We start from the raw sequence: 109,200 nt of genomic DNA, 5'->3' as shown, positions 1-109,200 counted from the left end.
GATCGGACTGATCGCGCTGTGCGGCTGGCTGGGCGCGCGCCGGCGGGGCTGATCAGCCCGCCATCGCCTTCAGCCGCAGCTGCCCGGGCAGCGGCACCGAGCGCTTGAGCACGTCCTCGGCCAGCCACAGCGCCGAGCGGCGCGCGCGCTCGGCCACGGTGGGCAGCGGCAGGTTCAGGTAGTCGTCGTTGAAGACCTCGAAGCTGTAGTCGCCGCGGTAGCCCAGCCGGTCCAGGCGCAGCACCAGGTCGACCATCTGCTCACTGTGCACGCCTTCGCCGGGGAACACGCGCATGGTGCGCGCGGTGCTCATGCGCTCCTCGAAGGTCGGCGTGTCCTGCCACAGGAAGTCGGCCAGTTGCACGAGGAAGATCTTGTCCGGATCGAGGTAGTCGATCTCCTCCAGCGCGGTCTTGGCCGCCAGCACGTGGAAGGAGTCGATGCACACGCCCAGGTTCGCGCAGTCGGCGCGGCAGACCACGTCCCAGGCGGTCGTGAACTCGTTGACCGTGTGGCCCCAGGACAGGCCCTCGTAGGCGATCCGGATGCCCAGCGGCACGGCCAGCATGGCCAGCTTGCGCAGGTCGCGCGCGATGTGGTCCAGGTCGTGCGCGGCGTGGCGCGAGGTCGACGAGCAGGCCAGCAGCACCTTGCAGCCCAGCGCGGCGGCCATCTCCAGCATGCTCTTGGCGATGTCCACCTTGTACTGGTGCAGGTGGCCCGACAGGCCCTCGAAGTCGCGCAGCACCTGGAAGCCCGTGCCGCGCAGCCCGCTGTCGCGCACGGCCTGCACCGCCGCGGCCAGCCCGCCCGGGTGACCGACCAGGTCGTTGGCCTTGAGCATGACCTGCGTGAAGCCAGCCTCGCGCATGGCGGCCAGCTTGGCCTCCAGCGGCCCGGCCAGCGTGATCGTGTCCATGCCGAAGCCTTCGAAGTTGCCGTGCGTGTGCAGCCGCATGCCTCTCACTCCTGCACGCTGTGGACCAGCTCGAACACCACCGCGCCCAGGTAGGTCTTGGTGATGGCGCCGCGCCGCTCGGTGTGCGCGGCGGCGGTCTCGACGAACTCCACGCCCAGCGCGCGCAGCGCCTGCACCGCGGCCAGCACGTCGGGCACGCCCAGGCCGATGCGCTGCAGCCGCTCGCTGCTGTCGAGCACGTGCGGCTCGGGCTCGACCAGCTGCAGCATGAAGCGCTGGCGCGGGTCCAGCGCCGGCATGCGCAGCAGCGTGCCCTTGGGCATGATGCCGAAGCGCTGGTCGTCCGGGATCAGCTCGGCGCCGAACAGCGCGTCGTAGAACTCGATCCAGTCGTTGCTGCGGCCCGGGCCGATGTACTGCACCACGCCGAAGAAATGGATGCCGGCCGTGGCCGGCGGCCGCGGGTCGACCGAGGGGATGGGCACGAAGTCCACGTCGTAGATCGAGAACTCCTTGTAGCGGTCGACGAAGTAGATGCGGCTGCCGCCGGCGCCGTGGATGGCCGGGATGTTCAGCTCCATGACCTCGGCATGGGTCGGCACGGCCCAGCCGCCGCGTTCGAGCACGTAGCGGTAGGCGGCGCGGGCGTCGCGCGCGCGCAGCGCCACCGCCGAGATCGCCGGCACCTCCGGCTCGGCGCCGGCGGCGTCCGCCGCATGGGCGTTGACCACGATGTTGAGCCCGCCCTGGCGGTACAGCAGCACCTCGCGCGAGCGGTGCCGCGCGATCGGCCGAAAGCCCATCATCTCCAGCACCTGACCCAGCGCCTGCGGCTTGGCGGTGGCGAACTCGATGAACTCGACGCCGTCCAGCCCGAGCGGGTTGGTGGCATCGCTGAACGAGGCCTGCAGGGGCTCGCGCGGGTCGTCGGGGGTGTTCAGCAGCAAATCACTCATGCACGCATTCTGCGCCAGGCGCACGCGTTTGCGCAGCCTACACTGCCGGCCTCCGACCGCCGCGCATGCGCCTCGCTGCCATGAAACAGATCCATCGCCAGCAACTGGCCGACCGCCTGCTCGCCCTCGCCGCCACGGACGCGCTGCAGCGGCCTGACGCGCGCGATCGCATCAACGCCGTGGTGGACAGCGTGGTGCATCCCGGCGAGATGGCCGACCTGCGGCGCGTGACCATCCTGCTGTCGGACCTGCGCGGCTTCACCGCGCTGGCCGAGCAGCATTCGGCGCTGGCCATGGTGCAGGCGCTGAACCGCTACCTGGCGCGCATGACGGAGATCATCGTGCGCTGGGGCGGCGCGATCGACAAGTTCATGGGCGACGCGATCATGGTGCTGTTCGGCGCGCCGGAGGCGCTGCAGGACGACGTGGAGCGCGCCATCGCCTGCGCGATCGAGATGCAGATCGCGATGGACGAGGTCAACGCCGAGAACCGGCGCCAGGGCATGGCGGCCTGGTACATGGGCATCGGCATCAACACCGGCGAGGTGGTCGCCGGCCACCTGGGCTGCACGCTGCACAGCGAATACACCGTGGTCGGCGAGCAGGTGAACCTGGCCTCGCGCATCGAGGCGCACAGCCTGCGCGGGCAGATCCTGCTGTCCGAGGCGACCTGGCTGCTGGCGCGCGAGTACATCGAGGTCGGCGAGCCGAACGAGGTCTGCGTCAAGGGCAAGCGCAGCGCCGTGCGCATGCTCGAGCTGCGGGCGACCCGGCGGCCGCGGCCGCTGGCGGTGCCCCGCCGCGAGGTGCGCAGCAGCGCGCGCGTGGAGGTGGACCTGCCGCTGGAATTCCGGCGGCTCGACGGCAAGTCGCTCGCGCCCGAGCGGCTGGCCGGCCACATCCACGACATCGGCTACGGCGGCATGTTCGTGCGCAGCCGGGCCGTGCTGCAGCCGTTCGACGACATCTGCTTCGCGCTGTCGCTGTCGCTGATGGGCCGCGAGCTGACCGAGATCTACGCCAAGGTGCTGCGCGTGGTGCCGCAGGCCGACGGCGGCTTCGGCTATCCGGTGGAGTTCACCTCGATCGAGGCCAAGGCGGCCCAGTCGATCAAGGCGTTCGTCGACGGGATCGTGGAGCTGGGCCGGCCCTGAGCCTCAGCCGGCGCGCACGGCCGCGGCCGCACGCCGCGCGAGGACCGGCGAGGCCGCGCTGGCCATCGCCAGTTCGGCGGCGGCCGCCTGCAGCGCCGGGCCCAGCTCCAGCATGCGCGGGACGGTCAGCCGGATCGCCGGCCCGGCGATCGTGATCACGCCGATGGTCGGCTCGCCGCGGCGCTGCACCGGCGCGCCCATGGAACTCATGCCGGGCGCGTAGACCTCCTCGATGACCGAGAAGCCGCGCGCGCGGTCCTCGTGCAGCGCCTGCTCGACGGCCTTCCAGGTCGTCGGCGCGCGCGGGCCGTAGTCCTTCGGGTCGCCGAAGCCCTGCCGGACGACCAGCTCCAGCGCGCGCTCGTCGGGCAGCGTCATCAGCCAGGCATGGCCGCCGGCGCTGCACGACAGGCGCAGGTCGATGCCCATGTCCGGGTCGTAGCGCAGGCCGAAGCGCGCGCCCTGGGCCTTGGCCACGAAGGTCAGCCGGTCGCCGTCGACGATGGCCAGCCGCACCAGCTCGCCGGACAGGTCGGCCAGCCGGTCGATGATGGGCTGGGCGATGTCCACGATGCCCGAGCCGCCCAGGTAGGAAAGCCCCAGCGCCGCGAGCTTGGTGGTCAGCGCATAGTCGCCGTGCTCGCGCATCTGGCGCACGTAGCCGCAGCGCACCAGCTCGGCCAGCACCCGGTGGCAGGCCGACAGCGGCAGCTCCAGCTCCTGCGCGATGGCCGACAGCGCCCTGCCCTCGGGCCGCGCGGCCAGGTATTCGAGGACGGACAGGGAACGTTCCAGCGGGCTGCTCATGGCCGGCGATTGTGCGTGAAGGCCCCCGAACCGGCCGCGATGCCGCGGATTCGCCGGCATCGATCTGGAATCATTTTCTTATTTGGAAATATTTTCCATTTACGCTACGATCGCCGCCTTTCCAACCCGAGAGGACCATCGACGTGAAACCCCTGCTCCGCAGCGCCCTGGCGGTCGCCGTGCTCGCCCTGTCCACCACCGCGGCCCTGGCCCAGGACATCCGCGAGCGCACCATCAAGTTCGGCCACCTGAACAACACCGACCATCCGGTGAGCTTCGGCGTCAAGCGCTTCGCCGAACTGCTGGCGGCCAAGACCGGCGGCAAGTTCAAGGTGCAGGAGTTCCCGTCGAACCAGCTGGGCAACGAGCTGCAGCAGCAGTCGGCGCTGCAGGGCGGCGTGCAGGAGATGTCGGCGCCGGCGACGACCTCGCTGGCCGGCATCGTCAAGGAGTTCGGGCTGCTCGACTTCCCGTTCGCGGTGTCCACCTACGAACAGGCCGACGCGCTGCTGGACGGCCCGCTGGGCCAGGCGCTGATCGCGCGGCTGCCCGAGAAGGGCCTGGTGGCGCTGGGCTACTGGGACCTGGGGTTCCGCAACGTGACCAACAGCCGGCACCCGATCACCCGGGCCGAGGACCTGGAGGGCCTGAAGCTGCGCGTGATCCCGAACCCGGTGTTCCTGGAGTCGTTCAAGGCGTTCAAGGCCAATCCGGTGCCGCTGCCGTTCGCCGAGCTGTACGGCGCGCTGGAATCCAGGGCCGTGGACGGCCAGGAGAACCCGTTCGCGGTGATCCTGTCGAACAAGTTCTACGAGGTGAACAAGTTCGTCAGCGCGACCAACCACGTCTACGCGGCCAACATCGTGCTGGTCAGCAAGCGCTTCTGGGACAAGCTCTCGCCCGCCGAGCAGAAGATCATGCAGGAGGCCGCCAGCGAGGCGCACGGCTACCAGCGCCAGGTCAGCCGCGCGGCGGCGCAGAAGGCCATCGGCGAGCTGCAGGCCAAGGGCATGCAGTACAACACCATCGCCCCGGCCGAGCAGGCGCGCATGCAGGCCATCGTCAAGCCGGTGCTGGAGAAGTTCGCGGCCAGCTACGACCCGGCCATGGTCAAGCTCTACAACGACGAACTGGCCAAACTGCGCAAGTAGGCTTCCACCACGAACGACCCGGAAACACGCCCATGAAGATCCTCGTCCTGCACGGCCCCAACCTGAACCTGTTCGGCCGCCGCGAACCGCACATCTATGGCCACACCACGCTGGCGCAGATCGACCAGCAGCTGGCCGCGCTCGCGGCCGAGCTGCAGGTGGAGCTGGCCACCGTGCAGTCCAACCACGAAGGCGTGCTGGTCGACTTCCTGCACGAGCACATCGACAGCGCCGCCGGCGCCGTCGTCAACCCGGCCGGGCTGACGCAGCACGGCGTGCCGCTGCACGATGCGATCAAGGCCATGCCGTTCCCGGTGCTGGAGGTGCACATGTCCAACATCGCGGCCCGCGAGGCCTGGCGCGCGCATTCCATCATCTCGCCGGCCGTCAAGGGCACGATCCAGGGCCTGGGCCCGCTGTCCTACGTGCTGGGGCTGCGCGGCGTCGTGGAGCTGGCGCGCGCCGCACGCGCGGGCTGACGCCGCACGCGCGGCTTTTTCCACCATCTTGCCGATGCGCGGCCGGCGCGGCCATGGTCACATCGGCCATGGTCCTGCCCCGCCTGCTGATCGCCCTCCTCCTGACCACCCTGACCGCGGCATGGACGCCGCGTGTGGCATTTGCTGCCGAAGCGTTGCGCATCCAGCCAGCATCCACGAAAGCTGTGGCAGCGCATGTGGAACGGCGTCCGGCCGAGCCGATGCCGGCGCGCCACGCCACCGGCCGCTTCCCGCCGCCGCTCGGCGCACTGGGCTTCACGGCTATCGCGGCGCTGGTGCTGCTGCGCGGCCGCGTCTCGCCGGACCGCAGCCGCCACACATCACCCGATCGGCACGCTGTTCTCATCCATTCAGAGGATGCGCGAGCCGGCCTGAACCGGTCGAATGCGGCTTCCGACATCCTGGAGGAGGACAAACATGCGGCTTCATCTTCGTAACCCGCTGCTCGCGCTGTGCCTGGCAGCCAGCGCCAGCGCTCATGCGGACATCGTCATCGGCAACGCGTTCATCAACTTCGAGACCCGCGGGCTGAACTCTCTGGGCTTCACGGACGGCACCTTCCTGCGTTTCGGCGCCAACTCGGTGATCGACAGCGCGACCGGCACCGCCGCCGGCATCTCGGGCATCGCGACCACGACCGACCTGGCCACCGGCGAGCTGGTCCAGCGCACCATCAGCTACAACCCGGGCCCGGTGGTCCCGAACTTCTTCTCGCGCTACCTCCCGCTGACGACCAACGCACCGCCGCCGCCCAACGCGTACCAGCCCTGGACGCTGAATTTCAGCAACGGGAGCCAGAGCGCCAGCACCGTGGTCCGGATGCAGGCCGGCTCCGCGCCGATCGGCTTCGTCTCCAGCATCGCGCTGTCCGGCACGGCCGCCGCCCCGAACTTCCGCTGGACGCCGCCGGCGAGCGACGCGGTCCAAGGCTATCGCGTGAACATCTACGACCGCTCGCTGATCAACAACAACCCGGCCAACGGGCCCCTCAGCACCGGCCAGGTGGTGAGCCTGGACCTGCAGCGCACCGACTACACGGTCGATCCGTCCCACTTCTCGGTGCCCGGCTATGCGTTCGTGCTCGGCAAGCCCTACACCATCGAAATTTCGGCGCTGCAGACGCGCGACGGCAGCACGGACACGCGCAACAGCAATCTGCAGGCCATGGCCCGCGTCTATGCCGACTTCACGCCGACCGACAACGGCGACCAGCAGGTGCAGTTGCCAGTGCGACGCGACGACGGCAGCTTCGCCTTCAATTTCACGGTAGTGCCGGACCAGCTCTACTACATCGACCCGTCGGTCGCTGTCGGTTATGACTACCAGACCGGCGCTGGCGATCCGAACTTCCGCACGCTGGTGCTACCCAGCGACATCGGCGACGGGCGGTACGACCTGTGGCTATGGGATGGCAGCGACTGGCTGCTGGCCGCGCACGACTGGCTCGGCGGCCAGGTGTTCGACTTCGGTCTGGATGGCGTCGACCGCTTCCGCGTGACCGGCATCGAGGTGGCCGCCGGCCTGGACCCGGAGGACACCACGGCCTTCGTGACCGGCGTGAGCTTCACCGGCGCCGGCCGCTTCACCGGCACGCAAACGCCGATCACGCAAGAGGTGCAGGACGTGCCCGAACCGCCGGTCGGCGCGCTGCTGCTGATGGGTGGCGCGGCGCTGATGCTGCATGGGCGGCGTACAGCGCGGGTACCGGATGCACCAAGGAGGTTGACATGAAAGCCATTCCCGACAGCAGGAGACCTTTGGCGCTGGTGCTCGGCGCCGTGCTGGCGGTAAGCGGCTGCAGCCACCTGGGCCTGCCCTCAGGCCATGAACGCACTCTGGCCAATCCGGCCTGACTGCAACGACGAGCAGTCCGATCAGGACGCTGCCAAGAAGGCCGCCAACGACCAGGTTGCGGCCTACTACACCGCCATGGACAGGGCGGCCAACCCCGCGGCTACCAGCACAGACGTCGCGGCCTGCCTGAATGAGGGCATCGGCTTGGTCGACAGCCATTGCCGTCGGTGGTTCCAGCGGTTGGAAGACTTCGAACGGCAAGCGCGGTGGCGCGCCAAGGATGTCAATGTGATCAGCCAACTCGGAACGGCGTTGATCGGACTGGCTCGCCTGAATTCCGACGTCACCACGGCCTATGGCGCCGGCATGGCGACCTGGTCCGGACTGCAGGACAACCGGCTCGACGGCTTGGTCATCGCGCCGTCTACCAGAGGTGTCAAAGCCAAGCTGTTCAAAGTTCTCGAGGAACGCGCAGCGGTACTGCGGGAGGCCACACCAGAAGACTTCGTGGCCGCGCGTAGTCACCTTGAGGCCTATTCCGATCTGTGCACCTTCAGCACAGCACGCGATCTGGTGGACAAGTCGGTGTCCTCAGCGGAGCCAAAGGCCGAAAGCACGGGCGAGATCCGTATCACGCAGGTAGCAGGCGTCTCCACGGTGACAGGCGTCGCCGGCTCGGATCAGGAGCAATCGATCCTGCTGAAACTGTGGCGACCGGATGGAAAGGCAATGGACAAGACAGTCGATGCGCGATTGGACGCTTGGCTCAAGAAGGCGGCGCCGCAACTCGACGTCGCCGACCTGCTGACCATGAAGGGCGCCGCTGCGCTGCGGCGGCGCGCGCTCGCCGAAGTGCGGTTCTCGAACTGAATAAAGAGCTGGATAGCTTCCGCCAAATCTATGCGCTTCGCGGAGCAACGGTCAGTGTGCAGCCGGATGGTGCAGGAACCTTCACGCTGACCGCGACTTGGCAAGAGTCGCCGGCGCAGAAAGATCTGCAAGCATTGGTGGAGCCGGCCAAGCTCGACGGCGTCACCGCCATGGCCACGGGCGACACGCTAACCACCACGCAGCGCCGCACGGCCGAAGCCATCGTCAACATCTTCGAAACCGGCACGGTGCTGAGCGACTACGGCCAGGTCACACTGATCCCGGGTGACAGCGGTCATCTGACCTTCGGTCGTTCGCAGACCACGCTATCCACCGGCAACCTCGGCCGGCTGTTACAACAATACGTGACCAATCCTGGCGCACGCTTCGGCGCGCGCCTGCGCGACGCAGCGATGCGCGCCCAGGCCATCGACTTGACGCTGGACACGGACCCGCAGGCTCACAACCTGCTGCGCGCCAGCGCCGACGACCCCGTCATGCGCGACACGCAGGACCGCTTCTTCACGCAGCGCTACTGGCAGCCTGCGCTGGATGCCGCCCTGCAACGCGGCATCCGCACCGCGCTCGGCGTGGCCGTGGTTTACGACAGCTACGTGCACGGTAGTTGGGCCGCGTTGCGCGACCAGGTCGACTCAGCTTCGGGTCGCGCAACCGACCTCGGCGAGCGAGCCTGGATCCGCGCCTATGTCACCGCACGTCGCGACTGGCTGGCGCACCATGCACGCGAGGATCTAAGACCAACGGTCTACCGCATGCAAGCTTTCGAGCGACTAATCGCACTGGATCAGTGGGGGCTGGAACGACCGCTGCGCGTGCGCAGCCAGGAGATATCCGAACTGACGCTGAACGCCATACCGCCGAACTGCTACGACGGCCCGCAGCCGGGCAGCCGGGTGCTGGCGCTGCAGGCGCCGATGACGCGCGGGCTGGACGTGCGAACGCTGCAGCTGGCGCTGTCGGACCGCGGCGCCGACCTGCGCGCCGACGGCGCCTTCGGCCAGGCCACGGCCCAGCAGCTGCGCGCTTTCCAGCAGCGGGCCGGCCTGCCGCCAACGGGCAGTGCCGACAGTCAGGTCTGGGGCCGCCTGCTGGCCTGAATGAAGCCCGAGGCGCGCCGAAATCAGCGGTTGACGTCCACCACCAGCCGCCCGCGCACGCGGCCGGCGAGGATGTCGGCGCCGGCCTGCACGGCGTCCGCCAGGCCGATCTCGGACGTCATGGCGTCCAGCTTCGCCAGGTCCAGGTCGCGCGCCAGCCGCTCCCAGGCGGCCATGCGCACCGACGGCCTGGCCATCACGCTGTCGATGCCGTACAGCGTGATGCCGCGCAGGATGAACGGCGCCACCGTGGCCGGGAAATCCATGCCCTGGGCCAGCCCGCAAGCCGCGACGGCGCCGCCATAGCGCGTGGTGGCGCAGGCGTTGGCCAGCGTGTGGCTGCCGACCGCGTCGACCACGCCGGCCCAGCGCTCCCTGCCCAGCGGCTTGCCGGGCGCGGACAGCTCGGCCCGGTCGATGACCTCGGCCGCGCCGAGCGCCTGCAGGTAGCCGGCCTCGCCGAGCCGGCCGGTGGAGGCCACGACGCGGTGGCCCAGCCGCGCCAGCAGGGCGATGGCCACGCTGCCCACGCCGCCGTTGGCGCCGGTCACCAGGATGTCGCCGGCGCCCGGCGCGATGCCATGGCGCTCCAGCGCCAGCACGCACAGCATGGCGGTATAGCCGGCCGTGCCGATGGCCATGGCCTGGCGCGCGCTCAGGCCCGCGGGCAGCGGCACCAGCCAGTCGGCCTTCACGCGCGCCTTCTGTGCCAGGCCACCGCTGTGCGTCTCGCCCACGCCCCAGCCGTTCAGCACCACGGCATCGCCGGGCCGGTAGCGTGCGTCCCCGCTGGCTTCCACGGTGCCGGCGAAGTCGATGCCGGCGGTCAGCGGGAACTTGCGCACCACCGGCGACTTGCCGGTGATCGCCAGCCCGTCCTTGTAGTTGATCGTGGAATAGGCCACGCGCACCAGCACCTCGCCGTCGGGCAGCGCGTCGTCGCCGACCTCGCGCACACCGGCGCGGTAGCCGGCCTCGTCCTTCTCGATCACCAGAGCCTTGAACATGGCGTCACCTCCTGCACGCCATTCTCGGCGCAAAGACCGTGCGCCACGGTGGGCCGGCCCCGGCCTACACTGCGGCGCACCGCCACCCTCACGCGAGACCGCCAGCATGAACAGCGAACTGCCCCCCACCGATGCCGATGCGCCGCGCCCCGCCGAGGGCTATGCCGGCGACGTTCCCCCGGCCCTGGCCGCACGCTGGTGGCAGGAGGGCCGGGCGGTGCTGGTGGACGTGCGCACCGACGCCGAGCGCGAGTGGGTCGGCTACGTGCCCGGCGCGGTGCCGGTGGCCTGGAAGCAATGGCCCGGCATGGTGCTAAACCCGCAGTTCGACGCGGCCCTGCGCGCGGCCGTGCCGCCGGGCGGCAAGGTGCTGCTGCTGTGCCGCAGCGGCGTGCGTTCGATCGCCGCGGCGCGGCGCGCGACCGAACTGGGCATCGAGGCCTACAACATCCTCGAAGGCTTCGAGGGCGCTGCCGACGCGAACGGCCAGCGCGGCCGCACGGGCGGCTGGCGCCAGCGCGGCCTGCCCTGGCGGCAGAACTGACCGACTACTGGCGCACCGCGCGCACGGGCTGGCGCGCCAGCCAGGCTCCGTAGCTGCTGTCGGCCGGCGGCGCGTGCGCGGCATCGACGCTGAACAGCGCGCCGAGCAGCACGCCCTCCTGCCCCAGCGAGAACGCCGGCCGCAGCCGCGGCGGCGTGCCGCGGCCCATCGCCTGGCCCAGTTCCAGGTCGATCAGCTGGCGGCCGGCGCGGATCTCCTGCAGCACGTCCGGCCCGGTGCCGACGGACTCGGCCAGCTGCTCCAGCTCGGCCAGGCCGCCGACCGGTTCGAGCTGCAGCCAGCCGACCTGGCCGCCGGCCGTGCGGCCCAGGATGCCGTACGGATCGCCCAGCACCACGTACTCGACGAAGCCCTGCTGTGCCAGGAGCTGCTGCACCGCGCGCGCCGTCGAAGGCACGCGCAGCTGCGCGTGCTGCGCCGGCGTGAGCGTGCTGCGCCAGATCTGCGAGCAGCGCGCGTTGGCGCTCGACGGCATGTGCTGCAGCACCGCGACCAGGCGCTCGGCCACGTCCACCGCCTGCTTGGGCAGGAACTGGTCGATCAGCGCGCGGTTGAACGCATCGACCGCGATCTGTTCGTCGGCCTGGCCCGTCAGCAGCACGCGCAGGCCGGGCCATTCGCTGAGCATGGACAGCACCTGCAGCCCGTCCATCTCCGGCATCGAGTAGTCGGCCACGCAAGCGTGCGTGAGCGCATAGCGCGCCTGCACCTGGCGCGCCCAGTAGTCCAGCACCTGCGGCACCAGCGGCGTGGCCTCTTGGCGCCAGCGGTCGATGATGTGCTGCTGCGCCCAGGCGTCGTCTTCCCAGGCCGCCGCCTCCGGCCGCAGCTGCGCCAGGCAGTCGTCGATGCGCGCGTACAGCCGCACGTTCCACCGCTCCGGCAGCATCAATGCCAGCATCTGCAGGTAGTCGGGATCGTCGTCCAGAAACGCGATGCTGCGGGGGCTATGGAACAGCGGAAGACTCATCGGATACGAGGCGTGAGCAAGGGCCGGTAGTATTGTCATGCAAGGGTTTCCAATGGTGACACGCATACCTGTCAGATCTGCCAGCACCGCACTCCAGGAGTTGCTGAGCGAATGGCTACGCACGCTGGCCAGCGAAGGAGTGGACGCGATCGTGGTGCTCGGACCGGACCTGCACGGCGGCCCGGACGAGCGCCGCGTGCTGGCCGTGCATCCGCTGGACGCGCAGCACGCCGCCCACGCGCTCGTCCGGGACGCGGACTTCGGCGACGGCCCCAGCGGGCCGGTCCCGTCGGTCGTGGCCTGGCACGCGCTGGATCCGGCCGCCTCGTCGAACGGCGAGCGCGACTGGCGCCGGCCCTGGCATGCGCGCGGCGCACGCAGCACCGTGCGCGTGAACTTCGAGCTACCGGCCGGCCGCGCCTTCGAGTGCTTCCTGTTCGTCGCGCATGTCCTGCAGCAGCGCACGCAGGTGGCCGTGCTGGCCTGGCTCGCGCAGAACTTCTGGCCCACGCTGCGCGCGGCCCTGGTGGCGGCCTGGTGCCCGCTGACGCCGCGCGAGCAGGAATGCCTGCGCCTGGCCTTCGACGGGCTGACCGCGCGCGCCAGCGCGGAACGCATGGCCTGCACCGAACGCACGGTGAACTTCCACCTCGCCAACGCGATGGCCAAGCTCGACGTGGACAACAAGATGGCCGCGATCCAGCGCGCCTGCTGGCTGGGCGCGATCTAGCGCCGCCCGCCGCGGCCAGCCTGGTGCGGCCGTGATAATGCGGCCGGCGGCGCGCCCCGGCACGCCCCCGCGGAGGGAGACGCACGCATGACATTTCTCGCGATCGACATCGGCAACACGCGCCTGAAATGGGCCCAGTACGACGCGCCGCATCCGCGCGCCCGGCTGCTGGCCCACGGCGCGGAGTTCCTGGAGAACATCGACAAGCTCGGCGACGGCCCCTGGGCCGCGCTGCCGGAGCCGACCCACATGCTGGGTTGCCAGGTCGCCGGCGACGCGCTCAAGCGCCGCACCGAGGAGCAGATGGAGCTGTGGAGCGTCGACCCGCTGTGGGTCGTGGCCCGCAGCGAGGAGGCCGGGCTGCGCAACGGCTACGAGCACCCCACGCGGCTGGGGACCGACCGCTGGGTCGCCATGATCGGCGCGCGCCACCGCGTGCTGCGCCGCGACGGGCCGCGGCCCATGGTCGTGGTGATGGTCGGCACGGCCGTGACGGTGGAGGCGGTGGACACGGAAGGCACGTTCCTGGGCGGCCTGATCCTGCCGGGCCACGGCATCATGCTGCGCGCGCTGGAGTCCGGCACCGCCGGCCTGCACGTGCCCACCGGCGAGGTGCGCACTTTCCCGACCAACACCAGCGATGCGCTGACCAGCGGCGGCACCTACGCCATCGCCGGCGCGGTCGAGCGCATGGTGCAGCACCTGCAGCAGCACTGCGGCGAGGAGCCGGCCTGCATCATGACCGGCGGCGCCGGCTGGAAGATGGCGCCGCACATGACGCGGCCGTTCGAGCTGGTGGACAACCTGATCTTCGACGGGCTGCTGGAGATGGCGCACGCGCGGTTCGGCTGCTGAGCCGCGGCGCCTGCGCCGGGAACGGGCTCAGGCGGCCGGCCGCGCCAGCCACTGCTCGGCCAGCCGCACCCAGTACGTCGCGCCCAGCGGGATCAGCGCGTCGTTGAAGTCGTAGCTGGGGTTGTGCAGCGTGCAGGGGCCGCCGCCGTGCTGCGGCGCGCGGTGCGCGCCGTCGCCATTGCCGATGAAGCAGTAGGCGCCGGGCCGCGCCTGCAGCATGTAGGCAAAGTCCTCGGCGCCCATCGTGGGCTCCTGCACCAGCACGTTGCCGGCGCCGACGATGCCGGCCATGACCTCGCGCGCGAACGCCGCCTCGGCCGGATGGTTGACCGTGGGCGGGTAGTTGCGGTGGAACGCGAACTCGCACTCGGCGCCAAAGGCCGCCGCGATGTTCTGCGCGATGTCGCGCATGCGCTGCTCGATCAGGTCCAGCACCTCCAGCGTGAAGGTGCGCACCGTGCCCTGCAGCTCGCAGCTGTCGGGCACCACGTTGGTGGCCTCGCCGGCATGGATCATGGTGACCGAGATCACGCCGGCATCCACCGGCTTCTTGTTGCGCGTGAGGATGGTCTGGAAGGCCTGCACCATCTGGCAGGCGATCGGCACCGGGTCCGTGCCCAGGTGCGGCAGCGCGGCGTGGCAGCCCTTGCCGCGGATGGTGATCCTGAACTCGTTGCTCGACGCCATCACCGGCCCGGCGCTGACGGCGAAGCTGCCGACCGCCATGCCGGGCCAGTTGTGCATGCCGAACACCGCCTCCATCGGGAACTGCCGGAACAGGCCGTCGCCGATCATCTCGCGCGCGCCGCCGCCGCCCTCCTCGGCCGGCTGGAAGATCAGGTAGACCGTGCCGTCGAAATTGCGGTGCCGCGCCAGGTGCTGGGCCGCGGCCAGCAGCATCGCCGTGTGGCCGTCGTGGCCGCAGGCGTGCATCCGGCCGGCGTGCCGGCTGGCGTGGGCGAACTGGTTGGACTCCTGCATCGGCAGCGCGTCCATGTCCGCGCGCAAGCCCACGGCGCGCGGCGAGGTCCCGTTCTTCACGATGCCGACCACGCCGGTCGTGCCCAGGCCGCGGTGGACCGGGATGCCCCACTCGGTCAGCCGGGCGGCCACGAGGTCGGCCGTGCGCCGCTCCTCGAAGCACAGCTCGGGATGGGCATGCAGGTCGCGGCGGATGGCGGCGATGCCGGCGGCCTGGCCGGCGAGGGAATCGATGATCTTCATGGAGGGGCGGCCCGCAGGGAAAGGGCCGCAGTCTAGCGAGGCCCCGGGCCGTGCGCCGCGCCGGCTACGGCTGCCCGGTCGGGGCCAGGGCCGAGGCCAGGTAGCCGTCCAGCGCCGCGGCCGGCATGGGCCGCCCGAACAGGTAGCCCTGGAACGCGCGGCAGCCTTCGTGCAGCAGGAAGTCGCGCTGCGCCGGCGTTTCCACGCCCTCGGCGATGACCTGCAGGCCGAGGCTGGAAGCCAGGCCGATGATGGTGCGCACGATAGCGCTGTCGTTGGCGTCGCGGCCGGCCTCGCGCACGAACGACTGGTCGATCTTCAGCTGGTCCAGCGGCAGCCGGCGCAGGTAGCTCAACGAGGAATAGCCGGTGCCGAAGTCATCCAGCGAGAAGCCGATGCCGTGCGCCTTCAGCGCCTCCATCTTGGACGCCGTGGTCTCCATGTCCTCGACCATCAGGCTCTCGGTCAGCTCCAGCTTGAGCCGGCGGCCGTCGGCGCGCGTGCGCGCCAGCACGCTGGCGCACTGCGCCACGAAATCCGGATGGCGGAACTGCCAGGAGCTGACGTTCACCGCCATGGTCAGGCCGGCCGTCTCGGGCCGGGCGGACCACCGCGCCAACTGGAAGCAGGCCTCGCGCAGTACCCAGCGGCCCAGCTGCAGGATCAGGCCGGTGTCTTCGGCCAGCGGGATGAACTCGCCCGGCAGGATCTGGCCACGCTGGCGGTGCGCCCAGCGCACCAGCGCCTCGAAGCCGGTGACCCGGCCCTGGTCGTCGACCTGGGGCTGGTAGTGCAGCGCCAGTTCGTTGCGCGCCAGCGCCTGGCGCAGGTCGGACTCCAGCGCGGCGCGCGCGGTGACGGCGGCCTGCAGCCCGGGATCGAAGAAGCGCAGCGTATTGCGGCCGGCCGCCTTGGCCTGGTACATCGCGATGTCGGCCTGCTTGAGCAGCTCGCCGACGCCGCCCAGGTGGCCGTGGAACGGCGCGATGCCGACGCTGCAGGTGGACAGGTGCAGGTTGCCGGCCAGCTGGTAGGGCGTGTTCAGCGCGGCCAGGATCTTCTCGCCGATCTGGCGCGCATGCAGCGCGACCTCCTCGTCGGCTCCGCCCAGGTCTTCCAGCAGCACCACGAACTCGTCGCCGCCGAGCCGGGCCACGGTGTCGATCCCGCGCACCGATTCGCGCAGCCGCGACGCCACCTGCTGCAGCAGCAGGTCGCCCATGCCATGGCCCAGCGTGTCGTTCAGCGTCTTGAAGTTGTCCAGGTCGATGAACAGCAGCGCGCCGCCGCGGCCGCTGCGGTGCTCGGCGGCCAGCGCCTGCTGCAGCCGGTCCATCAGCAGCAGCCGGTTGGGCAGCTGCGTCAGCGGGTCGTAGAAGGCCAGTTGCTGGATCTCGCGCTCGGCCTGCTTGCGTTCGGTGATGTCGGTGTGGATGGCCAGCACCGACTCGGGCGCGCCCTGCTCGTCGCGCACCAGCGTCCACCGGGCGCCGACGGTCACGGGCCGGCCGTCGCGGCGCGTCTGTATCAGTTCGCCGCTCCATTCGCCGCGCGCGCGCACGTCGTGCAGTGCCTGCTCGAAGGCGGCCTGGTCGCGGTGCAGCCGCGTCACGCGAAAACCCTGCGCCGCCTCGACCGCGCGCCAGCCGTACAGGCGCTCGGCGCCCTGGCTCCAGAACAGCACCTGCTGGTCCATGCCGTAGACCACGATGGCGTCCTGCGCCAGGTCCAGCAGCGAAGCCTGGCGGTGCAGCCGGCGATCCTGCTCGCGGCGCTCGATCTCCGCGGCCGCCCGGGTCGCGAAGATCTGCAGCGTGGACATGACCACGTCCACGTCGGCCGGCCGGCGCTCGAACAGCGTGAACAGCACGCCCAGCGTGCGCCCGGCCGAATCGTCCAGCCGCACGCCGACGCAGGCCACCGGCCTGAACGCGCCCAGCAGCCGCGCCACCAGCGGCGAAGGCGGCGGCAGCGCGTCGGAGAACCAGTTCGCCTGGGCCAGCACATGCTCGGCCGGGGTGCCGGCGATCGGAAGGGGGATGTCCTCGGCGAACACGCCGTCGACGACCGCCGCCAGCACCTGCAGCGCCGGCGCGTCGCGGTCGCTCACGCGGCCGATCACCGCGGCGCGCGCGCCGACGGCCTGGGCCATGTGGTGCGCGAGCTTGCGGAAGAACGATTCGCCGGCGGCGGCGGACACGGCCACCGCCGCCTGCATCACGGCGGCATGCAGGCGGCGCTGCTGCTGCTGCGCGCGCAGGTTGCCGATGCCGAAGGCCAGGTTGTTCGCCAGCTCCTGCAGCAGCGCCACTTCGTCGCGGCCGATGCGGATGACCTCGGGCGCATACAGGTAGAAGAAGCCGAAGGTCCGGTGCCGGTCACGCAGCGGCAGGCAGGCCACGCCGCGAAAGCCGCTGGCCAGCGCGTCCTGCAGCCAGGGCACGAAGGTCTCGTCGCGGGCGATGTCCTCCACGATCACGACCTGCCCGCTGCGCACGGTGCGCGCGGCCGGACCCCGGCCGTTGGGGCCGTTCTCGTCCCAGGACATGGGGATGCCCGCCATGAAGCGGGCGTCGTCGCCGGCATGGGCGGCCACCTCGATGGTGCGGTCCGCATCCTCGTTCGCGTAGCCGACCCAGGCCATCGCGTAGCCGCCGATGTCCACGGCCACCTGGCAGACCCCGCGCAGCAGCGAGCTCTCGGATTCGGCCCGGATCAGGCTCTCGTTGCAGGCGCTGAGCATGCGCTGCGCGCGGCTCAGGCGCGCCAGCTCGCGGTCCGCCTGCAGACGCAGGCTGACGTCGGTCAGGCCGCCGACCATGCGGCGCACCTTCCCGTCGTCGCCGCGGATCAGATAGGCCCGGCTGCTGACGTACACGGCCTGGCCGTCGGGCCGTTCCAGGCAGAACTGCTCGGACCAGGTGTCCACCATGCCGCCCAACGCGCCGGCCAGGCCCTGGCGGACGCGCGCGCGCTCGGCCGGATGCACCTGGGCCATCCAGTCCATCTCGCTGGCATCCCGGTGGCCGGGAGCGATGCCCAGCAGCGCCTGCGCGCCCTCGCTCCACCACACCGTGCTGGCCCGCAGGTCCCAGTCCCAGACCGCATCGGCCATGGCGCGCAGCAGGGGACGGATGCGGTCCTCGGAATGGCGCAGGGTTTCGGACAGCTGCCGGCGTGGCGAGACGTCGCGGAACACGACCTCCAGGCCGCCAGCCTCCAGCGGGTGCGCCTGCAGTTCGAACCAGCGCCCCAGGGTCGCCGCCTGCGCCTCGAACGCGACCGCGCAGCGCTCGCGCAGTGCCCAGGCGCATTCGGTCGCGAACACGGATTCGGCCGTCCCGCCGAAGGCGGATTGCAGGTCGCAGCCGATCAACTCGGCGATGGAGCGCCGCAGCAGCCTTGCCGCGTCGGCATTGGCCTCGCCCACCCGACCTGCGGCATCCAGCACCAGTCGTGCATCGCCGACGGTCATTCGGGTGGAAACGGCGGCCATGGAAGGGTTGGTTGCTCCTGCAGTGACGCCGGGCCCTGCGGGGCCGGCCTTGTACGCTGCGGCACAGTGTAGTGGCGCACGACGCGATGCCGCACGCTCTCTGAAACGACGAAGCCCGCTATCAGCGGGCTTCGTGAATTTGGTTGCGCGAGGAGGATTTGAACCTCCGACCTTTGGGTTATGAGCCCAACGAGCTACCAGACTGCTCCATCGCGCGGCAAGACAGAAATTATAGCGTGTTTTTTACGCCTTGGCTTCTTCGCCGGTAGAAACTTCTTCGGAAATCTCCGGACGGTCCACCAGTTCGACCAGGGCCATGGGCGCGTTGTCGCCGACGCGGAAGCCCATCTTCAGGATGCGCGTGTAGCCGCCCGGCCGTGCCTTGTAGCGCGGGCCCAGTTCGTTGAACAGCTTGACCACGCTGTCGCGGTTGCGCAGGCGGTCGAAGGCCAGGCGGCGGTTCGCGACCGTGGCTTCCTTGGACAGCGTGATCATCGGCTCGACGACGCGGCGCAGTTCCTTGGCCTTGGGCAAGGTGGTCTTGATGACTTCGTGCTCGATCAGCGAATTCATCATGTTGCGCAGCATCGCCAGGCGGTGCTCGCTGGTGCGGTTGAGTTTGCGGAGTCCGTGTCCGTGGCGCATGGTGATTTCCTTTCCTTATCGATCGAGGGTGGCCGTACCAGGTACCACCCGTTCACCAGTTGATGGGAGAGAGGGGGCTTATCGCTTGTCCAGGCCCGCGGGCGGCCAGCTTTCCAGCTTCATGCCCAGGGTCAGGCCGCGCGAGGCCAGCACTTCCTTGATTTCGTTCAGGGACTTGCGGCCCAGGTTGGGCGTCTTCAGCAGCTCGTTCTCGGTGCGCTGGATCAGGTCGCCGATGTAGTAGATGTTCTCGGCCTTCAGGCAGTTGGCCGAGCGCACCGTCAGCTCCAGCTCGTCGACCGGACGCAGCAGGATCGGGTCGAACTGCGCGTTGCCGCGCGGCACCGGCGCATCGAAGATCTCCGCGCCCGGGCCTTCCAGCTGCGCGAACACCACCAGCTGCTCGACCAGGATCTTGGCCGAGGCGCGCACGGCGTCCTCGGCCGTGATCGCGCCGTTGGTCTCGATCTCGACGACCAGCTTGTCCAGGTCGGTGCGCTGCTCGACACGGGCGCTCTCGACCGTGTAGCTGACGCGCTTGACCGGCGAGAACGAAGCGTCCAGCACGATGCGGCCGATCGACTTGGTCTGCTCGTCGCCGTAGCGGCGCACGTTGCCCGGCACGTAGCCGCGGCCCTTCTCGACCTTGATCTGCATGTCCAGCTTGCCGCCCTGCGACAGCGTGGCGATGACATGCCCGGGGTTGATGATCTCGACGTCGTGCGGCGTCTGGATGTCGGCGGCCGTGACCACGCCCTCGCCGTCCTTGCGCAGGCTCAGCGTGACTTCGTCGCGGTTGTGCAGCTTGAACACCACACCCTTCAGGTTCAGCAGGATGTTGACCACGTCCTCCTGCACGCCGTCGATGGACGAGTACTCGTGCAGCACGCCGGCGATCGTGACTTCGGTTGCCGAATAGCCCACCATCGACGACAGCAGGACCCGGCGCAGCGCGTTGCCCAGCGTGTGGCCATAGCCGCGCTCGAACGGCTCCAAAGCAACTTTGGCCCGGTTCGGGCCAAGTTGCTCCACATTGATGGCTTTGGGTTTCAGCAGATTGGTTTGCATGCAGCTTCCTCTCAATACCCCCGGCTCGTTACACCGGTAAGGCTGGTGAAGTGTGCCCAGGGCCGCCATGCCGGGCGGCCCTGGGTGGAATTCGCTGGATCAGGCTCGATTAGCGCGAGTACAACTCGACGATCAGCGATTCGTTGATGTCGGCGCCGAATTCGTCGCGGTCCGGCACCTTCTTGAACGTGCCTTCGGCCTTGTCCAGGCTGACCTCGACCCAGGCCGGGATGCCGACCTGCTGCGCCAGCTGCAGCGCTTCGACCACGCGGTTCTGCTTCTTGGACTTCTCGCGCACCGCGACCACGTCGCCGACCTTGACCATGTAGGACGGGATGTTGACGCTCTGGCCATTGACCGTGATGGCCTTGTGCGACACCAGCTGGCGCGCCTCGGCGCGGGTGGAGCCGAAGCCCATGCGGTAGACCACGTTGTCCAGGCGCGACTCCAGCAGCGACAGCAGGTTGGCGCCGGTGTTGCCGCGGAGGCGGTCGGCTTGCTCGAAGTAACGGCGGAACTGCTTCTCCAGCACGCCGTACATGCGCTTGACCTTCTGCTTCTCGCGCAGCTGCAGGCCGAAGTCGCTGGTGCGCGAGCCGGAAGTGCGGCCGTGCTGGCCGGGCTTGGAATCGAACTTGGCCTTGTCGCTGATCGAGCGGCGGGCGCTCTTCAGGAACAGGTCGGTGCCTTCACGGCGGGAAAGTTTGGCCTTGGGGCCGAGATAGCGTGCCACTTGGTAGGTCCTTCGAATGCAGCTGCCACGGCGCGAAGCCGTGGGAGCCGCCGGTCAAGCGCCGGCGGCGGTGGGCTTAGGAATAACGAAAACGGAAAACGGCGCTCAGATGCGGCGGCGCTTCTGCGGGCGGCAGCCGTTGTGGGGCACTGGCGTCACGTCGGAGATCGAGGTGATGCGGATGCCCAGGGCACCCAGTGCGCGCACGGACGACTCGCGGCCCGGGCCGGGGCCCTTGATCTCGACGTCCAGGTTCTTGATGCCCTGTTCCATCGCGGCGCGGCCGGCCACTTCGGAGGCCACCTGGGCGGCGAACGGCGTCGACTTGCGCGAACCCTTGAAGCCCTGGCCACCGGAGGAGGCCCAGGACAGCGCATTGCCCTGGCGGTCGGTGATCGTGATGATCGTGTTGTTGAACGAGGCGTGCACGTGCGCAACTCCGTCGGAGACGTTCTTGCGGACCTTCTTGCGCACGCGCTGGGCGGCGTTGTTCGACGGAGCTTTAGCCATGGTGATCTCTCAATCTCTTTACTTCTTCAGGGCCTGGGCGGCCTTGCGCGGACCCTTGCGGGTGCGGGCATTGGTGCGCGTGCGCTGACCGCGCATGGGCAGGCCGCGGCGATGGCGGAAGCCGCGGTAGCAGCCGATGTCCATCAGGCGCTTGATGTTCATCGTGGTCTCGCGGCGCAGATCGCCCTCGATCGTGAACTGGGCGATCTGGTCGCGGATCTTCTCCAGGTCCGCGTCCGTCAGGTCCTTGACCTTCTTGGAATACTCGATGCCGCAGGCTTCGCAGATCTGCCGCGCGCGGGTGCGGCCGATGCCGAAGATGGCGGTCAGGCCGATCTCGGCGTGCTTGTGCGGCGGAATGTTGATACCAGCAATACGTGCCATAACGTCCTCTTGAACCTAGCTCAGCCCTGGCGCTGCTTGTGACGCGGATCGGTACAGATCACGCGGACCACGCCGTTGCGGCGGATGATCTTGCAGTTGCGGCAGATCTTCTTGACGGAAGCCGAAACTCTCATAACTCTCTCCTAAAACTGTTTGCCTGTCGCCAACCCACCTATTTGGCGCGGAACACGATCCGCGCCCGGGACAGGTCGTAAGGCGTCAATTCGACCGTCACCTTGTCGCCGGGCAGGATGCGGATGTAGTGCATGCGCATCTTTCCGGAGATATGTCCCAGTACCACGTGGCCGTTCTCCAGCTTCACGCGAAACGTCGCGTTCGGCAGGTTCTCGACCACTTCGCCCTGCATCTGAATGACGTCGTCTTTCGACATGCCGGTCAACCACCTGCTTTGAAGTTCGCTTTCTTCAGCAGCGACTCGTACTGCTGCGACATCATGTAGTTCTGCACCTGCGCCATGAAGTCCATGGTCACGACCACGATGATCAGCAGCGACGTGCCCCCGAAATAGAACGGAACGTTGTATTTCAGGATCAGGAATTCCGGCAGCAGGCAGACGAAGGTGATGTAGATGGCACCGGCCAGCGTCAGCCGCAGCAGGATCTTGTCGATGTAGCGCGCGGTCTGCTCGCCCGGACGGATGCCCGGAATGAACGCACCGCTCTTCTTCAGGTTGTCCGCGGTCTCGCGGCTGTTGAACACCAGGGCCGTGTAGAAGAAGCAGAAGAACACGATCGCGGCGGCGTACAGGATCACGTAGATCGGCTGGCCGGGGCTCAGCGTGCCGGCGATGTCGCGCAGCCAGCGCATCGACTCGCCCGAGCTCATCCAGCTCACCAGCGTGGCCGGCAGCAGGATGATGGACGAGGCGAAGATCGGCGGGATCACGCCGGCCATGTTCAGCTTCAGCGGCAGGTGCGACGACTGGCCACCGTACATCTTGTTGCCGACCTGGCGGCGCGCATAGTTCACGAGGATCTTGCGCTGGCCGCGTTCGACGAACACCACGAAGTAGGTCACCAGGGCCACCACGATCACGATGACCAGCGCGGCGATGATGCTCATCGCACCGGTGCGCACCAGCTCCAGCAGGCCGCCGATGGAACTCGGCAAGCCGGCCGCGATGCCGGCGAAGATCAGGATCGAGATGCCGTTGCCCAGGCCGCGCTCCGTGATCTGCTCGCCCAGCCACATCAGGAACATCGTGCCCGCCGTCAGGCTGACCACGGCCGTGAGCCGGAACATGAGGCCGGGCGAAATCACCAGGCCGGCGGAGCTTTCCAGCGCGATCGCGATCGACAGCGACTGGAACAATGCCAGCGCCAACGTGCCGTAGCGCGTGTACTGCGTGATCTTGCGGCGGCCGGCCTCGCCTTCCTTCTTCAGCTGCTCGAAGGTCGGCACGACGTAGGTCATCAACTGCATGATGATCGACGCCGAGATGTACGGCATGATGCCCAGCGCGAACACGGTGAAGCGCGACAGCGCCCCGCCCGAGAACATGTTGAACAGGTTCAGGATGCCGCCCTGGTGGCCGCCGAACAGCTGCTGCAGCTGCTCCGGATTGATGCCCGGCACCGGGATGTGCGCACCGATGCGGTAGACCACCAGCGCCAGCAGCAGAAAGACCAGCCGGCGACGCAGGTCGCCGAACTTGCCGGTCTTCGCGATGTTGGGCGATTTAGTGGCCACCGGGCGAATCCTCGTTCACGTCCCGCGCGATCAGGCCAAGCTGCCGCCGGCCGCCTCGATGGCGGCCTTGGCACCCGCGGTCGCGCCGATGCCGGTCAGCTTCACGGCGCGCGTCAGCGTGCCGGTCTTGACGACCTTGACCGTCTTGGCGATCTCGCCGACCAGGCCGGCTTGCTTGAGCGCCAGCAGGTCGACCTCGGCCGCGCCCAGCTTGTCCAGCGCCGCGAGCGTGATCTCGGCGTTGAACTTCAGCTGCTGCGACTTGAAGCCGCGCTTGGGCAGGCGCCGCTGCATCGGCATCTGGCCGCCTTCGAAGCCGACCTTGTGGTAGCCGCCGGCGCGGGACTTCTGGCCCTTGTGGCCGCGGCCCGCGGTCTTGCCCAGGCCGGAGCCGATGCCGCGGCCGACACGGCGCTTGGCATGCTTGGCCCCTGCTGCGGGCTGGATGCTGTTGAGTTCCATGGTCGACCTCTTACAGAACCTTCACCAGGTAGGCGATCTTGTTGATCATGCCGCGCACGGCCGGCGTGTCCTGCAGCTCGCTCACACTGTTGAGCTTGCGCAGGCCCAGGCCGCGGACGGTGTCGCGGTGCGACTGCTTGGTGCCGATGGGGCTGCGCACCAGCTGCACCTTCACGGTTTGTTGCGTAGACATTTCCGGTCCCTCGCTCAGCCGAAGATCTCTTCGACCGTCTTGCCGCGCTTGGCCGCGATCTCGGCCGGCGTGGTGGAGTTGCGCAGCGCGTCGAGCGTCGCGCGCACCATGTTGTACGGGTTGGACGAGCCATGGCTCTTGGCCACGACGTCGGTGATGCCGATGACTTCGAAGACGGCACGCATCGGGCCGCCGGCGATGATGCCGGTCCCCTTGGGGGCCGGGCTCATCATCACGCGCGAGGCGCCGTGGTGGCCGTGCGCCGTGTGGAACACGGTGCCGTTCTTCAGCGTGACCTTCAGCATGTTGCGACGAGCTTCTTCCATCGCCTTCTGCACGGCGGCGGGCACTTCCTTGGACTTGCCCTTGCCCATGCCGACGCGGCCGTCGCCGTCGCCGACCACGGTCAGCGCCGCGAAACCGAGGATGCGGCCGCCCTTGACCACCTTGGTCACGCGGTTGACCGCGATCATCTTCTCGCGCAGACCGTCCTCAGGCCCCTCGGCCTTGCCCTGCATCTTCCCTTGGATTCTTGCCATGATGGATTCCGATCTGCTTAGAACTGCAGGCCCGCTTCACGGGCGGCGTCGGCCAGAGCCTTGACGCGGCCGTGGTAGGCGAAGCCCGAACGGTCGAACGCGACCTTCTCGACGCCGGCAGCCTTGGCCTTCTCGGCGATGCGCTTGCCGATCACGGCGGCGGCGGCGGCATTGCCACCCTTGCCGCAGGCACCCAGCTCCTTGCGCACGTCGGCTTCCAGCGTCGACGCGGAGGCCAGCACGCGGGAGCCGTCGCCGGAGATGACGCTGGCGTAGATGTGCAGGTTGGTGCGGTTCACGCTCAGGCGCGCGACGCCTTGCGAGGCGATCCGGATGCGGGTCTGCCGGGCGCGGCGCAGACGCTGTTCTTTCTTGGTCAACATGCTGCTGCCCCTTACTTCTTCTTCGTTTCCTTGATCGTGACCTTCTCGTCCGCGTAGCGGATGCCCTTGCCCTTGTAGGGCTCGGGCGGACGGATGGCACGAATCTCGGCGGCGATCTGGCCGACGCGCTGGCGGTCGGCCCCCTTGATCACGATTTCCGTGGCCGCGGGCGTGGCCACCGTGATGCCGGCGGGCATGTCCACGTTGACGGGGTGCGAGAAGCCGACCGACAGGTTCAGCTTGGCGCCCTGCGCCTGGGCCTTGAAGCCCACGCCGACCAGGGTCAGCTTCTTCTCGAAACCCTTGCTGACGCCGACGACCATGTTGTTCACCAGCTGGCGCATGGTGCCGCTCATGGCGTTGGCCTCGCGCGACTCGTCGACCGGCGCGAAGCTCAGCTTGCCGTCTTCGCTCTTGATCGCGACCAGGCGGTTCTGCGCCAGCGACAGCTGGCCGCCCGCACCCTTGACGCTGATCTGGTCGTCCTTGATCGCCACGTCCACACCCGCGGGAATGGACACCGGCGCTTTACCTACTCGAGACATTGGCTCTTTCTCCTCGCTGCCGGATTAGGCGACGTAGCACAGGACTTCGCCACCCACGCCAGCGGCGCGGGCCTTGCGGTCCGTCATGACGCCCTTGGGGGTGGTCACGATCGCCACGCCCAGGCCGTTCATGACCTGGGGAATGGCGTCGCGGCCCTTGTAGACGCGCAGGCCGGGACGGCTGACGCGCTCGATGCGCTCGATCACGGGGCGGCCGGCGTAGTACTTCAGCGCGATCTCGAGTTCGCTCTTGCCACCGTCCTGGGTGACGCGGAAGCCGTCGATGTAGCCCTCGTCCTTCAGCACCTGGGCGATCGCCACCTTCAGGTTGGAGGACGGCAGCGACACCGTGGCCTTGGACACCATCTGCGCGTTGCGGATACGCGTCAGCAGGTCGGCAATGGGATCACTCATGCTCATAAAGAATCTCCTGCCTGCTGCTTACCAGCTGGCCTTGGTCACGCCGGGAATGTCGCCGGTGAAGGCCATTTCGCGGATCTTGGCGCGGGCCAGGCCGAACTGGCGGAAGGTGCCGCGCGGACGGCCGGTGATTTCGCAGCGGTTGCGCTGGCGCGTGGGGTTGGCGTTGCGCGGCAGCTTCTGCAGCGCCAGGCGCGCGGCGGCGCGCTCTTCCTCGCTGTGCTTGGCGCTGCCGGCCACGGCCTTCAGCTCGGCGTATTTCGTCGCGTACTTGGCAACCAGACGGTCCCGCTTCAGTTCGCGCTGGATCAAAGCTACTTTAGCCATGGATCAGTCCTCAGTTCTTGAACGGGAATTTGAAGCCAGCGAGCAGTGCCTTGCACTCTTCGTCGCTCTTGGCCGTCGTGGTGATGCTGATGTTCAGGCCGCGCAGCGCATCGACCTTGTCGTACTCGATCTCGGGGAAGATGATCTGTTCCTTGACCCCGATGTTGTAGTTGCCGCGGCCGTCGAAGGCCCGGCCGCTGATGCCGCGGAAGTCGCGCACGCGCGGCAGCGCCACGGTGACGAAGCGGTCCAGGAACTCGTACATCTTCACGCCACGCAGCGTGACCATGCAGCCGATGGCCTGGCCTTCGCGGATCTTGAAGCCGGCGATGGCCTTCTTGGCCTTGGTGACGACGGGCTTCTGGCCGGCGATCTTGGTCAGGTCGCCGACGGCGTTGTCCATGATCTTCTTGTCGGCCACGGCCTCGCTCACGCCCATGTTCAGCGTGATCTTGGTCAGGCGCGGCACCTGCATCGGGGACTTGTAGCCGAACTTGGTGGACAGTTCGGGCGCGATCTTGTCGCGGTAGAGGTCTTGCAGTCGTGCCATGGTCATGCCACCTTGATTTCCTGGCCGTTGGACTTGTAGACGCGGGTGCGCGTCTTGCCGTCTTCCGACACCTTGATGCCCACGCGGTCGGCCTTGCCGGTCGCGGCATTGAAGATCGCCACGTTGGACTGGTGGATGGGCATGCCCTTTTCCACGATGCCGCCGGTGGTGCCCTTCATCGGGTTCGGCTTGGCGTGCTTCTTGACGAGGTTGATGCCCTCGACCAGCACGTGCTCGTCACCCTTGCGCGCCAGCACCTTGCCGCGCTTGCCCTTGTCGCGCCCGGCGATCACGATGACCTCGTCGCCCTTGCGGATCTTGTTCATGTGGCGTCCTCTTACAGAACTTCAGGGGCCAGGGACACGATCTTCATGAACTTCTCGGTACGCAGCTCGCGCGTGACCGGTCCGAAGATGCGGGTGCCGATGGGCTCCAGCTTGTTGTTGAGCAGCACGGCGGCATTGCCGTCGAACTTCACGAGCGAGCCATCGCCGCGGCGGATGCCCTTGGCGGTGCGCACCACGACGGCGCTGTAGATCTCGCCCTTCTTGACGCGGCCGCGGGGCGCCGCTTCCTTGACGCTCACCTTGATGATGTCGCCCACGCTGGCATAGCGCCGCTTGGAGCCACCGAGCACCTTGATGCACAGGACGGACTTCGCACCCGTGTTGTCGGCCACATCCAGCCGGGATTCAGTTTGGATCATTTGATATTCCCAACTTGTACCGGCCTGCCGCCGTGCCGGGACGATCCCGACACCTGCCTGCAACCCGGTCAGTCTTGGGCCCGTCGCCTGCGCCGCGTACGCATTCAGTCGTCCACGGCACTCGCGTTTGGGCAGAAATTCATCGCCTTTTACGGCGAAGCCCGCGATTATGTGCGCTGCCTGGCGGCGTGTCAAGCGACCAGATAGGAAAGCGCCAGATCGCGGAACGCCTCGGGCGCCGGCGCCGGGCAGCCCTCCTCGCGCAGCAGGCCGGCCACGGCCGGCGCCAGCCCGGCCGCCCGGCGCGCGTCCAGGAACAGCAGCCGCACGCGCCGGGCCAGCACGTCCTCGACGGTGCGGGCGTATTCGTGGCGCACGGCGAAGCGCACCATGGCCTCGCTCAAGCCGGCGTCGAGCATGCGCCCGCTGCCGGGCAGCGCGGCCACGGCCGGCCAGTCGCTGCCGTAGCCCTGGCGGCCCTGGGGCGCGCTCAGCGGCGGGCGGTCCCGCGGCAGCAGGTCGTCGGCGCCGACCAGGCGCAGCCGCTGGGTGCGGCACGGCGCGCCGGCCGGCAGCAGGCCGGCGTCCTGGCAATGCCGCAGCACGTCCTCGGCCATCGCGCGGTAGGTGGTCCATTTGCCGCCGGTGACGGTGACCAGCCCGCTGCGGCTGACCTGCACGGTGTGCTCGCGGCTGATATTCTTGGTGGCGCCGGCCTCGTCGCCGGAGGGCCGGACCAGCGGGCGCAGGCCGACCCAGCAGCTCAGGATGTCCTCGCGCCGCGGCGGCCGGGCCAGGTAGCGGGCCGCCTCGCGCAGGATGAAGTCCAGCTCCTCGGCGAACGGGCGCGGCTCGTACGGCAGGTCCTGGCGCGGCGTGTCGGTCGTGCCCAGGATCACCTTGCCCAGCCACGGCACCGCGAACAGTACGCGCCCGTCGGCCGTCCGGGGCACCAGCAGCGCACGGTCGGTCGGCAGGAAAGCGCGGTCGACCACGGCGTGCACGCCCTGGCTCGGTGCGACCAGCGGCGCGACGCCGCGGCCGGCGGCCCGCGCATCCTGCGCGCGCAGCGCATCGACCCAGACGCCGGCGGCGTTCACGACGCAGCCGGCGCGCACCGTGTGGCGGGCACCGGTCTCGCGGTCCTCGAGCACCAGGCCGGCGACGCGGCCGTTCTCGTGCAGCAGGCCGGCCGCGGCGCAATAGTTCAGCACCAGCGCGCCGTGCCGGGCCGCCGTGCGCGCCAGCGCCAGCGCCAGGCGCGCATCGTCGAACTGCCCGTCCCAGTACTGCACCCCGCCCCGCAGGCCCTGCCCACGCAGGTTCGGCAGCGCCGACAGCACCTGCGCGCGCGACAGGAAGCGCGTGGCGCCCAGGCCCGCGTCGCCGGCCAGCAGGTCGTAGGCCTTCAGGCCGGCACCGTAGAACGGCCCTTCCCACAGCGCGTAGCAAGGCATCACGAAGGCCAGCGGCCGCGCCAGGTGCGGCGCGTTGTGCAGCAGCGTGGTGCGCTCGTGCAGCGCCTCGCGCACCAGGCCCACGTTGCCCTGGGCCAGGTAGCGCACGCCGCCGTGCACCAGCTTGGTCGCGCGCGAGGAGGTGCCCTTGGCGAAGTCGTGCGACTCCACCAGCACGACCTGCAGCCCGCGCGAGGCCGCGTCCACGGCCACGCCCAGGCCGCTCGCGCCGCCGCCGACGACCGCCAGGTCGAACGCCGGCGCGGCCGCCAGCCGCTCCAGCAGGTCGGCGCGGCGGGTCGGCAGCGGGGCGGGCATGGCCATCGGACGATTGTGGCCCGCACAATGCCGCCCGGGAAAGGAGACGGCGCCATGACCTACCTGCTGGCCCTGGACCAGGGCACCTCCAGCTCGCGCAGCATCGTGTTCGACGCGCAGGGCCGCGTGGTCGCCAGCGCGCAGCAGGAACTGCCACAGATCTACCCGCAGCCCGGATGGGTCGAGCACGATCCGCAGCAGATCTGGCGGACGCAGCTGGCCACGGCGCGCGAGGCGCTGGCCAGGGCGGCGCTGTCGGCGCGCGACGTGCGCGCGCTGGGCATCACCAACCAGCGCGAGACCACGCTGCTGTGGCACCGCCGCACCGGCCAGCCGGTGCACCACGCCATCGTCTGGCAGGACCGGCGCGGCGAGCCGCTGTGCGCGCAGCTGCGCGCGCAGGGCGCGGCCGCGCTGGTGCAGCGGCGCACCGGCCTGCTGATCGACGCCTATTTCTCCGCCACCAAGCTGCGCTGGCTGCTGGACCACGTGCCCGGCGCACGCGCGCAGGCCGAGCGCGGCGAGCTGGCCTTCGGCACCGTGGACAGCTGGCTGGTCTGGCAGCTGACCGGCGGGCGGGTGCACGCCACCGACGTCAGCAACGCCGCGCGCACCATGCTGTTCGACGTGCACCGCAACCGCTGGGACGACGAACTGCTGGCGCTGCTGGACATCCCGGCCGCGCTGCTGCCCGAGGTACGCCCGTCCAGCGCCCTCTACGGCGAGACCGAAGCCGACCTGCTGGGCCACGCGGTCCCGATCGCCGGCATCGCCGGCGACCAGCAGGCCGCGCTGTTCGGCCAGGCCTGCCTGGCGCCCGGCATGGCCAAGAACACCTACGGCACCGGCTGCTTCATGCTGATGCACACCGGCGAGACGGCGCTGCCCTCGAACAACGGCCTGATCACCACCAGCGCGGCCCAGACCTCGGCCACGCCCGAGTACGCGCTGGAGGGCAGCGTGTTCGTGGCCGGCGCCGTGGTGCAGTGGCTGCGCGACGGCCTGCACGCCATCCGCTGCAGCAGCGAGGTGCAGGCCCTGGCGCAGAGCGTGCCGGACGCCGGCGGCGTGATGGTGGTGCCGGCCTTCACCGGCCTGGGCGCACCCTACTGGAAGCCCGACGCGCGCGGCACCGTCACCGGCCTGTCGCGCGGCAGCACGCTGGCGCACATCGCGCGCGCGGCGCTGGAAAGCATCGCCTACCAGAGCGCCGCGCTGCTGCAGGCCATGAGCCGCGACGCCGTGGCCGCCGGCGCGCCGCCGCTGGCGGAACTGCGCGTGGACGGCGGCGCTGCCGTCAACGACCTGCTGATGCAGTTCCAGGCCGACCTGCTGAGCATCCCGGTGCTGCGCCCGGCCGTGACCGAGACCACCGCGCTCGGCGCCGCCTGCCTGGCCGGGCTGGCCACCGGCGTGTTCGCCGGCCGCGAGGCGCTGGCCCGCCTGTGGCGCGTGGAACGGCGCTTCCTGCCGACCATGCCGCGCGCGCAGGCCGCCGAACGCATGCAGGCCTGGGAGCACGCGGTGCGGCAGGCGACGGCCGAATGAGCCCCGCCCGGCCGCCCGCAGGGGCCCATTGCCTCCCGGAAGGACCGGGCCGCAGGCCCGAGGGTGCGCCGATGCGCCCCGCCCAGCTGCCGAAGAGGCGCGCACCGCAGCCCGTATCGGCGAAGGCACTCCCGTGAACCCCCCGGCCGCCGCCCTGTCGCGCCGCCGCCTGCTGGGCGGCGCCGGCGCCGCGCTGGCGCTGCAGGCCTGCAGCCACGGCGCCGCGCCGGCCAGCGGCCGCCCTCCGGGGCTGCGGCTGGTCGGGGAGGCCCTGCTGCCGTACCGGCTGGACTTCCGCGGCACCACGGTCGGCGGCCTGTCGGGCCTGGACTACGACCCGGCGCGCGACCTGTGGATCGCCATCAGCGACGACCGCCACGACCCGCGCTGCTACCTGCTGCGCCTGCCGCTGGCGGCCGGGCGCGTCGGCCCGCCCGCGCTGCTGGACGTGGTGCGGCTGCGCGCGCCGGCGCGGCCCGATGCCGAGGCGGTGCGCTGGCGCCCCGGCGACGGCACGCTGCTCTGGTCGACCGAGGGCGACGTGCACCGCGGCATCGCGCCCTCGCTGCACGAATCGGCCGCCGACGGCAGCCTGCTGCGGACCTTCGCGCTGCCGCAGCACTTCGCCGTGGACCCGCAAGGCCGCCGCGGCCCGCGCCACAACCGGGGCTTCGAAGGCCTGGCGCTGACGCCCGACGGCCGCCAGGCCTGGGTCGCGATGGAAGGCGCGCTGCGGCAGGACGGCCCACAGCCCGCCGTCGGCCAGCCCGGCGGCCCCTGCCGCTTCACGCTGTTCGACCTGGCCAGCGGCCGCGCGCTGGCCCAGCGCGCCTACGTGCCCGAGCCCATCCCGCGCCCGCCCGGCGGGCTGCACCTCTATGCCGACAACGGCGTCTCCGAGATCCTGATGCTGGACGCCGCCCGCCTGCTGGTGCTCGAACGCGCGTACGTGGCCGGCGTGGGCAACACGCTGCGCCTGTTCCGCGTGGCGCTGGACAGCGGCAGCGACACGCTGACGCTGGACCGGCTCGCGCCCGGCGGCTTCACGCCGCTGGCCAAGACGCTGCTGGCCGACCTGTCGGCCTACCTCGGCGCCGGCCTGTCGCGGCTGGACAATACCGAGTCGCTGGCCTGGGGCCCGCCGCTGCCCGGTGCAAACGGCCAGCCGGCCCGGCGCATGCTGGTGCTGCTCAGCGACGACAATTTCAACCCCCTGCAGGTCACGCAATTCGTGGCCTTCGCGCTCACGGAGCCACTCTGATGCCTTCTTCCCCGCTGGATACCACGATCGCCTTCATCGGCGGCGGCAACATGGCCGGCGCCATCCTCGGCGGCCTGCTGCGCCAGGGCCTGCCGGCCGACCGCGTACTCGTCGTCGAACCCTTCGCCGAAACGCGCGAAAAACTCGCCGCCACGCACGGCGTGACGGTGCTGGAACAGGCCGGCCCCGCGCTGGGCCAGGCCGGCCTCGTGGTCTGGGCCGTCAAGCCCCAGGCGTTCCAGGAAGCCGCCGCACCGGTGCGCCCGCACGCCGCGCAGGCGCTGCACCTGAGCGTGGCCGCCGGCATCCCCAGCGACAGCATCGCGCGCTGGCTGGGCACCGAACGCATCGTGCGCGCCATGCCCAACACCCCGGCCCTGGTCGGCCAGGGCATGACCGGCCTGTTCGCGCGCGCCGCCGTGGGCACCGAGGACCGCCAGCGCGTCGAGCAGGCCCTGGCCTCCACCGGCGAGCTGGCCTGGGTGGCCCAGGAATCGCAGCTGGACGCCGTCACCGCGCTGTCGGGCTCGGGCCCGGCCTACGTGTTCTATTTCCTCGAAGCCATGGTGCAGGCCGGCACCGCCATGGGCCTGCCGCCCGAGCAGGCGCGCCGCCTGGCGGTCGGCACGTTCACCGGCGCGGCCGAACTGGCACGCCGCTCCGACGAGCCGCTGGCGACGCTGCGCCAGCGCGTGACCTCCAAGGGCGGGACGACCTATGCGGCGATCACGGCCATGGAGAAGGATCAGGTGGGGGAGGCTTTCGTCCGCGCGATGCAGGCGGCGGAGCAGAGGGCGCGGGAGTTGGGGGAGGAGTTTGGGAGGGGTTGAGTTGTTGAGCGTCTTGGTACGTCCGAGATAGACGACCTCTTTGGACACTGGAGACGGCTGTTCGGAGCGAGCGATCCGGCTTACCGCTACGCGCCCGTTGCTGCCTCTGATCTCGCAAACCTGGGCAGTTGCTAGGCAACGTGTGCTGCCGGTCACCGCCGGGCGCCGAACTGCGGCTGACTGCAAACAAGTGGTCGTTGGAGCCTCCGACCGGCAGGGACTCGAATGACTGGTGTCCGAGGTAGTGCGGCCATAGGCATTCGGCCCACAGCCTGCGCCCATCTGACCGACCGCTTCACCAAGTTCTAGATTTGCGGTACCGACCCATCCTCGCCACTCGCGTCGCAGGGCCGAGTACCCGCTTCGCAGAGTTCTCGGCCGGTCAGCTCCGTTCATCGTGCTAACGGTGACAGGGGCTCATTCCGATTGTCGAGGCGACAATCAGCCGCAGTATCAGCGAGGTCTGCGAGTTGGAACCGACGTTTGCAGGGACTCGTCAAGTCGGGTGGAAGAACCCACATCGAATGTCCGCCCCTCACGACCGCGAACTCACGCAATCGACCAAAGGCAGAAGTGGCCTGTATTCCAAAGCAACCTGTCAAGCATAGGCAGGATCCCTGCCTCAACCGAAAGTGGCCTGATCGATGAAGCAGATGCCAAACCGGCTAGGCTCTCACCTTGGAGAAGTCGTTCCTTGAACTTTGGGCTTCGGCCTGATGTGATTTTAATTCTTTCATCGAAGATGCCACAGGCTGGCTCCGTGCGCCGCCTCTCATGGCATCCGTTATTTTTCACAGACAGGGATCGCTCATGTCTGAATTAGGTGGACTGATTAAGCGTGGCCTCAATCGCATGAACGAGTTGCATGTGCATGAGCTCGGCCGCGTTCTGGAAGCAGCTTTATCAGTCATTCATCCGAATAAGCGTGGCAGCGGACGCGAGAGTCTGAGAATTTTCACATCAAAGTCAGTCGAGACGATGAACGAATTTCTGCAGTCCACGCGGGATTTCGTTCTCAGTACCGTCAAGAGCACGAACACGGTGCTCACACGCGCGAAGGTCGATGAGTTGATCAGCTTAGTGTGCGCGGCGGCCTTCGCGAAAATCTGTACCTCAGAAGATTTGAGGGTTACGAGTCAGCCTTCGCCCGCCGCGTCGCAAGTTACGGAAGCCCTATGAAGTTGTCCGACTTTCGCGCTGACCTTTCGAAGGCTGCGCTGCACGCGGGCACATCGAACCGAATCCGCGCCTTTGGGCGTGAGTTAGAAGACGCGCTTCTCATGGAGCTTGAACGGCAGCGCAACACTAGCGCTTCCGCGAAGAAAATACCGCAACACCCAGAAAATCGCCAGATGAGCTATTTGGCCTCTACCTTTAATGTAATGATCGCATCGCCCGGTGACGTGGCCTCCGAACGCGCGATAGTTCGAGATGTAGTGTATGAGTGGAATGCAGTTAACGCCAGTTCGCGGAAGATCGTTCTCTTGCCCGTGGGATGGGAAACCCATTCATCTCCGGAAATGGGTGCGACGGCGCAAACTATCATTAATCGACAGGTGCTGTCGAAGTGCGATCTACTCGTCGGAGTTTTCTGGACGAGGATTGGCACGGCCACCGAGCGCCATCTAAGCGGAACTGTCGAGGAGATCGAAGAGCATATTTTGGCAGGGAAGCCAGCGATGCTCTATTTCTCTAGCCAACCTGTTGCCCTAGATACTGTCGATATGGATCAAGTGCAAAAGCTAAAGGCGTTCAAGGCATCTTGCCAAAGCCGTGGTCTCTTTGAAACGTACGATAGCCATGGCGAATTTAAGAACAAATTCTATCGTCAACTGCAACTGAAGGTCAACGAACACCCACTTTTTCAAGCTACCAATGTAGGCGGTGATGAGCAGGCGATAGTGGAGTCACGCACACAATTGCCTGCCCTGTCGCCGGAAGCAAGAATCTTATTGAAGGAGGCCAGTCAGGACAGTGGAGGAACGATCATCCATGCTAGATACCTCGACGACACGGTGATTCAGACGAATGGGAAAAACCTCATACCTTCCAACGAGCACCGCGAGGTTGCGAAGTGGGAGCAAGCTCTCGAGGAGTTGACGTCTAAAGATCTCGTTGTCGATAGAGGCCACAAAGGCGAGGTTTTCGAAATCACGAATCTAGGTTATCAGGTCGCGGACATGATAGTGCTATGAGCGACATGACGGATCCGTTCAACGGATCGCCTGCAGCGACTGCTAAATTTCGCCGTTGATTGTCTGCTACCGGCACACAGCAACTTCTGGTTTGGGTCGGCAGTGCTCATTGGGGTTGATCCCTAGCTGTCATTCATGACCAGACTACGACCGCACCACCTTGAATACTCGGTCTAGGAGCGCAGCGGTTATACGAGCCGTTGCTCACCGAAAGTCCGGTGATGATCGCCGCCGCCGCTTGGGTCGCCTAGCACGAATGACACAAATCAGTCTTGACCCGACGTTCGTAGCCGCGGGCGCAACGACCGCAACTGGCCGAGTTTGGACATTTAGCGGGTGCCATCATTTGACTGCTTCCCGGTCAATGCCATGCTGACAACTTCGATGATGAGCCCCAGCGCAGAAAATATCCCTGCAATGCCAGCGTTCCCTGTAAGAACAATGAGCAGCGACACAAAGAAGATGACTGCGCAGAGCATGTGTACGTACTTCATCAATCTGCTCCTTTAAGGAAAAGGAAACTGCGGCTAACCTCTGGCGTTGAACGACTGGTTTTGGCCGACTTCCGCCAGTCAACGCGCCGGATGCGACAGGCAGCCGCCGCCGCATCGTCACCATCCGACGCCTCCTGCAAAACACGAGTGCCGGACCGCTGACCGTTGCCAATTCTCTGGCATTGACTACACCAAAAAAACGCAGCCGGCCAACGCCCCCTGCGCGCCCCACCTCAGCCCAGCGCGTAGCCGCCAGCAATCCCCGCGAACACCGCGAACCCCAGCCAGTGGTTCAGCCGGAAGGCCTTGAAGCAGCCCTCGCGCGTGCGGTCGCGGATCAGCGTGGCGTGCCAGACCACCTGGGCCGCGGCCGCCGCGATACCGGCCAGGAACGGCCAGCCCGGCACCAGCGGGCGCAGCAGCAGCGTCCAGATCGCCAGGAACAGCGCATAGCACAGCAGCACGGCCGGCACGTCGAAGCGGCCGAGCGTGATGGCCGAGGTCTTCATGCCGATCTTCAGGTCGTCGTCGCGGTCGACCATCGCGTACTCGGTGTCGTAGGCGATGACCCAGAACAGGTTGCCCAGCAGCAGCAGCCAGGCCAGGCCAGGCACGCTGTCCCAGGCGGCCTGCAGGCTGAACGCGCCGGCGCCGGAAAAGAGTTCCCAGGCCGGCCCGCCGCGCACGGCGGAGAACGCCATCGGGATGCCGAAGCTGAAGGCCACGCCCAGCACGGCCTGCGGCATGGAGACGTAGCGCTTGGCGAACGGGTAGACCAGCGTGACGGCCAGCGCCGCGAACGACCACAGCACGGTGGCGCGGTTGGTCGTCAGCACCAGCGCGAAGGCGGCCAGCGCCAGCACGGCGCCGACGGCCAGCGCCTCGCGCGGCGCGATGCGCCCGCTGGTCACCGGGCGCTGCGCCGTGCGCTTGACGTGGCGGTCGAAGTCGCGGTCGGCCACGTCGTTGATGCAGCAGCCGGCGCTGCGCATCAGGATCGTGCCGAGCACGAACACCGCCAGCAGATGCCAGCCCGGAAAGCCGCCGGCCGCGATCCACAGCGCGCCGAGCGAGGGCCACAGCAGCAGCAGCCAGCCGGCTGGGCGGTTCCAGCGGATCAGGTCCAGGTACAGCTGCAGCCGCCCGGGCGGCGCGATCGGCAGCGTCGCGGCCACGGTCGCCACCCTCCGGCTCACTCTTCGAGCAGCGAGCGCAGCATCCAGGCGGTCTGCTCGTGCACCGTCATGCGCTGGGTCAGCAGGTCGGCCGTGGGCTCGTCGCCGGCCTTGTCGGCGGCGGGGAACAGCTCGCGCGCGGTACGGGCCACGGCCTCGTGGCCCTTGACCAGGATGCGCACCATCTCCAGCGCCGCCGGCGGCTGGGTGGGGGCGTCGGGCACGCTGGCCAGTTCGGTGAACTGGGCGTAGGAGCCGGGCGCCTGGTGGCCCAGCGAGCGGATGCGCTCGGCGATCGGATCGACGGCGTTCCACAGCTCGGTGTACTGCGCCATGAACATCGCGTGCAGCGAGTTGAACATGGGACCGGTGACGTTCCAGTGGAAGTTATGGGTGGTCAGGTACAGGGTGTAGGTGTCGGCCAGCAGGCGCGACAGGCCCTTGGCGACGGCGGCGCGGTCCTTCTCGCCGATGCCGATGTTGATGGCGGGGGCGCCGTTCGCGGAGACGACGGGATTCTTCTTGGCCATGGAGTTCTCCAGAAAAGGTTGGAAATGGAATTGTGCGCAGGCCATGCCCGTGCGGCAACGCTGCCCGCGGCCATGGCCGGCGTAGTCTGGCACGCCGTCAGGACAGGCGTTTGACCCCGGGCAACTCGCAGGCGTAGATCGCGTTGCGCAGCGCGGCGATGGCCTCGTAGCGGGTGAAGCTGCGGCGCCAGGCCAGCACCACGCGGCGCGTCGGCGGCTCGCCGTCGAAGCTCAGGTACTTCACGTAGGCGTCCTCGGCGCGCTTGCCGCGCCGGCCGGCGGCGTCCAGCGCGCCGGCCGGCACGCCCAGGCGCGGCACCAGCGTCACGCCCATGCCGGCGGCCACCATGTGCTTGATGGTCTCCAGCGAGGAGCCCTCGAAGCTGCGGCGGATGCCTTCGGCGTCGCTGGAGAAGCGCGCGAACTCGGGGCAGACCTCCAGCACGTGGTCGCGGAAGCAGTGGCCGTTGCCCAGCAGCAGCATGGTCTCGCTCTTGAGCTGCTGGGCGGTGATGTGGTCCTGCGCGGCCAGCGGGTGGCTGGTGGGCACGACGGCGACGAAGGGCTCGTCATACAGCGGCGCGATGGCCAGGCCGGCGTCGGGAAAGGGCTCGGCCATGATGGCGCAGTCCAGCTCGCCGGTGCGCACGGATTCCAGCAGCTTGACCGTGAAGTTCTCCTGCAGCATCAGCGGCATCTGCGGCGTGCGCGCGATGGCCTGGCGCACCAGGTCGGGCAGCAGGTAGGGGGCGATGGTGTAGATCACGCCGAGCTTCAGCGGGCCGGCCAGCGGGTCCTTGCCGCGCTTGGCGATCTCCTTGATGTTGGCGGCCTGCTCCAGCACGCTCTGCGCCTGGCGCACGATCTCCTCGCCCAGCGGGGTGACGGCGACCTCGTTGGCGCTGCGCTCGAACAGCTTGAGGTCCAGTTCCTCTTCCAGCTTCTTGACGGCCACCGACAGCGTGGGCTGCGAGACGAAGCAGGCTTCGGCGGCCTTGCCGAAGTGCTTCTCCCGGGCCACGGCGACGATGTACTTGAGTTCCGTCAATGTCATGGCGGCTATTGTCGTCCGGTGCCCGGAAGCTGTGAACGAGCCGCTCGCGCCCATACGGGGCACCGGGGCACGGCGGTGGCGGCGCTGCTTCAGGCCTTGAGGAATTCCGCCCGGCCGCCCAGCCAGCGCAGCACGTGGCGGGCGGCCAGGTCCGGGTGCTGGTCCAGCAGGCGCGGGGCCAGCGCGCGCGCCCAGGCCAGCAGGTCGGCGTCGCGCTCCAGGTCGGCGAAGCGCAGCAGCGGCGCGCCGGACTGGCGCTCGCCCAGGAACTCGCCGGGGCCGCGGATCTCCAGGTCGCGCCGGGCGATCTCGAAGCCGTCGCCGGTGGCCGCCATGGCCTGCAGCCGGGCGCGCGCGGCCTCGCCCAGGCGCGGCGCGTCGCCGGTCGAGTACAGCAGCACGCAGGCCGAGGCCGCCGCGCCGCGCCCCACGCGCCCGCGCAGCTGGTGCAGCTGCGACAGGCCGAAGCGCTCGGCGTGCTCGATCACCATCAGCGAGGCGTTCGGCACGTCCACCCCGACCTCGATCACCGTGGTGCTGACCAGCATGCCCATCTGCCCGGCCGTGAACAGCGCCATCACGGCCTTTTTCTCGGCCGGCGGCATGCGCGCGTGCAGCAGGCCGACCAGCACGCCCGGCAGCGCGGCCGACAGCTCGGCGTGCGTGGCCGTGGCGTTGGCGAGGTCGACGGCCTCGCTCTCCTCGATCAGCGGGCAGACCCAGTAGATCTGCCGGCCCTCGGCCAGCTGCCCGGCGATGCGCGCCACGACCTCGGCGCGGCGCCCCTCGTGCACCACGCGGGTGAGCACCGGCGTGCGGCCGGGCGGCAGCTCGTCGATGGTGGAGACGTCCAGGTCGGCGTAGTAGCCCATGGCCAGGGTGCGCGGGATCGGCGTGGCGCTCATCATCAGCAGGTGCGGCTCGCCGCCGTCGTGCGCCAGCTTGCCGCGCAGCGCCAGCCGCTGCGCCACGCCGAAGCGGTGCTGCTCGTCGACCACGGCCAGGGCCAGGCGCGCGAAGTGCACCTTGTCCTGGATCACCGCGTGCGTGCCGACGACCAGCGCGGCCGAGCCGTCGGCGATGGCCGCCAGCGCGGCCGTGCGCGCCTTCTTCGCCTGCCCGCCGCCGAGCCAGGCGATGCTCTGGCCGCACGCGGCCAGCAGCGGCGCCAGCCAGTCGGCCAGCTTGCGGAAATGCTGCTCCGCCAGGATCTCGGTCGGCGCCATCAGCACGCACTGCCAGCCGGCGTCGATGCACAGCGCGGCGGCCAGCGCGGCGACCACGGTCTTGCCCGAGCCGACGTCGCCCTGCAGCAGCCGGTGCATGGGCTGCTCGCGCGCGAGGTCGGCGGCGATCTCGGCGGCCACGCGCTGCTGCGCGCCGGTCAGCGCGAACGGCAGCGCGGCCAGCAGGCCGTCGCGCACGGCGCCGCCGACCGGCGGCAGGCGCGGCGCGCGCAGGTGCTCGCGCTCGCGCCGGGCCATGCGCTGCGAGAGCTGCTGCGCCAGCAGCTCCTCGGCCTTCAGGCGCTGCCAGGCCGGGTGGCTGCGGTCCTCCAGCGCGGCCAGCGAGACATCGGGCGCCGGGTGGTGCAGGAAGTCCAGCGCGGCGCGCAGGCTCCAGTGGCGCGCGGCCTCGTCCGGCGGCAGCGTCTCCGCGAGGTCCGCGCGCGCCAGGCCGGCCAGCACGGCCTGGCGCAGGTAGCGCTGCGCCAGGCCGGCGGCGCTGGGGTAGACCGGCGTCAGCGCCGTGGGCAGCGCGCCGGTGTCGGGGCGGAACTGCGGGTGCAGCATCTGCCAGCCGCCGAAGCCGCCGCGCACCTCGCCGCGCACGCGGATGCGCACGCCCGGTGCCAGCGCCTGGCGGTGCGAGGGGTAGAAGCTGAAGAAGCGCAGCAGGCAGCGGTCCGTGCCGTCGTCCACGGTCACCAGCAGCTGGCGGCGCGGGCCGGGGCGGACTTCGCTGCCGACCACGGTGGCGGCGATCTGCACGGTCTCGCCCTCGCGCACGTCGGACAGGCGCCGGATGCGGGTCTCGTCCTCGTAGCGCAGCGGCAGGTGCAGCGCCAGGTCGATGTCGTGCGTGAGGCCCAGCTTGCGCAGGGCCCGGCGCGCGGGGCTCAGGGCGTCTCGGGCAGGCACCGGGGCATTGTGCCGTGGGACAATCGCCGGCTTTCCCCACTTGGAACGGGCTCGTCCAGCCCTCAAGCCCATGCGTTCCTTCTCCCTGCGCGACTTCGATTTCGCGCTTCCCCCCGAACTCGTCGCCCAGCACCCCGCCGCGGAGCGCAGCGCCTCGCGGCTGCTGGACGGGCGCGGCGCGCAGCCGGTCGACCGCGTCTTCCGCGAACTGCCCCGTCTGCTGGAGCCGGGCGACCTGCTGGTCTTCAACGACACCCAGGTCGTCAAGGCCCGGCTGTTCGGCGCCAAGCCCAGCGGCGGCCGGCTGGAGCTGCTGGTCGAGCGCGTGCTCCAGGGCAGCGAGGTCGCCGCCCACATGAAGGTCAGCAAGAAGCCGCCCCCGGGCACCGTGCTGGCGATGGACGGCGGCTTCACGGCCACGCTGCTGGGCCGCTGGCCGCAGGCGGACGGGCCGCTGTTCCGCCTCGCCCTGCAGGGCCCGGCCGGCGAGACGCCCCACGCGCTGATGGCCGCGCACGGCCACGTGCCGCTGCCGCCCTACATCACGCACGCCGACACGGCCGAGGACGCCCGGCGCTACCAGACCGTGTTCGCGCGCGCGCCCGGCGCCGTGGCCGCGCCGACGGCGGCGCTGCACTTCGACGAGGCCGTGCTGGCGGCGCTGGAGGCGCGCGGCGTGCAACGCGCCAGCTGCACGCTGCACGTGGGCGCCGGCACCTTCCAGCCGGTCAAGACCGAGGACCTGGACGCGCACCGCATGCACAGCGAGCGCTACGCGATCCCGCCGGCGACGCTGGACGCCATCGCCGCCGCGCGCGCGCGCGGCGGCCGCGTGCTGGCCGTGGGCACGACCACCGTGCGCACGCTGGAGTCCTGGGCGCAGACCGGCCGCGCCGAGGGCGACACCAGCATCTTCATCCGCCCCGGCCACCGCTTCCAGGTGGTGGACCTGCTGCTCACCAACTTCCACCTGCCCAAGTCCACGCTGATGATGCTGGTGTCGGCCTTCGCCGGCCACGGGCACGTGATGGCGCTGTACCGCCACGCGATCGCGCAGCGCTACCGCTTCTTCAGCTACGGCGACGCCATGCTGCTCGCACGAGACGACCATGCTGCACTTTGAACTCCTGACGACCGACCCGCACAGCCACGCCCGCCGCGGCACGCTGACGCTCAACCACGGCGTGGTGCAGACGCCGATCTTCATGCCGGTCGGCACCTACGGCACGGTCAAGGGCGTGATGCCGCGCTCGCTGGAGGAGATGGGCGCGCAGATCATCCTCGCCAACACCTTCCACCTGTGGATGCGGCCGGGCCTGGACGTGGTCCGCGCCTTCGGCGGGCTGCACCGCTTCGAGCGCTGGGAGCGGCCGATCCTGACCGACTCGGGCGGCTTCCAGGTCTGGAGCCTCGGCGCCATGCGCAAGATCAGCGAGGAGGGCGTGAAGTTCGCCTCGCCGGTCAACGGCGACCGGCTGTTCCTGACGCCCGAGGTCAGCATGCAGATCCAGACCGTGCTGAACAGCGACATCGCGATGCAGTTCGACGAGTGCACGCCCTACGACACCCAGGGCCGCGTGACCACCGAGGCCGAGGCGCGCGCCTCGATGGAGCTGAGCCTGCGCTGGGCGCGGCGCTGCCAGGCCGAGTTCGCGCGGCTCGAGAACCCGAACGCGCTGTTCGGCATCGTGCAGGGCGGCATGTTCGAGCACCTGCGCGAAGCCTCGCTGGCCGCGCTGGTGGACATGGACTTCCCGGGCTACGCGATCGGCGGCGTCAGCGTCGGCGAGCCCAAGGAGGACATGCGGCGCATCGTCGCCCACACGCCGCATCGGCTGCCGGCCCGCAAGCCGCGCTACCTGATGGGCGTGGGCACGCCGGAGGACCTGGTCGAGGGCGTGGCCTGCGGCGTGGACATGTTCGACTGCGTGATGCCGACGCGCAATGCGCGCAACGGCACGGTCTTCACGCGCTTCGGCGACCTGAAGGTCCGCAACGCCCGCCACCGCCAGGACCCGCGCCCGCTGGACGAGACCTGCACCTGCCACGCCTGCGCCGGCGGCTTCTCGCGCGCCTACCTGCACCACCTGGACCGCTGCGGCGAGATGCTGGGGCCGATGCTGACCACGGTCCACAACCTGCACTACTACCTGAACCTGATGCGCGAGATCCGCGCGGCGCTGGAGGCGGGAACGTTCACGGAATTCCGCGCCCAGTTCGCGCGGGACCGCGCGCGCGGCGTGTAAGAGACTCCTGCCCCGATGCCCGGCCTCTTGCCAACGATCCGCCGACACGACATGCAACGACCATGAAAATTTCGAACGAACTGTCGGCCTACCTCGATTTTCTTCGCTTCACCGCCGCGCTTGCCGTACTTCTAGGGCATATGGCGCAGGATGGCCTCGCCATCCAATGGATTCCGCTGTCGAACTTCAGCCACGAAGCTGTGATCATCTTCTTCGTGCTGTCAGGATTCATCATCCAATCGAACACCCATGCGAGAAATCCATCGGCCGCAGACTACTCGATTGCCCGCTTTTCGAGAATATATTCGGTGACATTGCCGGCGATCTTGTTTTCCATTGCCGTAGCCGAGCTGCTCGTCCTCATTGGAGTGGATCGGTTTCCCGAAGGGCACCACAGATTCTCATGGCTCGACCTGCTCGGAAGCATCTCGTTCCTGAACGAGTCGTGGAACAGCCCCACCCAACTGACCCTCAACCACCCCTTCTGGTCGCTGTGCTATGAAGTCTGGTTCTATGTGCTGTTCGGTTTGTACTGCTATGCAAAAGGCCGTCTGCGCTGGCCGCTGCTGTTGCTGGCAGCGGTGTTCGCCGGGCCGGCAGTTCTGGCACTGTTTCCGATATGGTGCCTCGGGGCCTGGACCGCCGGCATTCAGCGCAATGGCACTTTGCGCATCCGCCGCGGTGCCATGGTGCTCTTCATGCTGGCGCCCATGCTGATGGTCATCCTGAATCACTTCGAAATCGACACACGGGTTCAGGCGTCCATCGAGGAAAGAGTGCCGGCGCTGTGGCGGCTGGAAAATTCCCAGAGGTTCCTGACCGACTATCTATTGAGCCTGGCACTGTGCCTGAACATCCTCGCATTCCCATCGCTTCCCAAGGGATTCAGGGAATTCTTTGCGAGACACAAGAATGTGCTCATGCAGCTGGCCGGCTTCTCGTTCACCCTCTATCTTTTTCACCGGCCGATGACCAAGATCGCCGGGGAATATCTTCCCGAGGCCGCCAGGGGCTCCTTGCCGTCCTTCATCTTGCTGCTGGCGATCTTGATGGCATGCTGGATCATCAGCCTCTACACGGAAAGACAATTGCCCTGGTGGAGAGCGAAGACGAAGTGGGTGTTTTCCGCCCTTGAGGGAATCGGAAGCCGGCCGACCTCACGATGACCGGGGGGGCGAGACCCGCTCCCGCGGTCGCGGATGCACGGGCGTCGACGGGCGTACCCGGCGGACACCGCCACCGCAGCCGGCTGTCACGCCGATCGACGCGGCGTGAAGCCGCCTGCCCCGGCGGGGCTCCACAGCCGCGGCATGCGCGCTGTCTATACTTTTGCGGCGCAGCGTGCGCACGCCGCACTGCGGTTCCACTGCCCGCCCAATGCCTCCGGTCCTGCAAGCTCCCCTGATCGCCCGCGTCCTGCTGCTGCTGGTCATCGCCGCCGGCGTCTATTTCTTCCGCGGCTTCCTGGTGCCGGTGCTGGCGGCGCTGATCGTCGGCTTCGCCAGCTGGCCGCTGTACGAGCGCCTGGTACGGCGCTGCGGCGGCCGCACCGCGCTGGCGGCCAGCCTGGCGACGCTGGTGGTCGTGATCGGGCTGGTGGTGCCGCTGTCGCTGGCGCTGCACTATGCGCTGCAGGAGGCCAGCGGCTTCGTGCGCTGGCTGCTGGAGGCCAACCGCGCCGGCGCGCCGGTGCCGCGCTGGGTGCGCGAGTTCCCGCTGGCCGGCGAGCGCATGGCGCAGTGGTGGATCGAGCACCTGGGCGAGCCCGGCGCGCTGGGCGACTGGGTGCAGTTGCTCAGCGGCCAGCACATCGGCAACATCTACCGGCTGGCGCTGCAGACCACGGGCAACCTGCTGGAGTTGGCGCTGACGTTGCTGTTCATGCTGATCACGCTGTTCTTCCTCTACAAGGACGGCAAGGTCTTCGCCGCGCAGCTGGACATCGTCGGCGAGCGCACGCTGGGGCCGCGCTGGCAGCGCTTCTCGCGCGTGGTGCCGGCCACCGTCAGCGCCACGGTCACCGGCATGGGGCTGATCGCGCTGGGCGAGGGCGTGGTGCTGGGCCTGGCCTACTGGATCGCCGGCGTGCCCTCGCCGGTGCTGCTGGGCGTGGTGACCGGCGTCATGGCATTGATCCCGGGCGGCGCGCCGCTCAGCTTCACGCTGGTCTCGCTGTACCTGGTCGGCGGCGGGCACCTCGCCGCGGGCATCGGGCTGTTCCTGTGGGGCTCGGTCGAGCTGTTCATCGTCGACAAGACGCTGCGCCCGCACCTGGTGGGCGGGCCGGTCAAGTTGCCGTTCCTGCCGACCTTCTTCGGGCTGATCGGCGGCGTCAAGACCATGGGCTTCGTGGGCCTGTTCGTCGGCCCGGTGCTGATGGCGCTGCTGGTGGCGATCTGGCGCGAGTGGGTGCTGGGCATCCGCGCCGAGCCGATGCCGCCGGCGGCCTGAGGCTCAGAAGGCGTGAACCTGAAAACGGCAGTTGACTGGTCGGAACGCAGGCAAGTGCTGTCCGCACCCTGGAATGGATCGACGGTGCGACGCACCCATCTGGAACTGCTCCGCAGTTGCCGAAAACAGCCGTAACCCCTTGCCACAACTTGATTTTCTTCGTTTTCGACATCACCCGACTGCCGTTTCCAGGGTGAACGGACCAATCGCGGCCACGAGGGGGCGCGGCGGGCCGCGGGCGCAGGCGTAGGTCGCCGCCCTGGCGGGTGCCAGGGCAAGGACTGCGACGCCCGCGTGCGGTCCGGCGTGCCCCGGCCCAAAGGGCGCGGCCCGCAAAGCGTCGGCGGTGCGAGCAGCAGGGGGTCATCGGGCCGCGCGCGTGGGCGCGAGCGGTTCGCCCACACCTGCTCAGCCGGCCGACGCGCGCGCCGCGGCACCGCAGCCGGGGCAATAGCGCGCGAACGCGCTCTTGCGCAGCTGGCAGCCGCCGCAGCGGTCGAACAATCCGATGCCGCAGTGCGGGCAGAAGTCGGTCACGCCGTCCTGCAGGTCCACCTGCCGCTCGCAGCCGGGGCAGACCTTCTTGGCCAGCCGCGCCAGCGCCAGGTCGTAGTCCAGCGTGCGGCGGCGCTCTGCATCGGGCTGCGCCTCGGCCTGCTGCTGGCGCGCCAGGTAGCGCTGCAGCGCCAGGATGGCCTGCCGCCCGACCAGCACCGTGACCACGATGCCGACCGTGTAGCGCACGTAGCCGCCGTAGCTCGGCAGGTAGGGCACCAGTTCCACGAAGAACGTGAACAGCGCGAACAGGATGAAGCCCCAGACGAACGGCCACCAGGTGCTGCGGCGCTTCTTCGCGAACAGCCAGCCGGCGACGGCCAACAGCGGCAGCGTCAGCGCCAGCCGGTACAGGAACACGCGCAGCTCCGCCCGGCGCTGCTCGGCGGCCCAGCGTTCGCGCGCCTGGCGTTCCAGCACGCGCCACTGCGCGTCGGCCCGCTCCGCCGCCTGGCGCGCGCCGGCCGCGCGTTCGCGCAGCGCGTCCACCTGGCGCTGCTCGGCCTCCTCGGCCGCCTTCAGCGCGTCCAGCGCCCGGGTGCGCTGGACGAGGGCCGCGTCCTGCCCCGACAGCTGCGTGGCGCCGCGCGTGGCGATCCAGTTCTCGAAGGTCTGCCGGCCGTTCACGTAGGCCTGGGCCGCGGCCTGCAGCTTCAGCTCGGCGCGCTCCAGCTCGCTGCCGGCCTGCCGCTGCGCGGCCTCGGCCTGGGCCTGGGCGGCCTGCACCGGCCCGGCGGCCGACGCGTCCATGAAGTCCTCGACGCGGTGCTGGTGCTCCACGCGCGGCAGGTCGCCGACCAGGGCGCCGCCCAGGCCGATCAGGAAGCCCGCGAACACCAGGGCCACCAGCCACAGGGCGCGGCTGTACCAGCGTTCGGACAGGCGCAGGGATGTGCGCATCGTCGTGTTCCTCCGTGTGATGCCAGTGCTGTCAGTCGCGGCGCAGCAACGCCGCGACCCGTTCCTGCAGGGCCTGCGGCGCGGCATCGGCGCCCGCCACGGCCGGGCCGATCTCCAGCCCCACGCGGCTCCAGGCGCCGCGCCGGAACGGCCGCGCCATCGCGCCCGCCGGCTCGATGCGGCTGAAGTACGAGCCCCACAGGTTGGTCAGCGCCATCGGCACGACCGGCACCTGCAGGCCGTCCGCGCCGGCCTGGGCCAGGATCTTGGCGACGCCGCCCTTGAACGGCTGCAGCTGGCCGTCGCGGGTGATGCCGCCTTCGGGGAAGATGCCCAGCAGGTCGCCCTCGCGCAGCACCTGGCCGGCGGCCTCGAAGGCGGCGGCGTAGGCGGCCGGGTCTTCCTGCCGCGGCGCGATCGGGATCGCCCCGGCCAGCCGGAACAGCCAGCCCAGCACCGGCACGCGGAAGATGCGGTGGTCCATCACGAAGCGGATCGGCCGCGGGCTGGCGGCCATCAGCAAGATGGCGTCGACGAAGCTCACGTGGTTGCAGACCAGCACGGCCGGGCCGGCGCGCGGGATGTGCTCGTCGCCGCGCACGTGGAAGCGGTAGACCAGGTGCGACAGCCCCCAGGCCACGAAGCGCAGCAGGTATTCCGGCACCAGCAGGAAGATGTACAGGCCGACCACGGCGTTGGCCAGCGCCGTGAACAGGAACACCTGCGGCACCGTGAAGCCGGCGCCCAGCAGCGCGCCGGCGATCAGGCTGCTGGCGATCATGAACAGCGCGTTCAGGATGTTGTTGGCCGCGATGACGCGCGCCCGGTGCGTGGCCGGGCTGCGCAGCTGGATCAGCGCGTACATGGGCACGCTGTACAGCCCGGCGGACAGCGCCAACAGCGCCAGGTCGGCCATCACGCGCCAATGCGCCGGCCGGGCCAGGAACTCGGCCAGCCCCATGGCGGCCGCGTCCGGCAGGCCGCGCAGCGCGACGTACAGGTCCACGCCGAACACGCTCATGCCGAGCGCGCCCAGCGGCACCAGGCCGATCTCCACGTGGCGCCGGCTCAGCACCTCGCACAGCAGCGAGCCGGCCGCGATGCCGATGGAGAACACCACCAGCAGCAGCGAGGCCACGCGCTCGTCGCCGTGCAGCACCTCCTTGGCCAGGCTCGGGAACTGGCTCAGGAACACCGCGCCGAAGAACCACATCCAGCTGATGCCCAGCAGCGAGCGGAACACCACCGCGTTGCCGTGCGCGAGCCTGAGGTTGCGCCAGGTCTCGCTGACCGGGTTCCAGTTGATGCGCAGCCCCGGGTCGGTGGCCGGCAGCCGCGGGATGGCCTGCGCCGACAGCCGGCCCGCCACCGCGATGGCGAGGCAGGCGGCGGCGACGCTGGCGCGGCCCGCGCCGGGCAGCGCGATCAGCAGGCCGCCGGCGACGTTGCCGAGCAGGATCGCGACGAAGGTGCCCATCTCCACCATGCCGTTGCCGCCGGTCAGCTCGCGCTCGCCGAGCACCTGCGGCAGGTAGGCGAACTTGACCGGCCCGAACAGCGTGGAGTGCAGCCCCATCAGGAAGGTGCAGCCCAGCAGCACCGGCACCTGCACCGCCGGCGACGGGCTCAGGAAGCCGAAGGCCGCCACGGCCATGATTGCGATCTCCAGGTTCTTGACGCCGCGGATCACCTGGGTCTTGGGCAGCTTGTCGGCCAGCTGCCCGCTGGTGGCCGAGAACAGCAGGAACGGCAGGATAAACAGCGCGCCGATCACCAGGCCCGCCATGGCCGGCGGCAGCCAGGCCACGCCGAGCTGGTAGGTCACCATCACGGTGAACGCGAACTTGAACAGGTTGTCGTTGGCGGCGCCGGCGAACTGCGTCCAGAAGAACGGCGCGAAGCGGCGCTGGCCCAGCAGGGCGAACTGGTTCGGCGCGGCGGCGGGCGCGGGGGCGTCGGTGGTCATGGTCGGTCGGCAGGACGGGCGGGTAGAGACGGGCCGCAGTGCGGCCAGCACCGGCAGCGCCGCGGCGGCGGCCAGCAGATGCTTCAGATTGTGGCCGGAGACCCCGCCCGCGCTGGCGGCCAGCACGGCGTGGTCGGCCAGTTCGCAGAGCTTGGCCGCGGCATACCAGGCGACCACGGCCCACAGCCGGACCGCCGGCGCGCCGGGCCGCGCCGGCAGCAGCGCCAGCGCCAGCACCACGGCCATGCCGCCCAGCTGCAGCACGGCCCAGGGCCGCAGGTCCGCCCAGGCCAGCCAGGCGCCGACGGCCAGCGGCGTCGCCGCCAAGGCCACCGCGGCCGCAGCCCGGCCGGCGCGCGGGCTCACCCGGCCGTCCGCCGCCAGCCCCAGCATGCCGGCGAAGGCCACGCCCATGCCCAGCCGGTCCAGCGCCAGCCCGGCGTCGCCGGGCTGCCAGTGGTAGACGGCCGATCCCAGCGCCGTGGCCAGCAGGCCGGTGAAGAACAGCCGCGCCATCGGCAACCCGGCGCCGCGCAGCCGGTACAGGCCCCAGGCGCCGGCCACGGCGAAGCCCAGGTTGCTCAGCACGTCGCCCGCGTGCGGGATACCGAACCAGCGGCGCGCGTCGGCGAAGTCGTGCGGCGCCAGCGGCGGCACCACCGGCGGGCCGAGCAGGGCCAGCGCCGACAGCGCGAGCGCGGCCAGCAGCAGGCCGGCTTCGGCCGGCGTCAGGAAAGGGGCGGGGTGGGACATGCGGGACCTCGGGTGGGCAGTGGCGAGGCGCCGCACTGTGCCGGCCCAGCGGCCTGCCGGCATCGTCCAGCGGCACGGGTCTCCGTTTTCGCGCCTCCAGGTATCCATAATCGATACCCATGGGCACCACGGCCGACCTCGTCGCAGCGCTGAAGAAGGAACTCAAGGCCGCGCGCATGACGTATGCCGACCTGGCGCGCGCGCTCGGCATGGCCGAGTCCAGCGTCAAGCGCATGCTGGCCAGGGGCGACATGCCGCTGTCGCGGGTGGACGCGGTCTGCCGCGCCTTGAAGATCGACTTCGCCGACCTGGCGCGGCACGTGGCCGACGCCCGGCCGCTGCTGAACCAGCTGCGCGAGGACCAGGAGCGCGCCGTGGTCGCCGACAAGAAGCTGCTGCTGGTGGCCATCTGCGTGCTGAGCCAGTGGACGCTGGAGCAGATCGTCGCCGCCTACCGGCTGACCGAGGCCGAGTGCATCGGCCACCTGGCGCAGCTGGACCGCCTCGGCATCATCGAGCTGCGCCCGCTGAACCGCTACCGGCTCAAGCTGGCCAAGACCTTCCGCTGGCGGCCGCACGGGCCGGTCATGCATTTCTTCCGCGAGGACGCGCTGCTGGACTACTACGCCGGCGGCTTCGACGGCCCGGGCGAGGGCCTGCTGCTGGTGCACGGCTCGATCGGCCGCGAACTGGCGCCGGCCTTCGTGGAGCGGCTGCAGCGCGTCGCGCAGGACTTCGCGCAGCAGCACCTCGCGGACCAGAAGCTGCCCGCGTCCGCGCGCGAGGGCTACACGCTGCTGCTGGCGATGCGCAGCTGGGAGTTCGCGGCGTTCGCCGCGCTGCGCCGCTGAGCGCGGCTACGCCGGCGCCGTGAACACCGTCAGCACGCTGGTGTAGCCGTACAGGTGGTGGCGGGCGATCTCGCCGCCGGCGAAGAAGCCGACCAGCGGCACGTCGCCCAGCGCATGGCGCACGATCTGCAGCTCGGCGCTGGGACCGCCGAAATGCGGCCCGCCGCGGCCGGCGCAGCTGACGTAGACGGCGCCGGCCATGCGCCGCGCCGGATGCGGCGTGGAGACGCCGGCATGCGCCGACAGCGCGACCGCCTGCTCGACCGCCATCTCCTCGGGCTCCAGCTCCTCGCGGATCTCGGCGCAGATGCGCATCAGGTCGGCGCGCGCGGCGGCCGGATCGCGCTGGCAGAAGCTCAGCCGCGCGCCGACTTCCACCGGCTCGGCGATGGCCACGCCCTGGCGCGCCGGGTCGAGGCCGACGATGTGGCGCACGCGCACGTCGGGGCCGAAGCTGCCGGGCCGGCGCACGGCGTCGCTGCCCGGCGCGCCGGGCGCCGCGCGCAGCCCGGCCAGCGTGGCGCGCACGCGCGCCAGCGCGGCCTGCGGCTGCTCCAGCGTGACGCCCAGGTCCTGCAGCAGCAGCTGCAGCGCGGGCCGGCCGTCCAGCGCGGTCACCACGTTGCCCTCGGCCGCGGTCACGCTGCGCTCGGGCGCGACCGGCCGGCAGCCCTGGGTCACGCGCGAGACCAGCGCGACCTCCGGCGCGAAGGCCACGCCCGACAGGCCGCCGCGGAACACGCCGCGCGCAGCGCCCTGGCCGCGGATGTTGCCGTTGCCGCCGACGGCGAACTGCACCGTCGCGCCGCGGCTGGAGGCCAGGCCGCCGAACAGGTAGCCGGTGTCGGTGCGGCCGGCCATCTCGGCGATCAGCTCGGCCAGGTCCTGCGTGCCGGCGTCGGCATGCACCAGCGCGGTATGGGCCTGGAAGCCCAGGCCCAGCGGCGCCACGCCGGAGAACACGCGGTACTGGTGCGCCGGCACGCCCAGCAGCATCACGGCCAGGGCCGGCTCGTCGATGTACTCGACGTTGTTGGCGGCGATGCCCACGCCCACGGTGCCGGCCCAGTCGGTGACCTCGGGCAGCTCGGCGCCCAGGTGGTCCAGGATGTCCTGGGCCGCGTCGGCGTAGTGGTCGGTGATGTACAGCAGCGCCAGCGTCGGCGTGCCGGCGTAGTCCGGCAGCGCCATCTGCGCGCGCAGCTGCGCCAGCACCAGGCCGGCGGCCATGCGCCAGTGGGGGTGCGTGGCATGGCCGTAGGGGAAGAGTTTCATGCAGGCATCCTGCCACGCGGCGCCGCGGCCGGCGCCAAGGCCCCGGTGCGCGCCGGGGCTCGCTCAGCCGGCGCGCTTGCGCGCCGCCGTCTTGCGGGCGGGCTTGGCCGCGGCCTGGGGCTCGGCCGGCGGCGCCGACGGCTCCGGGGCGGGCTCGGCCCGGGCACGGGCCGTGGCCTCCTGCAGCGCCGAGGCGGCGATCTGCTGGAACTGCTGCGTCAGCGCGCCCCACCACTGCATCGCGTCGATCATGCCAGCGGCGGCCCGGGCCGGCCCGGCCTCGGCGCCATCCTCCTGCGCCTCGGCGGCCGGCGCGGGCGCCGGCGCTTCGGCACGGCGCCCGGCCGGCTTGGCCGCGGCGGCCGTGTCGGGCGGCGTGGTGAAGGCCTTGGCCACCTCCGCCATGCTGACGTTCATGTTCTGCAGCGTGGCCACCGTCATCTTCTGCACCTCCAGCGCCTGGATCGTGGCCTTGAGCGCCGCGGCGTTCTGGTCCAGCCAGAACTGCACCGCCTTGAGCTCGGTGATGCGCTTGTCCAGCTCCTCCACGCTCAGCGTCGGCGCGACCCAGCCGCCCAGCGTCGGCATCTGCGGAATGCTCTTGGCCGCGCCTTTCGCCAGGCTCTGCAGAAAGTCGAAGCCGGGCACGAATTTGCCGAAGCCGGCGGAAGATGCATCGTCGCTCATGGGTCTCCTCCTGGGTAGGGGTATTGAAGGGCCGGCCAGCTTACTGCAAAGGCGAGCCGTTCCGCACCGGTGCCGCGGCCGCGCCATCGGCGACCGGGACGACCTCCTGCTCGATCGCGCCGAACACGCTCTGGCCGTCGTGCGCCCTGGCCTCGATGTGCACGGTATCGCCCAGGCGCAGGAAGCCGGTGGCGGCCTGGCCGTCCCGCAGCGCCTCGATCGCGCGCTGGTCGGCCAGCGCATGGGCCCCGTGCGGCCAGCGCAGGCGCTCGCCGCCCTGCCGCTCGCCGGGGCTGCGCACCGTGCCGCCGCAGACGATGCTGCCGGCCGCCAGCGCGCGCGTGGCGCACAGCCGGGCGGCCAGCTCGCCGAAATGCCAGCGCATGCCGGCGGCGGTGTCGGCCAGGCCGAGGCGGCGGCCATTCCAGGCGGTGCGCAGGCTCAGGTGGACGCGGCCGTGGTCCCAGGCGTCGCCGAACTCGTCCGGGGTCGCCGCGACCGGGCCGAACGCGGCCAGCGGCAGGCGCTGCACGGGCGCCAGGCCCTCGGCATGCAGCCGCACCGCGTTGGACAGCAGCAGCAGGCGCACGCCGTCCAGCGCCTGCGCGGGGCTGGCGCGCAGCGGCAGGTCGGCCGTCACCACGGCCAGGCCGGCGCCGAAGTCCATCTGCCACGGCTCGGCGCCGCAGGGCAACGGGTCGCAGGGGCCGGCCAGGCCGTCGGCCGCCGCCAGCGCCAGGGCCGGATCGCCGGCCTCGTCCGGCCAGCCGCCGTGCCAGGCCTGGCCCCGCGCCAGCAGGCCGGTGCGCGGCAGCGGCGCCATGCACTGCCGCGGGTCGAACGGAAACGCGTGGCGGGCGCGGCCGGCGTTCAGCGCGTCGTACAGGTCCTGCAGCTGCGGCGCGATGAAGTTCCAGTCGTCCAGCAGCTGGCGCATGTGGCCGGCGATCTGGCTCGCGTAGTGGGCCGTGGACAGGTCGCGCGCGACCACGACCAGCTGGCCATCGCGCGAACCGTCCTTGTAGGTGGCAAGTTTCATGGGGGTGGCGGGGACTCGCCGGCGCTGCATCCGCACCGGGCGGAGAATGCGGGCCGTGCAAGCAGATCGCATGGCGGCCGGGGTGGTGCAGGATACAGGCAATCGGCGCGGGCCCGCGCTGCTCGGGCTGGGCCTGGCGGTGCTGCTGGCGCACCTGGTGGCGCTGCAGCAGCTGCCGGCGATGCTGGCGCCGCCGGATCCGGCGCGCACGCGCGCCTTCACGACGCGCAGCATCCTGCTGGCACCGCCGCCGCCGGCCACGGCACCGGCCGTGGCCCAGGCGCCGCTCCCGCCACCTGCCGCCCCCAAACGCCGGCCCCGGCCGGCGCCGCCACCAACCACGCCCGCCGCACCGGCCCAGGCACCCGCGCCGCCCGCCGATGCGCCCGGCCCCGCCGCGGCCGACCCGCCTGCAGCCGACCTGCCTGCGCAGGCCCCGGTCGCGGCCGAGGACGCCGCACCCGAAGCACCGCAGCCGGCGGCCTCGGCACCGGCCGCCGAAGCGGTACCGGCCGCCGGCGCCGCACCGGCCCCGCCACCGGCCGAGCCGACCCGCGCCGCGGCGGAGCCGCTGGCGATCCCGGGCTCCGTGCGGCTGAAGTACACGCTGACCGGCGAAGCCAGGCAGCAGACCTACCACGCGATGGGCGAGCTGCTGTGGCTGCAGGACGGCAGCACCTACGACGCGCGCCTGGAGTACAGCGCCTTCCTGATCGGCTCGCGCGTGCGCACCAGCAGCGGCCGGATCACCGCACACGGCCTAGAGCCCGCCCGCTTCTCCGACCAGTGGCGCCGGCGCGACCTGGTCGCGCAGTTCGAGCGCGACCAGGGCCGCGTCAGCTTCAGCGCCGGCACGCCCAGCGTGCCGCTGCTGCCGGACGCGCAGGACCAGCTCAGCGTGCTGCTGCAGCTGGCCAGCCGCATCGCCGGCGACCCGGCCCGCCACGCCGCCGGCACCAGCATCACGCTGCCGGTGGTCGGCCCGCGCGACGCCGACACCTGGACGTTCACGCTGCAGGGCGAGGAGCTGCTGTACCTGCCCTACGACCACGTCCAGGCCCTGAAGCTCACCCGCGACCCGCGGCGCGCCTCCGACCAGAAGGTCGAGGCCTGGCTGGCGCCCGCCCTGGGCTACATGCCGGTGCAGGTACGCATCACCCAGCCCAACGGGGACTTCGTGGAGCAGCAGCTGCGCTCCGTGAGCACCCCCTGACCGTGCATTTTTCGGCAGGTAGTCGCAGGACTACCACACACCGGGCTTGAAACCGGCCCGAAAGTTGCAACCTAGGGTGCAAGATAGCGCCAAACGGAAAGGGCCTCGACATGCACATGCTCTACGACTCCGATTCCTTCGTGGTGGTCCACATGGAACCGCACGCCGGCGACATCGACGTGCAGCTCAAGGAAGGCGGCGAACTGGTCGCCCGCGCCAGCGAGGGCCGGGCCCGCGACCCGTCCCACCCGGTGCTGGAGCGCCACGGCTTCGAGATCGTCGACAAGCGCTCCGGCAAGGAGGTCTACCTGGACGGCTCCTGGGCCGAGCTGTTCCAGCAGCAGATCGCCGCCTGGCGCGCCCACACGCCGACGCAGGAGGAAGTGGAAGACACGCTGGAGCGCTACGCCGAACTGGCGCAGACGCCGGTCCTCATGCATTGACCGCGCGGGCGGGCATGATCGGGCGCATGCCCGCGCCGACCCGCTCCTTCCCCGCCGCCCTGGCCGCCGTCCTGGCGGCCTTTCTGTTGGCCGCATGCGCCACCCCGCCGACGGACACCCGGCTGCAGGCCCTGCTGCCGGCCGACGCCATCCTGCTCGGCGAGCAGCACGACGCCGACGCGCACCACCGCATCGAGGCCGAAGTGGTGCGCCGGCTGGCCGCCCGCGGCCAATTGGCCGGCCTGGCGGTGGAGATGGCCGACGCCGGCCGGGGCACGGACGGCCTGCCGCCGCAGGCCGACGAGGCCGCCGTGCGCGCCGCCCTGGGCTGGAACGACGAAGCCTGGCCCTGGATGCGCTACGGCCCTGCGGTGATGGCGGCCGTGCAGGCCGGCGTGCCGGTGCGCGGCGCCAACCTGCCGCGCAGCGCGTTCGGCGCGGCGATGCGCGACGCGGCGCTGGACGCCCGGCTGCCGGCCGCCGCGCTCGCCGCCCAGCACGAGGCCATCCGCACCGGCCACTGCGACCTGCTGCCGCCCGCGCAGATCGCCCCGATGGCGCGCATCCAGATCGCGCGCGACCAGCGCATGGCCGGCACCGTGCAGGCGCTGGCCCGGCCGGGCCGGGTCGTGGTGCTGCTGGCCGGCAGCGGCCACGTGGACCGCCGGCTCGGCGTGCCGCGCCACCTGCCGCCGGGCCTGCAGGCCCGCGCGGTGCGCCTGCTGGCCGGCGACGCCGCCGAGCCGTCGCCGGCCTTCGACGCCGTCTGGACCACGCCGCCGCTGCCGCCGCAGGACCACTGCGCCGCGCTGCGCCAGCGCCTGCAGCGCTGACGCGGGCCCCCTGCGACAATCGCGCCCCTATGACGACGACCAGCGCCTCCTACGTCCTGACCCTGTCCTGCCCCGACCGCACCGGCATCGTGCACGCGGTCTCCGGCTTCCTGTTCGAACGCGGCGGCAACATCGAGGAAGCGGCGCAGTACAACGACCACGCGACCGGCCTGTTCTTCATGCGCGTGCGTTTCGCCTGCGGCATGCCGCGCGCGGAGCTGCAGGCCGAGCTGGCCCGGTTCGCCGAAGGCTTCCAGATGCGCTGGAGCCTGCACGCCACGGCCGAGCCGATGCGCACGGTGATCATGGTCAGCCGGGAGGGCCACTGCCTGAACGACCTGCTGTTCCGCTGGAAGAGCGGGCTGCTGCCGGTGGACATCCGCGCCATCGTCTCCAACCACCGCGACTTCTACCAGCTGGCCGCCAGCTACAACGTGCCGTTCCACCACATCCCGGTGACGGCCGCGACCAAGCCGCAGGCCGAGGCGCGCGCCTGCGAGGTCATCGAGGGCGAGGGCGCCGAGCTGGTGGTGCTGGCGCGCTACATGCAGATCCTGTCGGACGAGCTGTGCCGCAAGCTGGCCGGCCGCGCGATCAACATCCACCACTCCTTCCTGCCCAGCTTCAAGGGCGCCAAGCCCTACTACCAGGCGCACGACCGCGGCGTGAAGCTGATCGGCGCGACCGCCCACTACGTGACGGCCGACCTGGACGAAGGCCCCATCATCGAGCAGGACGTGGCCCGCGTGGACCACGCCGCCACCGTGGAAGACCTGACCGCCATGGGCCGCGACACCGAGAGCCAGGTGCTGGCCCGCGCCGTCAAGTGGCACGGCGAGCACCGCGTGCTGCTGAACGGCCACAAGACCGTGATCTTCAGGTAGCCCAGTCGGCCATCCGCTCGCCCATGCGGATCGCGCGGCCCGGCGCCCAGCCGGGAGCGAAGCGCAGCGGCCCCTGCGGGAACAGCAGCACCACCGTGGAGCCGAGCAGGAAGCGCCCCATCTCCTCGCCCTGGCGCAGCGCGACCTGGCCTTCGGCATAGTCCCAGCGGCGCAGCCGGCCGGTGCGCTGCGGGTTGACCACGCCGTGCCACGCCGTCGCCATGCTGCCCACGATGGTCGCGCCGACCAGCGCCAGCACCATGGGGCCGTGCGCGGTGTCGAACAGGCAGACCACGCGCTCGTTGCGCGCGAACAGCCCGGGCACGCCGCGCGCCGTCGTCGGGTTCACCGAGAACAGCGCGCCCGGCACGTAGACCATGCGCGCCAGGCGCCCGTCGCAGGGCATGTGGATGCGGTGGTAGTCGCGCGGGCTCAGGTACAGCGTGGCGAAGCTGCCGTGGCGGAACCGCGCGGCCAGCACCGCGTCGCCGCCGACCAGCGCCTCGGCCGAATAGCGGTGGCCCTTGGCCTGCAGGATGCGGCCGTCCTCGATCGCGCCGAACTGGCTGATCGCGCCGTCCACCGGGCAGACCAGGTCGGCGTCGGCCAGCGGGCGGGCGCCGTCCCTCAGCGCGCGCGTGAAGAAGTCGTTGAAGCTGGCATAGGCCGCGATGTCGGGCTCGGCGGCCTCGGCCATGTCCACGCCGTAGCGGCGCACGAACCGGCGGATCAGCGCCGTGGTGCGCGCGCCGCGCCGCGCCGAGGCGACGCGGCCGGCCAGGTGCGTCAGGGCCCGCTTGGGCAACAGGTACTGCGGCAGGACGGCGAGGCGGTCGGACACGTGGCGGAGGCGGCGGGGCGGCGTGGAAGGCGTTTCAGTGTAGCCGCCGGTCCCGCGCCCGCTGCGCCGCCCGCGGGCTGGCTTACAGTCGATCGCCCACGAAGGAACGCCCATGGCCGACACCGCCCCGCCCCCCGACGACGTCCTGGCCGCGCTGCGCCGCGTGCTGCCGCCGCACGCGCTGCTGTCCCGGCCCGAGGACACCGTGCCCTACGAATGCGACGGCCTCACCGCCTACCGCCAGCGCCCGATGGCCGTGGCCCTGCCCGAGACCTACGAGCAGGTGCAGGCGGTGCTGCAGGCCTGCCACGCGCTGGGCGTGCCGGTGGTCGCCCGCGGCGCCGGCACCGGCCTGTCGGGCGGCGCGATGCCGCACGCGCAGGGCGTCACGCTGGCCATGGCCAAGTTCAACCGGATCCTGCAGCTCGACCCGCGCAGCCGCACGGCCGTGGTCCAGTGCGGCGTGCGCAACCTGGCCATCAGCGAGGCCGCGGCGCCGCACGGGCTGTACTACGCGCCGGACCCGTCCAGCCAGATCGCCTGCACGATCGGCGGCAACGTGGCCGAGAACTCGGGCGGCGTGCACTGCCTGAAGTACGGCCTGACCGTCCACAACGTGCTGCAGATCCGCGGCTTCACGGCCGACGGCGAGCCGGTGGTGTTCGGCAGCCAGGCGCTGGACGCGCCGGGCCTGGACCTGCTGGCGCTGGCCATCGGCTCCGAAGGCATGCTGGCCGTGGCCACCGAGGTGACGGTCAGGCTGGTGCCCCGGCCGCAGCTGGCGCGCTGCATCATGGCCAGCTTCGACGACATCCGCCGGGCCGGCGATGCGGTCGCCGCCGTGATCGCGGCCGGCATCATCCCGGCCGGGCTGGAGATGATGGACAAGCCGATGACGGCCGCCGTCGAGGATTTCGTGCACGCCGGCTACGACCTCGCGGCCGAGGCCATCCTGCTGTGCGAGAGCGACGGCACGCCCGAGGAGGTCGAGGAGGAGATCGGCCGCATGAGCGAGGTGCTGCGCGCGCACGGCGCCACGGCAATCGCGGTCAGCCGGGACGAGGCCGAGCGGCTGCGCTTCTGGAGCGGGCGCAAGAACGCCTTCCCGGCCAGCGGCCGCATCAGCCCCGACTACATGTGCATGGACTCGACCATCCCGCGCAAGCGCCTGGCCGACATCCTGCTCGCCATCGCCGGGATGGAGAAGAAGTACGGCCTGCGCTGCGCCAACGTGTTCCACGCCGGCGACGGCAACCTGCACCCGCTGATCCTGTTCGACGCCAACGACCCGGACCAGCTGCACCGCTGCGAGCAGTTCGGCGCCGACATCCTGGAGACCAGCGTGGCCATGGGCGGCACCGTGACCGGCGAGCACGGCGTGGGCGTGGAGAAGCTCAACAGCATGTGCGTGCAGTTCTCGGCCGAGGAGAACGCGCAGATGTTCGGCATCAAGGCCGCCTTCGACCCCCGCGGCCTGCTGAACCCGGGCAAGGTGATCCCCACGCTGCACCGCTGCGCCGAGTACGGGAAGATGCTGGTGCGTGGCGGGCAGATGCGGCATCCGGACCTGCCGCGTTTCTGATTGCTCAATGCATTGCGTTAAATTACTCGCTCCACTGAGTAGTTTTTCGCAATGCCGCTCCAGATCCAGCGCGCCGCGCTGGCGCCCTTCGTCGCGCGACTGCGCGAGCCGCGCCGCTTCCTGCAGGTGCTGGCCGGCCCGCGCCAGGTCGGCAAGACCACGCTGGCGCAGCAGGCGCTGGCGCAGCTCGCGGACGACCGCCTGGCCCGGCACAGCGCCAGCGCCGACAGCCCCGGCCTGCAGGGCGCGAGCTGGCTGGCCGCGCAATGGGAGACCGCGCGCGCCCTGGCCGCGCAGGCCGGCGCCTGCGTGCTGGTGCTCGACGAGGTGCAGAAGCTGCCCGGCTGGACCGAGGAGGTCAAGCGCCTGTGGGACGAGGACAGCGCCGCCGGCCGCGACGTGCGCGCCGTGGTGCTGGGCTCGGCGCCGCTGCTGATCGCGCGCGGGCTGACCGAAAGCATGGCCGGCCGCTTCGAGATCACGCGCCTGGGCCACTGGCGCTTCACCGAGATGCGCGAGGCCTTCGACTTCACGCTGGAGCAGTACATCTTCCACGGCGGCTATCCCGGCGCCGCGCCGCTGGTGCATGACGAGCAGCGCTGGGCCGCCTACGTGCGCGACGCGCTGATCGAGACCGCGATCAGCAAGGACGTGCTGCTGATGGCGCCGATCCACAAGCCCGCGCTGCTGCGCCGCCTGTTCGACCTGGCCTGCCGCTACAGCGGCCAGATGCTGAGCTACCAGAAGATGATGGGCCAACTGGCCGAAGCCGGCAACACCACCACGCTGGCGCACTACCTGCAGGTGCTGGAAGGCGCGGGCATGGTCTGCGGCCTGCAGAAGTACGCCGGCCAGGCGCTGCGCCAGCGCGCCTCCAGTCCCAAGCTGCAGGTCTGCAACACCGCGCTGATGGGCGCGCTGGCCGTGGCCGAGGGCTATGGCTTCGCACAGGTGCGGGCTTCGGCCGACCTGTGGGGCCGGATGGTCGAAAGTGCCGTCGGCGCCGAGCTGCTGGCGCGCAGACTGGCCCACAGCAGCACCCAGCCCGCGCTGTACTACTGGCACGAGGCCGGCCGCGAGGTCGACTACGTGCTGCCGGACGGCCAGGCCCTGTTCGCGCTGGCGGTCGAGAGCGGCCGCCAGCGCGGCAATGTCTCCGGCCTCGACGCGTTCCGCGCCCGCTACCCTCAGGCCCGGCCGCTGATCGTGGGAACGGGCGGCCTGCCGCTGCACGACTGGTTCGCCCGGCCATGAACGCCCTGCGCGGACTCACCTGGCTGCTGGCCCTGCAATCGCTGGGCGAACTGCTGGCGCGCGGCCTGCAGCTGCCGTTCCCCGGGCCCGTGGTCGGCATGGTGCTGCTGCTGGTCGCGCTGCGCTGGGCGCCGGTGCGCACGCCGGTGGCGGCCTGCGCGGACTTCCTGCTGTCGCACCTGTCGCTGCTGTTCGTGCCGGTCGGCGTGGGCGTCATCACGCACCTCGGCCTGCTGGCCGACTACGGCCTGCGCATGCTGGCCGTGGTCGTGCTGTCGACCTGGGTCGGCATCGTCGTCACGGTGCTGGTGCTGCGCCCGCGCAGGAAGGACTGACATGGCGCAGTTCGTCGAGCTCTGGGTCTACCTGTCGGCCACGCCGCTGTTCGGGCTGACCGCCACGCTGGTGGTCTACGTGCTGGCGCAGGCCGCCTACGGGCGGCTGCACCATGCGCCCTGGGCCAACCCGGTGCTGTGGAGCGTGCTGGCGATCGCCGGCGGGCTGCTGGCCACCGGCCTGCCCTACCAGACCTATTTCTCGGGCGCGCAGTTCATCCACTTCCTGCTGGGGCCGGCCGTCGTCGCGCTGGGCTGGCCACTGTGGCAGCGCCGCGCCGAGCTGCGCGCGCGCTGGGCCCGGCTGCTGCTGGCCGCGCTGGCCGGCGGCGCCGCGGCCTGCGCCACGGCCGTGCTGCTGGGCCGCGCGCTGGGCCTGCCGGAGCCGGTGGTGCTGTCGCTGGCGCCCAAGTCGGTCACGGCGCCGGTGGCCATGGGCGTGGCCGAGGCCATCGGCGGCATCCCGGCGCTGGCGGCCGTGTTCGCGGTGCTAACCGGCCTCGTCGGCGCGCTCAGCGGCAAGTACCTGTTCGACCTGCTGCGCATCGCGCGCGACCCGGCCGGCTGGCGCGCCCGCGGCTTCGCGCTCGGCACGGCCGCGCACGGCATCGGCGCGGCGCGCGCGCTGCAGGTCGACGCGGACGCCGGCGCCTACGCCGGCCTGGCGCTCGGCATGCAGGTGGTGCTGTCCTCGCTGCTGATGCCGCTGGCGTTCCGCTGGATGTAGTAGCTCAGAGGCCGCGCGCGCCCTGCAGCAGCGCGCGCGTGCGCTCGGCCTCGGCCCGCGCGGCCTGCGCGAAGTCCTCGCCCGGCGAGGCATACAGGATCGCGCGCGAGGAGCTGACGACCACCGGCCCGCGCGTGCCCTGCGTGTCGCCGCGCCAGGCCGCGCGCACGGTCGCCACCGCGTCGCCGCCCTGCGCGCCGATGCCGGGGATCAGCAGCGGCAGCGTGGGCGCCAGCTGGCGCACGCGCTCCAGCTCGGCCGGGTAGGTCGCGCCGACCACCAGGCCCAGCTGGCCGTTGCGGTTCCACGGGCCCTGCGCCATCCGCGCGATGTGCTCGTACAGCAGCGGCTGGCCGTCCACCGCCGCGAGGCGCTGGTTCTGCAGGTCGTCGCCGCCGGGATTGGAGGTGCGGCACAGCAGGAAGGCGCCCTTGCCCTGGTGGCGCAGGTAGGGCTCGAACGAGTCGAAGCCCATGAACGGCGACAGCGTGACGGCATCGGCGCCGTAGCGCTCGAAGGCCTCCCGCGCGTACTGCTCGGCGGTGGAGCCGATGTCGCCGCGCTTGGCGTCCAGGATCACCGGCACGTGCGGCGCCTGCGCGCGGATGTGGGCGATCAGCCGCTCCAGCTGCGCCTCGGCGCGGTGCGCGGCGAAGTAGGCGATCTGCGGCTTGAAGGCGATCGCCAGGTCGGCCGTCGCGTCGACGATGGCGGCGCAGAAGTCGTAGATGCGGCCGGCATCGCCGCGCAGCTGCGCCGGAAAGCGGGCCGGGTCCGGGTCCAGCCCCACGCACAGCAGCGAACCGTTGCGCCGCTCCGCGCCCTGCAGCATGTCGAGGAAGTTCATGGGCGGCGATTCTAAGAATGCGCCGCGGCGCCGGCCTCCGCGTGCGGGCCGCGCAGCTCCGCGCGCGTGACCGGCAGGCACTTGGGGTACTCGCGCGCGATGAAGGCGATCAGCCCTTCGCGCAGGAAGCAGCGCAGGTCCCAGGCCTTGCCCGAGTCGGCCGCCGTGGCCAGCAGGCGCAGTTGCATGCCGCGCTCGCCGGCCTCCACCACCTGCAGCTTGCACAGCCGGCCGTCCCATTCGGGGCAGGCCTCGCACAGGCGCCGGGCCTCGGCGCGCAGCGGCTCCAGCGGCAGCCGGTAGTCCACCCACAGGAACACGGTGCCGATGAGCTCGGCGTTCTTGCGCGTCCAGTTCTGGAACGGGTTCTCGATGAACCACTGCAGCGGGATCACCAGCCGGCGCTGGTCCCAGATCGCCAGCACCACGTAGGTGCCGGTGATCTCTTCCACGCGGCCCCATTCGCCCTGCACGATCAGCACGTCGTCGATCCGGATCGGCTGCGCCAGCGCGATCTGCAGGCCCGCGATCAGGTTGCCGAACACCGGCTTGGCGGCGATGCCGGCGACCAGGCCGACCACGCCGGCCGAGGCCAGCAGGCTGGCGCCGAACTGGCGCGCGCCCGGGAACGTCATCAGCATCAGCGCCAGGCCGGCCAGGCCGACGATGAACATCACCGTGCGCGACAGCACGCGCGCCTGGGTGTGGATGCGGCGCGCGTTCAGGTTGTCGGCCGCGGTCAGCGGGTGCTGGTCGATCACGCCCTGGGCCACGCCGGCCACCGCGCGCAGGCCGGTCGCGGTCAGCGCGGCCAGCAGCAACAGGCCGTTGACGTGGCGCAGGCCGGCGATCCAGGGCGTGGCGTCGGGCGCGCTCTGCCAGACCAGCTGCAGCCCCACCAGCGGCAGCAGCCAGCGCGTGGGCGAGCGCACGAAGCGCACGACGGTGGCGGCCACCGGCATGCCGCGCGTCACGCGGATCAGCAGGGCGCGGCCGGCGCGGTGCACCAGCAAAGCGCAGACCACGACCAGCGCCGCGGCCACGGCCAGGCGCAGGACCGAGACGTCGGCCCAGGCCATCAAGGCATTCCATCGGGTTCCCATGCGGGCATGCTAGCGGCGCCCGCCATGTGCCCGCGCCCGGCGCGGGATCGGGATGGCCGGTCAGAAGGGGTGAATCGACCGGCCGCGCCCACGACGGGGTGGGGCGGGCCGCGGGCCGCCGCCCCGGCGCATGCCAGGGCGAGGACGGCAACGCCCGCCTGCGGTCCGGCGGGCCCGGCCTCGCAGCGCGGGGTGGCCCGGGAAGCGGCGATGGTGCAGGAAGCAGCAGGTGGCCATCGGGCCCCGCGTGGGTGCGGGCGGTCCGTGCACCCCTTCAGGCCGCGCGCGGCCGGACCAGCGCCGCCGCGCGCCGGGCGTTCGCGCGCGCCTGCTCGACGTCGGCGTCGCGCGCCAGCAGCACGCCCATGCGGCGCTTGGCGAAGCTCTCGGGCTTGCCGAACAGGCGGATCTCGGTGCCGGGCACGCGCAGCGCCTCGTCCACCCCGTCGAAGACGATGCCGGCCGCATCCACGCCGCCGTAGACCACGGCGCTGGCGCCGGGCGTCTTCAGGCCGGTGTCCACCGGCAGGCCGAGGATGGCGCGCGCATGCAGCTCGAACTCGTTCTGCCACTGCGTGGCCATGGTCACCATGCCGGTGTCGTGCGGGCGCGGGCTGACCTCGCTGAACCAGACGTGGTCGCCCTTGACGAACAGCTCCACGCCGAACAGGCCGCAGCCGGCAGGCTGGCCATCCGGGCCGCGGCCCAGGTCGTCGGTCACGGCCTTGGCGATGGCGCGGGCCCGCTCCAGCGCGGCCGGTCGCATGGGATGGGGCTGCCAGCTCTCCACGTAGTCGCCGCCGACCTGCAGGTGGCCGATCGGCGCGCAGAACTGCGTCTGCACGCTGCCGTCCGCGGCGCGGGCGCGCACCGTCAGCAGCGTGATCTCGTAGTCGAAGTCGATGAAGCCCTCGACGATCACGCGGCCATGGCTCACGCGGCCGCCGGCCATCGCGTCGTCCCAGGCCCGGCGCACGCCGGCCGGGCCGTCGACCTTGCTCTGGCCCTTGCCGGAGCTGCTCATGACGGGCTTGACGATGCAGGGGTAGCCCACGCCCGGCGCGCCGTCCCGGCCGTCGATCGCGGCCTGCAGTTCCTCGGGCGAGTCGCAGAAGCGGTACGGGCTGGTCGGCAGGCCCAGCGTCTCGGCCGCCAGGCGGCGGATGCCCTCGCGGTCCATGGTCAGCCGCGCGGCGCGGGCCGTGGGCACCACGCGCACCTGGCCGGCGGCTTCCAGCTCCTGCAGCGCCGGGGTGGCGATGGCCTCGATCTCGGGCACGACCCAGTGCGGCCGCTCCTGCGCGATCAGCGCCTTCAGCGGGACGGGGTCGCTCATCGCGATGGTGTGGGCGCGGTGCGCGACCTGGTGGCCGGGCGCGCCGGCGTAGCGGTCCACCGCGATGGTCTCCACGCCCAGGCGCTGCAGCGCGATCAGCACCTCCTTGCCGAGTTCGCCGGCGCCCAGCAGCATCACGCGCGTGGCGCCGGGCGAAAGAGGTGTGCCGAGGGTGGTCATGGTCGATCGTCGGAAGGGAAAAGGGAGGGAGGGCGTCAGTCCAGGCGCGCGCCGGAGGCCTTGACGGCCTGCGCCCAGCGCGGCATCTCGGCCGCGAGGAACCTGGCGAAGTCCGCGCTGCCGAGGAAGGCCGGATCCGCGCCCTGCGCGACCATGCGGCTGCGCAGCTCGGGGTTGTTCATCACCTGGCCGAAGGCGTCGCTCAGCCTGGCGGTGATGTCGGCCGGCAGCCCGGCCGGCGCCAGGAAGCCGTAGAAGCCCACGACCTCGAAGCCCTTGAGCCCGGACTCGATCACCGTGGGCACGTCCGGCAGCGCCGGGTTGCGCTCGCGGCTGGTGACGGCCAGCGCGCGCACCTTGCCCTGCTTGTGGTAGCTGGCCGCCTGCGGGATCGACTCGGCCATGAACTGCACCTGGCCGGCCATCAGGTCGGTGAAGGCCGGCGCGCTGCCGCGGTACGGGATGTGGACCATGAACAGCCCGGCCGCGTTCTTGAACATCTCGGGCACCAGGTGGCTGATGCCGCCGTTGCCGGCCGAGCCGTAGTTCAGCTGGCCCGGCCGCTCCTTGGCATAGGCCGTGAACTCCTGCAGCGTGCGCACCGGCAGCTTGGGCGTGACCAGCAGCGCCAGCGGCTGCATGGCCGTGCGCGCGATCGGCGTGAAGTCGCGCAGCGTGGCGTAGGGCAGCTTGCCGTACAGCGCCGGGTTGATGACCATCACGCCGGTGTTGGCCAGCATCAGCGTGTAGCCGTCGGCCGGCGCCTTCATCACCTCCTGCGCGCCCACGGTGCCGCCGGCGCCGGACTTGTAGTCGATCACGATCGGCTGGCCCAGCACGGCCTGCAGCTTGTCGGACAGCAGGCGCGCATGCTGGTCCAGCGGGCCGCCGGCCGGAAAGCCGATGACCAGGCGGATGGGCTTCTCCGGAAACGCGGCCTGCGCCATCTGCGGCAGGTGCGCCAGGGCCAGCAGCGCGCAGGCGGCGATGCGCCGCAGTGTCTTGTGCATGGGGGGTCTCCTCGGGTGGATCGGGACGGCGATCATAGGGGCCCGCCCCGGCGTCTCAGGCGAACCAGCGCTGCACCAGCCGCACGAAGTAGCTCGCACCCATCGGCAGCAGCGCGTCGTTGAAGTCGTAGCTGGGGTTGTGCACCAGGCAGGGGCCGTCGCCGTGGCCGGGCAGGCGGTGCTCGCCGTCGCCGTTGCCGATGAAGGCGTAGCAGCCGGGCACCTGCTCCAGCATGAAGGAGAAGTCCTCGGCCGCCATGATCGGCACCTGGGGCACGACGTTCTGCGCGCCGAACACCTCCTCGGCCACGCGGCGCGCGAATGCGCTCTCGGCCGCGTGGTTCACGGTGGAGGGGTAGTTGCGGCGGAACTCGACGTCCACCTGCGCGCCGAACACCGCGCCGGTGTGCAGCGCGATCTCGCGCATGCGGCGCTCGATCAGGTCCAGCGTCTCGGCCGTGTAGGCGCGCACCGAGCCCTGCATCTCGCAGTGGTCCGGGATCACGTTGGGCACGTCGCCGGCGCGCAGCATCGTGACCGAGACCACCGCCGTCTCCAGCGGCTTCTTGTTGCGGCTGACGATGGTCTGCAGGGCCTGCAGGATCGCGCCGGCCACCGGGATCGGATCGACCGCCAGGTGCGGCATGGCCGCATGGCCGCCCTTGCCGCGCACCGTCAGCCGGAACTCGTTGTTCGAGGCCAGCACCGGCCCCGGCGAGATGGCGAGCTGGCCGACCGGGATGCCCGGCATGTTGTGCATGCCGAACACGGCCTCGCAGGGGAATTTCTCGAACAGCCCGTCCTGCATCATCACGCGCGCGCCGCCGCCGTGCTCCTCGGCCGGCTGGAAGATCAGGTGCACGGTGCCGTCGAAGCCGCCGGCGTCGCGCAGCCGCGCGAGCTGCTGCGCCGCGCCCAGCAGCATCGTGGTGTGGCCGTCGTGGCCGCAGGCGTGCATCTTGCCGGCGTGGCGGCTGGCGTGCGCGAAGCGGTTGTGCTCGGCCATCGGCAGCGCATCCATGTCGGCGCGCAGGCCGATCGCGCGCGGCGAGCTGCCGCAGCGCACGGTGCCGACCACGCCGGTGCGGCCCAGGCCGCGGTGGACCGGGATGTTCCAGCGCACCAGCAGCTCGGCCACGCGGTCGGCGGTGCGCGTCTCCTCGAAGGCCAGTTCGGGGTGGGCGTGGAGGTCGCGGCGCACGGCCTGCAGCGCGGCGTGCTCGGCGACGATGTCGTCGATCAGGTTCATGCGGTGGTCCAGGGCTCGGAGGGGACTGGGGCGGGGGCGGGCGCGCGGCTCAATTCGCCTGGATGCCGAGCTTTTGCAGCAGCGGCGTCCACAGCTGGCGGTCTTGCGCGATGCGCTGGGCGAAGGCGGCCGCGCTGTCGTGCCAGACGATGGAGCCGTGGGCGGCGATGGCTTGCTGCATGGCGGGGTCCTGCAGCGCCGCGCCGATGGCGCGGTTCAGCTGCGCGACGACCTCGGCCGGCACGCCGGTGCGGGCCACCACGCCCAGCCACACGGCGCCCTCGAAGCCGGGGTGGCCGCGGCTGGCCAGCGTGGGCGCGGCGCGGAACGCCGGGCTGTCCACCGCGGGGCTGACGGCCAGCACGCGCAGCCGGCCGTCCAGCACCATCGGCTCCAGCAGCGAGGTCGCGGCGAAGTAGATCTGCGTGTCGCCACCCGCGACCGAGGTCAGCGCGTCCGGCCCGGTCTTGAACGGCACGTGCACGATGTCGGCGCCGGTCTGGCTCTTGAGCAGCTCGAACAGCACGTGCGGCGGGCTGCCGTTGGAGGACGAGGCGTAGTTCAGCGTGCCCGGCTTCGCCTTGGCCAGCGCGACGAGGTCTTCCAGCGTCGCGGCCGGCAGCCTGGCGTTGACGGCCAGCGCCATCGGGATCACGGCCACGGGGCTGACCGGCTGCAGGTCGGCCACGGGGTCGTAGCTGAGCCGGGGGAACACGTAGGGGTTCCACACCGCGTGCGCATTCGTGATCAGCGCCAGCACGTGGCCGTCGGCCGGCGCGGCCTTGAGCGCCTGCATGGCGACCATGCCGCCGGCGCCGGGCCGGTTGTCCACGACGACGGCCTGGCCCAGCGACTGGCGCAGCCGGTCGGCCAGCGGGCGGGCGAACAGGTCCGGCAGGCTGCCGGCGCCGCCGTTGACGATGAGGGTGATCGGCTTGTTCGGAAAGGCCTCGGCCGCGGCCGCCGGGCCCGCCAGCCAGGCGAGCACGGGCAGCAGCAACGCGAGACGGCGGATGCGCAGCATGGTGAAGATCCTCGGAGAGACGCAGGAGCCGCGGGTGCGGCGGGCGTGGGGCCGCGACCCGGTCTGGCGCGGGCCTGGGCGGCGAGTCTGCCACAGGGCCCGGGTCTGCTCCGCTGCGCTGCCTCGCAGCGTCGGCACCCGGGCCGCCGCCGCGCACCAGCGCTGGCGGCGGCGGGCGCGGTCACTGCGGCTTGAACCCGATCGCGTCGAAGAATTCCTTCAGGTTCTTCGTCTCGACCTCCAGCTCCCTGGCGAAGATCTGCGGATCGGACTGCGGCGTCAGCCCCCCGATCTGTGCCTCGATGGTCGGCCGGAAGTCCGGCGCGAACGCGACGGTCTGCATGTCGCGGCTGAGCTTGTCGATGACCGCCTGCGGCGTGCCCCTGGGCGCGAACACCCCCGTCCAGGATCCCGGCAGGAACCCCTTGTAGCCCGCTTCACGGATCGTCGGGACCGCCGGCAGCTCGGCATAGCGCTCGTCCGAGAGCACCACGAGCGGATGGAGCTGGCCGTTGTCGATGAACTGCTTGATGGCCGTCGTCGGATAGAGCGCGTACTGGACTTCGTCGCGCTGCAACGCCACCAGGTACTGGGCCAGTCCGGCGTAGTCGACCGCCGTGTAGGAGATGCCGAGCCCGCGCGAGCTGATCGCGCCCGCGACGCCCACGGTCGAGCCCGTCCCGGTGCTGCCGAAGAACATGCCGCCCGGACGGACCTTGCTCAAGGCGATGAACTCCTGGATGTCCTTCGCCTTGGACCGCATCTCGGCGTTGGTGACGAGCACGATCTTGTAGTTCATCACCTTGCGGACCGGGACGAGCACTTCCTGCGGATCGAACTTGATGCTCGCCGAGGTCAGCTTGCCCATGGCCGTGGACGGGCTTCCGAAGAGCAGGGTGTGTCCGTCCGGCGTCGACCGCGCCACCGCCTCGGCACCCACGAGCCCGCCGGCGCCAGGCCGGTTCTCGATGATGATGGGCTGTCCCCACATCACCTGCAGGCGCTGGGCAGCAGCGCGCATCCAGATCTCGCCCGGCGTGCCCGGCGTGAATGGAACGATGATCCGGACGGGACGGCTCGGGAAGTCGGCCGCCGCGCTCGGCGCGGCAGCGGTCAGCGCCGCCGCGGCGATCCACGCACCGGCGAAGAGGCGGCCGGCCAGGCGCCTGCGCGCCGCGTCGGGCGCCGTACGTCGAATCCGGGCGCAATGGTCTGGGGTGCGTTCCAACGGTTGTCTCCTGGTGTGCCTTCTGTACGGCGCATTCTGGGCCCCGCCGGCCCGGACGCGATTCGGAAATCCTGAAACCTGCGTTCACCGTCGATGAACCGGGCGCGCACCCTGCGCCGCCCACCGGACCGGAAGGCAGCAGCGCCGCAGACCAAGGCGCCGAGGACGCGAAGATGGACGCGCGGGCGGCGCCGGGCGTCAGTCCGCCGTCGCCCCCGAGGCCTTCACCGCCGCGCCCCACTTCGCGATCTCGTCGGCGACGAAGCGGTCGAACGCCGGGCCCGTGGTCGGCGCCGGCTCGGAGCCGCGGTCGCGGATGAACTTGGCCATCTCGTCGTCGCGCAGGATGGCCACCACCTCCTGGTTCAGCCGGGCCAGGATCTCCGGCGGCGTGCCGCGCGGCGCCATCAGGCCGAGCCAGCCGACGGCCTCGAAGTCCTGCAGGCCGGGCACGCCGCTCTCGCGCACGGTGGGCACGTCCGGCAGCTGGCTGGAGCGCGTGGCCGAGGTCACGGCCAGCGCCACGGCGCGGCCGGCCTGGATGTTGGGCAGCGCAGCCGTCACCGAATCGACCATCAGCGGCAGCTGGTTGCCCAGGAAGTCGGCCTGCGCCGGCCCGCTGCCGCGGTACGGGATGTGGGTGACGAACACGCCGGCCCGGGCCTTGAACATCTCGCCGGCCAGGTGCTGTGTGCCGCCGATGCCGGCGCTGGCGTAGTTCAGCCGGCCGGGCGCGGCCTTGGCCTGCCGCACCAGCTGCGCCATCGAGGCGATGCCGGACTGCGGCGTGGCCAGGAACACCAGCGGCACCTTGGCGATCAGCGAGATGCCGGCCAGGTCCTTCCGCGGGTCGTAGGAAAGCTTGCGGTACAGCGTCTGGTTGACCGCCATGGCGCTGCCGGCCACCAGCAGCGTGGTGCCGTCCGGCGCGGCGCGCGCCACCAGCTCGGTGCCGATGTTGCTGCCGGCGCCGGCCTTGTTCTCCACGACGACCGGCTGGCCCAGGCGCTGCGACAGCCGCTCGGCCAGCGCCCGCGCGAAGATGTCGGTGGCCTGCCCGGGCGGGAACGGCACCACCAGGCGGACCGGCCTGTCGGGCCAGGCGGCCCGCGCCGGCAGCGCCAGCGCGGCGAGCGACAGGCCGGCGCAGGACAGCAGGCGGCGGCGCGGCAGGGCGATGCGCATGGCGCCGTCACGCCAGGTGCTTGCCGAGGATGCCGGCGATCTCGAACATGGTGGCGCTGGGCTTGCCGAACACGGCCTGCAGGGCCGCGTCGGCACGGATGCTGCGCTTGTCGTTCGGGTCCTGCAGGCCCTTGGCCTTGATGTAGTCCCACAGCTTCTTCGTGGCCTCGGTGCGCAGCACCGGCGCGTCGCCGATCACGGCGGCCAGCGCGGCGCTGGGCTTGAGGCCGCCGCCGGCCGCGGCCTTGCGCGGGGCCTTGGCCGCCGCCTTCGCGGGCGTCGTGGCGGGTGCCTTGGCGGCCGCCTTCTTCGCCGCCGGCGCGGCGGCGGCCTTCTTGGCGGCGAAGCCGCCGGCCGTCTTGCGCGGCGGGAACTTGGATTCGCGCGGCTCGAATTCGAAGGTGACCTTGCCCTCGTCCTTGTTCCAGACCAGGAAGGCCTTGAAGCTGCGCCGCGTGCGCATGCTGACGAACTTGTCCAGCAGGTCGGTCCGGCCCTCGGCCAGCAGCTTGCGCACCTGGGCCTCGTCCACCGGCTGCTGCAGGATCACCTTGCCGGTCTTGAAGTCGCAGCTGGGCACGGCCTGCGCGGGCGTGGGCACCGCGTGCTCGCAGACGTAGTTGCTGCCGAACTCGAACACGCCGGCGCCGCATTTGGGGCAGGGCCCCAGGCGCGGCTGGCCCGAGAAGTCGACGATCTCGCCGGTCTCGGCCGGGTCCTTGTCGTCGTCGCCGAAGTCGAACTCCAGCTTCCAGTTCTTCTCGTCCTCGGCGTAGACCAGCCGGATCTCGGCCACGAACGGCCAGCCGGCCTTGGAGCGGAAGCCCTCCAGCGGGCCGATGTGCTTGTCGCGCACCAGGGCCTCGGCCTCGGCGATCTCGAAGGTGCGCCCGGCCGGCGACTTGGTGAACGAGAAGCCGCAGGCGTCCTGGCCCGCGCCCTTCGGGCCGGCGCAGGCGTAGCGCCGGTAGTTCTCCTTGACCACGCCGCCGCAGTTCGGGCAGGGCGCGGCCAGCGTCGCGTAGTCGCCCGGCACGGTGTCGCGGTCGTACTCCTTGGCCTTCTTGACGATGTGCTCGGTCATGCGCGCGATCTCGCGCATGAAGGCCTCGCGGCTGAGCGCGCCCTTTTCCATCTGCGCGAGCTTGTGCTCCCATTCGCCGGTCAGCTCGGCCTTGGACAGCTCCTCCACGCCCAGGCCGCGCAGCAGCGTCATCAGCTGGAAGGCCTTGGCCGTGGGGATCAGCTCGCGGCCCTCGCGCAGCATGTATTTCTCGGTCAGCAGGCCTTCGATGATGGCCGCGCGCGTGGCCGGCGTGCCGAGGCCCTTTTCCTGCATGGCCTCGCGCAGCTCGTCGTCGTCCACCAGCTTGCCGGCGCCTTCCATCGCGCCGAGCAGCGTGGCTTCGGAATAGCGCGCCGGCGGCCGCGTCTTCAGGCCCCGGGCCTCGGCCGATTCGGTCCGCACCTGCTCGCCGGGCCGGACCGGCACCAGGCGCTTGCCGTCCTTGTCGCCGTCCTCGCCCTCGGCCTCCTTGCCGTAGATGGCCATCCAGCCGGGCTTGACCAGCACCTTGCCGTCGGAGCGGAAGCTGTGCCGGCCCGCCGGCGTCTCGACCGTGCTGATGCGCGTGGTCACCTGGAACTCCGCGCTCGGGAAGAACACCGCCAGGAAGCGCCGCACCACGAAGTCGTACAGCCGCTGCTCGGCGTCCGACAGGCCGCTGGGTGCCTGCAGCGTCGGGATGATCGCGAAGTGGTCCGACACCTTGGCGTTGTCGAACACGCGCTTGGTCGGCTTGACGTAGTGCTGGTCGATCGCCTGCCGCGCGAACGGCGCCAGGTGCGCCATGCCGCTGCCGGCCAGCATCTTCATCGTGTCGTGGACCACCGGCAGGTAGTCCTCGGGCAGCGCGCGCGAGTCGGTCCGCGGGTAGGTCAGCGCCTTGTGGCGCTCGTACAGCGACTGCGCCAGCGCCAGCGTGGTCTTGGCGGAGAAGCCGAAGCGGCTGTTGGCCTCGCGCTGCAGCGAGGTCAGGTCGAACAGCAGGCCGCTGGCCTGGGTGGTGGGCTTGCTCTCCTCGGTCACGCTGGCCGGCCGGCCGCGCACGGCCTCGGCGATGGCCTGGGCCGCGGCCGCGTTCCACAGGCGGTCGGCGCGCTGCTCGGGATCCGGCTCGCCGCTGGGCAGCGGCGGCGCGCCGGCCTTCTTCCAGGCCGGGTCGAACCACTTGCCGGGGTACTGGCCGGCCTCGGCCTGGAAGACGGCGTGGACCTCCCAGTAGTCGCGGCTGACGAACTTGCGGATCTGCTCCTCGCGCTCGACCACGATGGACAGCGTGGGCGTCTGCACCCGGCCCACGGTGGTCAGGAAGAAGCCGCCGTCGCGCGAGTTGAAGGCCGTCATCGCGCGCGTGCCGTTGATGCCGACCAGCCAGTCGGCCTCCGAGCGCGAGCGCGCGGCGTCGGCCAGGCCCTGCATCTGGGCGTCGCTGCGCAGCCGGTCGAAGCCCTCGCGGATGGCCTGCGGCGTCATCGACTGCAGCCACAGCCGCCGGACCGGCTTGCCCAGCCCCTTGCCGTCGGCCTTGGCGCCGCCGGCGTATTGCTCGATCAGGCGGAAGATCAGCTCGCCCTCGCGCCCGGCGTCGCAGGCGTTCACGAGCGCCGTCACATCCTTGCGCCGGGCCTGCTTGACGACGGCGTTCAGGCGCGACTTGGTCTTGTCCACGGGCTTGAGGTCGAAGTGCGGCGGGATCACCGGCAGGTGCGCGAAGCTCCACTTGCCGCGCTTGACGTCGTACTGCTCGGGCGCCTGGATCTCCACCAGGTGGCCGACCGCGCTGGTCACCACGTAGCGCTCGTTCTCGAAAAAGTCCTCGTGCTTGTCGAACTTGCCCGCCACCGGCGTCAGCGCGCGGACGATGTCCTGCGCGACAGACGGCTTCTCGGCGATCACCAAGGTCTTGCTCATAGGGAAAGGGTCGTGGTTCTTTCAAAGGTTCCGGCGGGCGGGGCCGCTGTGGCCGCTCCTACAATCCGGGCCCTCGCGCGCATGCGCGCAGGTGCTTTTTCTAAACTAACAGAGTTTCGCAGTGCCTCCAAAATCCGCGCGCCGCATCCAGGTCCGACGCTCCGGCGTGCACGGCAAGGGCGTGTTCGCCGTGCAGGACATCGCCGAGGGCGAGACCATCATCGAGTACGTCGGCGAGATCATCAGCTGGCAGGAGGCGCAGGACCGCCACCCGCACGATCCCGACAACCCGAACCACACCTTCTACTTCCACATCGACGCCGACCGCGTGATCGACGGCAAGTTCGGCGGCAACTCCGCGCGCTGGATCAACCACGCCTGCGAGCCCAACTGCATCGCCGACGAGGAGGGCGGCCGCATCTTCATCCGGGCGCTGCGCGACATCCATGCCGGCGAGGAGCTGAACTACGACTACGGCCTGGTCGTCGACGAGCGGTACACGAAGAAGCTCAAGGCCGAGTACCCGTGCTGGTGCGGCACCCCGGGCTGCCGCGGCACGCTGCTGTCTCCCAAGCGCCGCAGCAGGAAGGCTTGAAATGAAGCACCCCCGGTCTGCGCGCTGCGCGCTGCGCCAACCCCCTCGAGCGGGCGGCGGGCCGCGGCTCCGAGCCTGCCTACGCCGGCCTGGGCGGCCCGGCGAGGCGGCCCCCCCGGCGCAGCTGCGGCCTGCGAGGCAGGCCTGCGGTCCGGTCAGGCCGGCCCGCGGCGTCCACTGGCATGGCCTGCTCCGCGGCCGTGCGAACCCGCGGCCTGCGGACCGGTTCCATGCCCTGCGGGCGGCGCGCCGGCACCATGGAGAGCCGGGATGACGCTGCGCTGGCCGGCCGAGCAGATCTGGGAGGACGTGGCGCCGCTGCTGCCCGGCTTCACGGTGGAGGTGCTGCCGGAGATCGATTCGAGCAACAGCGAGCTGCTGCGCCGCATCCGCGCCGGCCGGCCCGAGCCCACGCTGCTGGTGGCCGAGCGCCAGAGCGCCGGCCGCGGCCGCATGGGCCGGCCCTGGCAGGGCGAGCCAGGCGCCTCGCTGGCGATGTCGCTGGCGCTGCCGCTGGCGCCGGCGGACTGGTCCGGGCTGTCGCTGGCGGTGGGCGTGGCCGTGGCCGGCAGCCTGCATCCCGACCTGCGGCTCAAGTGGCCGAACGACCTGTGGCTGGGCGGCCGCAAGCTCGGCGGCATCCTGATCGAGACGGCCGCCGCCGGCGGTGCGCGCCACGCCATCGTCGGCATCGGCCTGAACATCGCGCCGCGCGCGGGCGAGGGCCTGTCCACGGCGCCGGCCGCGCTGGCCGAGCTGCGGCCGGACTGGGACGCGCCGCGCGCGCTGGGCGCCGTCGCGCCGGCGCTGGTGCGGGCCGTGCTGCGCTTCGAGGCCGCGGGCTTCGCGCCGTTCCACGCGGCCTTCGAGGCGCTGGACCTGCTGCGCGGCCGGCCGCTGCGCCTGTCCGACGGCACCGAGGGCCGCGGCGACGGCGTGCAGCCCAACGGCGCGCTGCGCGTGCAGACCGCGGACGGGCTGCGCTGCATCGACAGCGACGAAGTCAGCGTGCGGCCCACGGGCGCCTGAAGGCGTGGACGAACCGCTCACGCGCACGCGAGGCCCGATGACCACCTGCTTCCCGCACCACCGACGCGCTTCGGGCCTCGCCTTGCGGGCCGGGGCATGCCGGGCCGCACGCGGGCGTTGCAATCCTTGCCCTGGCACCCGCCAGGGCGGCGGCCCGCGGTCCGCCACGCCCCGCCGTGGCCGCGACCGGTCCATCCACACGTTCTGAGCCATGCTGGCCCGCAACGCCGCCCTGCTGCTGCTGGTCGCCAACGGCGCCTATTTCGCCTGGTCGCAGGGCTACCTGGCGCCGGTCGGCCTGGGGCCGGATACGGGGCGCGAGCCGCAGCGCCTGGAGCAGCAGATCCGGCCCGAGGCGCTGCGCGTGGCGCCGGCCGGGTCCGTTGCTGCTGCCCCGCCGGCCCCGGCCGCCTGCTGGCAGGCCGGCCCCTTCGATGCCGCGCGGGCCGAGGCGCTGCGCGCGGCGCTGCAGGCCGCCGGCGTGCCGGCCACGGCCTGGACGATGGAGGCCGCCGGGCCGCCGGCGCGCTGGATCGTCTACCTGGGCCGCTACGCCGACGCGGAGGCGCTGGAGAAGCAGCGCGCCGAGTTGCGCGCGCTGCGCGTGGACACGGCGCCGGTCGCGCAGCCGGCGCTGGCGCCGGGCCTGTCGCTGGGCGTGTTCTCCACGCAGGCGGCGGCCCAGCAGCACCTGGCGCAGCTCGGCGAACGCGGCGTGCGCACCGCGCGCGTGGTGGCCGAGCCGCGCGCGGACGGCCCCGTGCTGCTGCGCCTGCCCGCCGCCGACGCCGCGCTGCGCGAACGCGTGCAGGCCCTGGCCGCCCGCCCGCTGAACCCCTGCTGAAACCGCCAACAGGAAAGGCATCGCCCATGACCGCCACGCTGCAGCTCTACTACGCCCCCGGCGCCTGCTCCTTCGTGCCGCACACGCTGCTGGAGGCCGCCGGCGCCGCCTACGAGCCGCGCATGGTCAAGCTGCACAAGCGCGAGAACGAGGAGCCGCCCTTCCTGGCCGTGAACCCGCGCGGCCAGGTGCCGGTGCTGGTGCACGGCAGCGAGGTCATCACCCAGGTGCCGGCCATCGTGTACTACCTGGATGCGCTGTTCCCCGAACAGCGGTTCCTGCCGCGCGAGGTGCTGGCGCGCACGCGCGCGCTGGAGCTGCTGGCCTGGATGAACAACACCGTGCACCCGATCTTCACGCACGTGTTCAGGCCTTACCTGTACAGCGACGACGCCGGCGTGCAGGAGCAGCTGCGCCGCTTCAACGCCGTGCGCTACCGCGCGCTGCTGGAGGAGCTGCAGGCCGCCGTGATCGCCGGCGGTGCGGCCGGCGGCGGCTGGCTGGGCGGGGCGGCCTTCGGCCCGCTGGACGCCTACGCGCTGACGCTGACGCGCTGGGGCTCGATCGCCGGCATCGACCCGGAGGGCTTCGCCGCGCTGTGGCCGTACGTGCAGCGCGTGGCCGCCGTGCCGGCCGTGGCCCGCGCGATCGAGCGCGAGCGGCTCAAGCTGAATCTCTACGCGCCGCCGGCCTGAGGTCATCGCGCGGCGGCGGGCGCCGCGGCGCCGCGACCTCGGCGTGGACCACCTGCGAGACCAGCCGGTACCGCCCCTGCACGCACCACAGCGGCGCGGCGCCGGGCCAGGCCGGCAGGGTGGGCAGGGCGGCCGGGTCGAACAGGTCGGCCAGGCAGACGTACTCGTCACCCGGCGGCGCCGCATCGGCGTTGCGCAGCGCCTGCGGCCCGGCCTCGGCGACGCGCTGCACGCGCACGCGGCACACGCCATCGGCGGCCAGCAGCCGGCGGCAGAAGGCGGCCCAGCCGTCCGCGTCCGGCGCGGCACCGGGCGCCCAGACCAGCCGGCCGACCGCCAGCGCCGCACCCACGCCCGCGCCCTCCCGGGCCACCACCGGTCCCGGCTTGCGCACGAAGTCGCGCAGCGCCGGCCGCATCGAGGCACTCCAGGGCGTGGGGGCATCGACCAGCGCGCGGTACGCGGCGCTGTCCAGGCAGGCCAGGTCCCGCAGTTCGTACAGCGTGAAGTACTCGGCCGGCGCCGGCCCGTCGGCCCGGTAGCGCGTGCCCGCCACGAAGCCCGGCACCCACACGCGCTCGGGCACGTGCTCCAGCTGGTGCCAGCGCTCGTACTCGGCCCGGCGCCCGGGCGCGACCCCGTTCCACAGCGACAGCAGGGCAGCGGCGCGCATGTTCAATCCAGCCGGATGTGCTGCTTGGCGATGATGTCCCGGTACAGCGCCGTGTCGGCGGCCATGCGCTGGCGCAGCGCCGCCGGGCTCGGGTCCTGCACCTTCCAGCCCTGGGCGAACAGCTTGTCGCGCACCTCGGGCTGCTGCAGGATCTTCGCCAGCGTGGCGCTCAGGCGGGCCTGGTGGGCCGCGGGCATCGCCGCCGGCGCCATGACGGCGTTCCAGACCTCGATGCGCACGCCTTCGACGCCGACCTCGGGCAGCGCCGCGATGTCGGGCGCCAGCGCGCTGCGCTCGGGCGTGGTCACGGCCACGGCCTTGAGCTTGCCGGCCTGCAGCAGCGGCAGCACCGTGGACACCGGCAGCAGCGTGGTCTGCAGCTGCCCGCCCAGCAGGGCGTTGATGATCGGCGGCCCGCCGGCGAACGGCACGTGCAGCGCGGCGATGCCGGTGGCCTGCTTGATCAGCTCCATGCCCAGGTGCCCGCCCGAGCCGGGGCCGGTGGAGCCGTAGGCGGTCTTGTCGCCCTGCGCGCGCAGCGACTCGACGAAGGCCTTGCCGGAGCCCGGCACCAGCGCCGCCGGGGCGACCCAGGCCAGCGGCGCGCTGCCGATCAGCGCGAGCGGCGCGAAGTCGCGTGCCGGGTCGTACGGCAGCCGGGCGTACAGGAAGGGCGAGCTGGTCAGCGGGCCGTTGCCGACCACGCCGATGGTGTGGCCGTCCGTGGCCTTGGCGATCTGGTCGGCGCCGATGTTGCCGCTGGCGCCGGGCCGGTTCTCCACGACCACCGGCTGGCCCAGCGCCTGCGCCAGCGGCGTGGCCAGCAGCCGGGCCTGCATGTCCGGCGAGGAGCCGGCCGGGTAGCCGACGATCATGCGCAATGGGCGGCCGGGCCAGCCGTCGCCCTGCGCGGCAGCCGCCAGCGGCAGCGCGGCCAAGGCGGCGAGCAGCGCACGGCGGCGCGGGAATCGGAATGCGGGCATGGGATGTCTCCGTGGGATGGGGGATGCGGACAGGGGGATTCAGGGCGCGGGCTGCACGACGACCTTGGTCGCCTGCCGGCCGCGCGCCAGCGCGAAGGCCTCGGCCGCGCGCGCCAGCGGCAGCCGGTGCGTGACCATGTGGCGCAGCTCAGCCGCGTGCGTGCGCATGAAGGCGACGACGCCGGGCCAGTCGGCCTCGGGCGCGCGGTACGAGCCGCGCAGCTGCTGGTGGTTGCGCACCAGCGCGACCAGGTCGATCGGCACCGGCGCGGCGTGGATGCCGGTGATGACCAGCACGCCGTGCGCCTTCAGCGCCTGCAGCGCCGGCGCCACCACGGCGGCGGCGCCGGTGGCCTCGATGACGACGTCGAAGCGACCGTCCGCCAGGTACGGCGCCAGCCCTTCGGCAATGCCGCCGGTCTCGGCGAAGTCGACCAGGTCCTCGAAGCCCATGCGGCGCAGCACGGCCAGCCGGGCGGCGTCGCCATGGCCGGCCACCACCACCTGGCGCGCGCCGGCGGCGCGGGCGAACAGCGCGATGCCCTGGCCGATGTTGCCGGGCCCCAGCACCAGCACGCGGTCGCCGGCCTGCACGCCGCCGACGCGCACGGCCTCGTGGCTCACGGTCAGCGGCTCGGCCAGCGCGGCGACCTCGGCCGGCACGCCGTCCGGGATCGGCACGCAGTTGCGCGCCGGCACCAGGCAGCGCGGCGCGAACGCGCCGTCGCGCAGCACGCCGATGCCGCGCCGCGTGCCGCAGGCGTCGTGGTGGCCGGCACGGCAGGCGGCGCAGGTGCCGCAGGTGGCGGACGGGCGCACCGTGACCAGCTGGCCCGGCGCCAGCCCCTCGACGCCCGGGCCGAGCGCGGCCACGGTGCCGCTGAACTCGTGGCCGATCGTGACCGGCAGGTGCGGCGCCATGAAGTGGTAGCCGGCCGTCCATGCGTCGATGTGCAGGTCGGTGCCGCAGACGCCGGCGGCCTGCACGGCGATCAGGGCCTCGCCCGGTCCGGGGGCCGGCGGGGCGTCCACTTCGATGAGTTCGAGCCCGTGGTCCGGGCGGGTCTTGCGCAGGGCTTGCATGCGGTCTCCTTGGGAACGGCAGGCAGTGTCGGCCGCGGCAACCCATACGTCAAAGACTGGTTTCGTCTACGTGCCATATGCCAAAGATCAATATGATCGGGCCATGGAACTGCGTCACCTGCGCTACTTCGTGACCGTCGCCCGGCTCGGCAGCATGAGCCGCGCGGCGCAGAAGCTGTTCATCGCGCAGCCGCCGCTGTCGGCCCAGATCCGCCAGCTGGAGGAGGAGGTCGGCGCCACGCTGTTCGTCCGGCTGCCGCGCGGCGTGCGGCTGACGCCGGCCGGCCAGTCCTTCCTGGAGGACGCCACGGCCATCCTGGCGCGTGCCGAGCAGGCGGCCGTGCGCGCCCGCGAGTGCCAGGCCGGCCAGCGCGCCACGCTGCGGCTGGGCCTGGTGCCCTCGGCCACGCACACGCTGCTGCCGGGGCTGCTGCAGAGCCTCGGCGCGCAGCAGGGCGCTGCCGTGACGGTCGAGGCGCGCGAGATGATCTCGGCGCGCCAGATCCGGGCGCTGCGCAACGACGAGCTGGACCTGTGCTTCGCGCGGCCCGGCGGCGAGGGCGCGCCCTGGCCCGAGCTGCTGTGCGGCATCGACGACCCCTACTGCCTGGCGCTGCCGGCCGGCCACGCGCTGGCGGACGGCAGCGCGCCGCTGCCGCTGGCCGCGGCGGCGCGGGAGAGCTTCGTCGGTTTCTCGCGCTACCAGGAGGCGGACTTCTTCGACCTCACCGCCGCGCTGTGCGCGCAGGCCGGCTTCGCCCCGCGCATCCGCAACGAGGCCGGCCAGTTCGTCAACGTGCTGGAGATGGTGGCCTGCGGGCTGGGCCTGGCCATCGTGCCCTGGACCATCGCGGCGCAGCCGCTGGCCGAGGGACTGGCACGGCGGCTGCGCTTCCGCGCGCTGCAGGCCGTGCGCCAACACAGCCGGCTGGTGATCCTGCGCGGCGAGCGGCTGCGTGGCGAGCCCTGGTTCGACGCAGCCTGTGCGCTGGCCCAGGCGCAGCTGGAGGCGCTCGGCCGGCGCATCCGGCCGTTCCACGCGGCGGCTACGCCGGCGGGGAAGAGGAAGGCCGCGCGAAGCGCACCGTGAAGCGCGTGCCCGGCGGCTGCCGGCCCGGGTGCGCGTCCTCGAGCACGACCTCGGCCCGGTGCTGGCCGGCGATCTCGCGCACGATGGGCAGGCCCAGGCCGGAACCGTCGGTGTCGGTGCCCAGCGCGCGGTAGAACGGCTGGAACACCAGTTCGCGCTCGGCCGCGGGGATGCCGGGGCCGGAGTCCTCCACCTGCAGCCGCAGCGGTGCGCCGGCGCCGGCCGCCAGCACGCGCGCCGTGACCACGCCGGGCCGCGCGGGCGTGGAGGGCGTGTAGGCGATGGCGTTGTCGAGCAGGTTGCGCACCAGTTCCTTCAGCAGCGTGGCATTGCCTTCCAGCTGCACGCCGGGCGTGCCGGGGGCGGCGCCGTCGTAGCCCAGGTCCAGCGCCTGGTCCATCGCGCGCGGCAGCGCCTCCTGCACCGCGTCCATGACCAGCCGCGCCAGGTCACAGGGCTGGCGCGCGATCGGCACGCCGGCGCTCTCGGCGCGCGCCAGCGCCAGCAGCTGGTTGACCGTGTGCGTGGCGCGCATGCTGGAGCGGCGGATCTGCAGCAGCGACTGCTTCAGCTCGTCGGCGTTGGCGCCCTCGCGCTGGGCCAGGTCGGCCTGCATGCGCAGGCCGGCCAGCGGCGTCTTGAGCTGGTGCGCCGCGTCGGCCAGGAAGCGCTTCTGCGTGGCGATGGAGTCCTTCAGCCGCGTCAGCAGGTCGTTGACCGAGGACACCAGCGGCGCCACCTCCAGCGGCACGGCGCGCTCGTCCAGCGGCGACAGGTCGTCGGGCTTGCGCGCGCGGATGCGCTCCTCCAGCTGCGACAGCGGCTTGATGCCGCGCACCAGCGCCAGCCAGACCAGCAGCACCGCCAGCGGCAGGATCACGAACTGCGGCAGCATCACGCCCTTGATGATCTCGGCCGCCAGCACCGAGCGTTTCTCGCGCGTCTCGGCCACCTGCACCAGCGCCGCCCGGCCGCCGTCCAGCGCGACCCAGGCATGGGCCACGCGCACGTCCTGGCCGCGCAGCTCGGCGTCGCGCAGCCGCACCTCGCCGGGCGGCGCGGCGTCGCCGGCCGGCGCCGGCAGCTCGCGCTCGCCGGCCAGCAGCTCGCCCCCGGGGCCCAGCACCTGGTAGACGACCTGGTCGGCCTCGTCGGCGCGCAGCAGTTCGTGCGCCGGCTGCGGCAGGCTGAACTGCACGCGCCCGTCCGGCCCCTGGTCGACCAGCTGCGCGAGCGCGCGCACGTCGTGCTCCAGCGCGCGGTCGAACGGGTTGCCGGCGATGCCCTGCGCGACCAGCCAGGTCAGCGCCAGGCTCACCGGCCACAGCAGCAGCAGCGGCGTCAGCATCCAGTCCAGGATCTCGCCGAACAGCGACCGCTGCTCGCTGCGGAACAGCTTCACGCGCTGATTTTCTCGAGGCAGTAGCCCAGGCCGCGCACGGTGGCGATGCGGATCGGCCCTTTCTCGATCTTCTTGCGCAGGCGGTGGATGTAGACCTCGATCGCGTTGGTCGAGACTTCCTCGCCCCATTCGCACAGGCGCTCGACCAGCTGGTCCTTGCTGACCAGCCGCCCGGCGCGCTGCAGCAGGACTTCGAGCAGGCCGAGCTCGCGCGCCGAGAGCTCGACCATCCGGCCGTCGATGGTCGCGACGCGGCCGGCCTGGTCGTATTCCAGCGGGCCGTGGCGGATCACGCTGCTGGTGGCGCCGGTGCCGCGCCGCGTCAGCGCGCGCACGCGGGCCTCGAGCTCCTGCAGCGAGAACGGCTTGGCCATGTAGTCGTCGGCGCCGTAGTCCAGGCCCTTGACGCGCTCCTCCACGCTGTCGGCCGCCGTCAGGATCAGCACCGGCAGCGCCGAGCCGCGGCTGCGCAGGGCCTTGAGCACCTCCAGCCCATGCAGGCGCGGCAGGCCCAGGTCCAGGATCAGCAGGTCGAACTGGTCGCTGGTGCGCAGCGCGGCATCGGCCTCGGTGCCGCTGGCCACGTGGTCCACCGCGGCGCCGGAGCTGCGCAGCGCGCGCAGCAGGCCGTCGGCCAGCACCTGGTCGTCCTCGGCAATCAGGATGCGCATGGGGTCTCCCGGGGGTTGGACGCGAAGGGAGAAATTCTAGGAGGGCCGCCGGTCCGGCGCCGTGGCCGCCGCGCGCGGTCCGCGGATGTGCGAACCTGTCGGGCCACGCAACACATCCAGAAGGAGGATTCGAAATGATCGTGGAAGTCGCAGATTTCCGGGTGAGCCCGGACCAGCATGCAGTGTTCGGCGAGGTGCTGACGCGCGGCATGGCAACGGTGCTGTCCAAGGCCAAGGGCTACCGCGCCCACCGCATCCTCGGCTGCATCGAGACGCCGGGCCGCTACCTGCTGACGATCGAGTGGGAGACCCTGGAAGACCATACCGAGGGCTTCCGCCACTCGCCGGCGTTCGGCGAGTGGCGGGCCATCATCGGCCCGTACTTCGTGCAGCCGCCGCAAGTGGAGCACTTCCGCGTGGTGGACGCTCAGGATCCCGCGTAGGCCTCCAGCCCGAGCGCGACCACGGTCGCGACCTCGGCCCCCACGGCCTCGCGGAACTCGGCCTCGGCCTGCGCGATCGCGCTGCGGAAAGCCTGCTGCCAGGCCAACCCGTCCGGCGTGAAGCGCACGATGCGGGCACGCGCGTCGTGCGGATCGGGCACGCGCGTGACCAGGCCCCAGGCCTCGCACTGCGCCACCAGGTCGCCCATGGCCTGCTTGCTGATGCCGGCCCGCTCGGCCAGCACGCCGGGCCGCGTGCCAGCCACGTCCAGGTGCCGGGTGATGTGCACGTGCGCGGCCGTCACCTGCGCGCGCGCCGCCAGGTTCGACAGGGCTAGCGGCACCTGCACGTCGTGCGCCATCAGCGCCAGCACCCGCGCGTCAAAGCGGCGCAGCGCATCGCCCATCAACCGGCCGAGATGGGTGGTGCGCCAGGCGTCGTCCGGGGCCACGGTGTGCATCGTCACATCGTAAGGCAAACTGACCAAAAATCTTCTGTTTTCAAATCAATGCCTGCACTACACTACTGTTCAAGTATCCAGACGGTGTAGATATACAGCCCGGATGCGTTGTGCAAGTCATTGATTCCCAGGAGATTTTTCATGGACGCACCGGTGAAGAACAGTCCCGCGCAAGCCGAGAAGGCCAAGGCCCTGCAGGCGGCCCTGGCCCAGATCGAGAAGCAGTTCGGCAAGGGCACCATCATGCGGCTGGGCGAAGGCGAGGCGATCGAGGACATCCAGGTCGTCTCCACCGGCTCGCTGGGCCTGGACATCGCGCTGGGCGTCGGCGGCCTGCCGCGCGGCCGCGTGATCGAGATCTACGGCCCCGAATCGTCGGGCAAGACCACGCTGACGCTGCAGGTCATCGCCGAGATGCAGAAGCAGGGCGGCACCTGCGCCTTCGTCGATGCCGAGCACGCGCTGGACGTGCAGTACGCCAGCAAGCTCGGCGTGAACCTGCCCGACCTGCTGATCAGCCAGCCCGACACCGGCGAGCAGGCGCTGGAGATCGTGGATTCGCTGGTGCGCTCGGGCGCGGTGGACCTGATCGTGATCGACTCGGTCGCCGCGCTGACGCCCAAGGCCGAGCTCGAGGGCGAGATGGGCGATTCCCTGCCCGGCCTGCAGGCGCGGCTGATGAGCCAGGCGCTGCGCAAGCTCACGGCCACGATCAAGAAGACCAACTGCATGGTCATCTTCATCAACCAGATCCGCATGAAGATCGGCGTGATGTTCGGCAGCCCCGAGACCACGACCGGCGGCAACGCGCTGAAGTTCTACGCCTCGGTGCGCATCGACATCCGCCGCACCGGCACCATCAAGAAGGGCGAGAACGCGATCGGCAACGAGACCAAGGTCAAGGTGGTCAAGAACAAGGTCTCGCCGCCGTTCAAGACGGCCGAGTTCGACATCCTGTTCGGCGAGGGCATCAGCCGCGAGGGCGAGATCATCGACATGGGCGTGGAGGCGCGCATCGTCGACAAGTCCGGCGCCTGGTACGCCTACAACGGCGAGAAGATCGGCCAGGGCCGCGACAACGCGCGCGAGTTCCTGCGCGAGAACCCCGACCTGGCGCGCGAGATCGAGAACAAGGTGCGCGAGAACCTGGGCATCGCGCTGCTGCCGCCGGCCGCCGCCGCGGCTGCCGCGGGCGAGTGAACGCCGCCCGGCCGCTCCGCAGACGCCCGCAGCGCGCGGCGTGGAGGATCGTCCGATGAACGCACCGCGTGCAGCGCCCTCGCTGAAGGGCCGGGCGCTGCGCCTGCTGGCCCGGCGCGAGCACTCGCGGCCCGAGCTGGAGCGCAGGCTGGCGCCGCACGCCGAATCGCCCGAGGCACTGGCCGGCGCGCTGGACGAACTGCAGGCCAGGGGCTTCATCAGCGAGGCGCGCGTGGTCGATGCCGTGCTGCACCAGCGCGCCGCGCAATACGGCGCGCTGCGGCTGCGCCAGGAACTGCAGCACAAGGGCGTGGCGCCCGACGCCATCGCCGCCGCCGTGGCCGGCCTGGCCGGCAGCGAGTTCGAGCGTGCGCTGGCGCTGTGGCGCCGCCGCTTCCGGCCCGCCGCCGACACACGCGAACGCGCACGGCAGGGCCGCTTCCTGCTGGCGCGGGGGTTTTCAGCCGAGGTGGTAGGCAGGGTGCTGAAGGCCGGCGGGCAAGAGGAGCGGGGTGGATGAAGGGAAGTGCACGGGCGGCACAAACCGGCGCCGCCGGCTGCTGACACGCCCGGGCGCAGCCGCTCATGGCGGCGCTGACAATACGGCGCCATGCCTGTTTCCCCCGCGCCGGCGCTGCGCGCATTGACCTTCGCCTTCGGCCTGAGCCAGTTCTTCCGCAGCTGCCTGGCCGTGATCGCCCCCGAGCTGCAGCGCGACCTGCAGCTGTCCGCGGCCGGTTTCGGCCTGCTGTCGTCCTGCTTCTTCCTGGCCTTCGCGGTCGCGCAGATCCCGGTCGGCATCGCGTTCGACCGCTTCGGCGTGGGCCGGCCCACGCGCTGGCTGCTGGCGGTCGGCGTGGCGTCCGCGGCGCTGTTCGTGCTGGCGCCCGGCGGGCCGGCAGCGATGCTGGCGCAGGCCGGCCTGGGCCTGGCCTGCGCGCCGGTGTTCATGGGATTGATGCACTACGCCTCGGTGCAGCTGCCGAGCGCGCGCTACGTGGCCTTCATCGGCCGCGCGAACGCGATCGGCATGCTGGGCGGGCTGTGCGCCACGCTGCCGCTGGGCTGGCTGACCCAGCAGCTGGGCTGGCGGCCGGCGCTGGCGCTGGCGGGCCTGTGCCTGCTGGCGGCCTGCGCGGCGGTCTGGCGCACCGTGCACGACCAGGGCGACCACGACGCGCAGCGCGAGGCGCCGCTGGCCATGGTGGGTTCCAGCCTGGCGCTGCTGGGCCGGCCGGTGCTGTGGACGCTGATCCCGGTCTGCGTGGCCATGGCCGCCGGCACCAGCTTCCGCAACGCCTGGGGCGGCCCCTACCTGGTCGATCTGTTCGGCCTGCAGACGCAGGCCCGCGGCCTGGCGCTGTCCACGCTCACGCTGGCCTGCTTCGGCACCGCGCTGCTGCTGCCGCAATTGGTGGCGCGCCACGGGCTGCGCGCGACGGTGCTGGGGTGGACGGCGATGTCCGCCGCCGCCGGCGCGGCGCTGGCCGGCTGGCCCGGCGGCGGCGCGGTGCTGGCGCACCTGGCCTTCATGGCGCTGCTGGTCACCGTGGGCATGCTGCATCCGCTGGTGATGGCGCACGGCCGCGAGCTGCTGCCGCCGGCGCTGCGCGGGCGCGGCCTGGGCGTGCTGAACAGCTTCGTGTTCCTCGGCTCCTCCCTGACGGCCTGGGCCTTCGGCCAGATCGCCGACCTGGGCCGGCGCAGCGGCTGGCCGCTGGAATCGGCCTGGTCGGCCATCTTCGGCTGCGCGGCGCTGCTGGTGCTGCTGGGGGCGCTGGCCTACATGCTGAGTCCGCGCCTGGCGCCACGCTAGCGCCCGGCGGTTTGTTGCGCGGCATCAACGCGCCTGCCGGACCGGCCGCCTACGCTGGCGGCTGTTTCGCACAGGAGACGCAGATGCCCCGACTCGAATGGTCCGACCGCCTGGCGCTGGGCCTGGACGCGATGGACGAGACCCACCAGGAATTCGTGGAGTTGCTGGCTGCGGTGGAGGCCGCCGACGATGCCGCGCTGTTGCCGGCCTGGCAGGCGCTGGTCGCGCACACGCAGGAGCATTTCGACCGCGAGGACGCCTGGATGCGCGCGACCGGCTTCGCGCCGAACAACTGCCACAGCATGCAGCACGCCGTGGTGCTGCAGGTGATGCGCGAGGGCCTGCTGGCCCGGGCGGAAGACCGGCTCGCCGCGGTGCGCCACATGGCGCAGGAGCTGGCGCCCTGGTTCGTGCAGCACGCGCAGACCATGGACGCGGCGCTGGCGCTGCACCTGCGCAGCGTGGATTTCGATCCGGCCTGCGGGACGGTGCGCCTGCCGCAGGCGCTGCCGGCCGCACCGGTGACCGGCTGCGGCTCGGCCGCCTGCTCGCCGGCCTGAATCCGAACCCGGCTCAGAGCCCCAGCATCAGCCGCAGGTTCTGCACCGCCGCGCCGCTGGCGCCCTTGCCCAGGTTGTCCAGCCGGGCGATGACGACGGCCTGACGCACTTTCTCGTTGGAGAACACGCGGATCTCCAGCCGGTTCGTGTCGTTCAGCGCCAGCGCGTCGAGCCGGCCGTTCTCGGTCGGCGGCAGCACCTGCACGAACTGCTCGGGCGTGTTGCTCTTCGCGTAGTGCGCGGCCAGCGCGTCGTGCAGGTCGGCCGCACGCGGCTGGCCGGGCAGCGCGTCCAGGTGCAGCGGCAGCTGCACCAGCATGCCCTGGCGGAAGTTGCCCACCGAGGGGATGAACAGCGGGCGCCGCGTCAGCCCGCCGTAGCGCATGATCTCCGGGATGTGCTTGTGCTCCAGGCCCAGCCCATAGGCTTCGAACAAGGGCGCCGCACCCGCCTCGTAGGCCTCGACCATGGCGCGGCCGCCACCGGAATAACCGCTGACCGACGGCAGCGCGACCGGGAAGTCGGCCGGCACCAGGCCCGCGTCGACCAGCGGGCGCAGGATGGCGATGGCGCCGGTGGCATAGCAGCCCGGATTGGCCACGCGCTCGGCCCCGGCCACTGCTTGCGCATGGCCCGGCACGAGTTCCGGCAGGCCGAAGGTCCAGGCCGGGTTCACGCGGTGCGCGGTGGAGGCGTCGATGATCTTCGGCTTGCGGCCGGCCAGCTGGTCGATCAGCGCCACGGACGCGATGGCCGCATCGTCGTGCAGGCAGAGCACGACCAGGTCGACATCGGCCATCAACTCGCGCTTGGCGCTCTCATCCTTGCGCCGCTCGGGCGCGATGCTGACGAGTTCGACCTGCGGCATGGCCTGCAGACGCTCGCGGATCTGCAGTCCGGTGGTGCCGGCTTCGCCGTCGATGAAGACCTTGGCCATGGTGAAATGTTCCCCCGTCGTGGCGCACTGCGATGGTGCAATGCACCATGATACAGTTGCTGGCTGTCCGCAGTCTGGTTGTCAAGCATCCGTCGCTCGTGGGCAACAGCAGAACACACGGTTTTCACCTCTCCGTCCCAACCTTCTTCCGAGAGAGTCCCTCATGAAGATTCACGAGTACCAGGGCAAGGAAATCCTTGCCAAGTTTGGCGTGCCGGTGCCGCGCGGCATCCCGGCATTCACGGTGCAGGAGGCGGTCGAGGCCGCCCAGAAGCTGGGCGGCCCGGTCTGGGTGGTGAAGGCGCAGATCCACGCCGGCGGCCGCGGCAAGGGCGGCGGCGTGAAGGTGGCCAAGAGCGTCGAGCAGGTCAAGGACCTGGCCGGCCAGATCCTCGGCATGCAGCTCAAGACGCACCAGACCGGCCCCGACGGCCAGAAGGTGCGCCGCCTGTACATCGAGGAAGGCGCGGACATCCAGAAGGAGTACTACATCTCCGTGGTGACCGACCGCGCCACGCAGAAGGTGGCCTTCATCGCGTCCAGCGAAGGCGGCATGGACATCGAGGAAGTGGCGCACGCCACGCCCGAGAAGATCGTCAAGGTCTTCGTCGATCCGCTCGCCGGCTTCACCGAGGCCCAGGGCAAGGAGCTGGCCAAGGGCATCGCCCTGCCGGCCGACTCCGAGGCGCAGTTCATCGACCTGTGCGGCAAGCTCTACAAGTGCTACATGGACACGGACGCCTCGCTGGTCGAGATCAATCCGCTGAACCGCGACAGCAAGGGCAACATCATCGCGCTGGACGCCAAGTTCAACTTCGATTCCAACGCGCTGTTCCGCCATCCCGAGATCGTCGCCATGCGCGACCTGGACGAGGAGGACCCGGCCGAGGTCGAGGCGTCCAAGTTCGACCTGGCCTACATCAGCCTGGACGGCAACATCGGCTGCCTGGTCAACGGCGCCGGCCTGGCGATGGCGACCATGGACACCATCAAGCTGTTCGGCGGCGAGCCGGCCAACTTCCTGGACGTCGGCGGCGGCGCCACGCCCGAGAAGGTGACCGAGGCCTTCAAGATCATGCTGAAGAACAAGAACGTCCAGGGCATCCTGGTCAACATCTTCGGCGGCATCATGAAGTGCGACACCATCGCCACCGGCGTGATCGCGGCCTGCAAGGCGGTCAACCTGTCGGTGCCGCTGGTCGTGCGCATGAAGGGCACGAACGAGGAACTCGGCAAGAAGATGCTGGCCGATTCCGGCCTGCCCATCATCAGCGCGGACACCATGGCGGAAGCGGCCCAGAAGGTCGTGGCCTCGGTCAAGAAGTAAGGAACAGAGCCATGTCGATCTACATCAACAAGGACACCAAGGTCATCACCCAGGGCATCACCGGCAAGACCGGCCAGTTCCACACGGAGAAGTGCCAGGAGTACGCGAACGGCAAGAACTGCTTCGTCGCCGGCGTGAATCCCAAGAAGGCCGGCGAGTCGATCTTCAACATCCCGATCTACGCCTCGGTCAAGGAAGCCGCGCAGCAGACCGGCGCCACCGTGTCGGTGATCTACGTGCCGCCCCCGGGCGCCGCCGCCGCGATCTGGGAGGCCGTCGAGGCCGACCTGGACATGGCGATCTGCATCACCGAAGGCATCCCGGTGCGCGACATGCTGGAAGTGCGCAACAAGATGAAGGCCAAGGAAGCCGCTGGCGGCAAGAAGACGCTGCTGCTGGGCCCCAACTGCCCCGGCCTGATCACGCCCGACGAGATTAAGATCGGCATCATGCCCGGCCACATCCACCGCAAGGGCCGCATCGGCGTGGTCAGCCGCTCCGGCACGCTGACCTACGAAGCCGTGGCGCAGCTGACCGAGATCGGCCTGGGCCAGTCGTCGGCGGTCGGCATCGGCGGCGACCCGATCAACGGCCTGAAGCACATCGACGTGATGAAGGCCTTCAACGACGATCCGGACACCGACGCCGTGATCATGATCGGCGAGATCGGCGGCCCGGACGAGGCGGACGCCGCCCGCTGGTGCAAGGAACACATGAAGAAGCCCGTGGTCGGCTTCATCGCCGGCGTGACGGCGCCCCCGGGCAAGCGCATGGGCCATGCCGGCGCGCTGATCTCCGGTGGCGCCGACACGGCCGAGGCCAAGCTGGCGATCATGGAGGAATGCGGCTTCACCGTGACGCGCAACTTCTCCGAACTGGGCAAGCTGCTGAAGTCCAAGCTCTGATCCGCCGGCGTACGCAGTTCCACGCACTGCGCGCCGGGGCCGCGAAGCCTACACTGTTCAGCCACAAAGAAGGCGCCCGTCGGGGCGCCTTCGTACTCATAACAGTGGGAGCCGTTCATGTTCGCTGGTCTCGATCTTTCGTCCGCCGCCTTCTGGAGCGCCTTCGGGTCGATCCTACTGGCCAACGTGGTGCTGTCGGGCGACAACGCCGTCGTCATCGCCATGGCCGCGCGCGCGCTCAAGCCCGAGCAGCGCGGCAAGGCCATCTTCTTCGGCAGCGCCGCCGCCATCGTCATGCGCATCGTGTTGACGATCGCGGCGATCCGCCTGCTGACGCTGCCGTTCCTGAAGATCGTCGGGGCCGGCCTGCTGACCTACATCGGCGTGGACCTGCTGATGGACGAGGCCGACGGCGATGGCGAGGGCGGCGAGGTCACCAACATGTTCGGCGCGATCCGCACCATCCTGGTGGCGGATCTCGTCATGAGCCTGGACAACGTCCTGGCCGTGGCCGCGGCGGCCCAGGGCAACCTGCCGCTGCTGATACTGGGGCTGCTCGTCAGCATTCCCCTGATCGTGTTCGGCGCTTCGATGCTCACCAAGGTGATGGTGCGCTATCCCATCATCATCACGATCGGCGCGGCGCTGCTGGGCTACCTGGCGGGCGAGATGCTGCTGACCGACCCCGCCGTGGTCGGCTACTTCGGCGAGAGCAGCCATGCCACCCTCATGGTCGCGGGCGTCATAGGCGCCGTGCTGGTCGTGGCGCTGGGCAACTGGCTGCAGAAACGCGCCGGTGCGCGCGACGCCGGCGCGCACTGAGCTTCTCGATCCATCTGCCCGCACGCGGAAGCGGGCCGAAATTCCCCGTGTTGCAATAACAGCGCAACCGGGCCTTCCATCCGCGCTCATTTGCGAGTTTTTCGATGGTTGGCTCCGTTCTGTAACAGAATGTCGGGTCGCGCCGTCGGACGACGGCCCATCGCTGAAGGGCAACCGTGCACGTACTCCAGGCAGATCATCCGCAGTCGCGCGCCGCGTGCGCGCCCGGCATGCCATGAGCTACGAATTCGCCGTGCAGACGCACACCGGCCTGCTCCGCTCGAACAACGAGGATGCGGCGGTCTTCGACGCCGCCTATGGCCTGGCCGTGGTGGCCGATGGCATGGGGGGCTACAACGCGGGTGAAGTGGCCAGCGGGATGGCCGTCGGCGTGGTCCGCGCGGAGCTGGGCGACTGGCTCGCCGCCGCAGGGCCGGAAGCCACGCTGCGCGAGCTGCGCAAGGCGATCGACCGCTGCGTGCAGCACGCGAACCAGGCCATCCTCGATGCGGCCCGGGCCAATCCGGACTACAGCGGCATGGGCACGACGCTGATCCTGGCGGTGTTCCAGGCCCAGCGCGTCGTGGTGGGCCACGTGGGCGATTCGCGCGGCTACCGCTGGCGGCGGCACCGGCTCAGCCGGCTCACGCGCGACCACTCCCTGCTGCAGGAGCAACTCGACGCCGGCCTGATCAGCCCGGCGCAGGCCGCCGTTTCCGGGCGCCGCAACCTGGTCACGCGCGCGCTGGGCATCGACATGGTGATGCAGCCGGACATCAACGAATTCCCCGTGGAGCCGGGCGACCTGTACCTGCTGTGCTCCGACGGGCTGTCGGACATGATCGACGACGAGCAGATCGGCGACCTGCTCGGCGCCCGCGACACGCTGGACAGCAAGGCCCGCCGTCTCGTAGCCTGTGCGAACTCACAGGGTGGCCGGGATAACATCACCGTGCTGCTCGTCCAGGCCGGCGAAGCGGCAACGCCTCCCCGCACCAGCCTGATGGCCAGATTGCTACGCATCTAGACACCTTTCCCGACGCCATGACCAGATCCAGGAGCCGACCATGCCGAAGCTGATCGTTTCGATCGATGGTGTCGTCATCAAGGAAGTGCAGCTCACCAAAGACCGCACGACGCTGGGCCGGCGACCGTACAACGATGTCGTCATCGACAACCTGGCGGTCAGCGGCGAGCACGCGGCCGTGCTGATGTCCGACGGCGAAGTGGAACTGGAAGATCTCGACAGCACCAACGGCACCTACGTGAACAGCCGTGCGATCCGCCGGCAGGTGCTGCGCCACAACGACATGGTCGAGATCGGCAAGTACAAGATCAAGTTCCTGAACGAGCAGCAGGACGATGGCGGCGCCCGCCCGCCGGCGGCTGCGCCGGCACGGCCGCCGGCGAGCCCCTCGCCGAGGCCGCAGCGCCTGCCGCCGTTCGACACCGTGCTGACGCCTCAGGCCGACGGCAATGGCAGCCCGCTGGCCGCGATCCGCGTCGTGTCGGGCGCCGCGGCCGGCCGCGAGATCGCGCTGGTGAAGGTCGTCACCACGATCGGCAAGCCGGGCGTGGCCGTGGCCGCCATCACCCGGCGGCCGCATGGCTACGTGGTGGTGCACGTCGAGGGCGCACACGCGCCGCAGCTCAACGGAACGGCCATCGGCTCGACCCCAGTCGAGCTCCGGCACGGCGACCTCATCCGCCTGGCTGGCACCGAGATGGAGTTCGTGCACCTCGTCTGACAACCGCCGCGGCGGAAGCGGGGAAAATTGCTCGACAGCAGGACGCCAGTGCCTGTAGCCTTCGCGGATGCGCCGCTGCGGGGATGCGCACCCCTCCAGGGCTTCCCCCACTTCATCGAAGGACACGGATGAAACTGCGCGTGCTGGGCTGTTCCGGCGCCATTGCCAAGGACTGCCGCACCACGTCCTTCCTGGTGGACACCGATGTCCTGATCGATGCCGGCACCGGCGTCGGCGACCTGACGCTGGAGGAGATGCGCGGCATCGACCACGTCTTCCTGACCCATTCGCACCTGGACCACATCGCGGCACTGCCGCTGATGGTGGACGCCATCGCCGGGCAGCGCACGGCCCCGATCCACGTCTACGCGCTGGCCGGCACGCTCCAGGCGCTGCGCACGCACGTGTTCAACAACGTGATCTGGCCGGACTTCAGCCGCATTCCCTCGGCGGCGGCGCCGTTCATACGCTTCCACGAGATCGACGTCGGCACCGTGGTGCAGGTCGGAAGCAAGAGCATCGAGGCCCTGCCCGCCGTGCACACGGTGCCGGCCTGCGGCTATGCGGTATCGGCCGGCGGGCCCTACTGGGTGTTCACCGGCGACACGGAGCGCAATCCGGCGTTCTGGCGCCGCATCCAGGCCCTGGATGTCGCCATGCTGGTGATCGAGACGGCGTTCAGCAACCGCGAACAGGATCTGGCGCGCCGCAGCCTGCACCTGTCGCCGGCCACGCTGGCCGGCGAACTCGCCTGCCTGGATCCGCAGCGCCAGGTGCCGGTGTACATCACCCACACCAAGCCGTCGGAAACGGTGCTGATCATGGCCGAGATCGAGCAGTTCGATCGCAGTGCCAGCCAGCCCGGCGCGCACGACATCCGCTGGCTCGAAGCCGGACAGGAATTCGAGATCTGACCGGGCCGGGCTGGCCAGGCGTTTCCTCGACAGCCCTGGGAGGAACTACGCGCCGCCGCCGGTGGCCACGTGCTGACCCGCCGAAAGAGCCGCCTGCGCGGCGGTGATGGCCTGGGCGACCGGCTGCAGTTCCGCCAGCAGCGCACGCACCGTGCCGGCGGGCCAAGCCTCGCCCCAGCCAGCGATCGTGACCGACCCCAGCGGCTCCGCCACGGGACCGAACACCACGGACAGTGAATGCACACCGTGCCAGAGCGCGCCGCTCGCCAGCACATAGCCCCGCTGGCGCCCGGTGTCGATCAGTTCCTCGGCGCGGGCCAGGTGCTCGGCGCTCAAGTGCGTGAGCCGCTGGCGGCTGCGCGCGCACAGCGCACGGGCCTCGCGCGGCGGCAGCGCGGCGGCGATCGCCACGCCGCTGCTCCGCGACAGCAAGGCCACCCGGCGGCCGACGCGCAGCGCGGCGGCCTCGCTCGCCGCGCGGCCGGCCCGCGCGACGCAGATGCAATCGTCGCCACTGCGCAGCACCGACAGCACCGCCATCTTCGGAAGCCGGCGCGCCAGGCACTGCACCGCCGTGCCGATCTCCTCCACCAGCCTGGTGCGGCTGTCCACGCAGAACCCCAGCTCGAAATTCAGCGGGCCGAGCAGGTAGCGCTTGTCCGAGGCCCGCTGCTCGACCAGCCGCTCCTCGACCAGGCAGCGCAGGATGCGGTGCACCGTAGGGCGGTTGAGCGCGCAGCGCGCGGCCAGTTCCTGCAGGTCCCAGCCGGCGGAGCCGCGCATCGCCACTTCACGCAGGATGCGCACGGCGCGCTCGATGGACTGGGTGCCGGTGCGCACGCCGGCGGCAGAGGTGGAAGCGGGGGTCACAGTCCGCATTGTGGACTAGGGCCAGACTTGCCTGATTGTTCCCATGCGCACCGCTGCCTATCCTGGCCGCTTCCCACCACCGTCCGGCAGGCAGAGGCAGACATGCAGTTCCCCAAGTTCGTCGAATTCCACGAGGAAGGTCCCCGCGAGGGCTTCCAGAGCGAAAAGCAGCACTATCCCCTGGCGCAGCGCGCCGCGCTGGTCGATGCGCTGACCGACACCGGGCTGCGGCGCATCCAGGTGGCCTCCTTCGTCAGCCCGAAGATGGTGCCCACGATGGCCGATGCGCCGCAGCTGTTCGCCGCCATCCGCAAGCGCGAGGGCGTGCGCCACACGGCCCTGTGGCTCAGCGTGCGCGGCTTCGAGCAGGCGGCGGCCACGCCCGGCGTCGACCTGGACGGCAAGCTGTTCTTCTACACCACCGAGCGCTTCTGCCAGGCCAACAACAGCTGCGGCACGCAGGAGCACCGGCGGCGCCAGCTCGAATGGCTGGACGCCTACCAGCACCGCGGCCTGCCGCTGGAGGCGGTCTACATCATCGCGGCCTTCGGCTGCCAGCACGAAGGCGTGGTGCCGGTCGAAGCGGTGCTGGACATCGTGGACTTCGTCGCCGGCGCCTGCGCCGAGCGCGGCCTGCCGCTGCCGCACCTCTACCTGGGCGACACGGTGGGCTGGGCCAATCCCGAAGAAGTCAAGCGCCGCGTGCGCGCGGTGCGCGAGCGCGCGCCCGGCGTGCGCGTAGGCCTGCACCTGCACGACACGCGCGGCATGGGCGCGGCCAATTTCTACGCCGCGCTGCAGGAGGGCGTGGACCTGTTCGACAGCTCGGTCGCCGGGCTGGGCGGCTGCCCGTTCTCGAACCATGCGGACATGCAGGCCGCCGGCAACGTCTGCACCGAGGACATGGTGCAGATGTGCCACGAGCTGGGCATCGCCACCGGCATCGACCTCGACCGGCTGATCGAGGCCTCGCGGCTGGCCGAGCGGATCATCGGGCGCACGCTGTCCGGCCGGTCGATGCACAGCGGCTCGCTCGACGCGCACCGCGCCGCGCTGGCCGCGGCCTGAGTCCCCTCCATCGCCAGGAAACAGCTCCATGCAGACACGCAAGACCTTCATCGGCACGGCCGCTGCCCTCGCAGCGCTGCTGGCCACGGGCACGGCCGCCGCGGCCGACGCCTTTCCGAGCAAGCCGGTGCGCCTGGTCGTGCCGTTCGCGGCCGGATCGAGCAGCGACCAGTGGGCACGCGTGCTCGCGCCCATGCTCGAAGCGCGCTGGAAGCAGCCCGTCATCGTCGAGAACAAGCCCGGCGCCAGCGGCACCATCGCCGCCGACTACGTGGCGCGCGCGCCCGCCGACGGCCACACGATGCTGGTGGGCAGCCAGTCCACCGCCATGGCCAAGCTGACGTCGGCCAGCATCAAGTTCGACCCGCAGGTCGAACTGGCACCGGTGTACAAGTTCATCAGCTACAAGATCGTGTTCGCCACCAACGCACCGACCTATGCGCAGGCCAGGACGCTGAAGGACCTGGTGGCGTACAGCCAGCGCGCCCAGGGCGTGTTCTTCGGCGGCCTCGGGCCGAGCTCGTCGTTCAACGTGACCAACGCGATCATCAACCGCGCGCTGGGCATGAAGTACTCGGACATCGACTTCCCCGGCCCCGCGCAGATGATGCTGGCGCTGGCGCGCAACGACGTGCAGCTGGTGGTGAACACGCCCAGCGCGCTCAAGGGCCAGATCGACGCCAAGACGGTGTTCTCGATCGGCGTGCTGTCCGAACAGCGCTACAGCGACATGCCCGACGTGCCCACGGTGCGCGAGGCCGGCTACCAGGGCTACCTGCCGCAGATCTGGAATGGCCTGTTCACCGCACGCGCCACGCCCGCCGCCGTGCGCGAGCAGATCGCGCGGGACGTGGCCGCGGTGGCCACCACGCCCGAGGGCCGCCAGCAGTTCGAGTCGCGCTTCACCGGCGAGGTGCAGCAGTCCTCGCCCGAGCGCTTCGAGCGCGAACTGGCCGAGGAGACGCGCCACTGGCGCGAATTCTTCGCCAGCATCCATTTCAAGCCGGAGTGACGCCATGAGTCCCACCCCTCCCCTGCCGCTGGCGGGATTCACCGTCGTCGAGCTGACGGACAACGCCTCCGCGCCCTTCGCCGGGGAGCTCCTGGCGCAGCTGGGCGCCGAGGTCTGGAAGGTGGAACGCCCCGGCGGCGATGCCTCGCGGCGCTGGGGCTTCGAGCGCTGGCGCGGCGCCTGCTCGTCCTACCACGTGCTGAACCGGGGCAAGCGCGCGCTGTGCCTGGACGTGAAGAACCCCGACGAGCTGGCGCAGCTGCACCGCCTGATCGACGAAAAAGCCGATGTCTTCATCCACAACCTGCGCCCCGGCACCGCGGGCAAGTACCAGCTCGACGCCGAGACGCTGCGCAGCCGCAAGCCCGCGCTCGTGTATTGCGAAGTGGGCGCCTTCGGCCACAAAGGCCCGCTGCGCGAGGAGCCCGGCTACGACCCGCTGATGCAGGCCTTCTCGGGCATCATGAGCCTGACCGGCGACGGCGACCGCCCGCCGTCCCGCGCGGGCGTCTCCATCATCGACCTGGGCACCGGCACCTGGGCCGCGCTGGGCATCATCACCGCCCTGCTGCGCCGCAACATCCAGGGCACGGGCGCCACCGTCAGCTGCTCGCTGCTGGAGACGGCCCTCACCTGGATGGCGCTGAGCCTGGGTACGGCCGCGGCGGGCGGCCAGCAGGGCGAGCGCTTCGGCTCGGGCATCAGCTTCATCGCGCCCAGCCGCGCCTACATGGCTGCCGACGGCTACCTGATGCTCAGTTGCGCCAACGATGCGCTGTTCGTCAAGCTGTGCGAAGGGCTGGGCCACCCCGAGTGGAGCAGCGACCCGCGTTTCGAAAACAACACCGTGCGGCTGCAGCACCGCGCCGAACTCGACGCGCTGCTCGAAGCTTGCCTGGTGCAGCACCCGCGCGACCACTGGCAGCGCAGGCTGCAGGCAGGTGGCGTGCCCAGTGCGCCGGTACAGACCGTGGAGGAAGTGCTGGCCAACGAACAGGTGAAGGCGCTAGGCATCCTGGGCAAGTCGTCCGACGAGGAATTCGACGCCGTGGGCTTTCCGCTGTCGTTCGACGGCCAGCGCCCGCCGCCGCTCAAGCCTGCCGGAACGCTGGGGCAGGACAACGGACTGCTGCGCGAACAGTGACCACCTCCGATGAATCCAGGAAACCTTCCATGACCATGCTTTCCAAGCTGGGAGGCGATCCCGTCCGCGATCCCGCGGGCTGCGAGCTGACCCGCGCCATCGCCGAGCATGTCGCCGCCGTGGCCAACGCCCCGCTGACAGCCGCGGACACCGAGGCCGTGCGGCGGCTGCTGCTCGACAACTTCATCGTGTCGCTGTGGGGCGCCACGCGCCGCTGGACCCGGGAGATCGCGCAATGGACGCAGAGCTTCGCCGGGACCGGCGCCAGCCCCGTGCTCGGCACCGGCTGGTCGGCGCACCCGTCGGTCGCGGCGCTGGTGCACGGCACCGCGGCGCACAGCTACGAGCTCGACGACACGCACGACGAGACGCTGAGCCATCCGGGCGCGGCCATCATCGCGGCTGCGCTGCCGGTGGCCGCAGCCACCGGCGCCTCCCAGGCCGAGCTGCTGCGGGCGATCGCGGCCGGCTACGAGGCCATGGCGCTGATCGGCAGCGCGGCCGGCGGGCTGGAAACCGTGCACCGGGGCTTCCATCCGACTTCGGTGATGGGCTCGTTCGGGGCCGCGACCGCCTGCACCAGCCTGCACGCCTGCCGCAGCGGCCAGGCCCTCGCGGCCGACCGGCTGATCGCGGCCTGGGGCCATGCACTGTCCCAGGCCTGCGGCGCGATGCAGTTCTCCACCGAGCCGGACGGCGGCGAGGTCAAGCGCGTGCATGCAGGCTTCGGCGCACGCAACGGCGTGCTGGCCGCCGAGTTCGCGCTGCTGCCGGCGGTGACCTCGCCGCGCCGCGTGGTGGAGGGCACCTACGGGGTGGCCGCGCTGTTCGGCGGCCCGTTGCGCCAGGTGAAGCCGGCCGAGCAGCTGCAGATCCACAACATCAGCTACAAGCCCTACGCCTGCTGCCGGCTGTTCCACTCCGCCATCGATGCGCTGCGCGAGGTGACGGAGGGCTTTCGCACGCCGGTATCGGACATCGTCGAGATCGTCATCAGCGGCCCGCAGTTGATCGCCGACCAGCACATGCTGCCGAATCCCCGCTCCACCATGGCGGCGCAGTTCAGCTGCCCCTACATCGTCGGCGCGACGCTGGCCTACGGCCCGCAACGCTACGACGCCTACGGCGACGAGCACCTGGACGATCCGGCGATCCTGGACATCGCGGCCAAGGTGCGCTTCGCGCTGAGCGAGGAGCTGACGCGCAAGTACTACCCCACGCAGTTCGCCACGGGCGCCAGCATCCGCCTGGCCGACGGCAGCACGCGGTCCGCCGTGGTGGTGGACAGCGTCGGCACGCCGCGCAAGCCGCTGAGCAACGCGCAGATCATCGCCAAGGGCGATGGCCTGGGCGCCCGGGCCCAGGTGGGCGAGTGCCTGCTGCGCCACATCTGGGACGATGCCCAGGACGGCCGCGCCCTCGCCCAGGCCCTGGTGCACGCGCTTGAAAACGACGAATGACCCAGGAGACGGCCGACATGCATGCCTTCGGCGGACATGGTGGTGGTTCCCAACAACGGCTCGGCGCCCGTGATCCACGACCATCCATCGGCAACCAGGTGCCGGCGGGCGTCACGGGCTTGCCCGAGGCCCTGCGGGCGAGTCATTCCGGCGCGGCGCGCGTGATCGCCATCTCCGGCAACCAGCGCAGTCGCTTGCCGCCCCAGACGCCGACGTTCAAGGAACTCGGCGTGCCGGGCCTGGAGTTCTACACCTTCGTCGGCTGCTTTGCGCCCAAGGGGCTGCCGCGGCCGATGGCGGAGGAATTCAACGCCGCATTGCGCAAGACCCTCGCGGACCCCGCCGGTGCCACCCCAGGAGTACCCGCACCACACAGCCGGTACAGGCCAAGGCACCCCAGTGCGCAAGTCCCGGCCCCTCCCTGGGGCTAGTGGCGAGGCGAAGGCCGACTGAAAGCGAACCTGGCCTAGCTGTCCGCTCCGACTGCCCCCTCCGGGGCCTGAACCCATCCAGACGCCCCCGGACGGCACCCGGCGGCTTCAGCCGTCTACCCGCTCCACCCCCACCTGCATGTCCACGACCTCCAGGTCCGCATAGTTGGACAGGAAGGCGACGTCGGCCGCGTCGCGCCCATAGGCCAGCACGATGCGGCCGCCGCGGGCTTCCTCCTGGGTCGCGTCGAAGGTGTACCAGCGCCCGCCGACGAAGGCCTCGAACCAGGCGTGCAGGTCCATCGGATCGAGCCGGTACAGATAGCCGACGACGATGCGCGCCGGAATGCGCAGCGCGCGGCACAGCGCGACGCCGACGTGCGCGAAGTCGCGGCATACGCCGGCCTTGGCCGCCATGGTGTCCAGCGCATCGGTGTTCACGGTGCTGACGCCGTAGCGGTACGCGTGGTGTGCGCGGATCCAGGCGCGGATCGCCTCGACCTGGGCATAGCCCGGCGCCGCCTGGCCGGCGATCGCGCGGGCCTGGTCCTCCAGCTTGTCCGACGGGCAGTAGCGGCTCTGCAGCAGGTAGACCAGCACCTGGTCGGGCAGCAGGTCCACCGGGGTCGGCGCGGCATCGGCGTCCACGGCCAGCCGCTCGTCGACCTCGACCTCCGAACGCACCGCGATGCGCGTGCGGCCGGCCGGCGCCAGGAAGCGCTGGCAGGCGTTGCCGAACGCGTCCTCGTACTCGCGCGGGCGCTGGCCGGTGTCGAGCGCATAGCGCTCGGAAACGACCCATTGGGCCAGGCCGCTGCGCGGGCGCAGCATGGCGACCACGGGACAGGGGCGGGGACAGTCGACCGTCAGGTCGCAGCGGGCGAGCAAGCGCATGGCGCGCAGTGTGCGCACCGGCCCCGCGGTCCGTCTGTCAGCAAACGCCCTGCGCCGCGGCAGGCGGCTCGCCTTCCTCGGCCGGGATGGCGTCCACCGCGTCCAGCCAGGCACGCGCCTCGCCGTCGCTGGGCGCGCGCCAGTCCCCGCGCGGCGACAACGAGCCGCCCGAGCCGACCTTGGGCGCGTTCGGCACGCAGCTGCGCTTGAACTGGCTGATCTGGAAGAAGCGCCAGACGAAGGTGCGCAGGTGGCGCTTGATGTCGGCCAGCCGGTACTGGTTGCGCGCGCCCTGCAGGGCATCGGGCCAGGGGCCGGTCTCGCGGTCGTGCCAGGCCGCGTGCGCGAGGAAGGCCACCTTGGCCGGCGCGAAGCCGTGGCGCACGATGTGGTAGAGGTGGAAGTCCTGCAGCTCGTAGGGGCCCACGGTGTCCTCGGTGCGCTGGCCGGGCTGGTCCTGGCCGGCGTCCGCGCCGGCGGGCACCAGTTCGGGGCTGACCTCGGTCGCCAGGATCTCGCGCAGCACGGCGCTGCCCTCGGCGCCCAGCAGGCCCTGCTCGGCGACCCAGTGCACCATGTGCTTGATCAGCGTCTTGGGCACGCTGGCGTTGACGTTGTAGTGCGACATGTGGTCGCCCACGCCGTAGGTGCACCAGCCCAGCGCCAGCTCGCTCAGGTCGCCGGTGCCGGCGACGATGCCGCCGTGGTGGTTGGCCAGGCGGAACAGGTGGCTGGTGCGCTCACCGGCCTGGACGTTCTCGAAGGTCACGTCGTAGACCGGCTCGCCGCGCGCGAACGGATGGCCGAGGTCGGCCAGCATCTGGTGGCAGCTCGGGCGGATGTCGATCTCCTGCGCGCTGCAGCCCACGGCGGCCATCAGCCGGTGCGCCTGCGCCAGCGTGCGCGTGCTGGTCGCGAAGCCCGGCATGGTGTAGGCCAGGATCTGGCTGCGCGGGCGGTTCAGCCGGTCCATGGCCTGGGCCAGCACCAGCAGGGCATGCGTGGAATCGAGCCCGCCGGACACGCCGATCACCACCTTCTGGATGCGCGCGGCCTCCAGCCGCTGCACCAGCGACTGCACCTGGATGTTGAAGACCTCGCGGCAGCGCTCGTCGCGCCGCGCGGTGTCGGCCGGCACGTAGGGGAAGCGTTCGACCACGCGCCGCAGCGCGCCCGGCGCCCGGGGCGGCGCCAGGTCGAATTCCACGGTGCGCCAGCCGGCCAGCTGCGCCTTGTGCCGCGCCGCCGAGGCGCCGAAGCTGTTCTGCCGCATGCGCTCGTGCACCAGGCGGTCCAGGTCCACGTCGGCGAACACGGTGTGCGAGACATTGGAGAAGCGCTCGCTCTCGGCCTGCAACTCGCCGCCCTCGTAGATCAGCGCCTGGCCGTCCCAGGCCAGGTCGGTCGTCGACTCGCCGATGCCGGCCGACGAATACAGGTAGGCCGCCAGGCAGCGCGCCGACTGCAGTCCGGCCAGCCGGTGCCGGTAGGCGGCCTTGCCGATCGTGACGTTCGAGGCCGACAGGTTGACCAGCACCGTGGCGCCGGCCAGCGCCGCGTAGCTGGACGGCGGCACCGGCACCCACAGGTCCTCGCAGATCTCGCAATGCAGCGCCAGCAGCGGTTGCCGGCGCGCGCGGAACACCAGGTCGGTGCCGAACGGCACGTCCCGGCCGAACAGGCGCACCGTGGTGGACAGCGCGGCGTCGGCGCCGGCGAACTGGCGCGTTTCGTAGAACTCGGCGTAGCTGGGCAGGTAGGTCTTGGGCTGCAGGCCCAGCACCTCGCCGCCGGCCACCACGGCCGCCACATTGAACAGCCGGTGGTCCACCCGCAGCGGCAGGCCCACGATGGCCACCGCATCGCGCCCGCGCGTGGCCTCGGCCACGCGGGCCAGCGCGGCCAGGCAGCCGTCGAGCAGCGTGGACTGGTGGAACAGGTCGTCGCAGGTGTAGGCCGACAGGCCCAGTTCCGGAAACGAGACGACCGAGGCGCCCTGGTCCGCGGCCTCCTCGAACAGGCGCACGGTCTCGGCCGCATTGAAGGCCGGGTCGGCCACCCGATTGCGCGGCACGGCCACGGCCATGCGCACGAAACCGTGGCGCCAGGGATGCAGGAAGGGCAATTCGTCGGGTTCGTTCAGCACGGCAGCAGTTCCTTTGCAGCACATGCTACCCGTGCGGTCTGGACCTGCGCTGGCACGGGCCACGCCGTTTCTATTTCCTTTCTACTGTCTTCAATCTCTAAATAGTCGTAGTAGTAGAACCCCCCGCGCGCTGTGGAGAACGGTGTTTTCCTGCAGCGGGACAAGGGTTTGCGAAACGGACAGCCATGTGGGCGGAGGGCTTCGCCGGGCGTTCGCGAAAAGGGACAACTTCGGCCGCCGCGCCGCCGCTGTGGATAAGGCATGGCTTGTGCGGGAACTATCCACAGCGTTGTCCGGCGGCCGGAGGGGTGACGGCCGCTTCCTACAGGGCGGGCGGCCGCGGCTGACTAACATGGCGTAGAAACAGAACCACACGAACATGCGCAACAACACACATTCCACGGTGCGCGGACGGTTGGCGGCGGCGCTGGCGGGCCTCGCGCTCGCGACGGGCGCGCAGGCGCAGCAGCCTCCCCGGTCCCCGGGCCTCTACCTGGAGGCTGCCCAGGCCCGCCACCACGGCGCCGAGACGGATGCCTGGACCCTGGGCCTGCGGGTGCCCACGGGCTGGCACGGGTTCCAGGGAAGCCTCACGCTGGCCGTGGACGCCTACGTCAGCCGCTGGCACGCCGCGGCGCTGCCGGGCGCGCGCGAGCGGTTCACCCAGCTCGGCGTGGTGCCGATGCTGCGCTGGCGTTTCGACGAAGGGCGCTCGCCCTGGTTCGTGGAGGCCGGCATCGGCGGCTCCTACCTGCTGGAGCGCTACCGCACGCGGGCCAAGGAGTTCGGCTCGCGCTGGAATTTCAGCGACCACCTGGGGGTGGGCGTGAACTTCGGCGCGCACGGCCGGCACGAACTGGGCCTGTACATCAAGCACGTCTCCAACGCCGGCCTGGTCGAGCCGAATCCGGGCGAGACCTTCTACCTGCTGCGCTACGGCGTCGCGCTGTGAGCGCCGGGCCGGCGCCGGGTACGGGAAAGGGCCGTGCGCGGCCCTTCTTCGTTCGTCAGGGCCGCGGGCCGGGGATCACAGGTCGATCACGGCCGCCAGCGGCGCATGGTCGGACAGGCGGTTCCAGGGGGCGCCGGGCAGCGTGATCGGCGAATGCGCGCGGGCGTCGCGCACGTAGATCCGGTCCAGCGACAGCACCGGGAACTTGGCCGGGAAGGTCTTGGCGGCCTGGCCGGTCGCGTGCACGAAGACCTCGCGCAGGCCGGCGGACTTCTCCAGGATGTCGTGCGCGCGGCGGCGCCAGTCGTTGAAGTCGCCGGCCACGATGACCGGCTGGCCGGCCGGCACTTCCTTCTCGATCATCGCGGCCAGCAGGCGCAGCTGCTCGCGCCGGTGCGATTCGCGCAGGCCCAGGTGCACGCAGAACACGTGCACGTGGCCCCGGCTGCCGGGCACCTGCAGCACGCAGTGCAGCAGGCCGCGGCGCTCGGGGCCGGGCAGCGAGACGTCGCGGTTCTCCTGGTGGACGATCGGGAACTTGGACAGCACGGCATTGCCGTGGTGGCCGTGCGGATAGGCCGCGTTCTTGCCGTAGGCGAACTGCGGCCAGATCGAGTCGGCCAGGAACTCGTAGTGCGGCGCTTCCGGGTAGTCGGCCAGCCGCGCGGCGTGGCGCGCATGCGTGCCCAGCACCTCCTGCAGGAACACCACGTCGGCATGCACGTGGCGCACGGCGTCGCGCAACTCGTGCAGCATGAAGCGGCGGTTGAACGAGGTGAAGCCTTTGTGGATGTTGACCGTCAGGACCTTGAGCTGGGTGACGGCGCCGACGGTGGAAACGATGCTGTTCGGCATGGGCGCGGTGGAAGGGGGACGCTTGCGGTTGTACCGCAGCCCCGGGTGTCCGGGCTGTAGGACAGCGGCGGCACGCCGGGTCTGTGGGGTGCCGGTAGACCCGGCGCGGCGCCGCGGGTTCCTCAGCCGGGACGGCCGGGACCACGGTGGTGGTGGTCGCGCGGGCCGTGCATCGGGCCGAAGCCCATCGCCAGGCCGGGGTGGCGGTCGAACACCTGCTGCTGCTCGGGCGCCAGCGCGCCGTACAGGCGCAGCACGGCCTCGGCGCGGCGCTCCATGTCGGCCGTGCGCTCGGCGTGCAGCGCGCGCAGGCGTTCGATGCGCTGCGGCGTGGTCAGCGTGCGCAGGTCCTCGCGCGGCGGGCGTTCGGCCGGCGGCGGTGGCGGCAGCAGGCTGGCGGTGTAGGCGTTCCAGGCCGGTTCCTGCGCGGGCGTGATCTTGAGCTGCTCCTTGAGCCTGGCCAGGCGCTGGGCGCCGCCGTCGCGCGGACGGTGCTGGTGCGGGTGCTGGGCGTCGGCGCCCGGCGCCTGGCCGGCGGCCGGGGGAGCGGCGGGCGGCGCAGCGGGCGTCTGCGCGATGGCGCCGGCGGCCAGCGCGGCCATGGCGCCGGCCAGGACGAAGCGTTTGAACGAGAGACGGGGGTGGCGCATGGTGGACTTCCTTTCGTGCGTTCCAGGGGTGCGGCGCGGACCCTGCCGCGCTGCACCGCCAGTGTCGGGCGCGCATGTATCGCGGCCGTGGCGCTTCGATTCGGGATCTGTAAAGTTGCCGCGCACCGCCCGGCGGCGACAATGGCCGGCTTTCCCTGCAACGAGAGCGAGAGCAGTGTTCAAGAACGTGATGGTGTACAAGCTCGGCGGCGCCTGGACCGCCGACGCCGGGCTGATCGAGCAGGCGCTGGAGAGCCGGCGCTTTGAGGAATGCGGTGCGACGCAGGAGCGCGCGGCCGGCTGGGTGCCGCCGCGCGGCGAGGAACACGGGGCGCTGCTGGAGAGCGTGGGCGGCCAGTACCTGCTCAGGCTGATGGTCGAGAGCAAGGCCGTGCCGGCCTCCGTTGTCCGGCGCAAGGCCGACGAGCGCGCCCAGCAGATCGAGGCCGCGACCGGCCGCAAGCCTGGCCGCAAGGAGGTCCGCGAGCTGCGCGAGGAGGCCAAGCAGACGCTGCTGCCGGTGGCCTTCACCAAGCGCGGCAGCACGCTGGTGTGGATCGATCCGCAGGCGCGCCGGCTGGTGGTGGACGCCGGCAGCCAGAGCCGCGCCGACGAGGTGGTCAGCCTGCTGGTGGAGGCGCTGGACGGCTTCGCGGTGCAGGAGCTGCATACCGCCACCTCGGCCACGGCGGCGATGTCCGAATGGCTCAGCAGCCAGCAGCCGCCGGCCGGCTTCTCGATCGACCGCGAGTGCGAGCTCAAGGCCACCGATGCCTCCAAGGCCGTGGTGCGCTATGCCCACCATGCGCTGGACATCGAGGAGATCCGCCAGCACATCGCCGAGGGCAAGCTGCCGACGCGGCTGGCGATGACCTGGGACGACCGCGTGTCCTTCGTGCTGACCGAGGGCATGCAGCTGAAGAAGCTGCAGTTCCAGGACGGCGTGTTCGAGAAGACCTCGCAGGAGAAGGAGGACGGCTTCGACGCCGACGCGGCGATCGCCACCGGCGAGATCGGCCGGCTGCTGCCGGACCTGCTGGAGGCGCTGGGCGGGGAGATCGTGCCGAGCACCGAGGCACCTGCGCCGGCAGCGCCTGCGACCGCATCCGAGGAAACGGTGGACGCGCCGTTCTGAAGTTCGCCGCTGCTCAACGTTGGCCGAGCGCCTGCAGCTCGGCCGAGACCTGCTGCCAGCCGACGTCGAAGCCCGGTGTGGCCCGCGCATGGGCCGGCCGCGGCAGTGCCAGTGCATGGCGCGTGCCGGCCGCCACGCTGTCGACCAGCGGCACCGGCACCTCGGCCTGGATGGCTTCGGCGATGCCGGCCAGGCCGGCGCCGCCGACGATGACGGCCTGGGCGTTCCAGCGTGCGGCGGCCTCGCGGCAGGCCTGGGCCAGCAGCGCGCGGGCACCCTGCGGATCGGCGGCCAGCTGCGCCCCCGTCGGCGCCACGCTGTGGATGCCGGCCAGCGCGGCGCCGCAGCCCAGCGCCTGGGCCAGCCGTTCCAGCATCGGCACCCAGCGGGCGCCGCCGGTCACGATGGCGAAGCGGCCCCGCTGCGCGGCCTCCAGGCAGGCGGCTTCCGCCAGGCCGGTGACCGGGACCGGGCTGGCCTCGCGCAGCGCGAACAGGCCGGGGTCGCCGAAGCAGCCGATCAGCACCGCGTCGGGCGCCGGCTGCGCCGGCTGCGCGAGCGCCATGGCCCAGGCGTCGAGCGCGGCATGGCCAGCGACTGCGTAGCTGGCCTCGCAGGCGATGTAGGGCGCACCCAGCCGCGCGGTCACGCAGCGCACGGCCACGCCGGGGCCGGCCGCGCGCTGCACGTGCCGCTGCAGCAGCGCCGTCACGCCGGCGGTGGTGTTGGGGTTCAGCACGAGCAGGTGGCGCATCTTCTTCTTCATCCGGTCCGCACGGGCGCCAGGTCTGGCGGCAGCGGCATGGGTCCTGCGGGCATGGCGCGTATCCCTAGGCCTTGCGCCGGCGCGCCAGCAGGACGGCCAGGCCGATCGCCAGCCCCATGACCAGGAAGGACACGACGGTCGTCACCGTGCCCAGCGCGTAGATGGCCGGCGAGGTGACGGTGGAGGTGAGCCCCTGCAGCTCCAGCGGCAGCGTGTTCACGTCGCCGATGGCCTGCGAGGTGCGGGCGATCTCGTCCCAGGACAGCGTGAAGCCGAACATGCCGATGCCGACGACCGAGGGTGCGATCAGCGGCAGCACCACGTGGCGGAAGCCTTGCCAGGGCGTGGCGCCGAGGTCGCGCGCGGCCTCCTCGTAGCTCGGGTCGAAGCGGTTGAAGACCGCGAACATGATCAGCAGGCCGAACGGCAGCGTCCAGGTCAGGTGGGCGCCGAGCGCGCTGGTGGCCAGCCCCAGCGCGGTGCCGTAGTGCTCCAGGGCGGTGTCCCAGCCGAAGCGCTCGAACAGCGCCTTCAGGCCCGTGTCGATCAGCCGGAACTCCAGCCCGATGCCCAGGGAGACGATGATGGACGGCATGATCAGGCTGGCGACGGCGATGTAGAACAGCGCGTTGCCACCCGGCAGCCGCTTGCGGAAGGCCAGGCCGGCCAGCACCGACAGCACCACGGTGAACAGCATCACCGCCGCGCCCAGGCCCAGCGAGCGGCGCAACGCGGCGCCGATGTCCACCACGCCCAGGCCGGCGGCCAGCTGGCGGAACCAGTGCAGCGACAGGCCGCGCATCGGAAAGGTCAGCCCGCCCTCGGGCCCCTGGAAGCTCAGCAGCACGATGACCAGCATCGGGCCGTACATGAACAGCACGAACAGTGCGAACACCAGCGCCAGCGGCCAGAAGCCGGCCGGCCGTGCCTCGGAGATCCTGGCCTGCATCTCAGTGGTCCATCGCGCTGGCGCGCCGCTTGCAGCGCATGCAACCGGGCTGCGAGCAGCGCTTCGAACGGCCGCGGAGCAGGCCATGCCAGCGGGCGCCGCGGACGGGCCTTGCCGGACCGCCAGCGTGCCGTGCAGGCCGCAGCGGCTCCGCAGGAGCCGCCTCGTCGGGCCGTCCAAGCCTGCGCGGGCAGGCGTGGAGCCGCGGCCCTCCGCCCCCTGGAGGGGGTTGGCGACGCGCGCAGCGCGCAGACTGGGGGTGGTGTTTCATGTCAGCGTGGCCGCACGTGGCGGGGACGGTGGGAGCGGCCATGGCTACAGCTCCTTGCGGATGTCGACCATGCGGGTCAGGGCCCAGATCACCATCAGCACCACGGCCAGCAGGATCACCGCGTTGGCCGCGGCCAGCGGGAACTGCAGGTAGGAGGTCTGCACCTGGATGATCTTGCCGACCGAGGCGATCTGCTGGCCGCCCATGACGCCGATGGTCACGAAGTCGCCCATCACGATGGTGATCACGAAGATCGAGCCGATGATGATGCCGGTCTTGCTGAGCGGCACGACCACGTTCCACAGCGTCTGCCAGCTGCTGGCGCCGCTGTCGCTAGCGGCCTCCAGCAGGCTGCGGTCGATGCGCATCATCGAGTTGAAGATCGGCACGATCATGAACATCGTGTACAGGTGCACGAAGGCCAGCACGACCGAGAAGTCCGAGAACAGCAGCCACTCGATCGGCGCGTCGATCAGGCCCATGCCCTGCAGCGTCTGGTTCACCAGGCCGTTGCGGCCCAGCAGCGGCACCCAGGAGATCATGCGGATCACGTTGCTGGTCCAGAACGGGATGGTGCACAGCACGAACAGCGCGGTCTGCATGCCCGACGAGCGCACGTGGAACGCCAGGAAGTACGAGACCGCGAAGCCCAGCACCAGCGTGATGCCCCAGACCAGGAAGCAGAACTTCAGCGTGGACAGGTAGGTCTTGAGCGTGACGCACAGGTCGCCGCCGGTGCTGGCGCAGCCCTCGAAGATCGTCGCGTAGTTCTTCGCCGTGAAGGCCGGGATCAGCTCGTACTCGTTGAAGTCCCAGAAGCTGACCATCGCGATCAGCGCCAGCGGCACCAGGAAGAACAGCGCGAAGACCAGCGTGAACGGCGCGGCCTGCCACCACGCCGCGACGCCGCGGCCGGGCGCTTCGGTGGGGGAGCCGTGGGCGGTGGCGGCAGGAGCGCTCATGGTCCTCTATGCCGCGACGAACTCATTCCACTTCTGGACCATGTAGGTGTTCTCGTCCATCACGGCGTTCCAGCAGGCGATGGAGCCCATGCGCTGCTCGTAGCTGCCGCCGTCGCGCACGGCGCCGGCCTTGGCCAGCACGTCGCCGGTGGGGCTCTTGATGTCCCGGGTG

The 109,200-nt window shown here is 71.0% G+C and carries 115 protein-coding genes and 1 tRNA gene (2 of these 116 cut by a window edge); 53 read left to right on the top strand and 63 right to left on the bottom strand.

The window, feature by feature from the left end:
* Positions 1–52, top strand: partial view of a DMT family transporter gene (locus tag QM782_RS08920; RefSeq protein ID WP_415202560.1) — the 3' portion only. Its footprint begins 794 nt before the window's first position; 52 of the gene's 846 nt are visible here — the last part of the coding sequence; its start codon lies beyond the left edge, outside the window; it ends in the stop codon at positions 50–52.
* Here QM782_RS08920 and QM782_RS08915 read toward each other — a convergent pair whose 3' ends face one another.
* Positions 53–958, bottom strand: coding sequence for a sugar phosphate isomerase/epimerase family protein (locus tag QM782_RS08915; protein WP_415202559.1), 906 nt, complete (start codon positions 956–958; stop codon positions 53–55).
* Between the two features lie 5 nt (positions 959–963).
* Entirely contained in the window at positions 964–1,875 is a 912-nt protein-coding gene (locus QM782_RS08910; RefSeq protein WP_415202558.1) for a VOC family protein, read from the bottom strand.
* A gap of 80 nt (positions 1,876–1,955) precedes the next feature.
* Here QM782_RS08910 and QM782_RS08905 point away from each other — a divergent pair, with 80 nt between their 5' ends.
* Positions 1,956–3,029 carry an adenylate/guanylate cyclase domain-containing protein gene (locus QM782_RS08905; RefSeq protein ID WP_415202557.1) on the top strand — a complete coding sequence of 358 codons (1,074 nt, stop codon included), beginning with the start codon at positions 1,956–1,958 and terminating at the stop codon, positions 3,027–3,029.
* 3 nt (positions 3,030–3,032) lie between these two features.
* Here QM782_RS08905 and QM782_RS08900 read toward each other — a convergent pair whose 3' ends face one another.
* On the bottom strand, positions 3,033–3,836 hold the full coding sequence (locus QM782_RS08900) for an IclR family transcriptional regulator (protein WP_415202556.1): 804 nt from the start codon (positions 3,834–3,836) through the stop codon (positions 3,033–3,035).
* Between the two features lie 143 nt (positions 3,837–3,979).
* Here QM782_RS08900 and QM782_RS08895 point away from each other — a divergent pair, with 143 nt between their 5' ends.
* From QM782_RS08895 to QM782_RS08865, 7 genes are read left to right on the top strand one after another with little or no spacing between them, the layout of a single operon-like run.
* Complete coding sequence (locus tag QM782_RS08895; protein WP_415202555.1) at positions 3,980–4,987, top strand: TRAP transporter substrate-binding protein; 1,008 nt, start codon at positions 3,980–3,982, stop codon at positions 4,985–4,987.
* A 32-nt stretch (positions 4,988–5,019) separates the two neighbouring features.
* Positions 5,020–5,466 (top strand): type II 3-dehydroquinate dehydratase, encoded by a 447-nt coding sequence (locus tag QM782_RS08890; RefSeq protein WP_415202554.1) that lies wholly within the window; start codon positions 5,020–5,022, stop codon positions 5,464–5,466.
* 53 nt (positions 5,467–5,519) lie between these two features.
* Positions 5,520–5,924 (top strand): hypothetical protein, encoded by a 405-nt coding sequence (locus QM782_RS08885; protein WP_415202553.1) that lies wholly within the window; start codon positions 5,520–5,522, stop codon positions 5,922–5,924.
* Positions 5,905–7,218 carry a hypothetical protein gene (locus QM782_RS08880; protein WP_415202552.1) on the top strand — a complete coding sequence of 438 codons (1,314 nt, stop codon included), beginning with the start codon at positions 5,905–5,907 and terminating at the stop codon, positions 7,216–7,218. The genes QM782_RS08885 and QM782_RS08880 overlap by 20 nt, the downstream gene beginning before the upstream one ends.
* Positions 7,215–7,340, top strand: a complete 126-nt coding sequence (locus tag QM782_RS08875; protein WP_415202551.1) for a hypothetical protein — start codon at positions 7,215–7,217, stop codon at positions 7,338–7,340. The genes QM782_RS08880 and QM782_RS08875 overlap by 4 nt, the downstream gene beginning before the upstream one ends.
* Complete coding sequence (locus QM782_RS08870; RefSeq protein ID WP_415202550.1) at positions 7,312–8,151, top strand: hypothetical protein; 840 nt, start codon at positions 7,312–7,314, stop codon at positions 8,149–8,151. The genes QM782_RS08875 and QM782_RS08870 overlap by 29 nt, the downstream gene beginning before the upstream one ends.
* 56 nt (positions 8,152–8,207) lie before the next feature.
* Positions 8,208–9,269, top strand: coding sequence for a chitosanase (locus QM782_RS08865; protein WP_415202549.1), 1,062 nt, complete (start codon positions 8,208–8,210; stop codon positions 9,267–9,269).
* Positions 9,270–9,292: 23 nt separating this feature from the next.
* Here QM782_RS08865 and QM782_RS08860 read toward each other — a convergent pair whose 3' ends face one another.
* Entirely contained in the window at positions 9,293–10,276 is a 984-nt protein-coding gene (locus QM782_RS08860) for an MDR family oxidoreductase (RefSeq protein WP_415202548.1), read from the bottom strand.
* A gap of 106 nt (positions 10,277–10,382) precedes the next feature.
* Here QM782_RS08860 and QM782_RS08855 point away from each other — a divergent pair, with 106 nt between their 5' ends.
* A complete protein-coding gene (locus tag QM782_RS08855; RefSeq protein WP_415202547.1) occupies positions 10,383–10,820 on the top strand; it encodes a rhodanese-like domain-containing protein in 438 nt (145 codons plus the stop codon).
* Positions 10,821–10,824: 4 nt separating this feature from the next.
* On the opposite strand, the gene QM782_RS08850 is transcribed toward QM782_RS08855, so the two are convergent.
* Positions 10,825–11,811 carry a response regulator gene (locus QM782_RS08850; protein ID WP_415202546.1) on the bottom strand — a complete coding sequence of 329 codons (987 nt, stop codon included), beginning with the start codon at positions 11,809–11,811 and terminating at the stop codon, positions 10,825–10,827.
* Positions 11,812–11,911: 100 nt separating this feature from the next.
* Between QM782_RS08850 and QM782_RS08845 the strand changes: the two genes are divergently transcribed.
* A complete protein-coding gene (locus QM782_RS08845) occupies positions 11,912–12,541 on the top strand; it encodes a helix-turn-helix transcriptional regulator (RefSeq protein WP_415202545.1) in 630 nt (209 codons plus the stop codon).
* A gap of 87 nt (positions 12,542–12,628) precedes the next feature.
* Positions 12,629–13,396 (top strand): type III pantothenate kinase, encoded by a 768-nt coding sequence (locus QM782_RS08840; protein ID WP_415202544.1) that lies wholly within the window; start codon positions 12,629–12,631, stop codon positions 13,394–13,396.
* A gap of 27 nt (positions 13,397–13,423) precedes the next feature.
* On the opposite strand, the gene QM782_RS08835 is transcribed toward QM782_RS08840, so the two are convergent.
* The 22 genes from QM782_RS08835 to QM782_RS08730 form a co-directional block, all read right to left on the bottom strand.
* Positions 13,424–14,620 (bottom strand): M20 aminoacylase family protein, encoded by a 1,197-nt coding sequence (locus QM782_RS08835; protein WP_415202543.1) that lies wholly within the window; start codon positions 14,618–14,620, stop codon positions 13,424–13,426.
* Positions 14,621–14,684: 64 nt separating this feature from the next.
* Positions 14,685–18,116: an EAL domain-containing protein gene (locus tag QM782_RS08830; protein ID WP_415202542.1), complete on the bottom strand. Its 3,432-nt coding sequence runs from the start codon at positions 18,114–18,116 to the stop codon at positions 14,685–14,687.
* A gap of 140 nt (positions 18,117–18,256) precedes the next feature.
* Positions 18,257–18,333 (bottom strand) — tRNA-Met (locus tag QM782_RS08825).
* Between the two features lie 26 nt (positions 18,334–18,359).
* Positions 18,360–18,761, bottom strand: a complete 402-nt coding sequence (gene rplQ / locus QM782_RS08820) for a 50S ribosomal protein L17 (RefSeq protein ID WP_415202541.1) — start codon at positions 18,759–18,761, stop codon at positions 18,360–18,362.
* Between the two features lie 78 nt (positions 18,762–18,839).
* Positions 18,840–19,829 carry a DNA-directed RNA polymerase subunit alpha gene (locus QM782_RS08815; protein WP_415202540.1) on the bottom strand — a complete coding sequence of 330 codons (990 nt, stop codon included), beginning with the start codon at positions 19,827–19,829 and terminating at the stop codon, positions 18,840–18,842.
* 109 nt (positions 19,830–19,938) lie between these two features.
* Positions 19,939–20,562, bottom strand: coding sequence for a 30S ribosomal protein S4 (gene rpsD, locus QM782_RS08810; protein ID WP_415202539.1), 624 nt, complete (start codon positions 20,560–20,562; stop codon positions 19,939–19,941).
* A 105-nt stretch (positions 20,563–20,667) separates the two neighbouring features.
* Positions 20,668–21,072: a 30S ribosomal protein S11 gene (gene rpsK / locus QM782_RS08805; RefSeq protein WP_114468695.1), complete on the bottom strand. Its 405-nt coding sequence runs from the start codon at positions 21,070–21,072 to the stop codon at positions 20,668–20,670.
* A gap of 18 nt (positions 21,073–21,090) precedes the next feature.
* Positions 21,091–21,456, bottom strand: coding sequence for a 30S ribosomal protein S13 (rpsM, locus tag QM782_RS08800; protein WP_415202538.1), 366 nt, complete (start codon positions 21,454–21,456; stop codon positions 21,091–21,093).
* A gap of 20 nt (positions 21,457–21,476) precedes the next feature.
* Entirely contained in the window at positions 21,477–21,590 is a 114-nt protein-coding gene (gene rpmJ / locus QM782_RS08795) for a 50S ribosomal protein L36 (RefSeq protein WP_006297867.1), read from the bottom strand.
* A 38-nt stretch (positions 21,591–21,628) separates the two neighbouring features.
* Positions 21,629–21,847 (bottom strand): translation initiation factor IF-1, encoded by a 219-nt coding sequence (infA, locus tag QM782_RS08790; RefSeq protein WP_007869286.1) that lies wholly within the window; start codon positions 21,845–21,847, stop codon positions 21,629–21,631.
* A gap of 5 nt (positions 21,848–21,852) precedes the next feature.
* Complete coding sequence (secY, locus tag QM782_RS08785; RefSeq protein WP_415202537.1) at positions 21,853–23,166, bottom strand: preprotein translocase subunit SecY; 1,314 nt, start codon at positions 23,164–23,166, stop codon at positions 21,853–21,855.
* Between the two features lie 30 nt (positions 23,167–23,196).
* Positions 23,197–23,628: a 50S ribosomal protein L15 gene (rplO, locus tag QM782_RS08780; protein ID WP_415202536.1), complete on the bottom strand. Its 432-nt coding sequence runs from the start codon at positions 23,626–23,628 to the stop codon at positions 23,197–23,199.
* Positions 23,629–23,638: 10 nt separating this feature from the next.
* Positions 23,639–23,821 carry a 50S ribosomal protein L30 gene (gene rpmD / locus QM782_RS08775; protein WP_415202535.1) on the bottom strand — a complete coding sequence of 61 codons (183 nt, stop codon included), beginning with the start codon at positions 23,819–23,821 and terminating at the stop codon, positions 23,639–23,641.
* 14 nt (positions 23,822–23,835) lie between these two features.
* On the bottom strand, positions 23,836–24,360 hold the full coding sequence (gene rpsE, locus QM782_RS08770) for a 30S ribosomal protein S5 (protein WP_415202534.1): 525 nt from the start codon (positions 24,358–24,360) through the stop codon (positions 23,836–23,838).
* Between the two features lie 17 nt (positions 24,361–24,377).
* The gene (gene rplR / locus QM782_RS08765) at positions 24,378–24,743 is read right to left on the bottom strand and encodes a 50S ribosomal protein L18 (protein ID WP_415202533.1); all 366 of its coding nucleotides are present in this window, start codon (positions 24,741–24,743) and stop codon (positions 24,378–24,380) included.
* An 11-nt stretch (positions 24,744–24,754) separates the two neighbouring features.
* Positions 24,755–25,288, bottom strand: coding sequence for a 50S ribosomal protein L6 (rplF, locus tag QM782_RS08760; protein WP_415202532.1), 534 nt, complete (start codon positions 25,286–25,288; stop codon positions 24,755–24,757).
* A gap of 24 nt (positions 25,289–25,312) precedes the next feature.
* Positions 25,313–25,708, bottom strand: coding sequence for a 30S ribosomal protein S8 (gene rpsH, locus QM782_RS08755; protein ID WP_415202531.1), 396 nt, complete (start codon positions 25,706–25,708; stop codon positions 25,313–25,315).
* Between the two features lie 21 nt (positions 25,709–25,729).
* On the bottom strand, positions 25,730–26,035 hold the full coding sequence (gene rpsN, locus QM782_RS08750) for a 30S ribosomal protein S14 (protein ID WP_415202530.1): 306 nt from the start codon (positions 26,033–26,035) through the stop codon (positions 25,730–25,732).
* Positions 26,036–26,045: 10 nt separating this feature from the next.
* Entirely contained in the window at positions 26,046–26,585 is a 540-nt protein-coding gene (rplE, locus tag QM782_RS08745; protein WP_415202529.1) for a 50S ribosomal protein L5, read from the bottom strand.
* A 2-nt stretch (positions 26,586–26,587) separates the two neighbouring features.
* Entirely contained in the window at positions 26,588–26,911 is a 324-nt protein-coding gene (gene rplX, locus QM782_RS08740; RefSeq protein WP_415202528.1) for a 50S ribosomal protein L24, read from the bottom strand.
* Between the two features lie 11 nt (positions 26,912–26,922).
* Positions 26,923–27,291, bottom strand: a complete 369-nt coding sequence (gene rplN / locus QM782_RS08735; protein ID WP_145548763.1) for a 50S ribosomal protein L14 — start codon at positions 27,289–27,291, stop codon at positions 26,923–26,925.
* Between the two features lie 191 nt (positions 27,292–27,482).
* Entirely contained in the window at positions 27,483–29,072 is a 1,590-nt protein-coding gene (locus QM782_RS08730) for an FAD-dependent oxidoreductase (protein ID WP_415202527.1), read from the bottom strand.
* Between the two features lie 48 nt (positions 29,073–29,120).
* On the opposite strand from QM782_RS08730, the gene glpK reads away from it, so the two are divergent.
* From glpK to QM782_RS08705, 5 genes are all read left to right on the top strand, one after another.
* Positions 29,121–30,614 (top strand): glycerol kinase GlpK, encoded by a 1,494-nt coding sequence (glpK, locus tag QM782_RS08725; RefSeq protein WP_415202526.1) that lies wholly within the window; start codon positions 29,121–29,123, stop codon positions 30,612–30,614.
* A gap of 133 nt (positions 30,615–30,747) precedes the next feature.
* Positions 30,748–31,875 (top strand): esterase-like activity of phytase family protein, encoded by a 1,128-nt coding sequence (locus QM782_RS08720; RefSeq protein ID WP_415202525.1) that lies wholly within the window; start codon positions 30,748–30,750, stop codon positions 31,873–31,875.
* Complete coding sequence (gene proC / locus QM782_RS08715; RefSeq protein ID WP_415202524.1) at positions 31,875–32,705, top strand: pyrroline-5-carboxylate reductase; 831 nt, start codon at positions 31,875–31,877, stop codon at positions 32,703–32,705. Before QM782_RS08720 ends, proC begins: the two co-directional genes overlap by 1 nt.
* A gap of 810 nt (positions 32,706–33,515) precedes the next feature.
* Complete coding sequence (locus tag QM782_RS08710) at positions 33,516–33,884, top strand: hypothetical protein (protein ID WP_415202523.1); 369 nt, start codon at positions 33,516–33,518, stop codon at positions 33,882–33,884.
* Entirely contained in the window at positions 33,881–34,900 is a 1,020-nt protein-coding gene (locus QM782_RS08705) for a hypothetical protein (protein ID WP_415202522.1), read from the top strand. Before QM782_RS08710 ends, QM782_RS08705 begins: the two co-directional genes overlap by 4 nt.
* Before the next feature lie 329 nt (positions 34,901–35,229).
* On the opposite strand, the gene QM782_RS08700 is transcribed toward QM782_RS08705, so the two are convergent.
* The 5 genes from QM782_RS08700 to recG all read right to left on the bottom strand — a co-directional run bounded on the left by QM782_RS08700 (position 35,230) and on the right by recG (position 40,366).
* Complete coding sequence (locus tag QM782_RS08700; RefSeq protein WP_415202521.1) at positions 35,230–35,394, bottom strand: hypothetical protein; 165 nt, start codon at positions 35,392–35,394, stop codon at positions 35,230–35,232.
* A gap of 233 nt (positions 35,395–35,627) precedes the next feature.
* Positions 35,628–36,569: a 4-hydroxybenzoate octaprenyltransferase gene (ubiA, locus tag QM782_RS08695; protein ID WP_415202520.1), complete on the bottom strand. Its 942-nt coding sequence runs from the start codon at positions 36,567–36,569 to the stop codon at positions 35,628–35,630.
* Positions 36,570–36,586: 17 nt separating this feature from the next.
* The gene (locus QM782_RS08690) at positions 36,587–37,099 is read right to left on the bottom strand and encodes a Dps family protein (protein ID WP_415202519.1); all 513 of its coding nucleotides are present in this window, start codon (positions 37,097–37,099) and stop codon (positions 36,587–36,589) included.
* Between the two features lie 97 nt (positions 37,100–37,196).
* A complete protein-coding gene (locus QM782_RS08685; RefSeq protein WP_415202518.1) occupies positions 37,197–38,153 on the bottom strand; it encodes a hydrogen peroxide-inducible genes activator in 957 nt (318 codons plus the stop codon).
* A gap of 89 nt (positions 38,154–38,242) precedes the next feature.
* Complete coding sequence (recG, locus tag QM782_RS08680) at positions 38,243–40,366, bottom strand: ATP-dependent DNA helicase RecG (protein WP_415202517.1); 2,124 nt, start codon at positions 40,364–40,366, stop codon at positions 38,243–38,245.
* On the opposite strand from recG, the gene queA reads away from it, so the two are divergent.
* From queA to QM782_RS08660, 4 genes are all read left to right on the top strand, one after another.
* On the top strand, positions 40,365–41,417 hold the full coding sequence (queA, locus tag QM782_RS08675) for a tRNA preQ1(34) S-adenosylmethionine ribosyltransferase-isomerase QueA (protein WP_415202516.1): 1,053 nt from the start codon (positions 40,365–40,367) through the stop codon (positions 41,415–41,417). The genes recG and queA overlap by 2 nt on opposite strands.
* Positions 41,404–42,540, top strand: coding sequence for a tRNA guanosine(34) transglycosylase Tgt (gene tgt / locus QM782_RS08670; protein ID WP_415202515.1), 1,137 nt, complete (start codon positions 41,404–41,406; stop codon positions 42,538–42,540). The genes queA and tgt overlap by 14 nt, the downstream gene beginning before the upstream one ends.
* Positions 42,541–42,602: 62 nt before the next feature.
* Positions 42,603–43,706 (top strand): acyltransferase family protein, encoded by a 1,104-nt coding sequence (locus QM782_RS08665; RefSeq protein WP_415202514.1) that lies wholly within the window; start codon positions 42,603–42,605, stop codon positions 43,704–43,706.
* A 211-nt stretch (positions 43,707–43,917) separates the two neighbouring features.
* The gene (locus QM782_RS08660) at positions 43,918–44,991 is read left to right on the top strand and encodes an AI-2E family transporter (RefSeq protein ID WP_415202513.1); all 1,074 of its coding nucleotides are present in this window, start codon (positions 43,918–43,920) and stop codon (positions 44,989–44,991) included.
* A 408-nt stretch (positions 44,992–45,399) separates the two neighbouring features.
* Here the strand turns inward: QM782_RS08660 and QM782_RS08655 are convergent, their stop codons facing one another.
* Together QM782_RS08655 and QM782_RS08650 are read right to left on the bottom strand one after the other, a co-directional pair.
* Positions 45,400–46,446 carry a serine endopeptidase gene (locus QM782_RS08655; protein ID WP_415202512.1) on the bottom strand — a complete coding sequence of 349 codons (1,047 nt, stop codon included), beginning with the start codon at positions 46,444–46,446 and terminating at the stop codon, positions 45,400–45,402.
* Positions 46,447–46,477: 31 nt separating this feature from the next.
* Complete coding sequence (locus QM782_RS08650; protein ID WP_415205615.1) at positions 46,478–48,412, bottom strand: MFS transporter; 1,935 nt, start codon at positions 48,410–48,412, stop codon at positions 46,478–46,480.
* Positions 48,413–49,284: 872 nt separating this feature from the next.
* Here QM782_RS08650 and QM782_RS08645 point away from each other — a divergent pair.
* Complete coding sequence (locus QM782_RS08645; protein ID WP_415202511.1) at positions 49,285–50,016, top strand: helix-turn-helix domain-containing protein; 732 nt, start codon at positions 49,285–49,287, stop codon at positions 50,014–50,016.
* A 6-nt stretch (positions 50,017–50,022) separates the two neighbouring features.
* Here the strand turns inward: QM782_RS08645 and QM782_RS08640 are convergent, their stop codons facing one another.
* The 3 genes from QM782_RS08640 to QM782_RS08630 form a co-directional block, all read right to left on the bottom strand.
* Positions 50,023–51,291, bottom strand: a complete 1,269-nt coding sequence (locus tag QM782_RS08640; protein WP_415202510.1) for an FIST N-terminal domain-containing protein — start codon at positions 51,289–51,291, stop codon at positions 50,023–50,025.
* A 63-nt stretch (positions 51,292–51,354) separates the two neighbouring features.
* Positions 51,355–51,978: a PhaM family polyhydroxyalkanoate granule multifunctional regulatory protein gene (locus tag QM782_RS08635; RefSeq protein WP_415202509.1), complete on the bottom strand. Its 624-nt coding sequence runs from the start codon at positions 51,976–51,978 to the stop codon at positions 51,355–51,357.
* 40 nt (positions 51,979–52,018) lie between these two features.
* A complete protein-coding gene (locus QM782_RS08630; RefSeq protein WP_415202508.1) occupies positions 52,019–53,017 on the bottom strand; it encodes a fumarylacetoacetate hydrolase family protein in 999 nt (332 codons plus the stop codon).
* Between the two features lie 55 nt (positions 53,018–53,072).
* On the opposite strand from QM782_RS08630, the gene QM782_RS08625 reads away from it, so the two are divergent.
* The 4 genes from QM782_RS08625 to purU all read left to right on the top strand — a co-directional run bounded on the left by QM782_RS08625 (position 53,073) and on the right by purU (position 56,390).
* Positions 53,073–54,230 carry a DUF3108 domain-containing protein gene (locus QM782_RS08625; RefSeq protein WP_415202507.1) on the top strand — a complete coding sequence of 386 codons (1,158 nt, stop codon included), beginning with the start codon at positions 53,073–53,075 and terminating at the stop codon, positions 54,228–54,230.
* A gap of 110 nt (positions 54,231–54,340) precedes the next feature.
* Positions 54,341–54,673 (top strand): DUF3567 domain-containing protein, encoded by a 333-nt coding sequence (locus QM782_RS08620; RefSeq protein WP_415202506.1) that lies wholly within the window; start codon positions 54,341–54,343, stop codon positions 54,671–54,673.
* A 26-nt stretch (positions 54,674–54,699) separates the two neighbouring features.
* A complete protein-coding gene (locus tag QM782_RS08615; protein WP_415202505.1) occupies positions 54,700–55,506 on the top strand; it encodes a ChaN family lipoprotein in 807 nt (268 codons plus the stop codon).
* Positions 55,507–55,535: 29 nt separating this feature from the next.
* Positions 55,536–56,390, top strand: a complete 855-nt coding sequence (gene purU, locus QM782_RS08610) for a formyltetrahydrofolate deformylase (protein ID WP_415202504.1) — start codon at positions 55,536–55,538, stop codon at positions 56,388–56,390.
* On the opposite strand, the gene asd is transcribed toward purU, so the two are convergent.
* Positions 56,383–57,231 carry an archaetidylserine decarboxylase gene (gene asd / locus QM782_RS08605; RefSeq protein WP_415202503.1) on the bottom strand — a complete coding sequence of 283 codons (849 nt, stop codon included), beginning with the start codon at positions 57,229–57,231 and terminating at the stop codon, positions 56,383–56,385. The two genes, purU and asd, sit on opposite strands and share 8 nt — an antisense overlap.
* Positions 57,232–57,343: 112 nt before the next feature.
* Between asd and QM782_RS08600 the strand changes: the two genes are divergently transcribed.
* The 4 genes from QM782_RS08600 to QM782_RS08585 are packed head-to-tail and all read left to right on the top strand — an operon-like array spanning position 57,344 to position 61,129.
* The gene (locus QM782_RS08600; RefSeq protein WP_415202502.1) at positions 57,344–58,813 is read left to right on the top strand and encodes an FAD-linked oxidase C-terminal domain-containing protein; all 1,470 of its coding nucleotides are present in this window, start codon (positions 57,344–57,346) and stop codon (positions 58,811–58,813) included.
* A 51-nt stretch (positions 58,814–58,864) separates the two neighbouring features.
* On the top strand, positions 58,865–60,067 hold the full coding sequence (locus QM782_RS08595; RefSeq protein WP_415202501.1) for an ATP-binding protein: 1,203 nt from the start codon (positions 58,865–58,867) through the stop codon (positions 60,065–60,067).
* Positions 60,064–60,402, top strand: coding sequence for a CidA/LrgA family protein (locus tag QM782_RS08590; RefSeq protein ID WP_415202500.1), 339 nt, complete (start codon positions 60,064–60,066; stop codon positions 60,400–60,402). Before QM782_RS08595 ends, QM782_RS08590 begins: the two co-directional genes overlap by 4 nt.
* A 1-nt stretch (position 60,403) precedes the next feature.
* The gene (locus tag QM782_RS08585; RefSeq protein ID WP_415202499.1) at positions 60,404–61,129 is read left to right on the top strand and encodes an LrgB family protein; all 726 of its coding nucleotides are present in this window, start codon (positions 60,404–60,406) and stop codon (positions 61,127–61,129) included.
* A 4-nt stretch (positions 61,130–61,133) separates the two neighbouring features.
* Here the strand turns inward: QM782_RS08585 and pyrF are convergent, their stop codons facing one another.
* The 9 genes from pyrF to QM782_RS08540 all read right to left on the bottom strand — a co-directional run bounded on the left by pyrF (position 61,134) and on the right by QM782_RS08540 (position 73,265).
* Positions 61,134–61,976, bottom strand: coding sequence for an orotidine-5'-phosphate decarboxylase (pyrF, locus tag QM782_RS08580; protein WP_415202498.1), 843 nt, complete (start codon positions 61,974–61,976; stop codon positions 61,134–61,136).
* Between the two features lie 11 nt (positions 61,977–61,987).
* Positions 61,988–63,055, bottom strand: a complete 1,068-nt coding sequence (locus QM782_RS08575; protein ID WP_415202497.1) for a mechanosensitive ion channel family protein — start codon at positions 63,053–63,055, stop codon at positions 61,988–61,990.
* A 298-nt stretch (positions 63,056–63,353) separates the two neighbouring features.
* Entirely contained in the window at positions 63,354–64,595 is a 1,242-nt protein-coding gene (purT, locus tag QM782_RS08570) for a formate-dependent phosphoribosylglycinamide formyltransferase (RefSeq protein WP_415202496.1), read from the bottom strand.
* A gap of 35 nt (positions 64,596–64,630) precedes the next feature.
* Positions 64,631–65,605 (bottom strand): Bug family tripartite tricarboxylate transporter substrate binding protein, encoded by a 975-nt coding sequence (locus QM782_RS08565; protein WP_415202495.1) that lies wholly within the window; start codon positions 65,603–65,605, stop codon positions 64,631–64,633.
* 55 nt (positions 65,606–65,660) lie between these two features.
* Positions 65,661–66,854 (bottom strand): M20 aminoacylase family protein, encoded by a 1,194-nt coding sequence (locus tag QM782_RS08560; protein ID WP_415202494.1) that lies wholly within the window; start codon positions 66,852–66,854, stop codon positions 65,661–65,663.
* Positions 66,855–66,903: 49 nt separating this feature from the next.
* Entirely contained in the window at positions 66,904–67,878 is a 975-nt protein-coding gene (locus QM782_RS08555; RefSeq protein ID WP_415202493.1) for a Bug family tripartite tricarboxylate transporter substrate binding protein, read from the bottom strand.
* Between the two features lie 181 nt (positions 67,879–68,059).
* Positions 68,060–69,106 (bottom strand): Bug family tripartite tricarboxylate transporter substrate binding protein, encoded by a 1,047-nt coding sequence (locus QM782_RS08550; protein ID WP_415202492.1) that lies wholly within the window; start codon positions 69,104–69,106, stop codon positions 68,060–68,062.
* Between the two features lie 198 nt (positions 69,107–69,304).
* Positions 69,305–70,291 (bottom strand): tripartite tricarboxylate transporter substrate binding protein, encoded by a 987-nt coding sequence (locus tag QM782_RS08545; RefSeq protein WP_415202491.1) that lies wholly within the window; start codon positions 70,289–70,291, stop codon positions 69,305–69,307.
* 7 nt (positions 70,292–70,298) lie between these two features.
* Positions 70,299–73,265 carry a DNA topoisomerase III gene (locus QM782_RS08540; RefSeq protein WP_415202490.1) on the bottom strand — a complete coding sequence of 989 codons (2,967 nt, stop codon included), beginning with the start codon at positions 73,263–73,265 and terminating at the stop codon, positions 70,299–70,301.
* Between the two features lie 121 nt (positions 73,266–73,386).
* Here QM782_RS08540 and QM782_RS08535 point away from each other — a divergent pair, with 121 nt between their 5' ends.
* From QM782_RS08535 to QM782_RS08520, 4 genes are all read left to right on the top strand, one after another.
* Complete coding sequence (locus tag QM782_RS08535; RefSeq protein ID WP_415202489.1) at positions 73,387–73,860, top strand: SET domain-containing protein; 474 nt, start codon at positions 73,387–73,389, stop codon at positions 73,858–73,860.
* 270 nt (positions 73,861–74,130) lie between these two features.
* Positions 74,131–74,889: a biotin--[acetyl-CoA-carboxylase] ligase gene (locus QM782_RS08530; RefSeq protein WP_415202488.1), complete on the top strand. Its 759-nt coding sequence runs from the start codon at positions 74,131–74,133 to the stop codon at positions 74,887–74,889.
* A gap of 211 nt (positions 74,890–75,100) precedes the next feature.
* Positions 75,101–75,733, top strand: a complete 633-nt coding sequence (locus QM782_RS08525; RefSeq protein ID WP_415202487.1) for an SPOR domain-containing protein — start codon at positions 75,101–75,103, stop codon at positions 75,731–75,733.
* 26 nt (positions 75,734–75,759) lie between these two features.
* Positions 75,760–76,428 carry a glutathione S-transferase family protein gene (locus QM782_RS08520; RefSeq protein WP_415202486.1) on the top strand — a complete coding sequence of 223 codons (669 nt, stop codon included), beginning with the start codon at positions 75,760–75,762 and terminating at the stop codon, positions 76,426–76,428.
* Here QM782_RS08520 and QM782_RS08515 read toward each other — a convergent pair.
* The 3 genes from QM782_RS08515 to QM782_RS08505 are packed head-to-tail and all read right to left on the bottom strand — an operon-like array spanning position 76,397 to position 79,167.
* Positions 76,397–77,101, bottom strand: coding sequence for a hypothetical protein (locus QM782_RS08515; RefSeq protein WP_415202485.1), 705 nt, complete (start codon positions 77,099–77,101; stop codon positions 76,397–76,399). The genes QM782_RS08520 and QM782_RS08515 overlap by 32 nt on opposite strands.
* A gap of 2 nt (positions 77,102–77,103) precedes the next feature.
* Positions 77,104–78,084 (bottom strand): Bug family tripartite tricarboxylate transporter substrate binding protein, encoded by a 981-nt coding sequence (locus tag QM782_RS08510; RefSeq protein WP_415202484.1) that lies wholly within the window; start codon positions 78,082–78,084, stop codon positions 77,104–77,106.
* Positions 78,085–78,123: 39 nt separating this feature from the next.
* Complete coding sequence (locus tag QM782_RS08505) at positions 78,124–79,167, bottom strand: zinc-dependent alcohol dehydrogenase (protein WP_415202483.1); 1,044 nt, start codon at positions 79,165–79,167, stop codon at positions 78,124–78,126.
* Between the two features lie 103 nt (positions 79,168–79,270).
* On the opposite strand from QM782_RS08505, the gene QM782_RS08500 reads away from it, so the two are divergent.
* Positions 79,271–80,257, top strand: a complete 987-nt coding sequence (locus QM782_RS08500; RefSeq protein ID WP_415202482.1) for a LysR family transcriptional regulator — start codon at positions 79,271–79,273, stop codon at positions 80,255–80,257.
* On the opposite strand, the gene QM782_RS08495 is transcribed toward QM782_RS08500, so the two are convergent.
* Both QM782_RS08495 and QM782_RS08490 read right to left on the bottom strand, forming a co-directional pair.
* Positions 80,214–81,659, bottom strand: coding sequence for a sensor histidine kinase N-terminal domain-containing protein (locus QM782_RS08495; RefSeq protein WP_415202481.1), 1,446 nt, complete (start codon positions 81,657–81,659; stop codon positions 80,214–80,216). The genes QM782_RS08500 and QM782_RS08495 overlap by 44 nt on opposite strands.
* Entirely contained in the window at positions 81,656–82,330 is a 675-nt protein-coding gene (locus QM782_RS08490; protein WP_415202480.1) for a response regulator, read from the bottom strand. Before QM782_RS08490 ends, QM782_RS08495 begins: the two co-directional genes overlap by 4 nt.
* 134 nt (positions 82,331–82,464) lie before the next feature.
* Between QM782_RS08490 and QM782_RS08485 the strand changes: the two genes are divergently transcribed.
* Positions 82,465–82,773 carry an antibiotic biosynthesis monooxygenase family protein gene (locus tag QM782_RS08485; protein ID WP_415202479.1) on the top strand — a complete coding sequence of 103 codons (309 nt, stop codon included), beginning with the start codon at positions 82,465–82,467 and terminating at the stop codon, positions 82,771–82,773.
* Here the strand turns inward: QM782_RS08485 and QM782_RS08480 are convergent.
* Positions 82,758–83,234: a MarR family winged helix-turn-helix transcriptional regulator gene (locus QM782_RS08480; RefSeq protein ID WP_415202478.1), complete on the bottom strand. Its 477-nt coding sequence runs from the start codon at positions 83,232–83,234 to the stop codon at positions 82,758–82,760. The two genes, QM782_RS08485 and QM782_RS08480, sit on opposite strands and share 16 nt — an antisense overlap.
* 141 nt (positions 83,235–83,375) lie before the next feature.
* On the opposite strand from QM782_RS08480, the gene recA reads away from it, so the two are divergent.
* The 4 genes from recA (at position 83,376) to QM782_RS08460 (ending at position 86,810) form a co-directional block, all read left to right on the top strand.
* The gene (recA, locus tag QM782_RS08475) at positions 83,376–84,434 is read left to right on the top strand and encodes a recombinase RecA (protein WP_415202477.1); all 1,059 of its coding nucleotides are present in this window, start codon (positions 83,376–83,378) and stop codon (positions 84,432–84,434) included.
* 55 nt (positions 84,435–84,489) lie between these two features.
* Complete coding sequence (gene recX / locus QM782_RS08470; RefSeq protein WP_415202476.1) at positions 84,490–84,954, top strand: recombination regulator RecX; 465 nt, start codon at positions 84,490–84,492, stop codon at positions 84,952–84,954.
* Positions 84,955–85,044: 90 nt separating this feature from the next.
* Positions 85,045–86,250: an MFS transporter gene (locus tag QM782_RS08465; protein WP_415202475.1), complete on the top strand. Its 1,206-nt coding sequence runs from the start codon at positions 85,045–85,047 to the stop codon at positions 86,248–86,250.
* An 83-nt stretch (positions 86,251–86,333) separates the two neighbouring features.
* Positions 86,334–86,810: a hemerythrin domain-containing protein gene (locus tag QM782_RS08460; RefSeq protein WP_415202474.1), complete on the top strand. Its 477-nt coding sequence runs from the start codon at positions 86,334–86,336 to the stop codon at positions 86,808–86,810.
* A 13-nt stretch (positions 86,811–86,823) separates the two neighbouring features.
* Here QM782_RS08460 and argC read toward each other — a convergent pair whose 3' ends face one another.
* Positions 86,824–87,747, bottom strand: coding sequence for an N-acetyl-gamma-glutamyl-phosphate reductase (gene argC, locus QM782_RS08455; RefSeq protein WP_415202473.1), 924 nt, complete (start codon positions 87,745–87,747; stop codon positions 86,824–86,826).
* 163 nt (positions 87,748–87,910) lie between these two features.
* Between argC and sucC the strand changes: the two genes are divergently transcribed.
* The 6 genes from sucC (at position 87,911) to QM782_RS08425 (ending at position 93,463) form a co-directional block, all read left to right on the top strand.
* A complete protein-coding gene (gene sucC, locus QM782_RS08450) occupies positions 87,911–89,074 on the top strand; it encodes an ADP-forming succinate--CoA ligase subunit beta (RefSeq protein ID WP_415202472.1) in 1,164 nt (387 codons plus the stop codon).
* Between the two features lie 11 nt (positions 89,075–89,085).
* On the top strand, positions 89,086–89,979 hold the full coding sequence (gene sucD, locus QM782_RS08445) for a succinate--CoA ligase subunit alpha (protein WP_415202471.1): 894 nt from the start codon (positions 89,086–89,088) through the stop codon (positions 89,977–89,979).
* Positions 89,980–90,096: 117 nt separating this feature from the next.
* Complete coding sequence (locus QM782_RS08440; protein ID WP_415202470.1) at positions 90,097–90,801, top strand: TerC family protein; 705 nt, start codon at positions 90,097–90,099, stop codon at positions 90,799–90,801.
* A 235-nt stretch (positions 90,802–91,036) separates the two neighbouring features.
* Entirely contained in the window at positions 91,037–91,828 is a 792-nt protein-coding gene (locus tag QM782_RS08435) for a Stp1/IreP family PP2C-type Ser/Thr phosphatase (protein ID WP_415202469.1), read from the top strand.
* A gap of 40 nt (positions 91,829–91,868) precedes the next feature.
* On the top strand, positions 91,869–92,549 hold the full coding sequence (locus QM782_RS08430; RefSeq protein WP_415202468.1) for an FHA domain-containing protein: 681 nt from the start codon (positions 91,869–91,871) through the stop codon (positions 92,547–92,549).
* A 128-nt stretch (positions 92,550–92,677) separates the two neighbouring features.
* Positions 92,678–93,463 (top strand): 3',5'-cyclic-nucleotide phosphodiesterase, encoded by a 786-nt coding sequence (locus QM782_RS08425; protein ID WP_415202467.1) that lies wholly within the window; start codon positions 92,678–92,680, stop codon positions 93,461–93,463.
* A 45-nt stretch (positions 93,464–93,508) separates the two neighbouring features.
* On the opposite strand, the gene QM782_RS08420 is transcribed toward QM782_RS08425, so the two are convergent.
* The gene (locus QM782_RS08420; RefSeq protein WP_415202466.1) at positions 93,509–94,333 is read right to left on the bottom strand and encodes an IclR family transcriptional regulator; all 825 of its coding nucleotides are present in this window, start codon (positions 94,331–94,333) and stop codon (positions 93,509–93,511) included.
* 102 nt (positions 94,334–94,435) lie between these two features.
* Here QM782_RS08420 and QM782_RS08415 point away from each other — a divergent pair, with 102 nt between their 5' ends.
* Genes QM782_RS08415 through QM782_RS08395 form a run of 5 tightly spaced genes read left to right on the top strand, consistent with a single transcriptional unit; the run spans position 94,436 to position 99,448 of the window.
* A complete protein-coding gene (locus QM782_RS08415) occupies positions 94,436–95,401 on the top strand; it encodes a hydroxymethylglutaryl-CoA lyase (protein ID WP_415202465.1) in 966 nt (321 codons plus the stop codon).
* 28 nt (positions 95,402–95,429) lie between these two features.
* On the top strand, positions 95,430–96,413 hold the full coding sequence (locus QM782_RS08410) for a Bug family tripartite tricarboxylate transporter substrate binding protein (RefSeq protein ID WP_415202464.1): 984 nt from the start codon (positions 95,430–95,432) through the stop codon (positions 96,411–96,413).
* A 4-nt stretch (positions 96,414–96,417) separates the two neighbouring features.
* Positions 96,418–97,557 (top strand): CaiB/BaiF CoA transferase family protein, encoded by a 1,140-nt coding sequence (locus QM782_RS08405; RefSeq protein WP_415202463.1) that lies wholly within the window; start codon positions 96,418–96,420, stop codon positions 97,555–97,557.
* A 29-nt stretch (positions 97,558–97,586) separates the two neighbouring features.
* A complete protein-coding gene (locus QM782_RS08400) occupies positions 97,587–99,017 on the top strand; it encodes an MmgE/PrpD family protein (RefSeq protein WP_415202462.1) in 1,431 nt (476 codons plus the stop codon).
* Positions 99,014–99,448, top strand: a complete 435-nt coding sequence (locus tag QM782_RS08395) for a tripartite tricarboxylate transporter substrate-binding protein (RefSeq protein WP_415202461.1) — start codon at positions 99,014–99,016, stop codon at positions 99,446–99,448. Before QM782_RS08400 ends, QM782_RS08395 begins: the two co-directional genes overlap by 4 nt.
* Positions 99,449–99,556: 108 nt before the next feature.
* Here the strand turns inward: QM782_RS08395 and QM782_RS08390 are convergent, their stop codons facing one another.
* Together QM782_RS08390 and QM782_RS08385 are read right to left on the bottom strand one after the other, a co-directional pair.
* Positions 99,557–100,342 (bottom strand): transglutaminase domain-containing protein, encoded by a 786-nt coding sequence (locus tag QM782_RS08390; protein ID WP_415202460.1) that lies wholly within the window; start codon positions 100,340–100,342, stop codon positions 99,557–99,559.
* A 37-nt stretch (positions 100,343–100,379) separates the two neighbouring features.
* Positions 100,380–102,488 carry an NAD(+) synthase gene (locus QM782_RS08385; RefSeq protein WP_415202459.1) on the bottom strand — a complete coding sequence of 703 codons (2,109 nt, stop codon included), beginning with the start codon at positions 102,486–102,488 and terminating at the stop codon, positions 100,380–100,382.
* A 379-nt stretch (positions 102,489–102,867) separates the two neighbouring features.
* Here QM782_RS08385 and QM782_RS08380 point away from each other — a divergent pair, with 379 nt between their 5' ends.
* On the top strand, positions 102,868–103,440 hold the full coding sequence (locus QM782_RS08380) for an acyloxyacyl hydrolase (RefSeq protein WP_415202458.1): 573 nt from the start codon (positions 102,868–102,870) through the stop codon (positions 103,438–103,440).
* 75 nt (positions 103,441–103,515) lie between these two features.
* Here the strand turns inward: QM782_RS08380 and QM782_RS08375 are convergent, their stop codons facing one another.
* Together QM782_RS08375 and QM782_RS08370 are read right to left on the bottom strand one after the other, a co-directional pair.
* Complete coding sequence (locus QM782_RS08375) at positions 103,516–104,295, bottom strand: endonuclease/exonuclease/phosphatase family protein (RefSeq protein WP_415202457.1); 780 nt, start codon at positions 104,293–104,295, stop codon at positions 103,516–103,518.
* Between the two features lie 122 nt (positions 104,296–104,417).
* Complete coding sequence (locus tag QM782_RS08370) at positions 104,418–104,945, bottom strand: Spy/CpxP family protein refolding chaperone (RefSeq protein WP_415202456.1); 528 nt, start codon at positions 104,943–104,945, stop codon at positions 104,418–104,420.
* A 175-nt stretch (positions 104,946–105,120) separates the two neighbouring features.
* Between QM782_RS08370 and QM782_RS08365 the strand changes: the two genes are divergently transcribed.
* Complete coding sequence (locus QM782_RS08365; RefSeq protein WP_415202455.1) at positions 105,121–106,080, top strand: recombination-associated protein RdgC; 960 nt, start codon at positions 105,121–105,123, stop codon at positions 106,078–106,080.
* Between the two features lie 13 nt (positions 106,081–106,093).
* Here QM782_RS08365 and QM782_RS08360 read toward each other — a convergent pair whose 3' ends face one another.
* From QM782_RS08360 to QM782_RS08345, 4 genes are all read right to left on the bottom strand, one after another.
* Positions 106,094–106,834: an aspartate/glutamate racemase family protein gene (locus QM782_RS08360; protein WP_415202454.1), complete on the bottom strand. Its 741-nt coding sequence runs from the start codon at positions 106,832–106,834 to the stop codon at positions 106,094–106,096.
* A gap of 76 nt (positions 106,835–106,910) precedes the next feature.
* Complete coding sequence (locus QM782_RS08355) at positions 106,911–107,795, bottom strand: ABC transporter permease (RefSeq protein WP_415202453.1); 885 nt, start codon at positions 107,793–107,795, stop codon at positions 106,911–106,913.
* A gap of 315 nt (positions 107,796–108,110) precedes the next feature.
* A complete protein-coding gene (locus QM782_RS08350) occupies positions 108,111–109,028 on the bottom strand; it encodes an ABC transporter permease (RefSeq protein ID WP_415202452.1) in 918 nt (305 codons plus the stop codon).
* 6 nt (positions 109,029–109,034) lie between these two features.
* Positions 109,035–109,200 carry the 3' portion of an ABC transporter substrate-binding protein gene (locus QM782_RS08345; RefSeq protein ID WP_415202451.1) on the bottom strand. 1,100 nt of this gene lie beyond the right edge of the window, so only the last 166 of its 1,266 coding nucleotides appear in the window; its start codon lies beyond the right edge, outside the window; the stop codon is at positions 109,035–109,037.

This window comes from Pseudorhodoferax sp., from assembly GCF_047601025.1.
In the GTDB taxonomy this organism is placed as follows: Bacteria; Pseudomonadota; Gammaproteobacteria; order Burkholderiales; family Burkholderiaceae_C; genus Pseudorhodoferax.
Note: the sequence above shows the minus strand (reverse complement) of the source record. Positions and strands in the feature narration are given on the sequence as shown.

What these genes read in the sequence shown, in the direction of transcription:
- QM782_RS08915 (WP_415202559.1), bottom strand. Translation starts at nt 958, where the DNA reads ATGCGGCTGCACACGCACGGCAACTTCGAAGGCTTCGGCATGGACACG.
- QM782_RS08910 (WP_415202558.1), bottom strand. Translation starts at nt 1,875, where the DNA reads ATGAGTGATTTGCTGCTGAACACCCCCGACGACCCGCGCGAGCCCCTG.
- QM782_RS08905 (WP_415202557.1), top strand. Translation starts at nt 1,956, where the DNA reads ATGAAACAGATCCATCGCCAGCAACTGGCCGACCGCCTGCTCGCCCTC.
- QM782_RS08900 (WP_415202556.1), bottom strand. Translation starts at nt 3,836, where the DNA reads ATGAGCAGCCCGCTGGAACGTTCCCTGTCCGTCCTCGAATACCTGGCC.
- QM782_RS08890 (WP_415202554.1), top strand. Translation starts at nt 5,020, where the DNA reads ATGAAGATCCTCGTCCTGCACGGCCCCAACCTGAACCTGTTCGGCCGC.
- QM782_RS08885 (WP_415202553.1), top strand. Translation starts at nt 5,520, where the DNA reads ATGGTCACATCGGCCATGGTCCTGCCCCGCCTGCTGATCGCCCTCCTC.
- QM782_RS08880 (WP_415202552.1), top strand. Translation starts at nt 5,905, where the DNA reads ATGCGGCTTCATCTTCGTAACCCGCTGCTCGCGCTGTGCCTGGCAGCC.
- QM782_RS08875 (WP_415202551.1), top strand. Translation starts at nt 7,215, where the DNA reads ATGAAAGCCATTCCCGACAGCAGGAGACCTTTGGCGCTGGTGCTCGGC.
- QM782_RS08870 (WP_415202550.1), top strand. Translation starts at nt 7,312, where the DNA reads ATGAACGCACTCTGGCCAATCCGGCCTGACTGCAACGACGAGCAGTCC.
- QM782_RS08860 (WP_415202548.1), bottom strand. Translation starts at nt 10,276, where the DNA reads ATGTTCAAGGCTCTGGTGATCGAGAAGGACGAGGCCGGCTACCGCGCC.
- QM782_RS08855 (WP_415202547.1), top strand. Translation starts at nt 10,383, where the DNA reads ATGAACAGCGAACTGCCCCCCACCGATGCCGATGCGCCGCGCCCCGCC.
- QM782_RS08850 (WP_415202546.1), bottom strand. Translation starts at nt 11,811, where the DNA reads ATGAGTCTTCCGCTGTTCCATAGCCCCCGCAGCATCGCGTTTCTGGAC.
- QM782_RS08840 (WP_415202544.1), top strand. Translation starts at nt 12,629, where the DNA reads ATGACATTTCTCGCGATCGACATCGGCAACACGCGCCTGAAATGGGCC.
- QM782_RS08835 (WP_415202543.1), bottom strand. Translation starts at nt 14,620, where the DNA reads ATGAAGATCATCGATTCCCTCGCCGGCCAGGCCGCCGGCATCGCCGCC.
- QM782_RS08830 (WP_415202542.1), bottom strand. Translation starts at nt 18,116, where the DNA reads ATGGCCGCCGTTTCCACCCGAATGACCGTCGGCGATGCACGACTGGTG.
- rplQ (WP_415202541.1), bottom strand. Translation starts at nt 18,761, where the DNA reads ATGCGCCACGGACACGGACTCCGCAAACTCAACCGCACCAGCGAGCAC.
- QM782_RS08815 (WP_415202540.1), bottom strand. Translation starts at nt 19,829, where the DNA reads ATGCAAACCAATCTGCTGAAACCCAAAGCCATCAATGTGGAGCAACTT.
- rpsK (WP_114468695.1), bottom strand. Translation starts at nt 21,072, where the DNA reads ATGGCTAAAGCTCCGTCGAACAACGCCGCCCAGCGCGTGCGCAAGAAG.
- rpsM (WP_415202538.1), bottom strand. Translation starts at nt 21,456, where the DNA reads ATGGCACGTATTGCTGGTATCAACATTCCGCCGCACAAGCACGCCGAG.
- rpmJ (WP_006297867.1), bottom strand. Translation starts at nt 21,590, where the DNA reads ATGAGAGTTTCGGCTTCCGTCAAGAAGATCTGCCGCAACTGCAAGATC.
- infA (WP_007869286.1), bottom strand. Translation starts at nt 21,847, where the DNA reads ATGTCGAAAGACGACGTCATTCAGATGCAGGGCGAAGTGGTCGAGAAC.
- rplO (WP_415202536.1), bottom strand. Translation starts at nt 23,628, where the DNA reads ATGGAACTCAACAGCATCCAGCCCGCAGCAGGGGCCAAGCATGCCAAG.
- rpmD (WP_415202535.1), bottom strand. Translation starts at nt 23,821, where the DNA reads ATGTCTACGCAACAAACCGTGAAGGTGCAGCTGGTGCGCAGCCCCATC.
- rpsE (WP_415202534.1), bottom strand. Translation starts at nt 24,360, where the DNA reads ATGGCAAGAATCCAAGGGAAGATGCAGGGCAAGGCCGAGGGGCCTGAG.
- rplR (WP_415202533.1), bottom strand. Translation starts at nt 24,743, where the DNA reads ATGTTGACCAAGAAAGAACAGCGTCTGCGCCGCGCCCGGCAGACCCGC.
- rplF (WP_415202532.1), bottom strand. Translation starts at nt 25,288, where the DNA reads ATGTCTCGAGTAGGTAAAGCGCCGGTGTCCATTCCCGCGGGTGTGGAC.
- rpsH (WP_415202531.1), bottom strand. Translation starts at nt 25,708, where the DNA reads ATGAGCATGAGTGATCCCATTGCCGACCTGCTGACGCGTATCCGCAAC.
- rpsN (WP_415202530.1), bottom strand. Translation starts at nt 26,035, where the DNA reads ATGGCTAAAGTAGCTTTGATCCAGCGCGAACTGAAGCGGGACCGTCTG.
- rplE (WP_415202529.1), bottom strand. Translation starts at nt 26,585, where the DNA reads ATGGCACGACTGCAAGACCTCTACCGCGACAAGATCGCGCCCGAACTG.
- rplX (WP_415202528.1), bottom strand. Translation starts at nt 26,911, where the DNA reads ATGAACAAGATCCGCAAGGGCGACGAGGTCATCGTGATCGCCGGGCGC.
- rplN (WP_145548763.1), bottom strand. Translation starts at nt 27,291, where the DNA reads ATGATCCAAACTGAATCCCGGCTGGATGTGGCCGACAACACGGGTGCG.
- QM782_RS08730 (WP_415202527.1), bottom strand. Translation starts at nt 29,072, where the DNA reads ATGGCCATGCCCGCCCCGCTGCCGACCCGCCGCGCCGACCTGCTGGAG.
- glpK (WP_415202526.1), top strand. Translation starts at nt 29,121, where the DNA reads ATGACCTACCTGCTGGCCCTGGACCAGGGCACCTCCAGCTCGCGCAGC.
- proC (WP_415202524.1), top strand. Translation starts at nt 31,875, where the DNA reads ATGCCTTCTTCCCCGCTGGATACCACGATCGCCTTCATCGGCGGCGGC.
- QM782_RS08710 (WP_415202523.1), top strand. Translation starts at nt 33,516, where the DNA reads ATGTCTGAATTAGGTGGACTGATTAAGCGTGGCCTCAATCGCATGAAC.
- QM782_RS08705 (WP_415202522.1), top strand. Translation starts at nt 33,881, where the DNA reads ATGAAGTTGTCCGACTTTCGCGCTGACCTTTCGAAGGCTGCGCTGCAC.
- QM782_RS08700 (WP_415202521.1), bottom strand. Translation starts at nt 35,394, where the DNA reads ATGAAGTACGTACACATGCTCTGCGCAGTCATCTTCTTTGTGTCGCTG.
- QM782_RS08690 (WP_415202519.1), bottom strand. Translation starts at nt 37,099, where the DNA reads ATGGCCAAGAAGAATCCCGTCGTCTCCGCGAACGGCGCCCCCGCCATC.
- QM782_RS08685 (WP_415202518.1), bottom strand. Translation starts at nt 38,153, where the DNA reads ATGACATTGACGGAACTCAAGTACATCGTCGCCGTGGCCCGGGAGAAG.
- queA (WP_415202516.1), top strand. Translation starts at nt 40,365, where the DNA reads ATGCGTTCCTTCTCCCTGCGCGACTTCGATTTCGCGCTTCCCCCCGAA.
- recG (WP_415202517.1), bottom strand. Translation starts at nt 40,366, where the DNA reads ATGGGCTTGAGGGCTGGACGAGCCCGTTCCAAGTGGGGAAAGCCGGCG.
- tgt (WP_415202515.1), top strand. Translation starts at nt 41,404, where the DNA reads ATGCTGCACTTTGAACTCCTGACGACCGACCCGCACAGCCACGCCCGC.
- QM782_RS08665 (WP_415202514.1), top strand. Translation starts at nt 42,603, where the DNA reads ATGAAAATTTCGAACGAACTGTCGGCCTACCTCGATTTTCTTCGCTTC.
- QM782_RS08660 (WP_415202513.1), top strand. Translation starts at nt 43,918, where the DNA reads ATGCCTCCGGTCCTGCAAGCTCCCCTGATCGCCCGCGTCCTGCTGCTG.
- QM782_RS08655 (WP_415202512.1), bottom strand. Translation starts at nt 46,446, where the DNA reads ATGCGCACATCCCTGCGCCTGTCCGAACGCTGGTACAGCCGCGCCCTG.
- QM782_RS08650 (WP_415205615.1), bottom strand. Translation starts at nt 48,412, where the DNA reads ATGACCACCGACGCCCCCGCGCCCGCCGCCGCGCCGAACCAGTTCGCC.
- QM782_RS08645 (WP_415202511.1), top strand. Translation starts at nt 49,285, where the DNA reads ATGGGCACCACGGCCGACCTCGTCGCAGCGCTGAAGAAGGAACTCAAG.
- QM782_RS08640 (WP_415202510.1), bottom strand. Translation starts at nt 51,291, where the DNA reads ATGAAACTCTTCCCCTACGGCCATGCCACGCACCCCCACTGGCGCATG.
- QM782_RS08635 (WP_415202509.1), bottom strand. Translation starts at nt 51,978, where the DNA reads ATGAGCGACGATGCATCTTCCGCCGGCTTCGGCAAATTCGTGCCCGGC.
- QM782_RS08630 (WP_415202508.1), bottom strand. Translation starts at nt 53,017, where the DNA reads ATGAAACTTGCCACCTACAAGGACGGTTCGCGCGATGGCCAGCTGGTC.
- QM782_RS08620 (WP_415202506.1), top strand. Translation starts at nt 54,341, where the DNA reads ATGCACATGCTCTACGACTCCGATTCCTTCGTGGTGGTCCACATGGAA.
- QM782_RS08615 (WP_415202505.1), top strand. Translation starts at nt 54,700, where the DNA reads ATGCCCGCGCCGACCCGCTCCTTCCCCGCCGCCCTGGCCGCCGTCCTG.
- purU (WP_415202504.1), top strand. Translation starts at nt 55,536, where the DNA reads ATGACGACGACCAGCGCCTCCTACGTCCTGACCCTGTCCTGCCCCGAC.
- QM782_RS08600 (WP_415202502.1), top strand. Translation starts at nt 57,344, where the DNA reads ATGGCCGACACCGCCCCGCCCCCCGACGACGTCCTGGCCGCGCTGCGC.
- QM782_RS08595 (WP_415202501.1), top strand. Translation starts at nt 58,865, where the DNA reads ATGCCGCTCCAGATCCAGCGCGCCGCGCTGGCGCCCTTCGTCGCGCGA.
- QM782_RS08590 (WP_415202500.1), top strand. Translation starts at nt 60,064, where the DNA reads ATGAACGCCCTGCGCGGACTCACCTGGCTGCTGGCCCTGCAATCGCTG.
- QM782_RS08585 (WP_415202499.1), top strand. Translation starts at nt 60,404, where the DNA reads ATGGCGCAGTTCGTCGAGCTCTGGGTCTACCTGTCGGCCACGCCGCTG.
- pyrF (WP_415202498.1), bottom strand. Translation starts at nt 61,976, where the DNA reads ATGAACTTCCTCGACATGCTGCAGGGCGCGGAGCGGCGCAACGGTTCG.
- QM782_RS08575 (WP_415202497.1), bottom strand. Translation starts at nt 63,055, where the DNA reads ATGGCCTGGGCCGACGTCTCGGTCCTGCGCCTGGCCGTGGCCGCGGCG.
- purT (WP_415202496.1), bottom strand. Translation starts at nt 64,595, where the DNA reads ATGACCACCCTCGGCACACCTCTTTCGCCCGGCGCCACGCGCGTGATG.
- QM782_RS08565 (WP_415202495.1), bottom strand. Translation starts at nt 65,605, where the DNA reads ATGCACAAGACACTGCGGCGCATCGCCGCCTGCGCGCTGCTGGCCCTG.
- QM782_RS08560 (WP_415202494.1), bottom strand. Translation starts at nt 66,854, where the DNA reads ATGAACCTGATCGACGACATCGTCGCCGAGCACGCCGCGCTGCAGGCC.
- QM782_RS08555 (WP_415202493.1), bottom strand. Translation starts at nt 67,878, where the DNA reads ATGCTGCGCATCCGCCGTCTCGCGTTGCTGCTGCCCGTGCTCGCCTGG.
- QM782_RS08545 (WP_415202491.1), bottom strand. Translation starts at nt 70,291, where the DNA reads ATGCGCATCGCCCTGCCGCGCCGCCGCCTGCTGTCCTGCGCCGGCCTG.
- QM782_RS08540 (WP_415202490.1), bottom strand. Translation starts at nt 73,265, where the DNA reads ATGAGCAAGACCTTGGTGATCGCCGAGAAGCCGTCTGTCGCGCAGGAC.
- QM782_RS08530 (WP_415202488.1), top strand. Translation starts at nt 74,131, where the DNA reads ATGACGCTGCGCTGGCCGGCCGAGCAGATCTGGGAGGACGTGGCGCCG.
- QM782_RS08525 (WP_415202487.1), top strand. Translation starts at nt 75,101, where the DNA reads ATGCTGGCCCGCAACGCCGCCCTGCTGCTGCTGGTCGCCAACGGCGCC.
- QM782_RS08520 (WP_415202486.1), top strand. Translation starts at nt 75,760, where the DNA reads ATGACCGCCACGCTGCAGCTCTACTACGCCCCCGGCGCCTGCTCCTTC.
- QM782_RS08515 (WP_415202485.1), bottom strand. Translation starts at nt 77,101, where the DNA reads ATGCGCGCCGCTGCCCTGCTGTCGCTGTGGAACGGGGTCGCGCCCGGG.
- QM782_RS08510 (WP_415202484.1), bottom strand. Translation starts at nt 78,084, where the DNA reads ATGCCCGCATTCCGATTCCCGCGCCGCCGTGCGCTGCTCGCCGCCTTG.
- QM782_RS08505 (WP_415202483.1), bottom strand. Translation starts at nt 79,167, where the DNA reads ATGCAAGCCCTGCGCAAGACCCGCCCGGACCACGGGCTCGAACTCATC.
- QM782_RS08500 (WP_415202482.1), top strand. Translation starts at nt 79,271, where the DNA reads ATGGAACTGCGTCACCTGCGCTACTTCGTGACCGTCGCCCGGCTCGGC.
- QM782_RS08490 (WP_415202480.1), bottom strand. Translation starts at nt 82,330, where the DNA reads ATGCGCATCCTGATTGCCGAGGACGACCAGGTGCTGGCCGACGGCCTG.
- QM782_RS08485 (WP_415202479.1), top strand. Translation starts at nt 82,465, where the DNA reads ATGATCGTGGAAGTCGCAGATTTCCGGGTGAGCCCGGACCAGCATGCA.
- QM782_RS08480 (WP_415202478.1), bottom strand. Translation starts at nt 83,234, where the DNA reads ATGCACACCGTGGCCCCGGACGACGCCTGGCGCACCACCCATCTCGGC.
- recA (WP_415202477.1), top strand. Translation starts at nt 83,376, where the DNA reads ATGGACGCACCGGTGAAGAACAGTCCCGCGCAAGCCGAGAAGGCCAAG.
- recX (WP_415202476.1), top strand. Translation starts at nt 84,490, where the DNA reads ATGAACGCACCGCGTGCAGCGCCCTCGCTGAAGGGCCGGGCGCTGCGC.
- QM782_RS08465 (WP_415202475.1), top strand. Translation starts at nt 85,045, where the DNA reads ATGCCTGTTTCCCCCGCGCCGGCGCTGCGCGCATTGACCTTCGCCTTC.
- QM782_RS08460 (WP_415202474.1), top strand. Translation starts at nt 86,334, where the DNA reads ATGCCCCGACTCGAATGGTCCGACCGCCTGGCGCTGGGCCTGGACGCG.
- argC (WP_415202473.1), bottom strand. Translation starts at nt 87,747, where the DNA reads ATGGCCAAGGTCTTCATCGACGGCGAAGCCGGCACCACCGGACTGCAG.
- sucC (WP_415202472.1), top strand. Translation starts at nt 87,911, where the DNA reads ATGAAGATTCACGAGTACCAGGGCAAGGAAATCCTTGCCAAGTTTGGC.
- sucD (WP_415202471.1), top strand. Translation starts at nt 89,086, where the DNA reads ATGTCGATCTACATCAACAAGGACACCAAGGTCATCACCCAGGGCATC.
- QM782_RS08440 (WP_415202470.1), top strand. Translation starts at nt 90,097, where the DNA reads ATGTTCGCTGGTCTCGATCTTTCGTCCGCCGCCTTCTGGAGCGCCTTC.
- QM782_RS08435 (WP_415202469.1), top strand. Translation starts at nt 91,037, where the DNA reads ATGAGCTACGAATTCGCCGTGCAGACGCACACCGGCCTGCTCCGCTCG.
- QM782_RS08430 (WP_415202468.1), top strand. Translation starts at nt 91,869, where the DNA reads ATGCCGAAGCTGATCGTTTCGATCGATGGTGTCGTCATCAAGGAAGTG.
- QM782_RS08425 (WP_415202467.1), top strand. Translation starts at nt 92,678, where the DNA reads ATGAAACTGCGCGTGCTGGGCTGTTCCGGCGCCATTGCCAAGGACTGC.
- QM782_RS08415 (WP_415202465.1), top strand. Translation starts at nt 94,436, where the DNA reads ATGCAGTTCCCCAAGTTCGTCGAATTCCACGAGGAAGGTCCCCGCGAG.
- QM782_RS08410 (WP_415202464.1), top strand. Translation starts at nt 95,430, where the DNA reads ATGCAGACACGCAAGACCTTCATCGGCACGGCCGCTGCCCTCGCAGCG.
- QM782_RS08405 (WP_415202463.1), top strand. Translation starts at nt 96,418, where the DNA reads ATGAGTCCCACCCCTCCCCTGCCGCTGGCGGGATTCACCGTCGTCGAG.
- QM782_RS08400 (WP_415202462.1), top strand. Translation starts at nt 97,587, where the DNA reads ATGACCATGCTTTCCAAGCTGGGAGGCGATCCCGTCCGCGATCCCGCG.
- QM782_RS08395 (WP_415202461.1), top strand. Translation starts at nt 99,014, where the DNA reads ATGACCCAGGAGACGGCCGACATGCATGCCTTCGGCGGACATGGTGGT.
- QM782_RS08390 (WP_415202460.1), bottom strand. Translation starts at nt 100,342, where the DNA reads ATGCGCTTGCTCGCCCGCTGCGACCTGACGGTCGACTGTCCCCGCCCC.
- QM782_RS08380 (WP_415202458.1), top strand. Translation starts at nt 102,868, where the DNA reads ATGCGCAACAACACACATTCCACGGTGCGCGGACGGTTGGCGGCGGCG.
- QM782_RS08375 (WP_415202457.1), bottom strand. Translation starts at nt 104,295, where the DNA reads ATGCCGAACAGCATCGTTTCCACCGTCGGCGCCGTCACCCAGCTCAAG.
- QM782_RS08370 (WP_415202456.1), bottom strand. Translation starts at nt 104,945, where the DNA reads ATGCGCCACCCCCGTCTCTCGTTCAAACGCTTCGTCCTGGCCGGCGCC.
- QM782_RS08360 (WP_415202454.1), bottom strand. Translation starts at nt 106,834, where the DNA reads ATGCGCCACCTGCTCGTGCTGAACCCCAACACCACCGCCGGCGTGACG.
- QM782_RS08355 (WP_415202453.1), bottom strand. Translation starts at nt 107,795, where the DNA reads ATGCAGGCCAGGATCTCCGAGGCACGGCCGGCCGGCTTCTGGCCGCTG.
- QM782_RS08350 (WP_415202452.1), bottom strand. Translation starts at nt 109,028, where the DNA reads ATGAGCGCTCCTGCCGCCACCGCCCACGGCTCCCCCACCGAAGCGCCC.